This is a genomic window from Nostoc sp. JL23 (assembly GCF_017115065.1).
In the GTDB taxonomy this organism is placed as follows: Bacteria; Cyanobacteriota; Cyanobacteriia; order Cyanobacteriales; family Nostocaceae; genus Nostoc; species Nostoc punctiforme_A.
The window spans coordinates 115,343-230,685 of sequence record NZ_JABXKN010000092.1; the positions used below are offsets into that span (position 1 = coordinate 115,343).

Annotated in this window: 92 protein-coding genes and 2 pseudogenes (2 of these 94 running past the window's edge); 46 read left to right on the forward strand and 48 right to left on the reverse strand. The window is 42.0% G+C overall.

What is annotated here, in order from left to right; genetic code table 11:
• The 4 genes and pseudogenes from HWQ42_RS18340 to radA all read right to left on the reverse strand — a co-directional run.
• Positions 1-171 (reverse strand): annotated as a pseudogene (locus tag HWQ42_RS18340) (Uma2 family endonuclease); its annotated part reaches 290 nt to the left of the window's first position; the annotation flags it as partial.
• 177 nt (positions 172-348) lie between these two features.
• Positions 349-624: a hypothetical protein gene (locus HWQ42_RS18345; RefSeq protein ID WP_292814694.1), complete on the reverse strand. Its 276-nt coding sequence runs from the start codon at positions 622-624 to the stop codon at positions 349-351.
• 327 nt (positions 625-951) lie between these two features.
• The gene (locus HWQ42_RS18350; protein WP_292814696.1) at positions 952-1,701 is read right to left on the reverse strand and encodes a Uma2 family endonuclease; all 750 of its coding nucleotides are present in this window, start codon (positions 1,699-1,701) and stop codon (positions 952-954) included.
• 106 nt (positions 1,702-1,807) lie between these two features.
• Complete coding sequence (gene radA / locus HWQ42_RS18355) at positions 1,808-3,334, reverse strand: DNA repair protein RadA (protein ID WP_292814699.1); 1,527 nt, start codon at positions 3,332-3,334, stop codon at positions 1,808-1,810.
• Positions 3,335-3,504: 170 nt separating this feature from the next.
• Here radA and rpaB point away from each other — a divergent pair, with 170 nt between their 5' ends.
• Both rpaB and HWQ42_RS18365 read left to right on the forward strand, forming a co-directional pair.
• Positions 3,505-4,233: a response regulator transcription factor RpaB gene (gene rpaB / locus HWQ42_RS18360; RefSeq protein ID WP_012412029.1), complete on the forward strand. Its 729-nt coding sequence runs from the start codon at positions 3,505-3,507 to the stop codon at positions 4,231-4,233.
• A 116-nt stretch (positions 4,234-4,349) separates the two neighbouring features.
• Complete coding sequence (locus HWQ42_RS18365; protein ID WP_292814701.1) at positions 4,350-4,988, forward strand: cofactor assembly of complex C subunit B; 639 nt, start codon at positions 4,350-4,352, stop codon at positions 4,986-4,988.
• A gap of 166 nt (positions 4,989-5,154) precedes the next feature.
• On the opposite strand, the gene HWQ42_RS18370 is transcribed toward HWQ42_RS18365, so the two are convergent.
• On the reverse strand, positions 5,155-6,069 hold the full coding sequence (locus tag HWQ42_RS18370; protein WP_292814703.1) for a M48 family metallopeptidase: 915 nt from the start codon (positions 6,067-6,069) through the stop codon (positions 5,155-5,157).
• Between the two features lie 154 nt (positions 6,070-6,223).
• Here HWQ42_RS18370 and HWQ42_RS18375 point away from each other — a divergent pair, with 154 nt between their 5' ends.
• Both HWQ42_RS18375 and HWQ42_RS18380 read left to right on the forward strand, forming a co-directional pair.
• Positions 6,224-6,742: a DUF456 domain-containing protein gene (locus HWQ42_RS18375; protein WP_194042414.1), complete on the forward strand. Its 519-nt coding sequence runs from the start codon at positions 6,224-6,226 to the stop codon at positions 6,740-6,742.
• Positions 6,743-7,294: 552 nt separating this feature from the next.
• A complete protein-coding gene (locus tag HWQ42_RS18380; RefSeq protein ID WP_292814705.1) occupies positions 7,295-7,948 on the forward strand; it encodes a PEP-CTERM sorting domain-containing protein in 654 nt (217 codons plus the stop codon).
• A gap of 160 nt (positions 7,949-8,108) precedes the next feature.
• Here HWQ42_RS18380 and nblB read toward each other — a convergent pair whose 3' ends face one another.
• The 7 genes from nblB to HWQ42_RS18415 all read right to left on the reverse strand — a co-directional run bounded on the left by nblB (position 8,109) and on the right by HWQ42_RS18415 (position 17,053).
• Complete coding sequence (gene nblB / locus HWQ42_RS18385) at positions 8,109-8,774, reverse strand: phycobilisome degradation protein NblB (protein ID WP_292814706.1); 666 nt, start codon at positions 8,772-8,774, stop codon at positions 8,109-8,111.
• A 103-nt stretch (positions 8,775-8,877) separates the two neighbouring features.
• The gene (locus HWQ42_RS18390) at positions 8,878-9,342 is read right to left on the reverse strand and encodes a CBS domain-containing protein (protein WP_190938738.1); all 465 of its coding nucleotides are present in this window, start codon (positions 9,340-9,342) and stop codon (positions 8,878-8,880) included.
• A gap of 196 nt (positions 9,343-9,538) precedes the next feature.
• Positions 9,539-9,955 (reverse strand): 8-oxo-dGTP diphosphatase MutT, encoded by a 417-nt coding sequence (mutT, locus tag HWQ42_RS18395; protein ID WP_292814709.1) that lies wholly within the window; start codon positions 9,953-9,955, stop codon positions 9,539-9,541.
• A 659-nt stretch (positions 9,956-10,614) separates the two neighbouring features.
• Entirely contained in the window at positions 10,615-10,959 is a 345-nt protein-coding gene (locus HWQ42_RS18400; RefSeq protein ID WP_099102117.1) for a DUF760 domain-containing protein, read from the reverse strand.
• A gap of 222 nt (positions 10,960-11,181) precedes the next feature.
• Positions 11,182-12,138 carry an RNA polymerase sigma factor, RpoD/SigA family gene (locus HWQ42_RS18405; protein ID WP_292734295.1) on the reverse strand — a complete coding sequence of 319 codons (957 nt, stop codon included), beginning with the start codon at positions 12,136-12,138 and terminating at the stop codon, positions 11,182-11,184.
• A gap of 562 nt (positions 12,139-12,700) precedes the next feature.
• Positions 12,701-15,967: a carbamoyl-phosphate synthase large subunit gene (gene carB, locus HWQ42_RS18410; RefSeq protein ID WP_292814711.1), complete on the reverse strand. Its 3,267-nt coding sequence runs from the start codon at positions 15,965-15,967 to the stop codon at positions 12,701-12,703.
• 531 nt (positions 15,968-16,498) lie between these two features.
• The gene (locus HWQ42_RS18415; protein ID WP_194044835.1) at positions 16,499-17,053 is read right to left on the reverse strand and encodes a Dps family protein; all 555 of its coding nucleotides are present in this window, start codon (positions 17,051-17,053) and stop codon (positions 16,499-16,501) included.
• Between the two features lie 455 nt (positions 17,054-17,508).
• On the opposite strand from HWQ42_RS18415, the gene HWQ42_RS18420 reads away from it, so the two are divergent.
• Both HWQ42_RS18420 and HWQ42_RS18425 read left to right on the forward strand, forming a co-directional pair.
• A complete protein-coding gene (locus tag HWQ42_RS18420) occupies positions 17,509-17,766 on the forward strand; it encodes an Asr1405/Asl0597 family protein (protein WP_292814987.1) in 258 nt (85 codons plus the stop codon).
• A gap of 63 nt (positions 17,767-17,829) precedes the next feature.
• Entirely contained in the window at positions 17,830-18,477 is a 648-nt protein-coding gene (locus tag HWQ42_RS18425; RefSeq protein ID WP_292814714.1) for a (2Fe-2S) ferredoxin domain-containing protein, read from the forward strand.
• Positions 18,478-18,885: 408 nt separating this feature from the next.
• Here HWQ42_RS18425 and HWQ42_RS18430 read toward each other — a convergent pair whose 3' ends face one another.
• From HWQ42_RS18430 to HWQ42_RS18445, 4 genes and pseudogenes are all read right to left on the reverse strand, one after another.
• Positions 18,886-19,707, reverse strand: coding sequence for a tetratricopeptide repeat protein (locus tag HWQ42_RS18430; protein ID WP_292814717.1), 822 nt, complete (start codon positions 19,705-19,707; stop codon positions 18,886-18,888).
• Positions 19,708-19,862: 155 nt separating this feature from the next.
• Complete coding sequence (locus HWQ42_RS18435; protein ID WP_292814720.1) at positions 19,863-20,117, reverse strand: hypothetical protein; 255 nt, start codon at positions 20,115-20,117, stop codon at positions 19,863-19,865.
• A 13-nt stretch (positions 20,118-20,130) separates the two neighbouring features.
• A pseudogene (locus HWQ42_RS18440) lies at positions 20,131-21,320 on the reverse strand (Rid family detoxifying hydrolase).
• A gap of 110 nt (positions 21,321-21,430) precedes the next feature.
• Positions 21,431-21,862, reverse strand: coding sequence for an NUDIX hydrolase (locus HWQ42_RS18445; RefSeq protein WP_292738373.1), 432 nt, complete (start codon positions 21,860-21,862; stop codon positions 21,431-21,433).
• A 201-nt stretch (positions 21,863-22,063) separates the two neighbouring features.
• Between HWQ42_RS18445 and malQ the strand changes: the two genes are divergently transcribed.
• Entirely contained in the window at positions 22,064-23,572 is a 1,509-nt protein-coding gene (gene malQ, locus HWQ42_RS18450) for a 4-alpha-glucanotransferase (RefSeq protein WP_292814723.1), read from the forward strand.
• 246 nt (positions 23,573-23,818) lie between these two features.
• Here the strand turns inward: malQ and HWQ42_RS18455 are convergent, their stop codons facing one another.
• Both HWQ42_RS18455 and HWQ42_RS18460 read right to left on the reverse strand, forming a co-directional pair.
• A complete protein-coding gene (locus HWQ42_RS18455) occupies positions 23,819-24,631 on the reverse strand; it encodes a RodZ family helix-turn-helix domain-containing protein (protein ID WP_292814725.1) in 813 nt (270 codons plus the stop codon).
• 29 nt (positions 24,632-24,660) lie between these two features.
• Positions 24,661-25,419, reverse strand: a complete 759-nt coding sequence (locus tag HWQ42_RS18460) for a pseudouridine synthase (protein WP_292814728.1) — start codon at positions 25,417-25,419, stop codon at positions 24,661-24,663.
• A gap of 134 nt (positions 25,420-25,553) precedes the next feature.
• On the opposite strand from HWQ42_RS18460, the gene HWQ42_RS18465 reads away from it, so the two are divergent.
• Positions 25,554-26,267, forward strand: a complete 714-nt coding sequence (locus HWQ42_RS18465; RefSeq protein ID WP_292814731.1) for a DUF2993 domain-containing protein — start codon at positions 25,554-25,556, stop codon at positions 26,265-26,267.
• Positions 26,268-26,413: 146 nt separating this feature from the next.
• Here the strand turns inward: HWQ42_RS18465 and HWQ42_RS18470 are convergent, their stop codons facing one another.
• On the reverse strand, positions 26,414-27,301 hold the full coding sequence (locus tag HWQ42_RS18470) for a phosphatidate cytidylyltransferase (protein WP_292814990.1): 888 nt from the start codon (positions 27,299-27,301) through the stop codon (positions 26,414-26,416).
• 238 nt (positions 27,302-27,539) lie between these two features.
• Positions 27,540-28,142, reverse strand: coding sequence for a precorrin-6Y C5,15-methyltransferase subunit CbiT (gene cbiT / locus HWQ42_RS18475; protein WP_289796809.1), 603 nt, complete (start codon positions 28,140-28,142; stop codon positions 27,540-27,542).
• 93 nt (positions 28,143-28,235) lie between these two features.
• Between cbiT and HWQ42_RS18480 the strand changes: the two genes are divergently transcribed.
• Together HWQ42_RS18480 and tatA are read left to right on the forward strand one after the other, a co-directional pair.
• Entirely contained in the window at positions 28,236-29,639 is a 1,404-nt protein-coding gene (locus tag HWQ42_RS18480; RefSeq protein WP_292814733.1) for a serine/threonine-protein kinase, read from the forward strand.
• Positions 29,640-30,008: 369 nt separating this feature from the next.
• On the forward strand, positions 30,009-30,182 hold the full coding sequence (tatA, locus tag HWQ42_RS18485) for a twin-arginine translocase TatA/TatE family subunit (protein ID WP_094348761.1): 174 nt from the start codon (positions 30,009-30,011) through the stop codon (positions 30,180-30,182).
• A 48-nt stretch (positions 30,183-30,230) separates the two neighbouring features.
• Here tatA and cphA read toward each other — a convergent pair whose 3' ends face one another.
• Both cphA and HWQ42_RS18495 read right to left on the reverse strand, forming a co-directional pair.
• Positions 30,231-32,936 (reverse strand): cyanophycin synthetase, encoded by a 2,706-nt coding sequence (gene cphA, locus HWQ42_RS18490; RefSeq protein ID WP_099100271.1) that lies wholly within the window; start codon positions 32,934-32,936, stop codon positions 30,231-30,233.
• A 174-nt stretch (positions 32,937-33,110) separates the two neighbouring features.
• Positions 33,111-33,974 (reverse strand): cyanophycinase, encoded by an 864-nt coding sequence (locus HWQ42_RS18495; RefSeq protein ID WP_179068376.1) that lies wholly within the window; start codon positions 33,972-33,974, stop codon positions 33,111-33,113.
• Positions 33,975-34,513: 539 nt separating this feature from the next.
• On the opposite strand from HWQ42_RS18495, the gene trmD reads away from it, so the two are divergent.
• The 6 genes from trmD (at position 34,514) to argH (ending at position 40,480) form a co-directional block, all read left to right on the forward strand.
• Positions 34,514-35,257: a tRNA (guanosine(37)-N1)-methyltransferase TrmD gene (trmD, locus tag HWQ42_RS18500; RefSeq protein ID WP_292814736.1), complete on the forward strand. Its 744-nt coding sequence runs from the start codon at positions 34,514-34,516 to the stop codon at positions 35,255-35,257.
• Positions 35,258-35,295: 38 nt separating this feature from the next.
• A complete protein-coding gene (gene ispF / locus HWQ42_RS18505) occupies positions 35,296-35,781 on the forward strand; it encodes a 2-C-methyl-D-erythritol 2,4-cyclodiphosphate synthase (protein WP_292814739.1) in 486 nt (161 codons plus the stop codon).
• Positions 35,782-35,843: 62 nt separating this feature from the next.
• Positions 35,844-37,628, forward strand: coding sequence for an ABC transporter substrate-binding protein (locus HWQ42_RS18510; RefSeq protein ID WP_292814742.1), 1,785 nt, complete (start codon positions 35,844-35,846; stop codon positions 37,626-37,628).
• Positions 37,629-37,888: 260 nt separating this feature from the next.
• Positions 37,889-38,677, forward strand: a complete 789-nt coding sequence (gene larB / locus HWQ42_RS18515) for a nickel pincer cofactor biosynthesis protein LarB (RefSeq protein WP_292738363.1) — start codon at positions 37,889-37,891, stop codon at positions 38,675-38,677.
• A gap of 106 nt (positions 38,678-38,783) precedes the next feature.
• Positions 38,784-38,990 (forward strand): hypothetical protein, encoded by a 207-nt coding sequence (locus tag HWQ42_RS18520; RefSeq protein ID WP_292814745.1) that lies wholly within the window; start codon positions 38,784-38,786, stop codon positions 38,988-38,990.
• A 104-nt stretch (positions 38,991-39,094) separates the two neighbouring features.
• On the forward strand, positions 39,095-40,480 hold the full coding sequence (argH, locus tag HWQ42_RS18525) for an argininosuccinate lyase (RefSeq protein WP_292738361.1): 1,386 nt from the start codon (positions 39,095-39,097) through the stop codon (positions 40,478-40,480).
• Positions 40,481-40,675: 195 nt separating this feature from the next.
• On the opposite strand, the gene HWQ42_RS18530 is transcribed toward argH, so the two are convergent.
• Positions 40,676-40,843, reverse strand: coding sequence for a hypothetical protein (locus HWQ42_RS18530; protein WP_012412073.1), 168 nt, complete (start codon positions 40,841-40,843; stop codon positions 40,676-40,678).
• Between the two features lie 727 nt (positions 40,844-41,570).
• Between HWQ42_RS18530 and HWQ42_RS18535 the strand changes: the two genes are divergently transcribed.
• Both HWQ42_RS18535 and HWQ42_RS18540 read left to right on the forward strand, forming a co-directional pair.
• Positions 41,571-42,065: an NUDIX hydrolase gene (locus HWQ42_RS18535; protein WP_292738360.1), complete on the forward strand. Its 495-nt coding sequence runs from the start codon at positions 41,571-41,573 to the stop codon at positions 42,063-42,065.
• 174 nt (positions 42,066-42,239) lie between these two features.
• Entirely contained in the window at positions 42,240-43,082 is an 843-nt protein-coding gene (locus HWQ42_RS18540; RefSeq protein ID WP_292814747.1) for an alpha/beta hydrolase, read from the forward strand.
• 171 nt (positions 43,083-43,253) lie between these two features.
• On the opposite strand, the gene HWQ42_RS18545 is transcribed toward HWQ42_RS18540, so the two are convergent.
• Positions 43,254-44,078: a pantothenate kinase gene (locus HWQ42_RS18545; protein ID WP_292814750.1), complete on the reverse strand. Its 825-nt coding sequence runs from the start codon at positions 44,076-44,078 to the stop codon at positions 43,254-43,256.
• Between the two features lie 109 nt (positions 44,079-44,187).
• Here HWQ42_RS18545 and HWQ42_RS18550 point away from each other — a divergent pair, with 109 nt between their 5' ends.
• Entirely contained in the window at positions 44,188-45,912 is a 1,725-nt protein-coding gene (locus HWQ42_RS18550) for a diflavin flavoprotein (protein ID WP_292814752.1), read from the forward strand.
• 157 nt (positions 45,913-46,069) lie between these two features.
• Positions 46,070-47,782, forward strand: a complete 1,713-nt coding sequence (locus HWQ42_RS18555; protein WP_292814754.1) for a diflavin flavoprotein — start codon at positions 46,070-46,072, stop codon at positions 47,780-47,782.
• 379 nt (positions 47,783-48,161) lie between these two features.
• On the opposite strand, the gene HWQ42_RS18560 is transcribed toward HWQ42_RS18555, so the two are convergent.
• Both HWQ42_RS18560 and ribBA read right to left on the reverse strand, forming a co-directional pair.
• Positions 48,162-48,392 carry a hypothetical protein gene (locus HWQ42_RS18560; RefSeq protein WP_292814756.1) on the reverse strand — a complete coding sequence of 77 codons (231 nt, stop codon included), beginning with the start codon at positions 48,390-48,392 and terminating at the stop codon, positions 48,162-48,164.
• A gap of 93 nt (positions 48,393-48,485) precedes the next feature.
• The gene (gene ribBA, locus HWQ42_RS18565; RefSeq protein WP_292814758.1) at positions 48,486-50,159 is read right to left on the reverse strand and encodes a bifunctional 3,4-dihydroxy-2-butanone-4-phosphate synthase/GTP cyclohydrolase II; all 1,674 of its coding nucleotides are present in this window, start codon (positions 50,157-50,159) and stop codon (positions 48,486-48,488) included.
• A gap of 317 nt (positions 50,160-50,476) precedes the next feature.
• Here ribBA and argC point away from each other — a divergent pair, with 317 nt between their 5' ends.
• Positions 50,477-51,535, forward strand: a complete 1,059-nt coding sequence (gene argC, locus HWQ42_RS18570) for an N-acetyl-gamma-glutamyl-phosphate reductase (protein WP_292814760.1) — start codon at positions 50,477-50,479, stop codon at positions 51,533-51,535.
• Between the two features lie 70 nt (positions 51,536-51,605).
• Here argC and eno read toward each other — a convergent pair whose 3' ends face one another.
• Positions 51,606-52,898: a phosphopyruvate hydratase gene (gene eno, locus HWQ42_RS18575; RefSeq protein WP_292814762.1), complete on the reverse strand. Its 1,293-nt coding sequence runs from the start codon at positions 52,896-52,898 to the stop codon at positions 51,606-51,608.
• A gap of 269 nt (positions 52,899-53,167) precedes the next feature.
• Between eno and gloA the strand changes: the two genes are divergently transcribed.
• The 11 genes from gloA to HWQ42_RS18630 all read left to right on the forward strand — a co-directional run bounded on the left by gloA (position 53,168) and on the right by HWQ42_RS18630 (position 69,789).
• Positions 53,168-53,602 (forward strand): lactoylglutathione lyase, encoded by a 435-nt coding sequence (gene gloA / locus HWQ42_RS18580; protein WP_292738351.1) that lies wholly within the window; start codon positions 53,168-53,170, stop codon positions 53,600-53,602.
• 588 nt (positions 53,603-54,190) lie between these two features.
• Positions 54,191-56,833: an ATP-dependent chaperone ClpB gene (clpB, locus tag HWQ42_RS18585; RefSeq protein WP_292814764.1), complete on the forward strand. Its 2,643-nt coding sequence runs from the start codon at positions 54,191-54,193 to the stop codon at positions 56,831-56,833.
• A 764-nt stretch (positions 56,834-57,597) separates the two neighbouring features.
• Positions 57,598-62,571, forward strand: a complete 4,974-nt coding sequence (gene hpsA / locus HWQ42_RS18590; RefSeq protein ID WP_292814766.1) for a hormogonium polysaccharide biosynthesis protein HpsA — start codon at positions 57,598-57,600, stop codon at positions 62,569-62,571.
• A gap of 185 nt (positions 62,572-62,756) precedes the next feature.
• The gene (gene hpsB / locus HWQ42_RS18595) at positions 62,757-63,404 is read left to right on the forward strand and encodes a hormogonium polysaccharide secretion pseudopilin HpsB (RefSeq protein ID WP_292814768.1); all 648 of its coding nucleotides are present in this window, start codon (positions 62,757-62,759) and stop codon (positions 63,402-63,404) included.
• A gap of 65 nt (positions 63,405-63,469) precedes the next feature.
• Positions 63,470-64,504 (forward strand): hormogonium polysaccharide secretion pseudopilin HpsC, encoded by a 1,035-nt coding sequence (hpsC, locus tag HWQ42_RS18600; protein WP_292814769.1) that lies wholly within the window; start codon positions 63,470-63,472, stop codon positions 64,502-64,504.
• Between the two features lie 38 nt (positions 64,505-64,542).
• Positions 64,543-65,271, forward strand: a complete 729-nt coding sequence (locus tag HWQ42_RS18605; protein WP_292814771.1) for a prepilin-type N-terminal cleavage/methylation domain-containing protein — start codon at positions 64,543-64,545, stop codon at positions 65,269-65,271.
• A gap of 188 nt (positions 65,272-65,459) precedes the next feature.
• Positions 65,460-66,419, forward strand: coding sequence for a hormogonium polysaccharide biosynthesis glycosyltransferase HpsE (gene hpsE, locus HWQ42_RS18610; RefSeq protein WP_292814773.1), 960 nt, complete (start codon positions 65,460-65,462; stop codon positions 66,417-66,419).
• A gap of 21 nt (positions 66,420-66,440) precedes the next feature.
• Complete coding sequence (gene hpsE / locus HWQ42_RS18615; protein ID WP_292814775.1) at positions 66,441-67,433, forward strand: hormogonium polysaccharide biosynthesis glycosyltransferase HpsE; 993 nt, start codon at positions 66,441-66,443, stop codon at positions 67,431-67,433.
• A gap of 1 nt (position 67,434) precedes the next feature.
• Positions 67,435-68,400, forward strand: coding sequence for a glycosyltransferase (locus HWQ42_RS18620; protein WP_292814777.1), 966 nt, complete (start codon positions 67,435-67,437; stop codon positions 68,398-68,400).
• Positions 68,401-68,454: 54 nt separating this feature from the next.
• Positions 68,455-69,105, forward strand: coding sequence for a type II secretion system protein (locus HWQ42_RS18625; protein WP_292814779.1), 651 nt, complete (start codon positions 68,455-68,457; stop codon positions 69,103-69,105).
• Between the two features lie 30 nt (positions 69,106-69,135).
• Positions 69,136-69,789, forward strand: coding sequence for a TIGR04282 family arsenosugar biosynthesis glycosyltransferase (locus tag HWQ42_RS18630; protein ID WP_292814782.1), 654 nt, complete (start codon positions 69,136-69,138; stop codon positions 69,787-69,789).
• A 140-nt stretch (positions 69,790-69,929) separates the two neighbouring features.
• Here the strand turns inward: HWQ42_RS18630 and HWQ42_RS18635 are convergent, their stop codons facing one another.
• Positions 69,930-70,586, reverse strand: coding sequence for an NAD(P)H-binding protein (locus HWQ42_RS18635; protein WP_292738340.1), 657 nt, complete (start codon positions 70,584-70,586; stop codon positions 69,930-69,932).
• Between the two features lie 177 nt (positions 70,587-70,763).
• On the opposite strand from HWQ42_RS18635, the gene HWQ42_RS18640 reads away from it, so the two are divergent.
• Positions 70,764-71,435 carry a DUF1997 domain-containing protein gene (locus tag HWQ42_RS18640; RefSeq protein ID WP_292814784.1) on the forward strand — a complete coding sequence of 224 codons (672 nt, stop codon included), beginning with the start codon at positions 70,764-70,766 and terminating at the stop codon, positions 71,433-71,435.
• Positions 71,436-71,488: 53 nt separating this feature from the next.
• On the opposite strand, the gene HWQ42_RS18645 is transcribed toward HWQ42_RS18640, so the two are convergent.
• Positions 71,489-71,959: a DUF4079 domain-containing protein gene (locus HWQ42_RS18645; RefSeq protein ID WP_292814787.1), complete on the reverse strand. Its 471-nt coding sequence runs from the start codon at positions 71,957-71,959 to the stop codon at positions 71,489-71,491.
• Between the two features lie 196 nt (positions 71,960-72,155).
• On the opposite strand from HWQ42_RS18645, the gene HWQ42_RS18650 reads away from it, so the two are divergent.
• Entirely contained in the window at positions 72,156-73,439 is a 1,284-nt protein-coding gene (locus HWQ42_RS18650; protein WP_292814790.1) for an ankyrin repeat domain-containing protein, read from the forward strand.
• A 571-nt stretch (positions 73,440-74,010) separates the two neighbouring features.
• On the opposite strand, the gene HWQ42_RS18655 is transcribed toward HWQ42_RS18650, so the two are convergent.
• The 6 genes from HWQ42_RS18655 to HWQ42_RS18680 form a co-directional block, all read right to left on the reverse strand.
• Positions 74,011-75,402 (reverse strand): PP2C family protein-serine/threonine phosphatase, encoded by a 1,392-nt coding sequence (locus HWQ42_RS18655; protein WP_292814792.1) that lies wholly within the window; start codon positions 75,400-75,402, stop codon positions 74,011-74,013.
• 1,337 nt (positions 75,403-76,739) lie between these two features.
• A complete protein-coding gene (gene ftsY / locus HWQ42_RS18660; protein WP_292814794.1) occupies positions 76,740-78,413 on the reverse strand; it encodes a signal recognition particle-docking protein FtsY in 1,674 nt (557 codons plus the stop codon).
• 254 nt (positions 78,414-78,667) lie between these two features.
• Entirely contained in the window at positions 78,668-79,309 is a 642-nt protein-coding gene (nusB, locus tag HWQ42_RS18665; RefSeq protein ID WP_292738334.1) for a transcription antitermination factor NusB, read from the reverse strand.
• Positions 79,310-79,697: 388 nt separating this feature from the next.
• Positions 79,698-80,462 (reverse strand): DUF502 domain-containing protein, encoded by a 765-nt coding sequence (locus HWQ42_RS18670; protein WP_292814796.1) that lies wholly within the window; start codon positions 80,460-80,462, stop codon positions 79,698-79,700.
• A 638-nt stretch (positions 80,463-81,100) separates the two neighbouring features.
• Positions 81,101-82,009, reverse strand: a complete 909-nt coding sequence (locus HWQ42_RS18675; RefSeq protein WP_292814798.1) for a glycosyltransferase family 2 protein — start codon at positions 82,007-82,009, stop codon at positions 81,101-81,103.
• Positions 82,010-82,135: 126 nt separating this feature from the next.
• Entirely contained in the window at positions 82,136-82,978 is an 843-nt protein-coding gene (locus tag HWQ42_RS18680; RefSeq protein ID WP_292814800.1) for an HpsJ family protein, read from the reverse strand.
• A gap of 797 nt (positions 82,979-83,775) precedes the next feature.
• On the opposite strand from HWQ42_RS18680, the gene HWQ42_RS18685 reads away from it, so the two are divergent.
• Positions 83,776-84,417 carry a glycoside hydrolase family protein gene (locus HWQ42_RS18685; protein WP_292814802.1) on the forward strand — a complete coding sequence of 214 codons (642 nt, stop codon included), beginning with the start codon at positions 83,776-83,778 and terminating at the stop codon, positions 84,415-84,417.
• 17 nt (positions 84,418-84,434) lie between these two features.
• On the opposite strand, the gene menH is transcribed toward HWQ42_RS18685, so the two are convergent.
• The 5 genes from menH to metG all read right to left on the reverse strand — a co-directional run bounded on the left by menH (position 84,435) and on the right by metG (position 89,695).
• Entirely contained in the window at positions 84,435-85,253 is an 819-nt protein-coding gene (gene menH / locus HWQ42_RS18690) for a 2-succinyl-6-hydroxy-2,4-cyclohexadiene-1-carboxylate synthase (protein WP_292814804.1), read from the reverse strand.
• Positions 85,254-85,483: 230 nt separating this feature from the next.
• Positions 85,484-85,885 carry a metal-sensitive transcriptional regulator gene (locus tag HWQ42_RS18695; RefSeq protein ID WP_292738328.1) on the reverse strand — a complete coding sequence of 134 codons (402 nt, stop codon included), beginning with the start codon at positions 85,883-85,885 and terminating at the stop codon, positions 85,484-85,486.
• 201 nt (positions 85,886-86,086) lie between these two features.
• On the reverse strand, positions 86,087-87,295 hold the full coding sequence (gene lptC / locus HWQ42_RS18700) for an LPS export ABC transporter periplasmic protein LptC (RefSeq protein ID WP_292814806.1): 1,209 nt from the start codon (positions 87,293-87,295) through the stop codon (positions 86,087-86,089).
• Positions 87,295-87,924: an NYN domain-containing protein gene (locus HWQ42_RS18705; RefSeq protein ID WP_094348455.1), complete on the reverse strand. Its 630-nt coding sequence runs from the start codon at positions 87,922-87,924 to the stop codon at positions 87,295-87,297. The genes lptC and HWQ42_RS18705 overlap by 1 nt, the downstream gene beginning before the upstream one ends.
• 166 nt (positions 87,925-88,090) lie before the next feature.
• Positions 88,091-89,695 (reverse strand): methionine--tRNA ligase, encoded by a 1,605-nt coding sequence (gene metG / locus HWQ42_RS18710; protein WP_292814807.1) that lies wholly within the window; start codon positions 89,693-89,695, stop codon positions 88,091-88,093.
• A 379-nt stretch (positions 89,696-90,074) separates the two neighbouring features.
• On the opposite strand from metG, the gene HWQ42_RS18715 reads away from it, so the two are divergent.
• The 7 genes from HWQ42_RS18715 (at position 90,075) to fabD (ending at position 98,813) form a co-directional block, all read left to right on the forward strand.
• Complete coding sequence (locus HWQ42_RS18715) at positions 90,075-90,800, forward strand: 1-acyl-sn-glycerol-3-phosphate acyltransferase (protein WP_292814809.1); 726 nt, start codon at positions 90,075-90,077, stop codon at positions 90,798-90,800.
• A gap of 171 nt (positions 90,801-90,971) precedes the next feature.
• A complete protein-coding gene (locus HWQ42_RS18720) occupies positions 90,972-91,775 on the forward strand; it encodes an alpha/beta hydrolase (protein ID WP_292738324.1) in 804 nt (267 codons plus the stop codon).
• Positions 91,776-92,085: 310 nt separating this feature from the next.
• Positions 92,086-93,249 (forward strand): EcsC family protein, encoded by a 1,164-nt coding sequence (locus HWQ42_RS18725; protein ID WP_292814811.1) that lies wholly within the window; start codon positions 92,086-92,088, stop codon positions 93,247-93,249.
• A gap of 655 nt (positions 93,250-93,904) precedes the next feature.
• Positions 93,905-95,386, forward strand: a complete 1,482-nt coding sequence (locus HWQ42_RS18730) for a leucyl aminopeptidase (RefSeq protein ID WP_292814813.1) — start codon at positions 93,905-93,907, stop codon at positions 95,384-95,386.
• Positions 95,387-95,607: 221 nt separating this feature from the next.
• Positions 95,608-96,630 (forward strand): phosphate acyltransferase PlsX, encoded by a 1,023-nt coding sequence (gene plsX / locus HWQ42_RS18735; RefSeq protein ID WP_292814815.1) that lies wholly within the window; start codon positions 95,608-95,610, stop codon positions 96,628-96,630.
• Between the two features lie 156 nt (positions 96,631-96,786).
• Positions 96,787-97,779: a beta-ketoacyl-ACP synthase 3 gene (locus HWQ42_RS18740; protein WP_292814817.1), complete on the forward strand. Its 993-nt coding sequence runs from the start codon at positions 96,787-96,789 to the stop codon at positions 97,777-97,779.
• Positions 97,780-97,931: 152 nt separating this feature from the next.
• Positions 97,932-98,813, forward strand: a complete 882-nt coding sequence (gene fabD, locus HWQ42_RS18745) for an ACP S-malonyltransferase (RefSeq protein WP_292814819.1) — start codon at positions 97,932-97,934, stop codon at positions 98,811-98,813.
• Between the two features lie 98 nt (positions 98,814-98,911).
• Here the strand turns inward: fabD and HWQ42_RS35590 are convergent, their stop codons facing one another.
• Both HWQ42_RS35590 and HWQ42_RS18750 read right to left on the reverse strand, forming a co-directional pair.
• On the reverse strand, positions 98,912-99,064 hold the full coding sequence (locus HWQ42_RS35590) for a hypothetical protein (RefSeq protein WP_334813761.1): 153 nt from the start codon (positions 99,062-99,064) through the stop codon (positions 98,912-98,914).
• 206 nt (positions 99,065-99,270) lie between these two features.
• A complete protein-coding gene (locus HWQ42_RS18750) occupies positions 99,271-104,739 on the reverse strand; it encodes an ATP-binding sensor histidine kinase (protein ID WP_292814822.1) in 5,469 nt (1,822 codons plus the stop codon).
• Positions 104,740-104,872: 133 nt separating this feature from the next.
• On the opposite strand from HWQ42_RS18750, the gene HWQ42_RS18755 reads away from it, so the two are divergent.
• From HWQ42_RS18755 to HWQ42_RS18770, 4 genes are all read left to right on the forward strand, one after another.
• Entirely contained in the window at positions 104,873-105,511 is a 639-nt protein-coding gene (locus HWQ42_RS18755) for a 1-acyl-sn-glycerol-3-phosphate acyltransferase (RefSeq protein WP_292814825.1), read from the forward strand.
• A gap of 273 nt (positions 105,512-105,784) precedes the next feature.
• Positions 105,785-106,822, forward strand: coding sequence for an AI-2E family transporter (locus tag HWQ42_RS18760; RefSeq protein ID WP_292814827.1), 1,038 nt, complete (start codon positions 105,785-105,787; stop codon positions 106,820-106,822).
• 151 nt (positions 106,823-106,973) lie between these two features.
• The gene (locus HWQ42_RS18765) at positions 106,974-107,270 is read left to right on the forward strand and encodes a DUF2288 domain-containing protein (RefSeq protein WP_041565097.1); all 297 of its coding nucleotides are present in this window, start codon (positions 106,974-106,976) and stop codon (positions 107,268-107,270) included.
• Positions 107,271-107,467: 197 nt separating this feature from the next.
• The gene (locus tag HWQ42_RS18770; protein ID WP_292814830.1) at positions 107,468-109,873 is read left to right on the forward strand and encodes an endonuclease MutS2; all 2,406 of its coding nucleotides are present in this window, start codon (positions 107,468-107,470) and stop codon (positions 109,871-109,873) included.
• A 413-nt stretch (positions 109,874-110,286) separates the two neighbouring features.
• On the opposite strand, the gene HWQ42_RS18775 is transcribed toward HWQ42_RS18770, so the two are convergent.
• From HWQ42_RS18775 to HWQ42_RS18800, 6 genes are all read right to left on the reverse strand, one after another.
• Complete coding sequence (locus HWQ42_RS18775; protein WP_292814832.1) at positions 110,287-110,748, reverse strand: GNAT family N-acetyltransferase; 462 nt, start codon at positions 110,746-110,748, stop codon at positions 110,287-110,289.
• Positions 110,749-110,772: 24 nt separating this feature from the next.
• Positions 110,773-111,555 (reverse strand): class I SAM-dependent methyltransferase, encoded by a 783-nt coding sequence (locus HWQ42_RS18780; protein ID WP_292814833.1) that lies wholly within the window; start codon positions 111,553-111,555, stop codon positions 110,773-110,775.
• Between the two features lie 60 nt (positions 111,556-111,615).
• The gene (locus HWQ42_RS18785; protein WP_292814835.1) at positions 111,616-112,311 is read right to left on the reverse strand and encodes an HAD family hydrolase; all 696 of its coding nucleotides are present in this window, start codon (positions 112,309-112,311) and stop codon (positions 111,616-111,618) included.
• Between the two features lie 81 nt (positions 112,312-112,392).
• Positions 112,393-113,046, reverse strand: coding sequence for an HAD family hydrolase (locus tag HWQ42_RS18790; RefSeq protein WP_292814838.1), 654 nt, complete (start codon positions 113,044-113,046; stop codon positions 112,393-112,395).
• Positions 113,047-113,048: 2 nt separating this feature from the next.
• On the reverse strand, positions 113,049-114,758 hold the full coding sequence (locus HWQ42_RS18795; protein ID WP_292814840.1) for a fumarate reductase/succinate dehydrogenase flavoprotein subunit: 1,710 nt from the start codon (positions 114,756-114,758) through the stop codon (positions 113,049-113,051).
• Between the two features lie 26 nt (positions 114,759-114,784).
• On the reverse strand, positions 114,785-115,343 hold the 3' portion of the coding sequence (locus HWQ42_RS18800) for a sulfonate ABC transporter substrate-binding protein (protein ID WP_292814843.1). 500 nt of this gene lie beyond the right edge of the window; 559 of the gene's 1,059 nt are visible here — the last part of the coding sequence; the start codon falls outside the window, past its right edge — the gene reads right to left on this strand; its stop codon occupies positions 114,785-114,787.

Genomic DNA, 115,343 nt, shown 5'->3' on the forward strand with positions numbered 1-115,343 from the left:
CACCAACTAACTGAAAAGCCCGAAGTTCATTAGTGTAGCGACTAAATACAACATAGTAGGGAATCCGCAGAATTCGCTCATAAACTTCCCATTTGCTAGGAGGTTTATCTGCTGCATTTCTCTTCTTGTGCCTAAATCTTCGTCTTCTGTACCTGGAGATAATAACTCAATAGATTAGATTTGAATGATCAACGCCGTAGCGATCGCTTCATTCAAAAATCCCGGCAACTTTGGATAAAAGGAGGTTTTCATCCTCCCTCTGAAGATCCCCGACAGGAAAAATAGAAACCTTGCGCTGTTCAGATCCCCGACTTTTTTGAAAAGTCGGGGATCTAAGTTAGATAGTGGTTATTGCGTTAAAATTTGACGGCTTAAAATACTCATTACTTCACCTGGGTTGGCGGTTGGTAGCAGTGGACTCCAATCTCCTACACTGGCATAGCCAATTACCTGCAAGTAGTGAATTGTACTGCTAACGGCTTTGGGAGAACCAATCAGTAGATGCTTAATCGGTTCTCTGTTCGGAAATGGCTGTGCAGTTGATTCCTTGCGGGTGGGTGTATCTAATTCACCCAGGTATTGCTTTAACTGTGATTGGGCAGACTTTTGTAATTGTGCCATCATTGTATTTGTCTCCTGATAAAGGGGTTACATAAAGGCGATCGCATTCTTCTTCGCGGGATTAGGCGATCGCCTTTATCATGTCTTTGATATTAAGGTATAAAGTTATACTCGTCAGCTACAAACTTGAAAATTATTATTAATAATTTTCAAGTTTTAACGGGAATAAATTAGCCTTAGCTTTGGTAGTATTAGCAACCCCTAATTAACAAAAATACTCTCAACTTTTAGCTTTAATTGGTATTATTTAAAATTTCATCTTTCTAAAAAAAATGCTAGATTTAGCAAATTTTTCGCTAATCTAGCAAACATAAATTATTTACAGGAAGTCTAATCTTCTGGCTCAATTCCCGCCGCCCGCAATTGTGCTGCTAGTCGTTCAGCGCGTTGGCGTTCTTGTTCGGCGCGTTGGCGTTCCTGTTCGGTGCGTTGGCGTTCCTGTTCGGCTAATTCTATTCCCCAAGGCAAAAGATTTCCTTGTTCATCCCACCACCGTAACCACTTTCCTGTGCGGTTTTCACGAGTACCTGGGGACACTCCAAGGTAAAGATTCATTTCAGCTATCCAGTAGCGTTGATTTTCATCAGGCTCTTGCAAAATGTACTGTTCTGTGGTTTGTAAGTGATACATCTCTAAACTGCCGCTATCTGGTTCAAAGATGATGTAGTTTGGTACTTTTAAAATGCGCTCGTAAAAAAACCATTTTCCTGGAGGATATGTCGCTTTGATAGAATACTCTGTCTCCTGTGTATCGGAAACAAATTCCATCACAATTACGGGAATGTCACCCTGTAGTTGAGGTGTGTAACTGCGTATTACTTCTTCTCTACTAACATTAATTTTGGCAATGAAAGCCCAATCAGGAGCTTTAATGACCATTCTGTTGTTTAAAGTGGCACAAATACCGTAATTAGTTGTTGCTAGGGCGTTAGCTGAAATTTTTCCGGCTAATTGTAGGCTTTCTGTAAGTGCAGCAGCTAAGGCTGGTTGGTTGATGTTGTCCACTGGATCGTCTGGTAGTTTGTAATCATCGGGTAGTTTTTCCCAAGTGATTTGGTAGTCTTGGGTGAGGGTTGTCATGATGGGTTTTCCTTTAGGATTGGGCATTGGGCATTGGGCATGGGGCATTGGGCATTGGTTATTAATTCTTCTCCCTCATCTCCCTCATCTTCCCAGTCCCCAATATTTACTCTTCTTCATCTGGTTCTAAATCGTCGGCTGTCAATTCCTGATGCGGTATGGCGGCGATAATCGCATCTATTACTTTAGAGACTTGTAATATCTCAATATTCAAGTCAGGAAATTTTGTCCCTTTGGGCACGATCGCTCGTTTAAATCCCAACTTAGCAGCTTCTTTTAACCGCAGTTCCATTTGGGAAACCGATCGCACTTGTCCGCCTAAGCCAACTTCACCGATTAATACTGTACCTGGATCGACGATGCGATCGCGGAAACTAGCGACAATTGCGATCGCTATTCCTAAATCTACTGCTGGTTCTTCCACATTCAACCCACCCGCAGAAGCAACGTAGGAATCTAACTTTGACATCGGAATTCCCACCCGTTTTTCTAAGACGGCGAGGATTTGCACTAAGCGGTTATAGTCTACGCCAGTTCCAGCACGACGCGGGGAAGGATAACTGGTGGGACTCACCAAAGCTTGCAACTCCACAACTATCGGGCGAGTACCTTCGCAAGCAACCACAATGGCCGTACCTGGCGCTGGATCGTCACGGTTGCCTAAAAATAGCTCTGAGGGGTTGGAGACTTCTCGCAATCCATCTGTCACCATTTCAAAGATACCGATTTCGTGAGTTGCGCCGAAGCGATTTTTGACTGTCCGTAATAACCGATGGGAGGCAAAGCGATCGCCTTCAAAATACAATACTGTATCAACTAAATGTTCTAAAACTTTTGGCCCTGCGATCGCTCCTTCTTTGGTGACGTGTCCCACAATCAGCATGGTGACATCTTCGTGCTTCGCCACCTTCATCAGTGCTGCGGTACATTCCCGTACCTGAGCTACTGAACCTGGTGCAGAAGTCAGCGCCGGAAAAAACACCGTTTGGATACTATCAATCACCGCCACATTTGGTTTGAGAGAATCTATTTCCCGTAAAATTTCTTCTAAATCTGTTTCTGGCAGTACATATAAATCTGCACCTATACTGTCAGGGTCTATAGGAAGTGTAGGATCTACTACTACTGTTACCTTTTCCTCATTAACCACACTTGGGGGTTTTGATACTCCCAAACGGGAAGCTCGTAATTTTACCTGCTGTCCTGATTCTTCACCAGTTACGTAAAGGATGCGGTATTTCTGTGCTAATTGATTAGATACTTGCAACAATAAAGTCGATTTACCAATACCTGGATCGCCGCCAATCAGCACCATAGAGCCAGGGACAACCCCACCTCCAAGCACTCGATCTAATTCTCCATAACCAGACTCCCAGCGAGCGATTTGGCGATCGGTAATTTGATCGAATGTTAAGGAAGCTCGCGCTTTAGCTGGTTTATTGTGAGATTTGCCATTGCCTTGAGCTGATTGCCAACTACTTACTCCACCCCGACTGGGTACATCTACTGAGGATTGAATCGAAATTTGTTCTTCTAGAGAGTTGTAAGTACCGCAAGCTGGACACTTACCAAACCACTGGGGCGATTCTGCTCCACATTCGTTACAAGTGAAAAAGGTTTTTGGCTTTGCCATTCTTAAATCTTATTAAATAATCTTAATATTTACTTAATTCTTGAAAAAAACTAAAAACTAATAATAGTGGTATTTATAGCTTTTTCCAAATCAATTCATGGAATGATATCTTAATATTATGGTATTAAAAATTAATCATGTAAATTTTTAGTCAAGGAGCCTAGAGAAACTTGGAAAGCCATAAAGAAAAAATCTTGGTGGTAGACGACGAAGCCAGCATTCGCCGGATTTTGGAAACACGCCTTTCCATGATTGGCTACGATGTAGTGACAGCTGGCGACGGGGAAGAAGCTTTGGAAACTTTTCGCAAAACTGAGCCTGACCTGGTAGTTTTAGATGTAATGATGCCAAAGCTAGACGGCTATGGTGTATGTCAAGAATTACGAAAAGAATCAGATGTCCCCATTATTATGCTAACAGCCTTGGGTGATGTAGCTGATCGCATCACCGGGTTAGAATTGGGTGCTGATGACTATGTAGTTAAACCATTTTCCCCCAAGGAGCTAGAAGCCCGGATTCGCTCAGTGCTGCGACGAGTAGATAAAAACGGTGCTTCTGGAATTCCCAGTTCTGGGGTAATCCATGTCGCTAATATTAAAATCGATACGAATAAGCGACAAGTCTACAAAGGCGATGAGCGCATTCGATTGACAGGTATGGAGTTCAGCTTGTTAGAGTTGTTAGTCAGTCGCTCTGGAGAAGCTTTTTCTCGTTCGGAAATTTTGCAGGAAGTATGGGGTTATACACCAGAACGTCATGTAGATACCCGTGTAGTAGATGTGCATATATCACGTTTGCGCGCAAAATTAGAAGATGATCCTAGTAACCCAGAATTGATTCTCACCGCACGGGGTACTGGTTATCTTTTCCAGCGGATTATTGAACCAGGGGAGGAGTGAGGAGATGAGGCAGGGGAAGCAGGGGGCAGGGAGCAGGGGAAGTAGGAGAGGCAGGGGGAGAAGAACTTTAATTATTGTCTAATGCCCAATGCTCAATGCTCAATTCCCAATTTCTAATGACTAAACCTGATCCTAATCGAGTTTTGCGGCGTCTACCCATTGTCGTAGGTGGGTTAGGCGCTGTACTTTTATTGATTAACCGTTTATTAACACCGGAATTAACTCAGTCTCAATCGCGTGGTGATGTGGTGGGCGTGATTTTGAGTGCGGTGTTAATTTTGACGGGTTTAATTTGGCAGCAAGTTCAGCCGCGATCGCCTGATACTGTAGAACTAATTGGAGAAGAAGGTTTTGTACTCGCAGCAGATTTACCCGAAGCCGTGAGAACAGAGCTAGCTTGGGCATCTCATTTATTGTTGACTAATACAGTAACGCGATCGCTTGTGGTTTTTTATCAAGGTAAAGTTTTGTTGCGTCGCGGGATTCTGGGTACTAAATCTGAAGTTGTGCCAGGAGTAATCTTAAAACAGGTACTCGAAAAACAAAAACCGATTTATCTAGTTGCTCTAAAAATATATCCAGGTAGGCTTGAATTTGATTATTTACCAGAAAATACTCAAGGTGTAATTTGTCAACCTATTGGCAACCAAGGTGCATTAATTTTGGGAGCAAATGCTCCTCGCAGTTACACCAAACAAGATGAAAACTGGATTGCGGGAATTGCTGATAAATTAGCCGTTACTCTTAGTACTTAGGTTGTCAGCTAGTTTAGAAGTTAGCCAATTTTAGTGAGACAAGGGGCTTAAGCCCCTTGTTTAGGAATAAGCTAGCCGCAGCTAATCGGTATTAGCAAGTCATTGACTGTCACAAGCGTATTTTAAATTTAAAAATTAAATCTAAAATCTAAAACTTAAAATTCAATCACCAAGAAGTTAAAAAATTCCAACCTTCCTTTTCTTGTGGTGTTTTTCCTTCTTTTTCTTCTAGTTCTTCCGGTATCTTTAAATTTGTCTGTTGAATTAAATTATCATATTCTCCTGAATCAACCCATTTTAATAACTCCCCAGCCCGCATAACTACCCAAGAAAGCCCAGATTCTGTATAGCTTAATATTTTGGTGACTTTATCCACACTATCAAAGTTATTGGATGCAAACTCACGGGCTTGGATGAGGAAATCTTCAATTACAGCAGTAGTCAAGTACTCATCTGGTAAACCTGCGAGTTTCATCAGTGTAGTAGTTGCTACGTCAATATCCTGACAAGCAAGCAAAGCAGCCCGATCGGCAGTGAACCTAGCCATCATCCGCCAATTATACAAACCTAGTTCCATTCCACCAGCTACTAAGCCACCGACTCCTAGTGTGGTACTGCTTAACAAATTTTTTAACGTTGGCATAACAATTGCCATTTGGTGATAAATCATGTGCTGACTCTTGATGCGAGCGATTTCGTGTCCGAAAACATAAAGCAACTCATCTACGCCAAGCCACTCCATTGCATCTAAATTAATACCGACAAGGGGTTTTTCTACGCCAACAATATAGGTTTCAATGTGACCTGTGCCTCGAAATAGATATAATTCAGGAAGTGGAGCAACATCAAGAATTTGGCAGGTTTCTACAAATGCTTGATGTAATTCGGGAAAATTACGGGGCGAAATTCTGATTTCACTACCAAGGCTTTGCAGTCTAAGTAGGCGATCAATACCGTATTCGTTAATTTTTTTGAGTAGCAAGGAGACACCAGGCATATTTTGCAAAGAAGCCAAAGCTTTGCGATCAAAGGGGTGTTCGTAGGCTTCAGAACTTAGTCCAGTTAATATTTTTCTCGTCATTGGTTTTGAGCTTTTAAATAGCAGTTTAGAAGCATTAGCAAACTTGCACCACAGTGTACTAAGCATTTCTCGCTATCTTACCCAGATAGAATATACAGTAGGGGCGCACAGATGTGCGCCCCTATGAGAGAATTTGGAAATTTACAATTAATCTATGCAAATTATTTATTGGCTATTAATTGCCGTAATGGTCGTGGGTATTATCGGTGCTGTAGTTCCAGCTATTCCTGGTAGCAGCTTAATTTTAATTGCAATTATTATCTGGGGAATCGTTAGTAGTTCCTTTGCAGCTATCAAGATTCCACTAATTGTGACAATTATAGTTTTACTACTCAGTGTCGGAGTGGATTTTTTAGCTAGCTATGTGGGAGCAAAACAAGCTGGAGCTAGCAAGTGGGGGCAAATTGGCGCAATTGTCGGCTTAGTAGTAGGATTTTTGGGATTATTGCCAACTTTACCTTTTGGGGGGCCACTGTTAGGAATTTTACTAGGCCCGCTTTTAGGAGCAATTATTGGTGAGTATCTGTACCGACGTGAATTTGGGTTAGCAGTTAAAGCAGGTATAGGAATTGTAGTCGGATCTTTGGTTGGAAATTTGATTCAAGGGTTGTTAGCAATCGCCGCGGTTGTAGTTTTTGTTGTGACAACTTGGCCACAAGTATTTGGCTCTTAGCATTTGAAAAATCTGACAGATTTGAGAACAGCGGCAATAGCTAGCAATTAGTCGTTTGTTCCAAAGATTCAATTTGAGCGCAAAGACTATCCATAGTAAACAAATACAGCGGTTCCTCCCATTTATTCTATGAGAGGAACCGTTTCACTAAATATTGGCAACTCGAAAGATTATAGATACACTGCATACTCCATTGATCTAAAATCTGGTTTAGCAGTGTTAAGTATAAATAATTACTATATTTAAGCATTACGCAGATAGTTTTTCTTAAAGTCAGAGCTATTGCCAATAATTTAAACCCTAGAGAGTAAGAGATATACGAAGCGGAGATATGTAAGAAATTAAAATTTTATGAAGACTATTTATTAGTTGAAGATGTGATGAAGACCACTCAGTAAATATTGCAGGTTCTAAGTCTATGTGATTTTATGGAGATAAGAAATACATCACGCAAGTTTCGCTTTCACTGACAGTATTTTAAATAGATTACTGATAGTAAAAGTCAAGCAATCAATTTCTCTGTTCCGTTATTATTAGGACTTTCAAAGGCTCATGATTAATTTAAAATCTAAATTAGTAAACGCGACTCTGGCTGCTACTTTTGTAATCCCCTTGGCTACTGCTGGGATGTTTACATCTGCTGGCTCGGCTCAAGCTGTAACCCTGAACGGGAGTATTGGTCTTAGTGGTACATCTATCGTTCCTAATGATGGAATCAATCCAGCTAATACTACCATTAAATTTGTCGATGTTGATAGTGTTGATACTGATGGTGATTTTGGATTCTTCTCACCAAATTTAAACCCAGGCGCAGGTATTACCATTAAAACTCTAAATTTAACCAAGATAGCTAATACAGCTACGTCATACTCTACAGGCGCTTACACTTCATTCATTGATTTCGGATCAAGAACTCTGGGTAGTACCACTGCGCTTCTTACCTTTGACCTAGATAATTCTGTAGTTAGCAGAATTCGGACATCGAATACTAACATTCTTGACGCGTCATTAGAAGGGATTACAGGGAAATTTAATTTCAATGGGCAAACTATTGCAACGGGCTTTGTGACTGCTTCTCTTTCTAGGGCTGCAAGCAAATACGAGTTAACTCTGACCACTGTTCCTGAGCCAACCACAATGCTAGGTTTAGGTTTAGTTGGTGCTGGCATGGTTATGTCTCGCCGCCGCAAAAGTATCCTTCAATAGTCCTGTCCTAAATACAAACAAGTTACTTTTAGCAACTAAAAGTAACTCTAATTTCTCTATTCGATCTGGCTGGAATGCAAAATTTTCCCAACCAGGTCGAATTTTTTCTGCTGCCAGACAAATCTATATTAAAAGTGAATTTTCTTAACCGGAGATAGACTTAAGCTGACTGCAAAGAATTTTTGGCTTCGCTTGCGATCGCATCTACTTCATCATTAGCCAGAGTTTCTAAGATAGATTTGGCTTCTGGATTACCCAAACGAGCCAAGGCTTGTACAAGTCTGTAACGAATTTGCCAATCTGGATTAGTAGCATAGGGAGCCAACAGCGGAACTGCTTGTACATCTCCCAAGTCACCCAAGGAACTAATAGCAGCAGTTTGGACTAACTCGTTTTCTGATGAGAGTGCCTCTTTGAGTAGTTCAAAGGCTCGTGGATCGCCCAACTCTCCTAATGTAGCAATAATACTGAATTGTATTAGCCATTCACCAGTTGTATGATACAGCTGCTGTAAATCTTCAAAAGCTTCACGTAACTTCAGAGCCCCTAAACAGTCTGCTGCTGCTGCTTGTACATCTACTTCGGAGTCATGAAGCAAGCGATCGCGCAAGATATCCAAGGATAACTGTAAATCTTGGGTTCCAAGTGTATCCATTTGACTTACAGCTGAGTAACGGACACGGGAATTGCGATCGCCAATAGCACTTTGAATTAATTCAAAGCCAACCGCAGGTTCCAATTCGCGGATTTGATTTACTGCACGTAAGCGATCGCCTAAATCCTCAGAACTGAGCAATTGCTTAACAGACTCCGGAGTAATACTCATTTAGTTATCCTTGATTTTCAAATGTAAAAAAGACAGACGCGATTAATCGCGTCTCTACTTTTGACTTTTGTACAGACGCGATTAATCGCGTCTCTATTTTTGACTAATCTTGACTAGCAGCCATAGCCCGAATAATATCACCACGAGTGAGAATACCAATTACTTGACCTGTACTCTCAAGTACTGGTAAGCGGTGAACGCTGCGATCATGCATGATTGTAGCTGCTTCTCTTAAAGTTTTATCAGGGGAAATAGCGATCGGGTTTTTACTCATCACCTCCCCGACAGTTTGCCCTAGAGCCTTGTGCAAATCACGGTCATACGTAGCAGGATTTTTTAAATAGATAACACTATCAAGAAACATAATGTACGCCGGTGGAGTAACACCAGTTTCTTGCCACATCAAATCGGTTTCCGAGATAATGCCCACCAATTTACCGAGATCATCCACAACAGGTAGTCCGCTGATATGGCGTTCTGCGAGAATTTGGATAGCTTCCTTGAGTGGAGTTTCCTCCCGGACAACAATAGGATCGCGGCTCATCACATCGGCAACGGTTTTAGGCATTTATTTGCTGACACCTTAAATCAAAGTCCCTGCGCCTATTGTAGAAAATTGTGAGACTCAACCTGATGCAATTAATAGATTGTTACGGGATTGGTCATTTGTCATTGGGCATTGGGCATTGGTCATTTGTCATTGGGCATTGGTTATTAATTATTCTCCTCTGTTCCCCTGCACCCCTGCTCCCTCTGCTTCTTTCCTAGCGCCCACTTCCTTTCAATGCAGCAATAATTTGAGTATTTGCTTTCGGAAAAGTAAAATGCTCTAGTTCTTCCAAATTTACCCAGCGAATCTCATCGGATTCCAAAGGTTGGGGGATACCTGTAAGATGGCGGCAGTGATGTACTGTGAGGGTAACGCGCAAGTTTGTATAGCTGTGGTCAATAGTAATTAGATGCTCTCCCACTTCAATTACTATTCCCAGTTCTTCGGAAATTTCCCGTTGAATACATTCTTGGATGGTTTCACCAGGCTCTATTTTACCACCAGGAAATTCCCACAAACCACCCATTGCTCCTTCTGGACGACGGCGGTCAATTAAAATTTGCTTTTGGTCATTCCAAATTACTGCAACACCAATGATTTTATGGGGTGGGAAAGAACTGGTTTCACTCATAGTTGAATGGGGAGTAGGGAGTAGGTAAAGATTAACAATTCAAAATTCAAAATTCAAAATTAAAGACATTTCAGACGGGGATTTAAACCCCGACTGAAATGGTTGCTACATGTAGATTGCAGGTTCTTAAACCCTTGAATTTACGATAAATAATTTCTGAATTTTGACTCTTGACTAATAACAAAACTCGGCAGACTAGTTGGAACTCTGCCGAGTTTAGATTTATTGCAAAGGTTATTTAGCACTGTTAGTTTATCCACAAATGTGCATTAATCATTTATAAACAAGCCTCTAACATTGTGTGCGGTTAAAAACTTATTATTCAGACCGCAGAAAAGGTTTGCAGGAAAGGGATTTTTATGCTTTCTGCATAGATTCGGAAGTTATAACTAACTAGCCTGACATCATATCATTGATTGGATTAATCACCAAATTACAGGAGTTTGCAGAGAAGCGAAATCAAACACCCCGCCTTCCTCTGCGTTTAAACTTCAACCTGAATTCGTCACTATTTTGGATATTTTAAAAAACTTAGGTGATGTATAATCGGGAATTAGCGGCAAAGATTTCCCAGAGATTTATTTTAAATTCGCATCGCCGTAAGTTATGACTAGCTATCAGCCCAACAATATTGATTAAATTTGCCAAATTGCACATCTCTAGTCAATTTCGCTGTTGTCGGTTTCAGATCCTTGTAAGGCCATTTCAAAATTCATTCTCTGTTCAGCGTTACGCAAGAAATAACCACTAATCATCGCAGAAGCAAGAAGCCTACCTAGATTTTCCCGATTTGTGGTTACGGTAACACCAAAGTGTTCTGAAGGTAGATTACCTAATAGTCCTGTAATATTCCGTTCCATCACCTGAAAGACTTCGGCAGACGTGGGTTTGGATAGCTGGGTAACTGTCTCTGGACTCAAGGATTTAACGTACTGCCAGAGTAAATCGTTAGTTTCTGATTCGCTATTAAAAAATTCTGAGACACGATTGGATGGGTTACTCATTTTTTAGCTCCTTAACTACCACTATTAGCTGCGGTGCTTGTGATTTAAATATTAAATGTCTGTTTTGGATTTGACTTAGTTATTTTGTCTTCCTGTCAACTAATGTAACAGCCTAGCGTAAGAGTGGAAGTAGGTGTAACCGTACCAAAGTCAGCGTATTTTCTCACCCCAATAAATAGGTGAGGAGTGGGGAGTTAATTACAAACTCATCACTCCTAACTTCTAACTTGCCAAATATTCATCCATGTTGGCTTTAGACTTGCGAAGTTTGCTTAAGGCTTCCCGTTCAATTTGTCGGACTCGTTCTCGACTGATGTTCAATATTTCACCAATTCTAGCCAGAGTCAGAGCTTGCCCATCAGTTAAGCCAAAGCGCAGTGTGATTACTTCCCTCTGTTGTGGCGTTAGATCGCCCATCAAGCGATCTAAGTCATAAGAAAGGGAAGATTGCATAACAAACTCTTCGGGAGAAGCCCCTGGATCTTCCAGCATTTCTCCGAGTTCGGTGTCGTAGTTATCACCCAGCCGCAAATCCAAGGAAAGGGGTAAACGCGCCTTTTCTAAATACTCTCGTACTTGTTTGGGGGTCAATTCTAATTCTTGAGCTAGCTCCCCAGCTGTAGGAGCGCGTCCCAACTTTTGAGACAATTGGCGCTGTGCCTTTTTAATCTTATTTAATTTTTCGGTGATATGGATCGGCAGCCGAATGGTACGAGCTTTTTCGGCTATAGCACGAGTAATTGCTTGCCGAATCCACCAATAGGCATAAGTAGAAAATCTGTACCCTTTGGTCGGGTCAAACTTTTCTACACCTCGTTGCATACCAATACTACCCTCTTGGATCAAGTCGAGTAAATCGACGTTGCGCTTGATGTATTTTTTGGCAACGGACACTACCAGTCGCAAATTGGCTTCTACCATCTTGCGTTTGGCAATTTCACCATCTGCGATCGCTTCGTTCAACTCTGCTGGTTCTAGGTTTGTTGCTTTGGCCCACTCTTCTAGAGTCGGTTGACGATCTAGCTGGGTGGCAAGAGATTCCCTGGATTCGTGCAAAGCGCAGGAACGTTGCACCTGTTTACCATAGAAAATCTCTTCCTCGTGGGTTAAGAGTGGCACACGGCCAATCTCACGCAGGTAAGTCCGCACGAGGTCTGTGGCTGTCTGAGCGGTCTTCATGGCGCTACTCTTTGGTAATGATGGGGTTGGCGGTAGGGTCATTAAGGGATAGATGCTTTCTTTATTTATTAGGATGCTACCCAGTCAGACTGGGAACCCATGTTATGGTTTGCAACTTACGCGCCTGAGAAACTCGGCTGCTCATAATCATCAAATTTAGGCTTCTTAACTGCTAAAACTACAGTTATTTCCTAGTTTTCACAAGTATCTACAGTTAGATAAAAGGTTGCTTTTTAAACATTTTTTATGGAAGTCTTATTAAAAATTGTAACATTTATGAGAAGATTTTGGCTAGATAACGACATGAAATCTTCTGGTTTTTCCAGTTAATGTAACCTTGCCCTCTATCTTAAGGCTGACTAAAAGTCAATTTAAGAAATTATCTGGTTCAAATAATTTTCCTCATATTTGTTAAAGTATCTCAATGAGAACTATATTCATTCCCTTCTAACAATTGTTTAATTTTTTCTGGGAATTGGGCATGGGACATGGGCAATGGGGCATTGGGCATTAGTTATTAATTATTTTCCCCTGCTCCCCTGCCCCCCTGCCCCCTGCTTCCCTATTCCCTCGCAATCGGGCAGTACTCTTGGATAGTTTTTACATCCAAAGTCGTATTTTGTAAGGAACGGATGGCGGCGACGGTAGCTTTTGCACCGGCGATGGTAGTAATGATGGGAATTTTGTAAGCTAAGGCTGTGCGGCGGATTAACCTAGCATCAGTCTGAGCTTCTTCCCCTGAAGGTGTGTTGATAATAAGTTGGATTTTCTGGTTTTTGATCGCATCAAGGACGTGGGGACGACCTTCATGGAGTTTTAACACTAATTGAATATTTAGCCCCTGTTCCAGAAGAACTCGGCGTGTACCAAGGGTAGCCATCACTGTAAAGCCCAAATCGATAAATTCCTTCACCACACCACTTGCAGCAGCTTTATCGCGATCGCTCATTGATACAAATACAGTTCCACTTAGTGGTAAACGCTCCCCAGCACCCATTTCCGCTTTGGCAAAAGCACGGCCAAAGTCGCTGTCAATCCCCATCACCTCACCAGTGGATCTCATTTCTGGGCCCAATATTGTATCGGTTCCTGGGAATTTATTAAAGGGTAATACTGCTTCTTTTACAGCAATGTGAGTTGGGATGACTTCTTCGGTGAAATGTAGCTCCTCTAGGGTTTTACCCGACATGATTAAAGATGCTAGTTTCGCTAACTGTACGCCTGTTGCTTTAGATACAAAGGGTACTGTGCGAGAAGCGCGGGGGTTAGCTTCTAAAATGTAAACTTGGGGAGAATAGCTGCTTGCGCCGACAACGGCAAATTGAATATTCATCAATCCCACGACTGACAGCGCTTGCGCTAGCTGTACCGTCCATGTGCGAATTTGATTGAGAACTGCTGGTGATAGAGAAATGGAAGGTAGGGAACAAGCGGAATCTCCTGAGTGAATCCCTGCCTGTTCGATGTGTTCCATGATGCCACCAATCACTACCCGTCCGGTATGATCGGCGATCGCATCGACATCGACTTCAATGGCGTTTTCCAAAAACTTATCAATCAAAATCGGATGTTCTGGTTCCACTAGTACCGCAAAGGTCATGTAGCGTTCCAACTCAGCATCGGAATAAACGATTTCCATCGCTCGTCCCCCCAACACATAGCTGGGACGTACCACCACCGGATAGCCAATGCGTTTAGCAACAATCAGCGCATCTTCGTAACTCCGCGCAATACCATTAGGCGGCTGGGCGATATTCAACTGTTGGAGAATCTTTTCAAACCGCTCCCGGTTTTCTGCCATATCGATGGAATCTGGCGATGTACCCCAGATTTTAGTCAGCAGTCCAGAAGTGTTATTGGTAAGAAACTCTTGTAATGGGATAGCCAACTTTAGCGGTGTTTGTCCGCCAAATTGGATTATCACCCCAACTGGATTTTCAGTCTCGATGATGTTAAGGACATCTTCTTTTGTTAAAGGCTCAAAGTAAAGGCGATCGCTAGTATCGTAATCTGTCGAAACTGTCTCTGGGTTAGAGTTGACCATAATCGTCTCATAACCCGCTTTCTTCAAAGCATAAGCGGCGTGACAACAACAATAGTCAAACTCAATTCCCTGTCCAATGCGGTTGGGACCACCACCCAAAATCAACACTTTTGGCTTGGTTGCGGGCATGACCTCTGTTTCTTCTTCGTAAGTAGAATAGTAGTAAGGGGTAAAGGCTTCAAATTCAGCGGCGCAGGTATCTACGGTTTTATAAACTGGGATAATCCCTAGTGACTTGCGGTAGGCGCGAACTTCATCTTCAGTGGTTTTGGTGGCATAAGCAATCTGGCGATCGCTATATCCGTCTCGCTTCACTTCATAAAGTTGCTCTTTTGTCAATTGCTGCAAAGGTGTCCGCTTCAGGAATTTCTCGACATCTAGCAGTTGCTGAAATTTATCTAGGAACCACGGGTCAATACCAGTCAGTTCATAGATTTCCTCAGCACTAATGCCTAGTTGCAAGGCATGGCGCACAGAGAAAATGCGATCGGGGTTAGGTGTCCGCAGTTGGGCGCGAATTTGTTCACCACTGGGTAATTTTTCGGCTTTATCGCAACCCCAACCAGCGCGTCCGGTTTCGAGCGATCGCAGTGCCTTTTGAAAGGATTCGTTGAATGTGCGCCCAATTGCCATTGCTTCCCCCACAGATTTCATTTGGGTTGTCAGCACTGGGTCGGAACCGGGGAACTTTTCAAAGGCGAAGCGGGGAATTTTTGTCACCACATAGTCAATTGTCGGCTCAAAGGATGCGGGAGTTTTCTTGGTGATGTCATTTTTAATTTCATCCAAGGTATAACCCACAGCCAATTTTGCCGCCATTTTGGCGATGGGGAAACCCGTAGCTTTGGAAGATAAAGCTGAACTACGGGAAACGCGGGGGTTCATCTCAATTACCACCACATCACCATTCAGCGGATTGACGGCAAACTGGATATTAGAACCGCCAGTTTCCACACCGATTTCGCGGATGATTTTAATTGCCATATCCCGCAGCCTTTGATATTCTTTATCGGTAAGGGTTTGCGCGGGAGCGACGGTAATTGAGTCTCCAGTGTGGATACCCATAGGGTCAAGGTTTTCGATGGAACAGATAATCACCACGTTATCTGCCAAATCACGCATCACTTCGAGTTCATATTCTTTCCAACCGAGTAAAGATTGGTCAATGAGAATTTGCGAAACAGGGCTGGCATCTATACCTACCTGTGCCATTTCTTCAAATTCTTCTTGGTTGTAGGCAATACCACCGCCACTTCCACCCATTGTGAAAGCTGGACGAATAATTAGGGGATAAGTACCAATTTGGCGGGCAACAGCTTTGGCTTCTTCTAAAGTTTCGGCTGTGTCGCTGGGACACACGGCTACCCCAATCCTTGCCATTGCCTCACCAAACAGCTTTCGATCTTCGGCTTTTTCGATCGCTGGGAGTTTAGCGCCGATTAACTCAACGCCGTACTTTTCCAACACGCCATTTTTGGCTAAAGCAACGGCGAGATTGAGGGCGGTTTGTCCTCCCATTGTTGGTAGTAAAGCATCGGGGCGTTCTTTTTCGATGACTTTTTCGACCAATTCCGGCGTCAGCGGCTCAATGTAAGTGCGATCGGCCGTTTCCGGGTCGGTCATAATCGTTGCAGGGTTGGAGTTGACCAAAACCACTTCATAGCCTTCTTCTCGGAGCGCTTTGCAGGCTTGAGTGCCAGAGTAGTCAAACTCACAGGCTTGTCCGATCACAATTGGACCAGAACCTAACAGTAGAATCTTCTGGAGGTCGTCACGGCGGGGCATAGTCGTTGCCTTGGAATGTGAGAATAGAAATCCTGATCATTTTAAGGGTCTTTACCCCCTCTGGTGCTTTTTATTATTAAGTTTTCTAAGTTTGATGACAGGAAGGGAGTGGGGAACGGGGAGCAGGGGGGCAGGGAAGCAGAGGAGAATGATTAATAACCAATGCCCAATGCCCAATGCCCAACAATTATTTTGTATTTTTAATTTTATTTAATTATGAACCTCAAATTTCTAAAGCTTTTGCGAATCTTTATTATTTAATCTGATAATTCTTGCGATAAATGATGATTTATTTTGGTATCTATCTGTCTGCTTATTTATACACAGATAGATTACTTAGATAAAAATTTATCTTAACTAGCTAATTGCTAAATATTTTCAACGTTAAATATTATATAAATATGTTTACTTAGATTAAAAATGGCAGAGAAATAGGGATACCATTCTCTGCCATTTTTTATAATATTTTAATAGTTGGTACTGCCAACTTTTTCTTTCAGTCTAGGTAGACAAATCTAGATTATGAGAATTTTAGCTTTGAGCTGCTTGGACAAACCCTAAAGTTAAGCTGTCTTTGGCGAGGAAGTGAGATAAATGATACGCACGTTCCTCAGTTTTTAACAAAATCTTTTCGTACAGATAGCGTGTCCCCCGATCGCCTAAACTCTCTGCCTGAGCAGCTTGACGACGAATTACGCCAATGATTGCTTGTTCTGCAGCTAGGTCATTTTCCACCATTTGGCGAGAGGAATATACGCCTTCAGATTCTTGCTCAAAACAGGTTAATTCTGCTAATTTGCTAAAGGTAGCTACTGGCACACCACCCAGTCCATCTAAACGTTCTCCAATTTCGTGAACGTGGTCTTGTACTTGGTTGTAGCTTTCGTTAAAAAACTCATGCAGAGAGTAAAATTCTGAGCCTTCAACTACAAAATGATGCTTTTGGTACTGCAAGTACAGTGCCTGGAAACTAGCTAATACAACGTTAAATCCTTCTGTAACTGGAGCGGTTACACTGTGATCCAGCAACACAGGATTGTCATATACATGACCAAAATTCCGTAACAAAGTTTGCGTTTCAGACATTGTTCTCCTCGTTATTCAGCAATTATAGATTTTAACTGCTTATTCCTTACATATTAACATTTTCACAATAAGAGCAAGCCAATTTGCCATCACAATATTTTGTATTTTTGTTTACTAAAAATCTTAAGTTTATTGTTCGCTGGATTATGGCGCGATCATCGAGTTGTGTATATTTCTCATTACTATTGACATGAACAGTTAAGTGTGCATACCTACCAAAGGGAGTGAGGGGAGATGGAGGAGTAAATGCCTCCTTGCCCTAATACTCCTTGTCATCCCCCCGATCTCTCTCATGGGATGATTGCAAGAATTTTATTTTTTTTGCAAAATTAATGAGAATTGTTTGCACTTAAGGTATGCTGGTTTTAAGAGGTTAGACTACTAATATTTTCAAAAAGCAGGGAGTTAAATGGCGGTAGTTACTGCAAGTTTGTTGCACTTTGAGGGCAATGCTCTTGAAATCATATAGTTCAGAAATAGAAATAAAGCACCTTGTAGAGGTGAATTGGGTAGACCGGTGGCAAGTCTATCAACGCTTAGAGGAGTTAGACGTTCCCTGTAGTTGTGCGGCTAACCAGCCATTAAAAGTTGAAATTAGCAATCCGACTGCGGCTGTTCAACTTTGGAGTGTAGTACGGCGATTTACAGCCTCTCGTCAAGACCAGATTTGGACTCTTGAGTGTTGCTGGAAAAGTCGCTATCAACAGTTCTAATGTTTAGCTACTGCTGAGAATATCTCGCTTGACAGCTTGTACTAGTTAAAAGGAGGTTAAAAAATGGGTGCATCTCAGAATATGGAAGTATCAGAATTTTGCCTTGAGGGCAGATTTATAGATTTTGTGATTAAAGACGGCTATAAGCTGAAAGGTTTACTGCTAGGTACTCATGAGGGTGAATGCTACGTTAAACTTGCTAAACACTTACGGGCTGCTTTTGATTTGCGGCTACCAGCAGGTACTTGGCTACAAGTTGTTGGTTATAAAGAATACGATATAAAAAAAGACAAAGTTACACTGAAAGCTGAACGTGTGATGGCGGCGCGTTCTGAAATAGCAACAATTCAAACGATCGCAGCACCACAAAAACCCCCATCTATTGATAATGTCAAGGTAAAACCAGCTAAGACTAAGGCCACGATTTTGGTGTGTCAAAAGTCTGATTGTATGAAACGCGGTGGTAAAGGAGTTTGTCAGGCATTGGAGGCGGCTTTAAGCGATCGCGGTTTAGAAGACCAAGTTACAATTAAGGGCACTGGTTGTATGAAGAACTGTAAAGCTGGGCCGAATTTAGTAATGCCAGACAAAACGCGCCATAGCCGAATTCAAGCTGCACAGGTTCCAGCGTTGATGAACAAGCATTTTGGCGGCAAAAACTTGTCAGCACAGCCTGAGAATTTAAGAGAAGCGGCAATACCTAAATGGTGAATTTTGCAGAATTAAGTAGTGAAATGTTGACATTTTAATGAGAAAGTTTAATAATATCTTCTCAAGTGTGTTCCGTTAATAACTCGGTCGTAAGCTTTGCTAAAAGTTAGCAATAAAATCAAAAAACTGGCTTTAATTAAGGCCAGTTTTTTGAATGAAGAGGATTTTTATTAAGCAATTTTTAAGTGAGATGCTCCCATAATTTGGAAAAATTCCAGGGAATGTGATTGATTGGTGAATACGTAGACGCACTGAGGCTTGTTGTTAGACATCGCTTACAGTTCAAGCGTCAACTATCAATGACTTAAAAATAAATGCCACACACTCCTGCGTGGATATACATCGTTTTTTTCCCACTTAGCACGATAGTCATGATTTTTCTAGTCCTTCATGACTGGAATCGCCTCGCTAAACTCTACCGCACCCAAGAAGCGCCGCCTTTAAACTTTTCGCGAATGAATAGTGGTTCTGTGGGTTTGGTGTATTACAAGGGAACTTTAAACGTTGGTACAAATTGTCAAGAGATTTATCTGAGTTTAGAGAAGACTGCAACAACTGTCGTATGGGTGTAGCCTGTACATGATTAGGGAAGATTGTTAAAAAGTCATTAAGGACTTGGATAGCTTCACGAATAAATTCAAAGGAAGCACCTTGAGATAAAACATAGCTATAGAACCGCTTTGCTGGTTGAGTATATTGAGCAGCTAAATAGTAAATGGCTAAATTAAAGGCATTACGCCAGTCTTTAGTATCTTTTTCGTAATTCTGTTTAGCAAGTTTGATAGCAAGTGCTAGGTCAGTTTGTGCTTTAACTTGTTCATTAAGAGCTAGGTAGGCTAAAGCGCGATCGTACAAATACACATCTCTATTAGAATCAGATTTTAAGTCAATAGCACGGTTGAAATCTACAAGAGCCTTATCATATTGCTTTAAGATCAAATAACTTATACCGCGACCTGCGATCGCCCAGTCAGATTTGGGATTAAGTTCAATGGCGCGGTCAAAGTCTTCTAGGGCTTCTGGGTAACGCTCCATTAAGCGGTAAGTATAACCGCGAAGTGCGATCGCCCAGTTATATTTGGGGTTAAGTTCAATGGCGCGGTCAAAATCTTGTAGTGCTTCTGGGTAACGCTCCATTAAGCGGTAAGTATAACCGCGAAGTGCGATCGCCTGCATGACTGCTTCTTTGTCTGCTGGGGCGAGGCTGGCACTGATACGATTTTCTGCCATTTTTAATACTCCTTTAGGGTACTTTATTCCAGTATTCCCAAAGTTAAAGAGGCGACACTCAAAAATACTTACAATTGTTAATTGCCAATTCTGCCCTTGAATTTATAATTTTTTAAAACAGTGTCTAACAGTGTCTAAAAATATTCGCTCACACGTTATGTGTTAATTTCAGGCTGACGTTTTAGTGTGCCATAGAGGTAATGATTGTGTTGACTTGCCCAATCTTCGGGTGCATCAACTGTCCCTGTTAAATCTTCTAATACATCCCACACATCAGCCACTTTAGTTTCAGATGAGTTAATATCCTCAGAAACGATGGTAATCACATAGCGTTTGTTCAGTTCTAAATCAGGTGGAATATCTGGGCGCAAAACAGAACCATCAAATGTAACCGTTAAAATTTTGCTCATTGTTCTATTTTTCCTAACCGCCAATCACAGCGATCGCATCAATCTCTACCAACACGTCTTTAGGTAAGCGCGATACCTGCACACAAGCCCGCGCTGGGGCTGTATTTTCCGGGAAATATTTAGCATATACGGCATTCACCGCCGCGAAATCGTTCATATCAGCTAGAAATACAGTGGTTTTTACCACATCTTCAAAAGTCGCACCAGCTGCTGTGAGGATGGCTTCAAGATTAGCTAATACCTGCTCAGTTTGCTTTTTAACATCATCAGTGTAGACAACATCACCAAGGCGGGGATCGATGGCAATTTGTCCAGCGATGAAGACAAATTGACCTGAAGCTGCGATCGCTTGATTATAAGGGCCGACTGGTGCGGGTGCGTTATCAGTATTAATTACTTTACGGGTCATAGATATTACTTTCTCTAACGATGTTTCCTGTCTACCGATTTCCGCTTCAGAAGCGATCGGCTTGTAGACTTCTCCATCTGGCATTATCGCACCAGTTAGGTCTGCATCTTGAAGATTGGCTCCGTAAAGATTTGCTCCAGTTAAGTCAGCTTTTCTAAGATTTGCTGCATTCAGATTTGCTTTCATTAAATCCGCTTGTTGTAAATCCGCTCTCTCTAAATTTGCCCCTTTGAGACAGGCTTTTCTGAAATTTACGCTTCTAAGATTTGCTGCACCTAGATCAGCCTCAGCCAGATTCATACCAGACAAATTCTTTTGAGATAAATTAACACCTCGAATTTTGGCTCCCTGCAAATTAGTATCTCTGAAATGTACCTGAATTAGGTTTACTTGACTCAAATCAGCTTCAAACAAGTTAGCCCCACTTAAAATTGCACCACTAAGGTTAGCTCTCACGAGATTTGTTTTTTTGAAAGAAGCTTCAGTTAGATTGGCAGAATTTAGCGTAGCATCACTCAAATTGGTATTATCTAGGTCTGCCCAACTCAAATTTAAACTCGAACTTTCCACCAAACCACTTAAGTTTGCACTTTTCAGAGATGCCCTGGTGAGATTTGTGCTTTTAAGACATCCTTGCTCAGGTTGGCATTATTTAAATCCGCTCCCGTCAAATCTGCACTTGTTAGGTCTATCCCACTCAGATTTACACCTTTGAGGTCTACTCCTCTCAGATTTACTGAATCAAACTTTCGTTGACCTTTTGCATATTGTTTTAAAAGTTCCTCGGCGTCCATAATGCACCTTTAAATACCACTGACACAGTATAATCACAAAAACTTTGTGTCACAGGTATTCTTCTCTCCTCTTCTCTCTGCGCTCTCTGCGCCTCTGCGGTTCGTCCCTCTTACCCCAACCTTGGACGTATCCCATAATGCCGATATCGCCAATAATCGCGCAGAATGCGATCATGGTCAAAACATAAATTACCAGGCACTCGCCAATACTCAAAAATGCCTACACCCTTAGCATCATCTCCAGCCTTTGGTTCACCCTTAGCTGTCGCCAAAAACACAATACTAATCGTATGCTGACGGGGATCGCGATTTGGGTCAGAATACACCAATAATTGTTCAACCAACTCCACCTGTAAACCCGTCTCTTCCTCAGCTTCTCGCCGCGCCGCCACTTCCACCGCTTCGCCATAATCTACAAAACCACCAGGAATAGCCCAACCTAAAGGTAGATTATGTCTTTCAATTAACACTATTGGCCGATGAGGTCGATCTACTAGTTCAATGATGATATCAACTGTCGGTGTAGGATTTCGGTAAGTCATAGTTATTTAGTCATTAGTCATTAGTCATTGGTCATTAGTCATTAGTCATTGGTTATTCCCAAAGGACAAAAGACAAAGGACAAATGACAAACAAAATGAGTTTACTTGATTTCTCCTACAAATACCGTTCAGTGATAAATTCGATGCGATCGCATCGTGTCTCCATCAGACAATTGCTCCCTCTCATAACTTAGGTTAAATATGCCTTTTCCTAGATCCAGTGGCATTTTGCTGCATCCTACCTCTTTTCCCAGTCGATTTGGCATTGGGGATTTAGGCTTAGAAGCCTATCGCTTCATTGATTTTCTTAAAGAGAGCCATCAACAATATTGGCAAGTTTTACCACTGGGCCCCACTGGATACGGAAATTCTCCGTATATGTGCTACTCGGCAATGGCAGGAAATCCTCTGCTAATTAGCCCAGAAAAACTCTTAGAAGAAGGTTTACTATCTGAAGAAGACTTTGCTAATTTACCAGGATTTCCGGTAGAAAAGGTAGATTTCGAGCAGGTTGTGCCAATTAAGATTGGGCTACTCAAAAAAGCCTGTGACAACTTTAGAACCAATGCTACGCCTATCCAGCAGAAAGAGTTTGCAGGTTTTTGCGACAGTAAAGCCTATTGGCTGGATAATTACGCCTTATTTATGGCGCTGAAAGATGCCAATGAGAATGCAAACTGGCACGCATGGAAGCCCGAATTTGTCAAGCGCGATCCCCAAGCATTGGAGCAAGCACAGCATCGGCTCAACGGAGAGATTTATTATTACAAATTCGTCCAATTTGAGTTTTTCCGCCAATGGTCTGACCTCAAAAGTTACGCTAATATGCGCGGCATTGACATTATTGGCGATATCCCCATCTACGTAGCTCATGATAGTGCCGACGTGTGGGCGCATCCCGACATTTTTTGCTTAGACGAAGAGACAGGAGCTGCTGCCGAAATGGCAGGAGTTCCACCAGATTACTTTAGTGCCACCGGTCAATTGTGGGGAAACCCGGTTTATAACTGGGAGGAATTGCAAAAACAAGACTTTAAATGGTGGGTACAGCGCTTTGAGGCAATGCTGGATTATGTAGATATAATTCGCATTGACCACTTCCGGGGCTTTGAGGCTTATTGGTCTGTGCCTCAAGGTGAAGAAACTGCCATGAATGGTAAATGGGTGGAAGCGCCAGGAGATGCTTTTTTTGCAGCGATTAGGGAGAAGTTGGGCAAGCTACCCGTCTTGGCGGAAGATTTGGGAGTAATTACACCAGAGGTAGAAGCGCTGCGAGACAAGTATGAATTTCCGGGGATGAAGGTTTTGCAGTTTGCATTTGGTTCCGATCCTAGTAATCCATTTTTACCATTCAATTACCCGCGAAATGCTGTAGTTTATACTGGCACTCACGATAATGACACAACTGTAGGCTGGTTCAATTCAGCTAATGACAACGAAAAGCATAACTTATGGCTTTATTTAGGTTGTATTAGTCCTGAAGGCATCCAGTGGGATTTAATTCGCCTAGCTTTGAGTTCCATAGCCAACCAAGCGATTATTCCCTTGCAAGATGTTTTGGGATTAGGAAACGAAGCGCGGATGAATTTTCCTAGTGTTGCTGAGGGGAACTGGGAGTGGCGCTATCAAGCAGGAGCGTTAACAGACGAATTACGCGATCGCTTGAAAGTTCTTACCAGACTCAATGGACGCGCCCCAGAAGCACAATAAGGTAGTTCTGGAGCAGGGAAGCATGGGGAGATGGGTAAAAGAAGGCAGACAAGGAAGACAAGGGAGAGGGAAGAGTAAATGCTTCCTTTTCCTCCTTTTCTCCTTGTCCCCCTTATCCTTCTCATCTCCCACAGTCTTTTTGTTCTCTATGAGACGCTGCGCGTAGCTTGCTTCTCTGTAAGAGTACAATTTTGGATTTTGTTAGCGAGTCCGCGAGCGTCATTTTGAATTGATTTCTCCTTCATCTCAAAACTTAGGCTTGGCAGCAATCCTAACTTCTTCCTCTTTGCCTGGCTCTCCCATTTCCTTGGCTTTCTCTTGATTAACACTCACCAACACACCACCAGCATTATCAGTTTTCACTGTCAGTTGCTCTTGGGCTTTCCAAACTCGGTGAGTTCCCTCTGGGAGAATACCCTCAAACTCGGTTTTGCCATCGGCTACTACACGAATCCAAGATGAGGCTTTCAAAGTTACACCAATCTGGACAACCTGTTTCTTTTGGACACCGCTAAGGGTATCGCTGACAGGTTGTACCTGTGTTGACTCTTTTAGTTGAGCTAGTTCTGGTTTAACAACAGACTTTTGTTTTGGATATGGCTGGTTTGGGCTATTACTTGCTTGTAGTAACGCGTTATTTAATAACTGAGATAACCCATTTACAGAGCATACTATTAGGAATATGTAAAGAAAGTAAAGATGAATTGGACGTAGTTGAGCTAGGGGTGAATTATTCCCCCTACTGAGAGGGCTAACTTGTGCAGAACTGATCGGAAAAGTGCCAGAAAATTCTACTCCATTCAAGCCTAGTGCATCGGCAAATTGTCTGATCAAACCCTGAATATAGACTGGTTCTGGTAGATCGTTTAAATTACCTTCTTCGATCGCCTGCAATAATCGTCGGGGAATCCTGGTCAATGCAACCACTTGCTCTAGGGATAAACCCTGTTCTTGACGCAATGCCCAAAGTTGAGCGCCTAACTCTGCCAACTTTTCGGCTCGTTGTTCCTCTAATGAAAGTGATGGCTGGTGCTTATTCTTCTTTCTTAGCCATTTCATGCCTACTGACACTCCTTAACTCCACTGAATCAATAATTAGGTTGCGTTATCTGATCTTGCAAAAAGTGAATCTCACGATCTTTGAGGGAACGATATTTACCCTCTGATAAAAAGGGTTCTTTGGGAGTTTGTAATTGAATTGGGCCGATAGCAGTCCGATGCAGCTTGATTACTGGGTATCCTAACTGTTGAGCTATACGGCGAATTTGGCGATTTCTTCCCTCCTGCAACACTATTTCTAAAACGCTTTCCTCAATACGACGTTCGATTAGGCGTACCTTAGCGTCCCTGGTTTTTCTACCCTCCAACATCACACCTTGACGCCACATCTGTAGTACTGTTTCTGGAGGATGTCCTTTCACCAAAACATGATATGTCTTGGAAATACTGTGACGTGGATGGGTTAGTCCAAATGTCAGTTCTCCGTCATTAGTCAGGATTAATGCTCCTGTAGAGTCTGCATCTAGACGGCCAACTGGGTGAATACCTGAACCCTCCCGTAATTCTTTCGGTAGTAAATCCAGGACTGTTGTTCTGCGATGAGGGTCGTAGCAAGTAGAAACCACTCCCGCTGGTTTGTGCAGCAATAGATATATTAAAGCCGGACGCTGCTTTTCAGATACAGGCTTACCATCAATTGCGATCGCATCTTTTTCGGGATCAACTTTTTGACCTAAATGTGCCAATACCCCATTAATCCGCACCCGTGAGTGCCTAATCATGTCTTCGGCTTCACGACGTGAGGCGATACCCCATTGAGCAAGAATTTTTTGTAACCGTACCTCCATGTGGAAATTGCTTATTTACTGTTATCAATTAAATGATATTTGCATTTTGTAGCGAGTAGACATAAATGTTACATTTGAAGCTTATTTAATTTCGGTTCAGTTGTTGAGCAAATACTCGTAAACAGATTGGTTAAATGCCAGAGCAAAATCCCCAAACAACAAGTGGAAATAAAATCCGCATAATTACGCAAGTACTCACAACAGCAGTCAAGCTCTGGTTGAGAGCGCAGGTCAGCCAAATATCGGAACTAGAAGTGGAGATTAAAGCTAGCGATCGCCAACTTTTCTCTGGACGCATTCCTTCGGTATCTGTTTTTGCTACTCATGCAGTTTATCAAGGTCTCCTAATTACACAAATTCAATTAATAGCAGAAAATATTCGGGTAAATATCGGTTCCGTACTCAAGGGAAAATCTCTGCAACTGTTAGAAACAGTACCAGTGGTTGGCGATTTGCTCGTAGACGAGAAGGATCTGAATGCTTCTCTCTCATCAGACTTATTATCAACTGCTTTGAGCGATCTATTGATTAAGGTTTTACCAAAAGATTATTCCCAGTCACAACCAATCAAGTGGCAAGAAATTCTCCTTGGGAACAACCAAATTATACTGCGAGGTTTGAGAGTAACCAATAGTGAAACAACGCCTCTAGAGATTTGTCTGGGCTTACAATTACTCAGTGGGCATGAGTTGCAACTAGTACATATCCCAATCAAGCGTGATCGGGAAGATATATTAAAGGACAATTATGAGTACAATCTGGATCTTGGCTCAGATGTCGATATCCAAGAACTAACGCTGATCCCAGGCAAGCTAGTATGTCGTGGGCGGATTAACGTTAACCCTTGACGATCGCAAATTAAAAAATATTAATACCCTATTTTAAATGATGTGGCGTCTAGTGGAACAAGAGCAGGGGAGCAGGGGAGAAGTTGCAGTAGCTTTTCCCCTCTGCCCCTCTGCCTCTTGTGCGCAATGCCCAATGCCCAACTCACCTATTTACTAAGTAGTGGCAAAAGTAATGTCACAAAATAGTAAACCAAAGGAGCAGTAAAAATATAACTATCGGTACGGTCTAAAATACCACCATGACCGGGGATTAACTGCCCAGAATCTTTAACTCCAGCATCCCGCTTGAGCATAGATTCTGTGAGATCCCCTAAAAGACTAGCAATACCAATCAGCAAACCCAATGCTAAACCAGTGAAGGGAGATTCAGGCAAGTGAAGATAATAAGCTCCAGCTATGGCTACGGCAATACTTGAAGTAATACCAAAGACAGCGCCTTCAACAGTTTTTTTCGGGCTAATGTCAGACAAACGGGTTTTCCCAAAGAATTTGCCAATGGTATAAGCACCGATATCAGCTGCCCAAATACAAAAAAAAGTCAGTAGTGTGGCTGTAAAACCTTGTGCTAAAGAAGCGGAATTTGCCTTTTCCCAGAAATCTGTCCAGGTTGTGGGCCAGTAACCTCCAAAAGGGAGATTACTAAAAGCAGCGCTATCAATTGCTCGTAACCGCACCCAGTAACTTGGTAAATAACCGACGTAAAATAGCCCCATAATAGAAGCGGAAACATCAGCGATCGTGGCAAATTTGGGTTGAAACAGCAGGTAAAAACAAATAAGTGTGCCAGCTATTGGCATCACAGCGTCAGCTAAACTGCCATCAAGGGTACAAATCACTAGCAAGACTTGGCTGACAGCCATAGTGGTTTTAGCGGCGGGAGCGATGCCTCTGGCTCGCACCAAATTAAAATATTCCTGTTGACCCAAAAAGATGATGACCGCAAAGATGATGGTAAAGTACCAACCCCCCAAAAGGGTTGCGGAAAGAGCAAGAGCGATCGCAACAATTCCACTTATAATCCGAGACCAAGGCATAGAAGTATTAAATATTGGGAATGGGGCATTGGGCATGGGGCATTGGGCACTTGTACTGACCGTAGTCGTTGGCGCAGCCTCTCGTAGAGAAGTATTGGGCATTGGGCGTTGGGCATGGGGCATTGGGCATTTATTAAATTAGTTATTCTTTCTTCCCCTACTCCCCATACTTCCTCATCTCTGTCTTCTTCCTTCCCTTGCCGCCTCTTCCAATGCCCCATGCCCTATGCCCCATTCCCTAATCCAGTTTCTCACCACTGAGGATAAAAATGGGATCGACGGCGGTAAATGTTTGAGAAAAGCCGCGTGTCTCTAGGCGGTTAACCGCAGACTGAACGACTTCGATATTTCTAGCTCTTAATAGGGAAAAGCTCTGGGAAATAGCATACAGACTTTCTAGATTAGCAGCTGTGGCTACAACCCGACCGGATGGCGGCAAATAATGCCAAGCTGCTTGCAGAATTTCCTGAATAGGTCGTCCTCCCTCAATACAAACGCGATGAGGGGTAATTTTGAGGTCATGTAAACACTCTGGGGCGCTGCCTTCAACAACTTCGACATTTTTCACATCAAAGCGATCGCAGTTACGCTTGATCAAATTAGCGACTTCTTCATCCCTTTCGATAGCGATAATTTGTCCGCCTGGACACAATAGCCCCACCTCTACCGGAATTGTACCTGTCCCAGCGCCAATATCCCACAACACAGAATCTGATTTTAGCCGCAGTTGAGAAATCAATAGCAGTCGGACTTCTCGCTGGCTCAGGGGAATTCCTGGCAAATGCTCAAATAAGTCATCGGGAATACCTGGGGTAATATAAGGCCAAAGTTGGGAGGGCATAGAATTACGCAATTATACTAAAGATATCGATTTGCCAAATTGAAAAGCTATCAGCTATAAAACTTTTCAACCGTAGCATTATAAGAAAACATAATGATTGGTGAAATATTAGGCGAACGCTACGAAGTTCAGCAGCTATTAGGAAAAAAAGCAGGGCGGCGGACGCTATTAGCTCGTGATTTGCAAACTCAGGAATTAGTCGTCATCAAGTTACTCTCTTTTAGTAGTGATTTTGAGTGGGATTCACTCAAGTTGTTTGAGCGAGAAGCTGAAACTTTAAAAAACCTAGCACATCCCTCAATTCCTAGCTATTTAAACTATTTTGAGGTAAACTTACCAACCATCCAAGGATTTGCTCTAGTACAAACTTATATCCCTGCACAAACTTTAGAGCAATACTTACAAACTGGACGGACTTTTACAGAAACTGAAATCAAACAGATAGCTAAAGCACTTTTAAAGATTCTCGTTTACCTACATGAGCTACATCCGCCTGTAATTCACCGTGATATTAAGCCTAGCAATATTTTATTGGGAGAGCGCTCTGGTAATAGTGTAGGTCAAGTTTATTTGGTAGATTTTGGCTCAGTGCAGACTGTCCTGGCTAGCGAAACCGGGACAAGAACTGTGGTAGGAACTTATGGCTATATGCCACCAGAGCAATTTGGCGGACGCACTGTTGCAGCATCAGACCTTTATAGTTTAGGCGCAACCTTAATTTATTTAGTGACAGGGACTCACCCAGCCGATTTACCCCAAAAGGATTTTCGGATTCAGTTTGAACAATTGGCTAATCTCAGTCCCAGCTTTAGCAATTGGTTAAAGTGGATGATTGAACCCAGTTTAGAACGGCGTTTGAGTTCTGCTGAACAAGCAATCGCAGTTTTAGAGAAACCACAACCGACAAACTTTCCTACTTTAGTTGTTGGCAAACCAGAGGGGAGTAAGATTCAACTAACCAAAAATGGTGATTCTCTAAAAATTATCGTTCCACCATCTGGTTTTGATCCATCAATAATATTTACAGGTTTATTTGCGATCGTCTGGAATTCATTTATTCTTTTTTGGACAATTGGCGCACTCTCAGCACCTTTTCCTGTCAACATCCCCTTTGCTTTGTTCTCGCTTCCATTTTGGGGTGCTGGTTTTATGATGGTGTATAAATTTTTCTTTCATTTTTTTGGACGCATCTGCTTACGCCTGAATCCCGAACAAATAACCCTAACTTGGGAGTTGTTTGCTTGGAAATTTTATCGTCCCCGTGCATTGCCAAGACAAAGTATTAATAAATTAGTTTACATTCCCAAACATTTTACTAAAGATTCTGAAGGTACTAGAAGTGCCGTTCCCGCACAATTGGATATTTGGGTAGGAGTAAAAAAATATCAACTTGGTGGTAGTGGTGGTGCAATTAAATCTGAAGCGGAACTGGAATGGCTAGCTCAGGAATTAAGCGATTGGTTAGGTTTGCCAATTACCAATCCAATGAAAAGTTAGTTACGCTCATAATGAGCGGTTGTTTATTTGAGCGTATAGTACTGTTGCCTTTTCCCGGGCAGCTTGTTCAATAATTTGCAACAGTTCTTCGTTTTTCACCTGCAAACCTCACTAACTTTGTAGCGATATTTACCAGACTAGTGTATCGCAACTTCTGCGATCGCACTCCTGCATAACTAGCAACTTAGGTTATTAGCGATTATGCCAAGTTGGTTTACCAAAAGTTTTTGAGGGCAAAAATATTTATTTCTATTGATTTTATTTATACCCTATTTCCGAAAGAGGGTCGAGCGCTGATCGGTGGGGAACTCATCGGACTTGAGCCATCAATGTCTATATTTAATTACAGATGCCTTAGAGGAAATTTATATGTTTGGACTGGGATGGCCAGAAATAGCTGTAATTAGCATAGTCGCTATTCTAATTTTCGGCCCAAAAAAAATTCCTGAACTGGGAACTGCACTGGGCAAAACCCTACGAGGTTTTAAGGAGGAGATGAAAACTCCCAGCGAGGAAACCAATCAGGAAGAAGAAAAACAGTAATTAAAAGAGTCAGGAGGAGCCAGCACACTGCTTTCTCCTGATTACTCACTACAGCAAGGTATTAACAACAGAAGAAGGTGCGATCCCATTTTGGGAATCGATGACAGTTGTGCCGGGATTTTGTTGGTGTGTCTCTTCCTTGGCTAAACCACGCAGCTTAATTAACTTAATAGCTCTAGTAACACTTTCTGGCAAAATTACCACCAGGCTGTTATCAGGAGCCATGTCTAAGCCTTTATTGATCGCTTGGGTTTCATCCAGAATGGATTCATAGCGGCTATCAGGCTTAACTTCCGTGATGCCTTGAATAATCAACTGGGCAGCTGATCCCCGTAGTCGTCCCCGTGTATCATCATCTTCTTTGATGATGATGTAATCAAAAATTTGTGCTGCTAATTTACCCAAAGTAACAAAATCTTCGTCACGGCGATCGCCTGGGCCGCCAATTACGCCAATCCGTTGTCCTGTAGTCCAATTCCGCACAAAGGAACCTACCGCTTCATAACTGGCTGCATTGTGGGCATAGTCCACTAAAGCGTGGTAATTACCTAAATTAAATAGATTCATTCGTCCTGGCGTTTGGCTAACTGAAGCCCGGAAGGTCTTCAAACCAGCACGAATCTGCTCAATTGTGACGTTTTGCACAAACGCTGCCAAACTTGCTGCTAAAGCGTTGGCAATCATAAACGGCGCACGTCCGCCCATTGTTAAAGGTATATTTTCGGCTCTTTCTATGCGGTGTGTCCAATCACCTTTAACAATTGACAAATAGCCATTTTCATATACTGCCGCTACTCCGCCTTTTTGGATGTGCTTCCGCACTAATTCCGAATCGGGGTTCATGGTGAAGTAAGCAATATTAGCTTTAGTTTTTTCTGACATAGCAGCGACGCGGCGATCGTCGGCATTAAGTACCGCATAGCCATCAGGGAATACAGCTTCCGCTACTACACTTTTGAGGTTAGCTAATTGCTCAATGGTATCTATATCACCGATTCCTAAGTGGTCGGACGCTACATTCAATACTACCCCTACATTTGCGGCTTCAAAGCCCAATCCAGAGCGAAGAATGCCACCACGAGCTGTTTCTAGTACTGCTACTTCTACTGTGGGATCTTGGAGGATGACATGGGCACTTTGGGGGCCTGTATTATCGCCAGATTCTACTAAGTAATCACCGATATATGTTCCATCAGTTGTAGTATAACCTACAACTTTTCCCGTCTGTTTATAAATATGTGCTAGTAGTCGAGTAGTGGTGGTTTTGCCATTAGTACCCGTGATGCTGAGGATGGGAATTTGGCTAGATTGCTCGTTAGGAAACAGCATATCCATCACTGCGCCAGCGACGTTACGGGGAATACCCACGCTTGGGGCAACGTGCATCCGGAAGCCAGGGGCGGCGTTAACTTCGACAATCACGCCATCAACTTCCCGCAGAGGACGGCTAATATCCGTGGTGACGATATCAAGTCCGGCGATATCCAAACCGATAATCTTAACTACTCGTTGTGCCAACCAAAGATTTTCTGGGTGAATTTCATCGGTACGGTCAACAGCACTACCACCTGTACTCAAGTTGGCTGTTGCCCTGAGATAACAAATAGTACCCTTGGGTGGCACGCTATTTAGGGTGTAACCTTGCCTTTCTAGCAACTGGTAGCTGGTGCGGTCTAGTTCAATCTTGGTTAGGACGTTATCATGTCCTTCACCGCGATTTGGGTCAAGGTTTGTTTCCTCAATCAGTTCGGCAATGGTGGATCTGCCGTTGCCAATGACATGAGCCGGAACACGTTCGGCTACTGCTACTACTTTTCCATTTACCACTAGTACCCTGTGGTCGCGCCCAACGTAATATCTTTCGACAATAATTGACCGAGAAACTTGTCTGGCAGCTTCATAACCAGCTTCAGCTTCTTCCCAAGTTCTAATATCAATGGTGATCCCACGTCCATGATTGCCATCTAGTGGCTTGATAACTATGGGATAGCCGCCAACGAATTCAATGGCTTGTTCTAAATCGTCTAAGAAGTTGATTACTGTACCTCTGGGTACTGGCGCACCAGCAGCAGCGAGGATGCGTTTAGTGGCTTCTTTATCGCAAGCTAGTTCTACACCCAGAATGCTGGTGTTGTCCGTCATTGTGGCCTGCATCCGCTTCTGGTTGACGCCGTAGCCTAGCTGAATCAAAAAGCGGGCTTCCAGCGACATCCAGGGAATACCTCTTTTTTCTGCTTCTTTGACGATCGCTTCCGTAGAAGGGCCTAAAGAAGCATCGCGGGTAAAGTCTTTCAGGTCTTGGATATCTTGCTCTAATTCTGCCTTGGGATAACGGCCTCGATCAACGATACTCTGACACAGCCGTACTGCGGCTCGTCCAGCGTAGCGTCCCGCTTCCTCATTCAGGTACTCGATTACTACTTGGTAAATTCCGGGTGTGGCAGTTTCGCGGGTGCGACCAAAGCCGACATGCATACCAGCTAATTCTTGGAGTTCTAAGGCTACGTGTTCCACTATGTGGCCAATCATAGTGCCTTCTTTGACTCGCATCAGAAAACCACCGCGACAGCCAGGCGAACAATAGTGACCCTCCAGACTCGGCAGCGCCTCAACTAATCCTTCATAAAAGCCGGGGATTTCATTCGAGGGCGTCTCGCCAAGGGTTTCTAAATCGAGGCGCATGACGATCAGTTTGTGGCGTCGAATGCTCCAATAGTTTGGGCCGCGTAATGTCTGGATCTTGAGGATTCTCATGGGAATAGGTAGATGGAGATTCGGAACCAAAATTCTAGTTTCTTACTGGAATTGACCGCTAAACTGTTCGTTAGAAACAGTTTTTTCTTTTTACATGGTATTCTTATCATTTTTCTACGGTAAGAAATAATAAATGTGCGGTCAACTCAGTGTAACCTCAGATACTCTATCCCGTCAGCTGGAGATTCGGTGTACAGCAGGCAATACAGTCCGCTGGTACAAGTGGAAGCGATCGCCGTAGCTGAGGATATGGAGACGTAAATTATGTACGGTTAACGGTTCATTAGCACCGACATGGGGTTCGTTGGTATGGGTCAACTCAGTGGGATCAACAATGGTTACACTGCCTTTACCCATAACTTGTAGCCAACCATCACGTTCAAACACTGCACAAGTATCTTCGTCAATGCCAATACCTAAGCGATCGGGATGAGCTGAGATCGCACTAATCAGTCGCCCCATCCGATTACGGTTGTGAAAATGTTGGTCAACGATTACTTCAGGAATAAATCCCAAACCCGTCGCCATATCCACTAAGGAACGATTGGGCGTCTCTCCACTACCGCCGCCAGCAATCATATGATGCCCCATCACCGCCGCTCCTGCACTGGTGCCTGCTAACGTAAGTTGCCCCGCCCTCACCCGCTGGCGAATAATTTCCATTGCTGGCGTATCTGCCAATACGCCACAAAGACGCAGCTGGTCTCCTCCTGTCAAAAATACCCCACTACAGGCTTCTAAGGATGCTTTGATCTGGGAGGCTTCACACTGTTCTCGTTCGCGGATGTCTAAAATCTCTACCTTCTGGGCACCCATTTCTTCAAAAATGCGAATATACCGACCACCAATGATGGCAGGTTCGCGAGAGGCAGATGGAATAATTGTAATATAAGCCTTACTAGCACCGGCGCGTCCAAAAAAAGTTCGTAGGATTTCGCGCCCATGAACTTTATCTTCTGCACCTCCGATAACCAGAACGGCGGTTTTAGTTGCTTGGGGTGTCCTCATTTCTAGCGATTTAGCTTGTAATTGCGGCATTTTGGTTCTCCTGTCAACAACTTCAGGTGAATTTAACAAGGTTCAGTTGCCTGATAATTTTTGCGCTTTGCAACTTTCGAGAGGACACTTTTTGGAAGTTTGGAACTGGGGAAAGCCACTCTCCAAATTCTCGCTTAACGCTCGCGTTGCCTCAGTCTAAACGTGCTTGTTCACATTCCTCAAAGCCAGCGCCTTGTTTTTCACCTGTCCACTTGCAGCAGGGCAAAATAGTCTTTATGTGGCTAGATTCCCCCTTTAGGGTAGGGGATGAGCAGTTAAGACTACGCTTTTTTCTGAGGCTGGCTCGATGCATCCTGGAAGTTGTTAACTTGATATGATTATTAATTTAAATGTAGTTGTGACAACATTTAAACATAAATTAAGTAATTAGAAAAACTTTTGATCCCATCTAAAATCCAGAAGGCCCAGTAGTTTTAGATACTATTGATAAAGTTTAACTGGAGTTTAACCCGACCTTGGCTTGCTGGTGTTTGCTAGACATTCAAATTTAAGATTAGTGTCCTTGAATACGAATAACTGTGCGCTTTGATATAGTTACGCTTTTTCCTGACTGTTTTAACTCTGTTCTCAATTCTGGGTTGCTGGGTAAAGCCTTAGCCAAACAGATTGCCGAAGTGCATCTGGTTAATCCACGGGACTTTACCACTGACAAGCACCGAAAAGTAGATGATGAACCCTACGGCGGCGGTGTTGGGATGCTAATGAAGCCAGAACCTATTTTTACCGCTGTGGAGTCGCTGCCGATTCTACCCCGAAGAGAAGTAATTTTGATGAGTCCACAGGGTCAAGCAATTAATCAACCTCTTTTGAAAGAATTGGTGACAAATTATGACCAGTTAGTAGTTATTTGTGGGCATTACGAAGGAGTGGATGAGAGGGTGCTACATTTGGTCACTCGTGAAGTATCTTTGGGCGATTTTATTCTGACTGGTGGTGAAATTCCTGCAATGGCTTTGATTAATGGCGTCGTGCGGCTGATCCCAGGAACCGTGGCCAAAACGGAGTCCCTCACGGCAGAAAGTTTTGAGGAAGGGTTATTGGACTATCCTCAATATACTCGTCCTGCGAATTTTCGGGGCTTGAAAGTGCCTGATGTCTTGCTCAGTGGAAATCACGCCGCGATCGCAAAATGGCGTTACGAACAACAAATTCAAAAAACCCGCGATCGCCGCCCCGATCTCTTGGAGAAATTGGAGCAGGGGAAGCAGGGGAAGCAGGGGAGCAGGAGAGCAGGGGAGCAGGGAGAGAATAATAATTTCTAACTCCTGACAAATGACAAATGACAAATGACAAATGACAAATGACAAAAATTCGTATTGGTAATGGTTACGATATTCACCAACTAGTGAGCGATCGCGCTTTGATTTTAGGTGGAATTCAAATTCCCCATGAACTAGGTTTGTTGGGGCACAGTGACGCTGATGTGCTGACCCACGCGATTATGGATGCCATGCTTGGGGCATTATCTTTGGGAGATATTGGTCATTATTTTCCCCCAAGCGATCCCAAATGGGCGGGAGCAGATAGTTTAGTACTATTAACTCAAGTACATCAACTGATTCGGGATCAAGGTTGGCAGATCGGAAATATTGACTCAGTAGTAGTAGCAGAACGTCCCAAATTAAAACCGCATATTCACAAGATGCGCGACAAACTAGCGGCAGTTTTAGAATTACAACCAAATCAAATTGGCATCAAAGCTACTACTAACGAAAAATTAGGCCCTGTTGGACGTGAAGAAGGTATATGTGCTTATGCTGTAGTTTTGTTAGGTGCTTCAGAATAACTTTCTTTTAGCCTCTAATAAAGATATTCAAGACTGATTAAGATGGAAATAGATTAGTAATTATGAAGTTTTTTAGAAAGATATTTTTGGCAATTAAACATTTATGGTTGCCAATAATTTTTACTTCAGCAATAGCACTTACAGTTACCGCCTGTAACCCAGCTAACTTTAAAAGTTCAGCTGCTCAAGTGCCGCAATTGGTAAGTAGCATTCTCAGCGATCCCAAAACTTTTAACTACCCTCTGAGTCAAGAGTTTCCTAATGTTTTTCCTTTAATATATGAGGGGTTAATCACCCAAAACCCAATCACTGCTAAAGTCGAGCCTGCATTAGCAGAATCCTGGCAAATTTCTGATGATAAATTAAAGATTGTTTTTACTCTGCGCGAAGGGTTGAAATGGTCTGATGGTCAGCCACTAACAGTAAATGATGTAGTGTTTACCTACAATGATATTTACTTAAATGAAGCAATTCCTACTGATGTTAGAGACGCACTACGGATTGGTGAAAGTCGGAAATTGCCTACTGTGCGAAAAGTGGATGAACGCCGGGTTGAGTTTAGCGTACCAGAACCCTTTAGACCTTTCCTACTAAGTACAGGTTCGCCAATTTTGCCCGCACACATATTGCAACAATGGGTAAAAACCAAAGACCAAAATGGGAGTCCGATTTTTCTGACAAAATGGGGTGTTGATACTCCTCCCAACGAAATTATTGTCAACGGTCCTTACAAAATAGAGCGTTACGACACAAGTCAGCGTGTGGTTTTCCGGCGCAACCCCTACTACTGGCGCAAGGATGCTCAAGGCAATTCTCAGCCTTATATTGAACGAGTAATTTGGCAAATTGTGGAATCAACAGATACCTCCTTGCTGCAATTTCGTTCTGGCGGGTTAGATACTGTAGGAGTGTCGCCAGATTACTTTTCTTTGCTAAAGGTACAAGAAAAGCAGGGTAATTTCACAATTTATAATGGCGGACCAACATCCAGTACATCGTTTGTTTGGTTCAATCTCAACAAAGGTAAAAGGGACGGAAAACCACTAGTTGATCCAGCAAAATCTCGGTGGTTCAATAATGTGCAATTTCGGCAAGCTATAGCTTATGCAATTGACCGCCAAACGATGATTAATAACACTTTTCGCGGCTTGGGCGTGCCACAAGATTCACCGATTTCTGTGCAAAGCCCCTATTACCTTTCCCCTAAAGAGGGGTTAAAAGTTTACGATTACAATCAGCAAAAAGCAAAGGAATTGCTGCTAAAAGCAGGATTTAAGTACAACAAGAATCAGTTAGTAGACGGTCGGGGAAATCGCGTTCGTTTCTCTTTGCTTACCAATGCTGGAAATAAAATCCGTGAGGCAATGGGATCGCAGATTAAACAAGACTTGAGCAAAATCGGCATTCAAGTTGATTTCACTCCGTTGGCATGGAATACTTTTACTGATAAAACTTCTAACTCCTTGGATTGGGAAGCTTCTTTGATGGGGTTGACTGGTGGATTAGAACCGAATGACGGTGCTAATGTCTGGGCACCTGAAGGCGGATTACACATGTTTAATCAGAAACCCCAAGCAGGACAAAAGCCGATTCAGGGTTGGGAAGTTGCTCCTTGGGAAGCAGAAATAGCGAATCTTTATATTCAAGCTGCAAGAGAATTGGACGAAGCTAAAGTTAAAGCAATTTATGCTGAAACGCAGCGAATTACCCAGGAAAATTTACCTTTTATTTACTTGGTTAATCCTTATTCAATGTCAGCGGTGCGTAATCGTTTTGAAGGTATTAAATTCTCTGCCCTTGGTGGCGCATTCTGGAATATTGAACAAATTAAAGTAACAGAAGATTAGGCATTGGGCAAAACAGTTCCGTTAGCGATAGCGGGGCGTTGAGCCAGTCCTGAGTAAAGAAGTGAGACCAATTTGAAAAATGATTGCGACAGATGGAAAACTGAAACACTTATCCAATGGATGTTTCACAATCCAAAATCTAAAATCTAAAATCCAAAATGGTATGAGATTCCTTACTCAGCACTCCTGAAGGGCATAGGGAATTAGTTATTAGACGACTGAGAAATCACAAAGGGCAAAAGACAAAGGGCTAATTACCGATGACCAATGAAAAAACTTTGCGATCGCTACTCGTTGCGGTTGCTAATGGTAAAGTTACGCCAGATACGGCATTAGACTCACTCAAAGACTTAACTTATGAATCTGTCGGTGAATTTGCCAAAATTGACCACCATCGCCAGCTAAGAACTGGTTTTCCAGAGGTGATTTGGGGGCCTGGTAAGACTACAGACCAAATTGCTCAAATTATGGAAGTAATGCGTCTCCGCAACCCGGTGGTAATGGCAACCCGCATTGAACCAGCAGTTTATACCGCACTGCAATCAAAAGTTAGTGGTTTGCGATATTACGAATCGGCGCGAATTTGTGCGATCGCTCCCCTTACCATCGAACCACAATTTGCGGGTGAAATTGGCATTCTTTCTGCTGGTACCGCCGATTTACCCGTTGCTGAAGAAGCTGCTGTCACTGCTGAACTTTCTGGTTTCCGCGTCCAGCGCCTCTGGGATGTTGGCGTTGCTGGGATTCATCGTTTGCTGAGTAACCGCCACCTGATTGAGTCCGCATCGGTATTGATTGTTGTAGCGGGGATGGAAGGTGCTTTACCTAGCGTTGTTGCGGGTTTAGCGAGTTGTCCAGTGATTGCCGTACCCACCAGTATTGGTTATGGCGCAAGTTTTGGTGGTTTAGCACCTCTATTGACAATGCTTAACTCTTGTGCAGCGGGAGTAGGCGTAGTAAATATCGACAATGGTTTTGGTGCAGCAGTTTTGGCGGGGCAGATTTTGCGGACTGCCGAGAAATTGCGGTTGGCATCAGCTGCATCTTGAGTTAAGACATTGAAGTTACATCCAATATTTCAGTAAATATCAGTAATTAATGTAAATCATAAACTGATGCTGAAATTTGCCACCTCTAACTTCTTAATCACAAAAGATGAGCAATTACAGCGATTTGACATCTCAGTTTCTTTGGCATTTGCCTGTAAATTGGACAGCCCTAGCACAAACAATCACCGATCCAAACGTTATGGGTCAGATACAAAAAGCTTGGAGCCACTTTATACAAACAGGTCAAGTATGGGCATTGTTGATTGGTTTAGTCATTGGCTATATGATTCGGAATCTAACTAGCTACGGTTAAATTTAAAAGTTAGGAGTTGAAAGTGAGGAGTGAGAAGTTAGGAGTCAAAAACTCATAACTCCTCACTCTTAACTCTTAACTCTCACCCACTCTTTTCATAATTTATGACCGAAAAACAAACTTGGAGCCAGCGGTTTGAATCAGCGTTGCATCCAGCGATCGCTCGTTTTAATGCCAGTATAAGTTTCGATATTGAATTAATCGAATATGACCTCACTGGTTCTCAAGCTCATGCCCAAATGCTTGCTCACACGGGCATCATCTCCCCAGAAGAAGGAGAGCAACTGGTTGCAGGTTTAGAACAAATTCGCCAAGAGTACCGCCAGGGAAAATTTCAGCCTGGTGTCGATGCTGAAGATGTACATTTTGCAGTTGAACACCGACTGACAGAAATTGTTGGCGATGTAGGTAAAAAGGTGCATACAGCGCGATCGCGTAATGACCAAGTTGGCACCGATACCAGACTCTACCTCCGCGACCAAATCCAACAAATCAAAAGCGAATTGCGAGAATTTCAAGGTGTTTTACTAGATATAGCCGAAAAGCACGTTGAAACCCTGATTCCTGGCTATACCCACCTCCAACGCGCCCAACCGGTGAGTTTAGCTCATCACCTCTTGGCATACTTTCAAATGACGCAACGGGACTGGGAACGCTTAGGAGATGTTTCTCGCCGGGTAAATATCTCACCTTTGGGATGTGGTGCTTTAGCGGGAACTACTTTCCCTATCGATCGCCACTACACAGCCAAACTCTTGAATTTTGACGATATTTATGCTAACAGCCTCGATGGAGTGAGCGATCGCGATTTTGCGATCGAATTCTTGTGTGCTGCTAGCTTGATTATGGTTCACCTCAGCCGTCTTGCAGAAGAAGTCATTCTTTGGTCATCTGAAGAATTTCGCTTTGTCACCCTCAAAGATAGCTGTGCCACAGGTTCCAGTATCATGCCCCAAAAGAAAAATCCCGATGTCCCAGAATTGGTGCGGGGGAAAACGGGACGTGTATTCGGTCATCTCCAGGCGATGTTAGTCATTATGAAGGGGCTACCCCTGGCATATAACAAAGACTTACAAGAAGATAAAGAAGGTCTATTTGATAGCGTTAACACAGTCAAAGCGTCTCTAGAAGCGATGACGATTTTGCTCAGGGAAGGCTTAGAATTTCGTACCCAGCGGTTAGCATCAGCGGTGGCGGAAGATTTTTCTAATGCTACCGATGTAGCAGATTATCTAGCAGCACGGGGCGTTCCTTTTCGGGAAGCTTACAACCTTGTAGGTAAGGTGGTAAAAACTAGTATTGCCGCAGGTAAACTCTTAAAAGACTTGAAATTGGAAGAGTGGCAACAACTACATCCGGCATTTGCAGCAGATATTTATGAGGCGATTTCCCCCCGTCAAGTTGTTGCTGCCCGCAACAGTTACGGTGGTACTGGCTTTGCACAGGTAAACAAAGCACTCATAGCCGCCCGCGCTCAAATTGCTCAATAGAAGGAATGGGGAGTCGGGAATGGAGAATAAAGAATGGGGAATAAAGAATAAATTCTTCCCCATACCCCATACCCAATGCCCAATGCCCAATGCCCAATGCCCAATGCCCCAATCCCCAAAATAAATAAGGGCGTACAAATAAATGTGCGCCCCAAAAGGTAAATAACCTAAACAATAAGGATTTAGGCAAGCAGCTTAGTCAGTGTCAGCTGCTGTTGCTGCGCCTTCTTCTTCTTCACTCTTTGGTGGTCTTTGTTGGAACCTTCTCTGCATTCTTCCTGTCGTAGTCCGTTTACGAAACTTTCTGGCATACGCCTGGTTACGTAGCGCCTTTTCTTTTTTCGGGTTACGGCGCTTGGCCATGTTCACCTCTATAAATAAACAACAAAAAAGTAGCAACTAGGCATCACGTAGGCAATATTAGCTACCAATGTTATTGATATACTTCTAGCCTAGTGCAGCAATAAATACGCTTTAAACAGTGTACTACTTTATCGCATTATACCTAACTATGTCAATAAAATTATGAATGATCCCCGCCAGTAAGACGAAAAACATCTTTTCTTAGATTCCAATCTATCAAATAGATTAGAAATTAGCTCATTAGTTGTTTTTCTTGAAACAATCCAATATTATCAAGAAATAATTCAGGAGTTAGTCATTAAAACTCAGTAAGTATAGGTGGGTTTAAGCATAGAGTCTAATATTTGGTTTAGTAAGCTTTAATTAATTGTAGGTTTTAAATCCTACTTAATTGCCTCTTATAAATTCAGATTTTTGAATTTTGACTTATTATTCATATTATTATTTTTAATGTGTTCTAAAAATCTATTAGTAATAGCTAGTTTCAGTAACGCCAATGCTAGCTATAAACTGAAAATTTACCTGCTTCAAAAAATATCATGTATAGATAAATACAGTGCTTCTATTGAAACTTGATGTTAGAATTGATAATATTCTACGTAAATCGTGAGAATAAAATCTCAACCCACAAACATTTTTGTATCAAACAAAACTCAACAAAAACTTTATTAGTTGAGCAGATGTAAGTGGTAGGGAACTATAGAATACAACACATAAATTTTGAAGATTGAACGTTATTGCTTTTTTTCCGGCAGCTGTAGAGTCCACACGTAGCTTATGGCGTATTGGACAAACAGTATTGGGTATAATATTTCGTCATCCCATTACTGGTACTAGTATCATCCCAATTTTACCCGATGGTCGGATTGTACTGATCCGGCGGCGCGACAATGGTCTTTGGTCATTGCCTGGAGGAATTGTAGATTGGGGAGAAGATATTCCCAATACAGTCCGCCGGGAATTGCTGGAGGAAACCGGGCTAGAATTGGTGAAAATTAACCGTTTGGTAGGAGTTTACTCTGCACCAGACCGCGATCCCAGAATCCATTCAATTTGTATTGTGGTTGAAGCCGAGGTGCATGGGACAATGGAGATTCAAGACACTTTAGAAGTCATGGAAATCCAAGCTTTCTCTCCCAGTTTACTACCTTCAGGAAAGATGTCTCACGACCATACTCGGCAGTTGCAAGACTACTTGAATGGCTTGACAACACTGGCATAAGAATATTTAGTCATTAGTCCTTTGTCATTTGTCATTTGCTGCCAAAGTTCTGATCTCAGGAAGCCTTAGCTTACACTTCTCTGTTTGTAATTTGTCCAGAACTAGTTAATAATTACCAATGACTAATGATTAATGACTATTTATTATGGTGCTAAAAGTTAACTACTAAATAAAATGGATACACTATTCCGTAACTCCCGGAGAAAGCTCTCTCAAGGGCTACTTTTCTGGCGTGAAGTCGGTGAAAAAACTCCTATAATTTTTTTACATGGTGCTTGGAATGAGAGCAGTCAATGGTTATCGGTGATGGAGTCCCTTGCACATGATTTTCATTGTTTTGCACCTGATTTATTAGGGTTTGGTGAATCAGAAAATCCTAATATCCACCATTCGATAGATTTACAAGTTGAGTGTTTAGCTGAATTTTTGCAAGCTGTGAAGCTAGAAAAAGTATATTTAGTGGGGCATTCTCTTGGGGGTTGGATTGCTGCTAGCTATGCTTTAAAGTATCCAGAGAAAGTTGATGGTTTGGTACTGCTAGCACCAGAGGGTGTAGAGATAGCAGGACAAGAAGAGTATTGCCAGAAGATGCGGCGATTATTGAATTATCCACCACTAATAGTCAAATTTTTGCGATCGCTCAGTCCTTTAACTAAAATCCTGGGTTGGCATGAAAAAATTGCACAAGACTTGCAGTTGCGTCAAGCGCTATTGCCGTATCCCATAGGTTGCCAGTTACTTTTCAAACGGCGACAAGTAGAAATTGAGGCGGAATTACTGCAAAAGCAGCTTTACATGATAGATGTCCCAGTTTTTATTTTACAAGGTGGACAAGATACCCCAGATGCTTTAGCCAGAAGCCGTGTTTATGCTCAACTGATGCCAAAAGTTGAGTTGAAAATGATTGCCCATGCCGGAAATGACTTACCAGAATCTTGTGCTGGGGTTGTGGCGAGCGAAATTCAGGAGTTTATTCAAAGTATTTTAAAAAGCCATAATTTCAACGAATTAAACTAGCTCATTCAGGGTTTGTTGCCAATCCACAACACATATTCCTTTGCTCTCAAAGCGTGATATGTGTTTCAAATTTGTTGTCACAACTATGACTTGAGCAAAACTCTTCAATTGGAGAATTGCTTGAGCGTCAAGAATTACATCACCATCCAAGCTGTCATTGCTTGCTGGATTTTATTTCTTATTCTCCATTATTATTTTCTGCATTCCCAAAAAAATCAAATTTGGTTCCACAATTAAACGTGTTGCGATTTCAGGATATAAAGCTTGCAAATTGTTAATTAATAAAGTGCGATCGCCCCCTTTAATCGCAATCTTCCCATCAGGGAATAAATCCCACCACGCCTGAATAAAATCTTTAATTCCAGCTAATAAAGTGTAAATAACTCCACTTTGAATAGCCTCTGTTGTATTAAGCGCAAAACGTGGTGGTAGAGAAGGAAAATTTTGCGTCTCTACAAATGGTAATTGTCCTGTTTGTTGACCGAGAGTTGCAAATTGTAAGCCCAATCCCGGCAAAATTGCACCTCCAACTAGACACTCATTAGCATCCGCAGCCGTAAAAGTTAGCGCTGTCCCAGCATCAATTACCAACATCGGAAAACCCCAAGTTTTCCCCGTCCCCCACAAAGCTAAAGCGCGGTCAATTCCTAGTGTGGGATAAACACCTTTTAGCGGTACTTGGTCTAATGTAATAACATGAGTATTTGGGTAAGTTTGCCAAATAGTAGTTTGACTGGGAACTACGGAGGCGATTAAGAGAGGGCAGAGGGGGAGAGTGTTTGTTAGAGATTTAAATTCGGGAAAAATTTTCTCTAGTAAATCATTCAGGGTTTGACATTCAGCCAACTGTTGTATAACAGACTCAGGAAGATAGTCAGTATCCCAGCCTGAGTAAAGCGTCTCGCCAATAAACAACGCCCAATGTAGCCGAGAATTCCCAATTTCCAGCGCTAGCCAAATTTCCTCTCTGTGTTCTCTGTGGCTCTGCGGTTTCACAGTTTTAACTTTTTTAAGTCAGTTATAGGTTTTTAATAAAAATTAACATTCAAGCCATGTCACAATAAAAGAAGAGGAACAAATACTCATTGTGTTAAGGAGGGGAGTTATGGTAGCGCTCACCAAAAAAGCTGAAAAACGGCTCACCATACAGCAGGTGGAAATCGCTCAAGAAACGACGGCTATTCGCTCTTTGGATTGGGATCGCGATCGCTTCGATATTGAGTTTGGTCTGCAAAACGGTACTACTTATAACTCGTTTCTCATTCGTGGGGAGCAGACTGCCTTAGTTGATACCTCCCATGAAAAGTTTCGTCAACTATATTTTGATACGCTTACTGGACTAATCAACCCAACAGAGATTGATTATTTGATTATCAGCCACACTGAGCCAGACCATAGCGGTTTAGTGAAAGATTTGCTGCAAATGGCTCCAGAAATAACCGTTGTCGGTTCTAAAGTGGCAATTCAGTTTCTTGAAGATTTAGTACATCAGCCATTTAAGCGGCGGATTGTAAAAAATGGCGATCGCTTAGATTTGGGCAATGGTCATGAATTTGAATTCGTGATTGCTCCCAATTTACATTGGCCCGATACCATTTTCAGCTTCGACCACAAAACCAAAACTCTCTACACCTGCGATGCTTTTGGGCTGCATTATTGCTCAGATAGCACCTTTGATGAAGACTTAGCGGCTATCGAAGAAGACTTTCATTACTACTACGACTGCTTGATGGGGCCAAATGCCCGATCGGTTCTGTCTGCCCTGAAGCGGATGGCGGAACTGAAAACCATCGACATGATTGCCACAGGACACGGGCCATTATTATCTCACAATGTTGAAGAACTAGTTGGACGTTACCGCACTTGGAGCCAAAGCCAAGCCAAGCCAGAAACAGTGATTGGCATATTTTACGTTTCCGAATACGGATATAGCGATCGCCTCGCGCAAGCAATTGCCAACGGTATTGGGAAAACTGGTGTAGCTGTGGAAATTGTCGATTTGGGGTCTGAAGTCGATTTACAAGAACTGCGGGAACTAGTTAGCCGCTGTGCTGGGCTAATCGTTGGTCTACCTCCGGCTTCTGGCGCTGCGAGTATTCAATCTGCACTCAGCACAGTTTTAGGATCTGCCAAAGAAAAGCAAGCTATCGGCGTATTTGAAACAGGCGGTGGTGATGATGAGCCAATAGATCCTTTGGTGAGTAAATTCCGCAATTTGGGTTTGACAACAGTTTTTCCAGCAATTCGGATTAAACAAACACCCACAGAAAACACTTACAAGTTGTGTGAAGAAGCAGGTACAGACTTAGCTCAATGGGTAACACGCGATCGCACTATCAAAGCTATGAAATCCCTTGGTGCTGACTTAGATAAAGCATTAGGTAGAATCAGCGGCGGACTATATATTATTACTGCCAAAAAAGGTGATGTATCCAGTGCGATGTTAGCCTCCTGGGTTGCTCAAGCAAGCTTCAAACCATTGGGATTTTCCATTGCAGTCGCCAAAGATCGGGCAATTGAATCACTTATGCAAGTAGGCGATCGTTTTGTTCTCAATGTTTTAGAAGAAGGCAATTTCCAACCATTAATGAAACACTTTTTGAAACGGTTCGCCCCTGGTGCCGATCGCTTTGAAGGCGTGAGAACTCAGCCAGCCGAAAATGGTGCGCCCATCCTCAACGACGCCCTCGCCTATATGGAGTGCGAAGTTATCAGTAGAATGGATTGCGGCGACCATTGGGCAGTATATAGCACAGTCTACGCTGGACGGGTTTCTAAGCCAGAAAGTTTGACTGCTGTGCATCACCGTAAAGTTGGCAACCACTACTAAAAAGTTACGAGTTAGGAGTTAGGAATTAGAAGTTAAAAATTAGGAGTTGTAGGGACGAGTTTAACAAAACATATCGTCTGGACAACGGAAATTAAAAAATTTAGATTAACGACTTTCTTCAACTCATAACTCATAACTCATAACTCTTGTTTTAGCTATGTCAAAAAATAAACCCCGTGACGTTCAAGTTTGCCCCATTGCTACAGATACGAGAATACTGCGATCGCGCAGTTGGTCAAGGCTGAGATTTGAAATTGAATATGCTCTTGCTAAGGGTACAACTGCTAATTCTTATTTAATCGAAAGCGAGAAAACCGCAATTATCGATCCTCCAGGGGAAACCTTTACGCAAATTTATTTAGAAGCTTTGCAGCAACGTTTCCATTTTGAAGATTTAGATTATGTAATTTTGGGGCACGTAAATCCTAACCGCGCTGCAACTTTAAAAGCTTTGTTAGAAATTGCCCCGCAAATCACCTTTGTATGTTCAAATCCAGGGGCGATAAATTTACGTGCGGCGCTGGAAAATCCAGATTTACAAATTCTTGTCATGCGGGGCGAAGAAACTCTAGATTTGGGTAATGGGCATAATTTACAATTTATTCCTACCCCCAATCCCCGCTATGCAGATCAACTTTGCACCTACGATCCGCAAACAGAAATTCTGTACACAGATAAGTTATTTGGGGCGCACGTTTGTGGAGATCAGGTATTTGATGAAGGGTGGGAAGTATATAACGAGGATCGGCGCTATTATTTTGATTGCCTCATGGCTCCCCACGCCCGTCAAGTTGAAACAGCGCTGGATAAACTTGCTGATTTTCCTGTGCGAATGTATGCCAATGGACACGGGCCTTTGGTACGCTATGGCTTAATCGAATTGACGAAAGCTTATCGGGAATGGAGTCAACAGCAAACTTCTGCTGACTTGACAGTAGCGTTGATTTATGCTTCAGCTTATGGGAATACAGCCACATTAGCCCAAGCGATCGCTCGTGGGATCACAAAAGCTGGCGTTGCCGTAGAATCGATTAATTGCGAGTTTACTGAACCAGAAGAAATCCGGGCGGCTGTGGAAAAAGCCGGTGGTTTCATCATCGGTTCTCCTACCCTTGGTGGTCATGCACCGACACCCGTACAAACAGCTTTAGGAATTGTGCTATCCACCGCTACTAACAATAAACTCGCTGGTGCTTTTGGTTCCTTTGGCTGGAGTGGCGAAGCGGTTGATTTAATTGAGAGTAAATTAAAAGATGCTGGCTATCGGTTTGGTTTTGATACAATCCGCGTAAAATTCAAACCCGACGATGCCACCTTACAATTGTGTGAAGAAGCTGGAACCGACTTTGCCCAAGCACTGAAGAAAGCCAGAAAAGTGCGATCGCAGAGTCTTCCTGCAACAACTGTAGAACAAGCAGTTGGGCGAATTGTGGGTTCTCTTTGCGTTCTCACAGCCAAGGAAGGTGATCGCTCCAGTGCCATGTTAGCTTCTTGGGTATCTCAAGCCAGCTTCAATCCACCTGGTTTAACTATCGCCGTCGCCAAAGAACGCGCAGTGGAAACACTGACGCATACAGGAAATAAATTTGTCCTTAACATCCTTAAAGAAGGAAACCACTTAGGATTGATGAAGCACTTCCTCAAACCTTTTGGCCCAGGACAAGACCGATTTGCTGATGTCGCCACCGAAGAAACAGAAAGCGGTTCTCCCATACTTACGGATGCTCTAGCATATCTTGAATGCTCCGTACAAAATCGGATGGAATCTGGCGACCACTGGCTGGTTTATGCAACTGTCGAGAGCGGCAAATTGTTAGATAATGATGGCGTTACAGCCGTGCATCATCGCAAGTCAGCAACTCATTATTAATTGGGAATGGGGCATGGGGCATAGGGCATGGGGCATTGGTTATTAATTCTTCTCCCTGACTCTCTCACTCCCCATTCCCTCACTTCCTCACTCTCTAATCTCCACTCTTCTTTAAAGAATTCAACTCTGGCGTTTTTATCTCGACACTTCGAGTTCCGAACTCGGTGTTTCGTGTTCTGAGGCTCAAGTGTCGAGTTCCGAACTCAATGTTTCGTGTTCTGAGGCTCAAGTGTCGAGTTCAGAACTCGGAGTTTCGTGTTCTGAGGCTCAAGTGTCGATTTCAGAACTCGGAGTTTCGTGTTCTGAAGCTCAAGTGTCGAGTTCCGAACTCGATATTTCGTGTTCTGAGGTAAACAGTAGAAGTTTGGAGAGCGATCAATTAAATAGGAACCTCAGCTTCCGCCACAAAAGCTTTTAGGACTGGTGATTCCTCTTCTAAAACCTCTTGACCAAATGTCTCTATATGGCAGTGGATAGCAGATTTAACATCAGCTAGTGCTTCTTCATAGCTGTCACCTTTGCCAACTACAACCCCCTTGATACCCAAGGGGTATGCTACGTAACCGTCATTATGTTTTTCAACAATAATTTTGATTGCTCTCATTGTCATATAAAAGAATGGCTGAAAAGTTCGGGGGGAATGTAGGACTTACACACAATAAACCCTTCAACCCCCTTAAAAAGTTGACTCTTCGGAAGGCGGCTATTTGCTAAAGCTGTAAATTTGCTGTGTCTCCAAGCGATCGCTAATTGATGAAGGCAGTGTACCATCAGTGAATATCTGCCGATCTAGTTGGACTTGTAAATTACTCAAAGGATCGCAACCAGAGGAAATTAGAAATTCTAATTTCTGGATGTATGGCAAAGTAGCGAGGTTGTCCAAAATTTGGAAGATTGCCTGTATATAAGGATGACCACTCTGCTGATACCAATCACAGCTAGCAACTTTTGCCTGATCGAAACCCAAGTGTACAGTTAAAGATGGTTCGTCAAATATAGCGATCGCTAAGGGACGCGCTTCTTCCTGCAACAATAAATCATTAGTTTTCGCTAAGTGTCGCAGTTTCTCTAAGCGTTCATAACGTTCCGTCACAGCTTCTGGGTCATCTTGCCAGTGGATTGCTACTGTCACCAGATAAGTCTGTAACAGCATGTGACCCAGCTTTTTCGCCTTTGTTGCTAGATAATAGGAATTGTAATCGGTTGCCTCAATCAACAATGGCACGCGATCGACTACTTCCAATCCATAACCCTTGACTCCAGCAATTTTGCGGGGATTATTGGTAATCAAGCGAATCTTTTTGATGCCCAAGTCCATGAGCATTTGTGCCCCCATACCGTAGTCTCGCAGGTCAGCAGGAAATCCCAAACGCTCATTTGCCTCTACTGTATCCAGTCCCATATCCTGCAATGAGTAGGCTTTCAGCTTGTTAATTAAGCCGATTCCCCGCCCTTCTTGACGTAGGTATACAACTACACCTTGACCGGCAGCCTCAATCATTTTCAGTGCAGCTTCAAGCTGCATCCGACAGTCGCAGCGCAAAGAACCCAAAGCGTCACCAGTTAAGCATTCTGAGTGCATCCGCACCATCACAGGCTCATCTTTGAAGTTAGCTGGATCGCCCTTGACAATTGCAACGTGTTCTGTATTATCCAGAGTATGGCGATAGGCGTAAATTTCAAACTGACCGAATTGACTAGGCAGCTTGGTAATAACCTCACGATAAACTAGGCGATCGTGCTGTAGGCGATAGCTGATTAAATCCGCAATACTAATAATTTTTAAATTGTGACGTTTCGCGTATTCAACTAACTGCTGTAACCGCGCCATTGAACCATCGGAGTTTTGAATTTCACAAATTACCCCCGCTGGATATAGCCCTGCTAATCTCGCTAAGTCCACAGCAGCTTCCGTATGTCCTGCGCGTTTGAGTACGCCTCCAACCTTAGCCCGAATCGGAAAAATATGACCAGGACGACGTAAATCGGTAGGTTTGGTGGCTGGGTTGAGAGTAACCTGGATAGTGCGGGCGCGGTCTTCTGCTGAAATGCCTGTAGTGACACCTAATTCTGGTCCGGCATCAATACTGACAGTGAAGGCAGTTTGGTTAGTATCTGTAATATTACTTACCATCAAGGGTAAGTCTAGCTCGTCTAAGCGATCGCCTGTCATTGCCAAACAAATTAGTCCTCTTGCTTCCACCGCCATGAAATTAATCATGTCCGGTGTGGCAAATTGGGCAGCACAAATTAAGTCACCTTCATTTTCTCTATTTTCATCATCTACCACTACAATGACGCGACCTGCTTTTAGGTCTGCTAAGGCGGCATCAATCGAATCAAATTTAAAAGCTTGGGTAGGATTAGGCTGTGACACAGAAAGATTTCCAGCTATAAACGTAAATTTTTTTAACAATTTCTTCTTTTAGATTGTAGCTCCTTTATAAGGCAGAGAAGTAGACTAGCAATGATTTGATAAGGGGGCAAAATTTTTTGCTATAAAAAGTGGGGATAAAGTGCAGCGACAGTAAAGGATGAAGGGGATGAGGAAGAATAATAATCGTTTCTTTGCTTCCCCATCTCCTCAGAACCAAGTAGAGGGGTTTAAGACGTTTTGTGCGCTGTGCGTCTGGTCGCTGATATTGTTGATAGCTGATAACGAATTAACCATTCATGGGATAAGGATTTCAGATCATGGGCAAATTTAGACGCGTACCCGTTGGGATTGTTGGCGCGTCGGGCTATGGTGGAGTGCAGTTAGTACGACTATTGATGGATCACCCAGAAGTCGAAATCGTTTATTTAGGAGGTGAGAGTAGTATCGGGAAATCCTTTGGGGATCTCTACCCGCATCTGGCTCATGCAACTAACCTGCTAATAGAAGCGGTAGAACCAGAAATAATTGCTCACCGCTGTGAAGTAGTTTTCCTGTCTTTACCAAATGGTCTGGCTTGTCAAATCGCACCTAAACTGTTGGAAAAAGGATGTAAAGTACTAGATTTGAGTGCAGACTATCGATTCAGTGATTTGATAACTTATACAAATTGGTATGGTACAGAGAGAACCGATCGCACAATCGCAGCTACAGCAGTTTATGGATTACCAGAACTGTATCGCGATCGCATTGCCGAAGCTCAACTCATTGGCTGTCCTGGTTCTTATCCCACGGCCAGTCTCCTTGCACTTTCGCCACTTTTAAAGCAAGGCTTAATCAGACCAGAAACAGCTATTATCGATGCCAAGTCTGGCACATCTAGCAGTGGACGGCAGGCTCAAACCAACTTATTACTAGCTGAAGCCGACAACTCCATAGCAGCTTTCAATGTTGGTCGTCACCGTCATACCCCAGAAATTGAGCAAATTTGCAGTGACTTAGCCGGTCACGAACTCATGATCCAATTTACACCGCACCTTGTCCCAATGGTACGCGGTATTTTGGCAACGGTATATGCCACAATGAGCGATCCCGGTTTAGTACGAGATGACTTAATCACAATTTTCTCAGCCTTCTACCGCAACTCTCCTTGGGTAAAAGTCTGCGGTAGCGGCGTTTACCCGCAAACCAAGTGGGCTAACGGCAGCAATCTTTGTTACATCGGTGTAGAAGTTGACCCACGCACAGGTCGCGTCATCGTCATGTCAGCAATTGACAATCTAATCAAAGGGCAGGCGGGCCAAGCCGTTCAGTGTCTAAACCTGATGATGGGCTGGGATGAAACCTTAGGGTTGCCCAAATTGGGGTTTTATCCGTAAATCAGTTAGGAGTTAAAAGTGATGAATTATGAATTAAAAACTCCTAACTCCTAACTCCTAACTCCTAACTCTACTTCGGCCCTAACCCCACAGCACCAGCATAAACGGCGCGATCGCCTAGTTGATCTTCAATTCGCAGCAAGCGATTATATTTTGCTACGCGTTCGCTGCGGCACAGAGAACCTGTTTTGATTTGACCCGCACGGGTTGCTACAGCTAAATCAGCGATCGTTGTATCTTCTGTTTCACCAGAACGATGGCTAATTACTGAACGGATACTATTGCGAGTTGCCAAATCAATCGTTTCCAAGGTTTCGGTGAGTGAACCAATTTGATTGAGTTTTATCAAAATGGCATTAGCGGCTTTTTCTTGAATGCCTCTTTGCAAGCGAGTAGCGTTAGTCACAAACAAGTCATCTCCTACCAATTGCACCCGCGAACCTAACTTCTGGGTCAGCAATTGCCAACTTTGCCAATCTTCTTCGTGCAAGCCATCCTCAATTGACACAATTGGGTATTGGTCAACTAGTTGTCCTAAATAATCAATAAACTCAGTCGGGGCGTGAGGTTTACCATCGTAAACATACTGACCATTCTTGTAAAATTCACTAGCCGCCACATCCAACGCCAAAGCGACTTGTTCCCCTGGTTTGTAACCAGCTTTCTTAATGGCAGCAACCAGCAATTCTAAAGCGACCTGATTTGACTCTAGGTTAGGGGCAAAACCACCTTCATCACCCACACCAGTAAGCAAACCCTTCTCATCTAACACCTGACTGAGGGTAGCAAACACCTCTGCACCCCAGCGCAATGCTTCCCGGAAGGAAGTTGCACCAATTGGGACAATCATAAACTCTTGAAAGTCCACGTTGTTTGATGCGTGTGCGCCACCGTTAATCACATTCATCAACGGCACTGGGAGCAAATTCGCTAAAGGGCCACCCAAATAGCGATATAGAGGAATATCTAGAGATTCAGCACCTGCTTTGGCTGCTGCTAAGGAAACCCCCAAAATCGCATTCGCGCCCAAATTGGATTTGTTAGGAGAACCATCTATGGCGATCATTGTCCGGTCTAGCAGTTCTTGGTTGAGGGCATCCAAGCCTAGTAATTTTGGTGCAAGTGCTTCTTTGACGTTTTGTACTGCCTTGAGTACGCCTTTGCCCCCATAACGGCTTTTATTATCGCCATCACGCAGTTCGTGAGCCTCAAAAGTGCCAGTAGAAGCACCACTGGGAACTTGCGCCAGTCCGACAACACCGTTAGCTAAATGCACTTCGGCTTCAATTGTTGGTCTACCGCGAGAATCAAGAATTTCACGGGCTGCGATCGCCTCAATGGCAGTATCTAGAAATTTACTCATCTGTACTTTATCCTTTATTCGAGTGTGTTACGCATCCAGTCCAGTTGCCTAACCCAATCGCTAGCATAGGCGGTTAAGAGACTTTCTCGGCTGAGATTAAAGAAGATTTCCATTATAGGGATAGGGAGCAATGCCCAGAATGGGTAATTCTTTATTTTGTCCTTTCGGCTTTTAATTCTTTCTGTGACGGCATTTTTACCTTAAGACTTTGAGCTAGGTAAAATGTTTGCAGAGAATAACACTAAATCAATTACAGAGAAAAGGTCAATATGCGATTACTACACACAATGCTGCGAGTGGGCAACCTTGAAGAATCCTTAAAGTTCTACTGTGAAATTCTCGGAATGAAATTACTGCGCCGAAAAGATTATCCGGGCGGAGAATTTACCCTGGCTTTTGTTGGCTATGGCGACGAAAGCGACAACTCGGTGATCGAACTCACCTACAACTGGGGCGTGGAAAAGTACGAATTGGGTAATGCTTACGGTCACATTGCTCTTGGCGTTGATGATATTTACGCTACGTGTGAAGAAATCCGCAATCAAGGCGGTAAAGTCGTGCGCGAACCAGGGGCGATGAAACATGGTTCGACGGTAATTGCTTTTGTGGAAGATCCAGATGGGTATAAAATTGAACTAATTCAACTGGGAACTCAAGGTTCAGCAGTCAAACAAGAATCACAAGAGCAACTTGTGAGTCAGTAATTTTTATCAGGGATTTCCAAAAAATAAATTATCCGTAGGGTGGAATGTCATTTATTTAAGCTAGATTCAGATCCCCGACTTCTTGAAGAAGCCGGGAATCTGGACAGCAACTTGTCCTTAAGAGCCATAGGAAAATCCACGCTGATGTCTTAAAAAGTTGAGCTAGAGAGAGAAATTGATTCTTTCCGTGTCGTCTCGTGTCAGTAAACCCAGACGCGCGAGACTTTTCCGTTTTTAGGCGGGTTCGGGGATCTCCTCTACGTAAATCCTATTACTATTACCCCAATACTGCCCTTGATGAGCAACACTAATAGCGACGCCGAATATCCTATCGTAGACATCGCTCCCATAACACCATCGGGGAAAGTCTGCTCATAACAGTGTTTTCGTTTTAAATTAGGAAATAGGCAATAGATTAAACTATCATCAATTGCCAATCCCAAATTGCCACCAGAGATACACGCGGATATACGCTGAGAATGTTTGGATAATTATCTGGGTATTAAGGAGTAGGGTTACAACCACTCCCTACTCCCTTTAATAATCCCCAATCCTTAAACTAAAAATTCAAATTCCAAAATTCTAAAGATGCAACCTACAGATCCCAATAAATTTACTGATAAAGCCTGGGAAGCAATTGTTAAATCTCAGGATATAGTCCGTGCTTATCAACAACAGCAACTAGATGTTGAACATTTAATTATTGCTCTGTTAGAAGAACCCACTAGTCTAGCAATACGTATCCTGGCTCGATCTGAGGTCGATCCAATCCGCTTGCAGCAGCAGCTAGAAGCCTTTACCCAACGCCAGCCCAAAATTGGTAAAAGCGATCAGCTTTACCTTAGCCGTAATTTAGATATTTTACTAGACCGAGCCGAGGAAGCTAGAGCCAGGATGAAAGACTCCTACATTTCCGTGGAACACATACTTTTGGCTTTTGCTGAAGACGATCGCATTGGACGAAAGATACTCAAAGGCTTTAGCGCGGATGCACCTAAACTCGAAGCTACTATCAAAGCCGTTCGCGGTAGCCAAAAGGTCACAGATCAAACCCCAGAATCCCGCTACGAAGCCTTACAAAAATTTGGCAGAGATTTGACAGAACAGGCAAAAGCTGGAAAACTCGACCCGGTGATTGGGCGGGATGACGAAATTCGGCGGGTAATTCAAGTATTGTCTCGTCGTAGCAAAAATAACCCTGTATTGATTGGTGAACCTGGGGTAGGTAAAACTGCGATCGCAGAAGCATTAGCACAGCGGATGGTAAACGGTGACGTTCCCGAATCTCTGAAAAACCGCAAGTTGATCTCGTTAGATATCGGCAGTTTAATTGCTGGAGCAAAATTACGAGGTGAATTTGAAGAACGCCTAAAAGCGGTTCTCAAGGAAGTTACTGAATCTAATGGTGACATTGTTCTGTTTATTGACGAACTGCACACTGTAGTCGGTGCAGGCTCTACTCAACAAGGGGCAATGGATGCCGGAAATCTGCTCAAACCAATGCTGGCGCGGGGAGAACTGCGTTGTATTGGCGCGACTACCCTTGACGAATTCCGCAAACACATTGAGAAAGACGCTGCCCTAGAACGCCGCTTTCAGCAAGTATTTGTCGATCAGCCAAGTGTGGAAAATACTATTTCCATTCTGCGGGGGTTGAAAGAACGCTATGAAGTTCATCACAACGTCAAAATTTCTGATTCGGCTTTGGTAGCAGCAGCGACTTTATCAGCACGTTACATTAGCGATCGCTTCTTACCAGATAAAGCTATTGACTTAGTAGATGAAGCAGCAGCGCAGTTGAAAATGGAGATTACCTCCAAACCAGCCGAATTGGAAACCATCGATCGCCGCCTCATGCAGTTAGAAATGGAAAAGCTGTCATTAGCTGGCGAAGAAAAGGGTACTCCCCAAACGAAAGAACGTTTAGAGCGCATTGAACAAGAAATCGCCAATTTAACGGTAAAGCAGCAAATATTTAATGAGCAATGGCAAGGTGAAAAGCAGATATTGGAGGCTATAAGCGCCTTAAAGAAAGAAGAAGATGCGCTGCGAGTGCAAATTGAACAGGCGGAACGCGCCTACGATCTAAATAAAGCTGCCCAACTAAAGTATGGCAAATTGGAGGGAGTGCAGCACGAGCGTGAAGCCAAAGAAGCGAGCCTTTTAGAAATTCAAAACCAAGGTTCCACGTTGCTGAGAGAACAAGTTACTGAATCCGATATTGCCGAAATCGTCGCCAAGTGGACAGGAATTCCCGTCAATCGTCTGTTGGAATCGGAACGACAAAAATTACTGCAATTAGAAAGTCATTTGCATCAACGAGTCATTGGGCAAGAAGAGGCTGTAGAGGCAGTAGCAGCCGCAATTCGCCGCGCCCGTGCGGGGATGAAAGATCCCTCTCGTCCCATTGGTTCATTTTTGTTCATGGGTCCCACAGGTGTGGGTAAAACCGAACTTGCCCGTGCCTTAGCTCAGTTTCTCTTCGATTCTGATGATGCATTGGTGCGCCTGGATATGTCTGAGTATATGGAAAAACACTCAGTTTCTCGCCTTGTGGGAGCGCCTCCAGGATATGTAGGCTATGAAGAAGGCGGTCAACTTTCCGAGGCAATTCGTCGCCGTCCTTACTCAGTGGTGCTGTTGGATGAAGTCGAAAAAGCGCACCCCGATGTATTCAATATTTTGTTACAGGTGCTAGATGATGGGAGAATTACTGATTCTCAGGGAAGAACGGTAGATTTTCGTAACAGCGTTATTGTGATGACCAGTAACATTGGTAGCGAACATATTTTGGATATATCTGGTGATGATTCCAAATATGAAACGATGCGGATTAGGGTAATGGAAGCCTTGCGATCGCATTTCCGCCCCGAATTTCTCAACCGCGTCGATGATATTATTCTCTTCCATACCCTAAATCGCACTGAAATGCGGCAGATCATCCGCATTCAACTCAAACGGGTAGAAAATCTCCTCCGCGAGCAAAAAATCTTCTTTGAGATATCCCAATCTGCTTGTGATCACCTTGTAGAATCAGGCTATGACCCAGTTTATGGTGCGCGTCCACTGAAACGAGCAATTCAGCGAGAAGTAGAAAACCCCCTTGCCACCAAATTATTGGAAAATACTTTTATCTCTGGAGACACGATTATTATCGACAAAAATGAAAACGGTCTATCTTTTAGCAAAAAAGTGCCTGTGAAGGTGTCAGTACCACAGATTGCTACATAGCACCTGGCGTCTTTCCTTCACTCAATGGTACGTATCCAAAGGGCTGTAGGGAGAAGACCAAACTGGCTTGGATACACAAACAAAGTCTAAGAATAATTGAGGGTTTGAAACCCACGGAGGTGGTTAAACCCCGTGTTTTTGCGGTTTCTAACACCCTTTTTAATGTTAGACTGCGTGTTGCATCTATGATGCCTAGTAGCTTCTGCCACAGGGTACTAATTTCTCGTACCTTGTGGCAGAAGCTTGCTTGCTTTAAAGGTGGTAGTCGGATTTACGCCAAGCTCTACTAGCGAGTAATGAGTAATTAATCAAAGCAATGTGAACAACAAGATTTCCGACTTCTTAATTTAAAGAGGTCGGGAATCTAAGCTGCACATCTGATTATTTTGCACCTAACTGATATTTTTCCTTTAACAGATGGGTATTATAAGCTTACTCTGCTGACAACATCTTCATAAATTTGTCTTCAAATAAAACACATTTACGCAAATCTACTATGAAGTAATGCTCTTGTGATTTATCAGACTGGAACAAAATAATTCTGAAAAATCAGTATTTACCGGATCAAATGAACAATTCATAAATGATATAACTTTAATAAATTATCTTTTTTTATAGCTATTTTGTTTGGAGGTTAGTAAGGCCAAAGAAAGTAGTTAGATAAATATCATCTCATCCAATGTCTGTAGAAATACTTGATAGGTATGAGTGAAACTTTAAAACAATAGAAACTCCGCTACAATCTACTCGATCAGGAAGCAGATATGTCTCGAAAAGGTCAGCTATTCAAGGTAATTCAAAAAACCTTCAGACAAATTAGTAAGCAGCTTTTATCTGCAATCAATAAGCAAATTATTTGGCTTTTGCGAACTATTTCTGGTACTCAAAGAAGACGCGGTTCGGTTAATTCTGGTTTTGTATTGCCAACAGTGGCGATGGTAGTTTTGGTAGTTGTACTGTTAACAACTGCAATTTTATTTCGGTCTTTTGAGCGTTCTAAAAATGCTAGTAATGTCCGCGTGAATGAAGCAACAATGCAAGCCGCCACCCCTGCATTAGAAAGGGCTAAAGCCAAAATAAGTGCACTGTTTGCTGACCCGACTCTACCACGCTCTGTCCCATCAAATCTAACCCTATACAATACCTTAATTAATAAACTTTCTATCTATACATTTGGTGATGAAACTCCTATAACCCTGGCTTATAACCTGAATAAAAGTACTATAAGTACTACAAATCCGATGATTGAAGCAGGTAGTAGTATGGCTTTAGAAAATCAAGAAAACATACAAACAGCCTGGAAATTTCCTGCCGATACAGATAATAACGGTAAATTTGATAGCTTTATTCTCTATGGGATCTACTTCCGCACTCCCCCCCAAACTGGTACACTCCGAAATAGAAGCCCACTAGATGCTAGAACCCCTCCTATGCTACCAGCTAAGGCAGGTGGAGCTTGTGACGTAGCTGGTGATACTAGCGCCAGCTTAATAGGTAGTTCGGGTTGGTATAAGCTACCAACTGGCGAATTGAAAAAAAGCTTTTTCGTTTATGCAGTCACAGTTCCTATTAGTGATATTGCTCAAGCTACTTCTCTTGACACAACCAAATATGAGAAGTATCGAGGTAATAAGGGCTTCTCGGCATTAGAAATGCAACAAGATCGTAGTCAAGTTTCTATTACTAATAATGCCGTTGTCTATGAAGATGACTTAGATATTACACCTGGGCCTCGATTCCGTCTCAATGGACGCATCTTTACCAACAGTAACTTATTTACTGCTAAAACTAATCAAGATATAACTCTATTTCAGGTCAGTAGCAGATATTCATGTTACTACGAACGAGAAAATAGCAAGATAGTTATTGGCGGCAATATTGCAACTAGTAGTCCAATCAGTACAAGTAATACAGGTGGAACATACGTAGATTTATTTATAGAAAATGGTGCACCTACTACAAATAAAACTTTAGCATCTACTAATAAAACCACCTCAAATAACTCGAATGACATTGCCTATAACACTCAGGCTTATGCTCAACGCATAGACTTATTAGTGAAGGCACAACTTAACAATGCTGCTACTACTGATCCTCAAGAAATCAGAACTAATATAACCAACCGAACTCTAAACGATCCAAGTTTAGATGCGACTAAAGTACGTAAGGAAGAATTAGAAAACTGGTTCCGTAAGCGTACTAGGCGTGTACCATTTAAAGAAGTTCTTTATGGTAATTCTGCTATTGAAAAATCTGCTGGTGTCGATTACACCACAGCAGATGCAGCAACTTTTATGAAAGGTTCTGTTAATACGTTACGTCCAATGGATGCCTGGATTTATCCAACAGATGCTAACACAACACTAACACTAGATACAGCGCAACTACCTACTGGAGATCCAGACGTTGTAGATAATACTCCCGTAATAGAAACACAGTTAGGCGATCGCATCGTAGTAGGCAACAACCTGCCTGAACTTATATGGGATAGCACAAAAGGAGACTTTGTAGGAGAGAATGATCCACAAGCCATCTCTCCTGCGGTGAGGTGGACAGGTAGCACTACCAAAGATCGAACTCGTAGCACTCGCGTCAGACAGTTATCAGATTTAGGGGTAACAGGACGTGATGGTTTTTGGGAAATTTCAGCCGCTTCACCCCGATCTAATCCCCTTGATGTGGTCGGTGGACTAAGGGTGATTACAGGCGCAGGAGTATATACACCTATAGGTTCTGGACTAAGAGCACTCGTCCAACCTACTCTTCCAACACGAGGAGGAAAGCCTGAACTGCTTGACGATCCAAGCACGCCGACTCCAAGCACGCCGATATTGCCATCGGAAGTCAACGAAAGTTATGGCACTGTAGTCTGGCCTGATACTATGCCTATGGTTGTATCCGATCCGACCGATCCTCTGAATGCGAGTAAACAAAAACGTGGTGATTTGGTAATGCGTGCCACGGTAGTGTATCACTACAATTTTGATTCCTATAATCCTCAGGCGGCTACAGCAGACGATTATCAAACACCCATGGCCTGTGTAAGTAGCTACTACAACCCTACCAATCAGGCAACAGCAACTACAAACACCTATAATCCCCTTGATTTAACAACAGTAGCAGCATCTAACAATGGGATTGTTTACGCCGCTCCCGCTACTACATCTGCTGGCGTAACTAGAGGACAAGCAGTAGATGGCAATGGTTTTTTTACACTTGGAGCTAATGCTGATGATGTGACTAACACTGGTGTAACTTTGCTAAATCGCTTGAAGTATCAAGCCAACTTGGTATTTCCCAATGGCCGCCTTGTGAATCCTCTACTACGACAAGCACTGGCCAAAGCAACTACCAGTAAACTCACTCTCTCTGAGCAATCAGCAATTGACTCTACTATCTGTGCAATACAGATTGCTGATGGCACTCTGACTCGGAGTACTACCTACATTCCTGATGGCGCAATCAAAGAAACTGCATTTCTTGATGCCCGACAAATTAAAGCTATAGATAAAGGTGGCACATTAACTGGAAACTACAATTTAGAAGTTGAACAGCGTCAGCCTCTCGAAATTCGTGCCACTAGTATAAATTTAGGTCAGCTTCGCACACAAGCAATCGGCGCTGCGTCGGATAACGAATATTTATTGCCCAATAGCGGCATTATCTATGCCTCTCGTGATGATGCTCAAAAAGATCGCAGTAACCCAACTAGTGAAAATATCAGCGCTAGTGACTACAATCTCGATCCAGAACGGCGGCCTAACGCCATTATGTTGATTAATGGAAGTAACTTGAGTCGCCAGACTAATTACAGAGCAGAAGAAAAAGGCTTAATTTTAGCAACTGAGCTACCAGTGTATGTTAAAGGCGATTTTAATCTGCACGCTAAACAAGAATTCAAAACCCCGGATCTTTTACCTGCTCCCAGCGCTACTACCTACGATACTAAATTTTACACTCGTGCTGCGGCAAATCGCGATCCTGACTTTGCTTGTCGGCCTAGTGACCCCAGACTACCAAATTGCACAACAGGTGAAACCTGGCGACCAGCATCAGTAATTGCCGATGCTGTTACCTTGCTCTCTGGTAACTTCCGTGAAGGTTTCCGCAATGAAGGTGATTACGACTTGCGAAATAATCAAGGCAGCGATCCTAACGTCGTACTCAGCCGACTGAAGGTAGGTTTCTGGAATAACAACTTTGTCACTTCATCTAATTTCTTGACTAACTCTGGTGGTGATACCTACTATACAGGTACTCCCACTTCTGCCGACTCAGTAAACAATAACAGTTCTTACGTGAACAACTTCGTCACGCCCATTCAGCGTCGAGGAAGTTTCCCAGAGTATGTAATGGAGATGTGCTTCAAGATACCAGTTTCAGATTGTCAACCGGGTGACTGGTATGTGGGTTTAGATAGTGATAGTAATATAGGCAATGCTTTAGATAAAGACACAGAAATACTCAAAAGGTCTAGTGATGTAGTTGGTGTAACTGATCTTACCAGACTCTTAGCTGGTACAACTGCGCGATCGCCAAGGGCTGGTTTTGAAGGATTTGCTCGTAGGGTTGCGTTCAAACGGAAATACACACCAACGAGTGATCCTGATTTTGGCAAGCTTGTTAATATTAGTAATATTGCCATAAATTATACTAATGCTACCCCCATTCCACTAGGTATAAGGTCGGGTGCAGTAGCAGAATTTCCCCTAGTTATCACAAGTGGTGCGGTAGACCCGTCTAGCATACCTGATATAAATTCCAATGCCCTATGGTTTGCAACTACAACAAATCCTACTACTAGTCCACCACCGTCTACCCTGAACGAGATTAAATTCAACAACACTGATCGTGTATTCTACAGATACCCCAAACTACCTGCTACTGGTTCGCTTAGGGATTTTCCTGGAGCCACAGACGCGACACTATTCCCTGTTTCACCCAGCAGAGATGCATCATACCAGCCGTTATTTGAACCTGTGTTGCAATTACAAATAACAACTGCAACAGCACCTACTAATCTAAATTACGCCGCTTTAGCAGGAGCGTCTAGTGTCGTTAAAAACACTAGATGGTTGTCTCAGGCAAGTCAAACAAATTTTAATCTAGTAGTTGCTGCTGGTGATACTCCAGCTCGTGTGGGTTCAAGTACCTACGAAATCAATGGGGGTTTGCATAACTTTGTGCGCTTCTTAGAAAACTGGGATGGAATTGATGCCAATATCAACGGTTCATTCATTCAATTTAAACGCAGTATCTATGCTACTGCACCATTCCAAGCTCTTGTCAGACCAGGGCCAACAACTCCTCCTGCAACCACTTCTGACCCAAATGATATTAGCGCCCCTAACCTTTTGAAGAATAATAGTATCTTTTACAGACTTCTGAATTCTGCAAGACCTGGTTACACATCAGATAGTACTTTCATTACTAATCCTAGTGGTGAAGCGCCTTATTATATGCCTCCTAACCGTAACTGGGGTTTTGATGTGGCGTTATTGGCGCAAAACCCCGACTTGTTTGCCCAACGCTTTGTAACTCCAGCAGCAGATCCTCCGAATGAATACTTCAGAGAAGTAGGTCGTGATGACCTTTGGGTGAAAACTTTGTTGTGTGGTGTACAAACTCAAACATCGGATGGGTTTGATACTGCGGACACTAGTTACTTTGGTAGCGGTTTCAAATTTGCACTACCAGCAACTGAACGCCCTACTAGCTGCCAACTCCAACCATCCTAAAGTGTTTGAATGAGAGTTTTTACATCACTTTTCGGGTGAATAGACCACGTTAACAGACCTAGCCTAGCCCCCTCTTCTCCATTCGGGAAGAGGGGAAAATTCAAAGCCTTGTAGGGGAGAGGTTAAGAATGTATTACACCCGATCGCAAATTACTTTAAAACATAGCCTTATTAAAAAATTGAGTATGAACCCACGCCAACTACAAGAATTATCTGCCCAGTCTAACGAGTCAGGTTTTACGATCATTGAGTCGCTTGTGGCGATCCTCGTGGTTGCCATTTTGCTGGTAGCGATCGCACCTGTCCTAGTAATGTCAACAGCAACTCGTGTACAAGCTAAACGGGTGGAATTGGCAACAGGAGCGGCTAAAGCCTTTATTGATGCTATTAAGTCTAAAACAATCTCAGATCCGACAATCACCGTTACACTGGCTGCTAGCACAAGTAGAAATGTATCCAGTTCAAGCAGTGACTATTTATTGAGTAGTACGTCAGTTCCTACTGTTAGCACTAGTTTGTATTGCTTTAACAAAAATGGCAGCCTTGCTAATCCCGACTGTACTAGCGATCTATTTTACATTCAGGCTATTCGCGTTGCTGTCACAGGTAGCGACGCTGATAAAGGTCAAGGCTATCGTTTGGGAGTTCGGGTATATCGTTCAGATGCTGAATTTGGCTCTTTAACTGCGGGTAGCAGTGGAAAAACAGCAGCAACATTCACTGGGGGACTAGGCGATCGCAAAGCACCACTAGTAGAAATGACAACTGAAATTGTCAGGGGTCAAAGCTCCTATAGCGCTTTGTGCGATCGCCTTGGTGGCTGTCAACCATAATTAACCCGGTAAACATAAATAATTTCATGACTCAGTATCGGTCACTAAGGAGAACCTGTAGCAAAATGAATATATTGAGGTGGCTGTTAAGTACTCAGCTAAAACCCTCTCACAAGCAAAACAAAAATAGTGGCTTTACCCTGATTGAATTATTGGTGGCTATGCTCATTGCATTTTTAGTAATTACGCCGTTACTAAGTTTTATGATCAGTGTTTTAAACACTGATGGACAGGAACAAGCCAAAGCGAACTCTGAGCAAGAAATTAAAGCTGCACTAGATTATATTACTCGCGATCTCCAACAAGCAATATATATATATGATGCTACTGGAATTGCTTGTCTAAGCGGTACTGTTGATGCTAGTACCAATAACACTTGCCCAAATGCAAGTACAACTGGGAATCAACTACCTAACGGAACAGATAAAGTTCCTGTGCTTGTTTTTTGGAAACGAGAATTGGTTAATCAAGCAATTACAATTACAGGCACTGAAAAAGATGATACTTTTGTTTACTCATTAGTTGCCTACTATTTAATTAAAGACACTAGTGCTAGTACTACTTGGTCTAACGCTGCACGCATCGCTAGATGGGAAATTAAAGATGGCGTTCCAAATACTGCTGCTACAGTGACTTGCTCTGGATTTGCTGCAACCGAAAAATTTCTCCCATGCCCAGATAAAGGCTTTAAACCATTTGACTTGTCACAAAAGGGCATAACATTACAAGCAAAAATGAATAGCTGGGCAGGAGGGGGGACTTACGATCAAGTTCCCGTGGTTTTGGTTGATTTTATAGATCAAACAACAATAGCAGACGAAACCCCGACAGTTACAGCAGCATCAATAACTTGCCCTGCCCCTACTGGCTTGGTGTTTCAACGAGTTCCATCAACGATTGTTAGAAGAGGCTTCTATGCTTGTGTTAATTCAGTTGGTGCAGATAATAGAAGTTCTGTTGAAGTTTATTTAAGGGGTAATGCACAAGCTCGTCTAATACAAAATGATGAAACTAAAGTACGTTACGCGCAAAGCAAATCTAGTTATTTTCCAAGTGCAAACATTAAGGTTCAAGGAAGCAGCTTCATCTTTACCAAATAGCTTCTATTTTTGATAAATATTAATAAAAGCAGGATAGTATGCCGAATATTCTTAGTTTAAAACTATTAGATTATTTCCAGTTGCACAGCAGAGAAACAAAGCTAAAGCAGCAATATTTAGCAAATATACCCTCTACTGATGGCTACAATCAACAAGATGCTGGATTTAGTCTTATAGAGTTAATAGTAGTACTGCTGCTAATAGGAATTTTAGCAGCGATCGCAGCTCCTGGTTGGGCTGCCTTTGTAAATCGGCAACAGATAAATAAGTTTAACGATGCCGTTTACGCAGCACTGCAAGAAGCACAGCGCGAAGCTAAAAACAAAAAACTTAGCTACAGTGTCAGTTTTCGTAAAAATAGCACAACCCAAGAGGTTGCTATTTTTCCTACCAAAAAGAGTGATGGTAGCTATTTGCCTATTGCTGAAATCAGCACATGGAAACCTTTAGGAACGGATGTAGGCGTTAGCTCTGATAAATTTTTGCTAGGTACAAATTTAAATAGCACTACTGAAAACACTGCCGATTCTAATGTATCCTATTCTTTAAATGCATCAGCAAAAATTACTTTTGACTATATGGGGACTTTACCCAATGCAAGCTTTGGAACACCTGTAGCCCCTTCGACAGAGCCACCTGGGTTAAAAATAGTGGTAGCTGTACCAAGCTCTGCAAATCCTACATTGGCTAGTAGCGTAAAGCGATGTGTCATTGTGAAAACTCTCTTAGGCTCAATGCTGGCAGCAAAAGATGATAAATGCAGTTAAGTAATTTAAATACCAATATTTATTTGAAAATACGTAATATTGCTGAACATAAAACTACACGTTGATAGCAAAATTGAAACATCATGTGCAGTTTTAATATTTGATAGATTTATTTAAGAGCCATTGATAAATTAGCCATTGCCTGAACATAATAAAAAGCGTCATCATCAAAATATACTTTTCGGAAAATGACTGAGAACCTTGACTTTACTGTAGCTATCCCAACTTATAACGGTGAAAGTCGTTTGCCTGAACTACTAAAACGACTGCAAAACCAACTTCACACCGAAAATTTAACTTGGGAAATTATAGTTGTAGACAATAACAGCACTGATAATACAGCTAAAGTTGTTCAAACCTATCAAAAAGATTGGCGAGGTCCTTACCCTTTAAAGTATTGCTTTGAAGCAAAACAAGGTGCAGCTTATGCGCGAAAAAGGGCAGTTGCAGAAGCTAAAGGTAGACTCATCGGTTTTCTAGATGATGACAACTACCCAGTATCAAATTGGGTAGTCGCAGCTTATGCTTTTGGTGAAAAATATCCCAAAGCTGGAGCTTATGGCAGCCAAATTCACCCAGACTGGGAAGTAGAACCACCGGAAAACTTTAAGCGAATTGCTCCGTTTTTAGCAATTACAGAGCGGGGAAATCTACCGCTATTATATGAAGCATCTAAAAAATTACTACCCCCTTCTGCCGGACTTGTTGTCCGTAAACAAGCATGGTTAGAAAGTGTACCAGATAAGTCTATTTTAACTGGTAGAGTTAAAGGCAATATGCTTACCAGTGAAGATTTAGAAATGTTGTCTTACATCCAAAAATCAGGATGGGAAATCTGGTACAACCCAGAAATGGAAATATCACACAAAATACCAAAATTGCGTTTGCAAAAAGATTATTTAATCCCATTCTTTCGAGGAATTGGACTTAGTCGCTGTGTAACTAGAATGGTAAATATAAAACAAATATATAGACCATTTGCTCTTTTATCTTATATGATAAATGACTTGCGTAAAATCACGGTACACTTACTAAAATATCGAACTAATCTAAAAGATGATTTGGTAGCTGCTTGCGAAATGGAACTTTTTTTAAGTAGTTTCATTAGTCCTTTTTATCTTTGGAAAAATGGATATTTTAAAAAATAAATTTTTTAATAATTAGGCATTATGACTGAATTAGAAGATGAAAATTTAGATATTAGCGTAGCCATTCCTGCATACAATGGAGCAACTCGGTTACCTAAAATTTTGGATAAGCTATTAACCCAGACAGGAGTAGAACAACTTAGCTGGGAAATTATTATTGTGGATAATAATAGTTCTGATAATACATTTGAAATAATCCATAATTACCAAAAAATATATGATGGTAACTGTCACTTAAGATATTTTTTAGAGCCCGAACAGGGAGCAGCTTTTGCGAGATTGCGAGCAGTACGTGAAGCCAAAGGGCAGCTAATCGCATTTTTAGATGATGATAATTTACCTGCTCCTGATTGGTTATCAGAAGCATATATCTTTGGATTAGAGCATCCTCAAGCAGGTGCTTGGAGTGGACAGATTCATGGTGATTTTGAAGTAAATCCGCCAGAAAATTTTGAAAGAATTCAAGCTTTTTTAGCGATTAGAGAACATGGTTCCAATCCATATTTGTTTGACGCAGATAACTTAAGACTTCCTCCTGGTGCAGCGCTTGTTGTTCGGAAACAAGTATGGCGTGAAAATGTACCACAGCGGCCTAATTTAAGTGGGAAGCTACCTGGTATTTTGGTACAGGGTGATGACTATGAACCATTGCTTTACATACATTATGCAGGCTGGCAAATTTGGTATAACCCTACCATGCACACTTATCATCAAATACCACGCTGGCGACTTGAGAGAGATTATCTCTTAACTCTGGCACGCGGTTGTGGCTTGTGTATTTTCCAATTAAGCTTGATAAATACTCAAAATTGGCAAAAACCAATAGTGTTTATAAAAACTATTTTAGGGAATTTACGCCGAGTATTAAAGCACCGTATTCACTATAGAGGGGAATTGAAAAATAATTTAATTGCACTTTTTGAAATGGAATTTTACTTGGCTAGTATGATGAGTCCTTTTTACTACTTAAAATCTAATTGGCGCAAAGGATTAAAAAATAAATTAGCCCTATAAAATGATTAACTCTAGTAACCAGTTGCCGAAAACTTCTGTAATCATCCCCGCTTATAATAGTGAAAAGACTATTACTCACACAATTCAATCTGTTCTAAATCAAACTTTGAGTGACCTAGAATTAATTGTAATTAATGATGGTTCAGAAGACTCCACTTTAGATGTTGTTACACAAATTCAAGATCCCCGAATAAAAATATTTTCGTATACCAATGCTGGCGGAAACGTTAGTCGTAACCGAGGTCTACAGCTTGCAGTTGGAGAATTTGTTAGTTTCTTAGATGCGGATGATCTTTGGACACCTGACAAGCTTCAGTCTCAGTTAAACGCTCTGCAAGAAAATGCTACTGCGACAGTTGCTTACAGTTGGACTGATTATATCGATGAAAATGGTGAAATAGTACTCTCTGGTACACATGTTATAGCCAATGGAGACGTTTATGAAAAGTTATTGTTGACAAACTTTTTAGAGAATGGCTCCAATCCTTTGATTCGTAGAGAAGCTTTAATCAAATTAGGTGGATTTGATGAATCTCTAAGTGCTGCTCAAGATTGGGATATGTGGTTGCGATTATCTTGCCAGTTTGATTTTGTATGCGTACCATCTGTACAAATATTATACAGAATAAGTGCTAATTCAGTTTCTTCTAATCTTGTAAGGCAAGAGCAAGCTTGCTTGCAGGTGCTTGAGAGAGCATATAAGGAAAGACCTTTAGCACTTAAGCATACTTGGAATATAAGCCTGACAAATTTATATAAATATCTGACATGCAAAGCCCTACAAAAGCCGTTTAATCGGCAAAAAGCTTTAACTGCGGCTAAATTCTTATGGAATTATGTTCTGAATAATTCTTCAAGGCTTCAGCGTATAAATTTCACTTTAAAGTTATTATTAAAAATTTTCATCATCCTTTTAATGCCTACGTTGTTGGACAATATTACTAACCAGCGCGAAGTAAAAAGCTAAAAAGCTGAAACATTCCTCAACACCTAGTTAGCTGAAAAAGTATCAGAATAAAAAATGTATAGCTTGGTGCATCTACCGTCTTTAGTTTATGCAAAAAATCTCTTGAAGAATAATCATTCTAACAGTGGTTTTACCTTACCAGAGATGTTAGTAGTTATTGTATTAATTAGTATATTAGCTACGATCGGAATATCCAATTGGCTGGCTTTTGTGGACACTCGCCGTCTCAACACTGCCCAAAATGAGGTTTATTATGCTATGCGCCAAGCACAAAGCCAAGCCACTAAAGATAAATTGACCAGGCAAACCAGTTTTCGTATACAAAATGGTGTCGTGCAATGGGCCGTTCATCAAGCAGAAGCAGGACAATTCATTCCTGATACTGTTAAAAACAATGGCAACCTATGGCATAACCTTGAGCCAAATATTCGGATTGATGAAGAGGAAAACGATAAAGGAAAAAAGGAGACAACTTTACGAAAACACACTTCACAGCCAATGTGGCGAGTTTTATTTAACTATTACGGTTGTCCGATCTCTGAAATTGGAAATCAGTGTACAGTAGGCGGATTAGGACAAATAACATTCTACAGCTTGAATGGTGGTAAAGCTAGACGTTGTGTCTATGTTTCTACAATTATGGGGGCTATGCGGACGGGAAAAGATCATGCTAGAGCAAACGAAAACGACAAGTATTGCTATTAAGATATTTTTAGTTGTTAAACAAGGTATTGTATGCTGAACTTACCAGCAAGCCCAAAACAGCACCTGATTATTTTCACCCGCTATCCAGAACCAGGTAGGACAAAAACCCGATTGATAGCTGTTTTGGGAGATGTTGGTGCTGCCAATCTTCAACGGGAAATGACTGAGCATACAATATTTCAAATTCAAGAATTGCAAAAAGCCATTGACATATCTGTGGAAGTGCGTTTTGCAGGTGGCAATTCGCAACTTATGCAAGACTGGCTGGGGTTGGATTTGGTTTACCAGTCTCAAGGTGAAGGGGATCTAGGTTTGCGGATGGCGCGATCGCTTTTTGATGCTTTTCAATCTGGTACAGAAAAAGTAATTATCATTGGTACAGATTGTCCGGGAGTGAATGCCCAGATTTTAGCAACAGCCTTTGAGAAGTTACACGACTTTGACCTCGTACTTGGGCCTGCGATCGATGGTGGATATTACTTAATTGCTTTGCGCCAACCCATCCCGGAGCTATTCGTTAACATCGAGTGGGGAACTGCTCAAGTATTCCAGACAACCGTGGATATTGCCCAGAAACTTAATTTATCATACGTGAACTTGTCGCCTTTAGCTGATGTTGACCGACCGGAGGATCTGCCGATTTGGGAACAAGCCCTTGCAGGGAAAATAAAGCGATCGCTTTAGGCAATAGAATCAAAGGTCGGTCAATTTAGATAATGCAAGCTAATGGAAAAAGTTTGTAGGCATCACTTTTTCATGAAAATGTGAGCCGATTATCTTGGGGATGAGAATAAGAGACAGAAGCAATAAAATCCTGTGGAATATCAGCACTGTTGAAATAGCTCCTTAAAGCTTTTTGAAGCTGCTTCAGGTTTGGCAACAATTTCGACAATTTTATTGCGTGCATCTGCTTCAAACAGCGCTTCAACTGCAACTTGTGCGACTTTCTGCCTGGGGATACTACCATCAAATAGTGTATCTGCACTCTGCATCACTATGCGGTCGGAGTTGTCTTCATTCTTCAACCCACCAGGCCGCACAACTGTATAAGTAAGACCACTTTTCTGAATATACTCTTCAGCTTGTTTTTTCCACAATAAAATTAGCCAAAACAAGTTTAGCGGATGGAAAAGCCGGGAAGTACACAAAGAAGAAACTAAGATCAGATGCTCAATTCCCTTTGTCTTAGCAGCATCTACTAAATTTTTAGTCCCTTCAAAATCCACTTTATAGGGGCCAGTGGGGTCAAAGCTAGGTTTTGCCCCAGTCGCAACCAACACAACTGTGCTATCTCCCAACGCAGCAGTTAAACTTTCTGGTTGTAATACGTCACCTACCACTAATTCGGCTTCAGGAGACAGAATAGCCCTAGCTTTCTCTATATCCCGCACCAGGGCTATGACGGGAATATTCCGCGCTATCAACTCCTGTACAATCCGGCGACCTGTTTCACCTGTTGCCCCTGCTACAAATGCTTTCATGATAAATGTTATCCTGGGAAACTATTGTGTACTTGTTTAGTTCTTTATTTTAGTAATTCTATGGAGTCGATCGCAGATTAATGAGGTTTCGGTCAAAATGGGATCTGAATGCGAAATGACCCAGGTATGTGGGGAATCATTAATATAGACAACGCCAAAATATACAGTAATGCATTTATGCTTTCAAGAAAAGGCGAATATAAATCCTGGGAAATAACAGAAGCAGTTTTACCTGTAGCGTCCAGCCAAGAAGCCGAGGATACATTAACAGAACCAAATGTAGCGACGCTCACAAAATTTTACGGTCGTTATCAAGATTTTATGGAAATGGCTGCTCCAGTAGAGAAGGTTGCTGAGTATCTCAATTCTCACGCCTCATGGTTTTCGCGCAGCGCTGAACCTATGAAGGTACAATCACTTGGGGAAAATGGCTATGCTTTAACAATTGGTCGTTTTGGTTCTTTCGGTTATGAAGTAGAACCGAAAATAGGTTTGGAATTGTTGCCCCCAGAGGAGGGTATTTACCGCATCCGTACAATCCCCATTCCTGACTACCAGCCGCCTGGTTATGACGTAGATTATCGGGCATCTCTACAGTTAATCGGAAGCGATGCTTGCAGCAGTATTGGCGAAGTTACAAAAGTTGAATGGGAATTGGATTTGATAGTTTATCTTCACTTTCCCCGATTTATTCAGCGATTACCCAAGTCTATAATTCAATCTACTGGCGATCGCTTACTTAATCAAATTGTCCGCCAAGTCTCCCGCCGCTTAACTCGCAAAGTTCAGGAAGATTTTCATAAATCTTTGAGAATACCCTTTCCTGCTAATTTTAAGCAAAAGCGTTGAGTCAATAGTCAGTTAACAGTTATCAGCCTGTTAACTGACAAATAACTTACAGACTATGCTTTAGTGAGAATTCTTTGGACAATTTGCACCCCAGTAACAGCCTGCCAAGCAAAAAGTCCCAAAAGCGTAAAATTTATTAAAATGTGAGTTGCACGCGCCCAATTTGCCCCTTTCTGCATATAAGGGGACAAAGCAGCAGAAAATGCTATTAGACTTGTCATGCCCAGTCCTGCTAACAGGTGAGGAGCGACAAATAACTTACCATTATTGATATAAGTGACAGCCATCCCGCCGATCGCACCTGCTACCATCAAAGCTAGGAGTATAGAACCGATTTGGTAGTGTCTGACGTTATATCTACCTTTAACCAATTCTTTTTTTTCTTCCCCCTGAGCATTTCTGGTACGCTGCAATTGTAGTCCTAAATAGGCAGCATAAATTGAGAGTACTAATAGCGCCCACATGAGCACCGGATGGAAGAAGTTCAGCCAATATTTCACCGACGTAGAAAGTTCCAGACTCATCGTGTTCTCGCCTAATGATTAAATCTTCATAAAAATTAGCATAACTCTATTTTCTGTGCTTAAATTTGCACAAATTAAAAGAGACTCCCCCATCTTCCCCGACTATTTTCCTTTGCCCTCTTGCCAAAGTGGATAAACAATCTCAGACTAAATTTTGAGGGTAGACAAACAAAACCCCCTGTGTGGGATCTCATTCATGACTGAAAACAACGATACTTTGCTGCTAAAAGCTGCTAAAAGTGGCGATATCAAGGGTCTGTGTGCGCTATTGGCTGCTGGTGCGAGGGTGGACGCGTGTGATCGCCAAGGCACCACGGCGTTAATGTTTGCTGCTAATTTAGGCTATACCGAAATTGTGCGATCGCTGCTGGATGCTGGGGCAAATATCAACTTGCCCAGAAAAATCTATGGTTTGACGGCTTTGATGTTGGCAGCTAGTGCCAAACAGCTTGACATTGTACAACTTTTAATATCTAAAGGTACAGATGTCAATGCCACTAATGAAGATGACAGTACAGCTTTAATGGCAGCAGTACTCAAAGGTCATATCGATGTAGTGCGAGCTTTATTGGCTGCTGGTGCCCAAGTTAATATTGCTGATAAAGATAATGATACGGCGTTGAAACTCGCAGTTAAGCAGGGAAAAATAGAAGTTTTACAAGCAATTCTCCAAAGTGGTGTCGATGTCAATATCCCAGATGAGGAGGGTGAGACACTTTTAATGCTAGCAGCAGACTTGGGACATTTGGAGATTGTGGAAGGGCTGCTAGCAGCAGGGGCTGATGTAAATGTGAAAAATGCTGATGGTGGAACTGCCCTATCGGCAGCAGCAGCGGCTGGACACAGTGCGATCGCAGCAGCTTTACTAGATCGAAGTGCCCAGATCAATCTTCAAGATCGAGATGGTGAAACTGCCTTACACCTTGCCGTTGTGGAAGGCTATATTGATGTCGTGCAAATATTACTTAACAGAGGTGCAGATGTCCAAAGTAGCAACCACCTGGGCGATACACCACTGCTTGTAGCAGCATTGCAGGGACATAGCCAAATTGTCGAGGCACTGCTACGTTCTGGCGGAGATATAAATGGGAAAAATCTTGGTGAAGTACCTTTGACGTTGGCTGCATCACAAGGACACATCCAAACGGTGCAAGTGTTGTTAGACTATGGTGCTGATGTCAACATTCCTGGGGATGATGGCAAAACTGCTTTAATTAAGGCAACTGAACGCAAACACAAAGAGATCGTACATTTGCTGCTGGCAAAGGGGGCAGATGTAAATTTTCAAGACTCAGCGAGGGCCACATCATTAATGTGGGCTGCTTCAGCAGGTTATGGCGAAATTGTGCAGTTATTACTCCAAGCTGGGGCAGACGTGAATTTGAAAAATCGGGGCGGTTATACTGCTTTGATGATTGCAGAATTTAATGGTTATAAGAATGTGGTGCAGAGTCTGCAAAAAGCTGGGGCGCAAGAATAGCAATCTAAATTCTTCATTTAAAATATTTTGAGAAATATCTTGACAAATCATTAAATGAAGGTTGCAAGCTTAAATCCCAAGGAAGTTTAAAAAACTAAATCTAGGACGAAGAAACAAAGAAAGCAAAACTCCGTCGTAGCTGTTGTGAACTTGCTACGGCGGAGAAAGAAAAAATTAAAACGCCAAAAGGGAGCAGACCAAATGCTTGCGTCACAAGGATAGAAAGAAAGCAAAAATGAAGAAGTAAATTTACCTTTTACTTTTTACCTTGTACATTTTACCTTTTACCTGCTCTCCCCCTTGGCGTTTCCTACTGTGCTAGATGTGCAAAATATATAGTTTTTAATTGAACGGAAAAGTATTCTAACGATCATTTTTTATGTATTATCCTAAAGGCTAAATACAAACAAGTTACCAAAAAAGCTTGATATACAACCATTTGGGCGGTTGCTACGGAAATTCAAAGGAAAATAAATAAAAATTAAATTTAGTGGAATCACTGTAGTGAATCCTCTGTCACCATAAAATCGAGCATTGACTCATGACTTGATCGAGTATAAATGCCCAATGATTATAAGATTTGCAGAACAACTAGTGTCATATCATCAGTATTTTGTTTATCAGCACCGATGAATTGCTGAACTTGGTCAAATAGGTAATCCACAATCTCCTCTGGGCCATTGCAGTATTTACAAGCCGTATTGAAGCCAGCAACAAAATTGTCTTCATCGAAGCGATCGCCACCAGCAGCAGCGGCATCGGTCAAGCCATCTGTATAGTAGATAATTGTATCTCCAGGCTCTAGCTGTGCCTGGGCATCTTCATATTGGCTGTTAGCATCCAAACCGATCAACATTCCCAAAGTATCTAAACGGGTGACAGTTTTTGTCGCCGCGTGCCACCACAAGGGAGGATTGTGTGCCGCATTGCTATAAGACAGAATTCGGCTGTGAGGATTATATTCTGAGTAAAATAGCGTTACAAAGCGGTGGGAATTTTCCAAATCCGCATACATAACTCTATTTAAGTTTTGTAGAATTCCGGCTGGGGAATTACCATGTAGCACTTCTCCTCGTAGCATTCCCCGCATCATCGTCATAATCAGCCCAGCGGGGACACCTTTGCCCATGACATCTCCAATAACCAAACCCCAGCGACTAGTTTCGGTGCCACCTTTGATCTTGGGCTGAATCTTATTATGATTGGTAGCAATAAAGTCGTAATAGTCTCCACCGACGCGATTGGCAGGTTTACACCGTGCAGCCAGGACTGCACCAGGAATTGTGGGGCATTGACGTGGTAGAAGTCGCCGTTGGATTTCTGCGCCAATTTCTAGTTCTTGGTCTAGGCGTTCTTTTTTTCTTAGTTCTACAGCTAGTTCATCGTTTTCGATCGCTACTGCTGTTTGGTCTGCCACTAACCTAACTAACTTTTGCCTGGTTTCTGTCCAACTATATTCTGGATCGCGGCTCAAGACATAGAGCCATCCCCGTTCTGTATGCTTTACCAGAATCGCCGTACCAAAGATTTGCACATCTGGTCCTAAATAGCGATGCATCTGGTCATCCAAAATCCCCGTGGCATTCGCTAGGGGGGCAGTATTGGGCAAAAGCGTGATTTGACTACTGGCTATTTCTAGCGCTTTGCGGATATTCTTGCGCTGGCCACTATCTTGCCAATGTAACTGTTCTAACCTGACTTGACCATTAGGTTTGTAGAGAAACAGGGCGCTACCGTCTGCATCTGTCACTCTTGTTGCCATCAGCGGAATCAGTTCCAAAAACTGATTCAAATTATTGAAACTTCTCAGGGCAAATCCTAAAGAACTTAGCAAATCTTGAATTTTGTTCTGTTCCCGGTGCAACCTTGCCACGAGTTCTTTGAGTGCCACGACTGGGGTGACATCCGTCGTGGCACTACTATTATTATCAGTGGGTTGAGAAGGCAGTTGAGACACAGGCACGGGTATTATTGCACTTTATATTGGCAGATTTTAGATGACTTATAAATCTTTTGGCTTTGGCATTGCTAAACCATATTTAGACAAGACTTGCCATTTTAGCAAGAGTATAAAGACGTAACAGGCAAATTTTATAAGTATTTTATTTGCTTATTGTATTTCTAATGGAATGTTGGTAATTTCAAATCATGTATTTTTAGTCCAAATTCTACCCGTAATAATTACTATTTTTGCTGATATATCAGAAAGGATTTCATTTTTTCATAACTTAATTACCAAAGCATATCTCTAAAGTCATAAAAATACTTTATTCAAAGAATAATTTATAACGCTTTCAGAGGGACAGTTTGGGCAGAAGCAACTAGGAGACTAGAAGTCTTTTGAGTGAAAACCTCTATAAGCGCTCAAATCGAGCTTAATTTGCTAAAAAAACAGACTTACACTCGTTCCCAAACCTGAGAATATGTAAATAAGTTTTCAAATATTTAATTTGTATACCATAATTGCTGGGATAATCGCCAAGATTGAGCTTTTCCATTTTTAATTTTTCGTTTTGTGAATTTTAAGTTGCTGAAGATGCAAAACTTAAACCCATCAAAACAGGATAAAAGTGAAGTAACTCTATCTTTTTAGTCAGATGTAACAGAGTTAAACCATTCGCCTGTAATTTATTTTAGGTGTGAGTCATTTGGTAAGTGTAAGATATGAATAGAAGAGATGACACTAAAAATAGAAGAAATATCCTCTAAGAACTTTAAGTCAAAAACCAGAAAGAGTTTTTTTAACCATCAGAATTCAAACCTCTCGATAGACGTTGCATGAGTAAGTCGCCATAGCCAACACCAAACACCTATGGAGGAAAAACCTCCCGCGCTGGTTCGCCAACACACTGCTCACCATTGAGATTGCTATCCATCCCACAATAGAGTTGTATTAGGGGTGAGCGTCTCGATTCCCTTTTAAATTGCTGCAATATGAAAGTCTAGGGGCTTTTGTCTGTAACAACTAAATACCGTGCTGCTACATTTTAAAAGCCCATTTAAGACTTCAAAAAGGGCATTAGCTAGAAATTTTAGCAAAAGTCACCCATTTATGGTGACAAATTCATAATTTTAGGACTTGAGCTGTTTCTAGTTAGTTCAAGTGATAATACCAGATCAGTCATCCGTAAATTTATCAGTTTTAGGACTTATGCAAAAATAGCTAAAAAGCTTAATTTATCGAATCTCCTTCTCTGTCACAGGCTGACGCCAATGCGCAGTGTCTCCCAGAGAAGAATCATACAGTATTGCGTAAGTCCTAAGTTTGTTAAGAAAAATTTTTAACTCGAAATTTTTCAACTAACCACTCAAGAGAGCTTCGACAAACTCATAGCTCGAAAAAGGGCGTAGGTCTTCAATTCCTTCGCCAGCACCAATAAAGCGAATGGGTAAACCTAGCTGCTGCACAACGGCAAGGGCAACGCCGCCTTTGGCAGTGCCATCTAGCTTGGTTAAGACAACACCACTGAGTTGGGCAGCTTGGGAAAAAACTTCAGCTTGCCGCAGTCCATTTTGGCCTAAAGTGGCATCTAGAACCAAAAGAGATTCTACTTTGGCATCCGGGGCTTTTTTGTCGATAATTCGCCGGATTTTACCGAGTTCGTCCATTAAATTTTTCTTGTTTTGCAGTCGCCCAGCCGTATCTACCAGAAGCAATTCAGTTTGACGCGCTTGAGCGGCGGCGATCGCATCAAATACAACTGCTGCCGGATCTGTATTCTTTCCCGGATTGGCAATTACATCCACGCCACTTCTACTACCCCAAACCTTCACTTGTTCCACGGCGGCGGCGCGGAAGGTGTCTGCTGCGCCAATCAAGCATTTATAGCCAGATTTTTGTCCCAGATGGGCAATTTTACCAATAGTGGTGGTTTTACCCGCACCATTTACCCCAGTAATTAACCAAATATTTAAGGTTTCTTTTTCTGGGGTAAAGATAGTTTTGTGGGAGGTTTTGCTCGGTGCATCCAGCATATCCCGAAGGATTTTTTTCAGGAAAGCGATCGCTTCTTCAGGTGCGGTAACTTCTTCTCGCAGTTTTGTTTGTAGGGCATTGATAATAAAGTCTGTCGCCTCTACACCCACATCGGCTTGCAAAAGCAATGCCTCAATTTCCGTTACAGCAGCTTGGTTAAGCGGCCCTTGACCAACGATCGCCTTCAGTTGATTGAGAATACTACGGCGAGTTTTGTCTAACCCTTGCCGGAGCTTTTTCAGCCAGGTAATTTCTTCAATAGAAACGTCTTCTGCACTTCTACCTTGAGCTGCTAGAACTTTCGCTGACCAGACAAACCCATCATCAAATAGCAGTCCGGGAATTTCCTCTGCTGTTTCTGAGGTTGTCGCTACTGGCTGTACTACCTCCGGTTCTGGAACTTCAATGGCGGTGGCTATTAATTGATCCAGCTTGGCTTGCCGTTCTGCCGCCGCCCGTTCTAAAAAGGATAAGTTAGCTGGTGCTGTTGGCTGTGTTGCCTCTGGCGTAGCTAGTGGTTCGGTGGGTGTTGATTCAACTTCACTTGCCGTGAGTTCTGGGCTGGAAACATCTGGCTGTTCAACAATTGCTGCCACTGAGGAATCTTCTATAATTTCTTCCTCACTAGCAGCTTGGATAACTTCTGGCTGTGCTGTTTCTACGGTTGTACTAGCAGGTTCCTCAGTTGCTTCTGGTTCAGCGATTTCCGCAGTTACCGTTTCTGCGGTTTCAGGTTGTATTGATGGTGCTAAGGTATCTGCTGAATCAGCTGGGGTTTCTACTACCTCGACTTGCTGTTTTTGCTGAATATTTTTGTAGGCAGCTTTAGCAAATGCCAATAAGTCTGCCGTTGTGTCTGGTGCAGTTTCAGCAGTTGGTGTTGAGGTGTCGGCTGGCTCTGGTTGGGGTTCTTGTACAGGAGGTGTTTCTTCCTGTTTTTTATCAGAGGGAGTGTTAGAGGAATCGTTATGTTGACGACGGAACCAATTAAAAACCATTGCAGCAGTATTGTTTATATGAGTTATGAGTTATGAATTATGAGTTTAATTTAACTTTGTACTTTTTCTTGGGGTGAAAACTTCCGAGCTATCCTCACCTTTCAACGCCAGTTTAAAGAGAATCGTGACAACAGAGAGTTTTTTGCGATCGCGCAGCGTCTCACTTTGAATGACGTTCCGCTTGGAGGAAGCCGCAGAAGCGGCTACAGACTTTTCTCCACGGCAGTATAAAAATTATGAATTCCGCAGCACTACTACGCAGTTTTTTTCTGCTCAGTGACTCGGCGCAAAACACCGTTAATAAAGCGATGACCATCGTCTCCACTGTAGCGTTTGGCTAGCTCCACGGCTTCGTTAATGGCGATACTGTCTGGAACTCCTAAGAACTTCATTTCTGCAACCGCGATTTGCAAGATATCGCGGTCAATTTGGGCGAGGCGAGTTACTTGCCAATCTACTAAGGCAGCAGAAATGAGTTCTTCTATAATGTGTCGATTGTCGTTGACGGTAATCACAAGCTCTTTAGCGTAATTCCGAACTCCCTTGTCCTGATTAGCTAACTGAATCAATACTGGGAAATCAACTGCTGTACCCAACTGATTGATTGCTGTCTGGGTGCAAGCGATCGCTTCTTGAAGCATTGTTCTGGCAGTATTGAGGTCGGAGGCCCGAGTTTGGCTACTTAAGAGGCGATCGTTACTGCGTTGCAGTTCACCTGCGGCATTATCAAGGGTATCTTGAACTTCTGAGGTCAGAGTGCGTACTGCACCTAGTACCAACTTGGATACTAATTGATCGTCTTCCAATTTGTCTAATTTCTTTGGGTTGACTGGCAATTGGCTAAGGCTTAAAAGCGCCAATTCACGAGCAATTTGCTGGGGTTTACGAGGTTGCATAGAACTGAGGGGTGATTGTGCGAGAACTGAATTTACTAGGCAAGACAAACTTATAAGCCTATCAATTTTGGCACAGTTAAACAACAACATTACGCATTTGCTTGTGACTATGCCAGATTGATTCCAGAGAGGCAGAGGGAAGGAGGCAGGTTAACAATTCAAAATTCAAAATTCAAAATTCAAAATTAAAGACATTTCAGACGGGGATTTAAACCCCGACTGAAATGGGTGCTACATGTAGATGTAGAGGTCTTAAACTCCTATATCTCTTGTCGCAACCAGAGCTTTTTCTTGGAGTTTAAGTCAAGATACCAAAATCTCTGAGTTGGTGGCTTGAAATTTAGATGGAGTGCGAGCTGCTATTGTTTATTCCAACCTCCTGCCTTCTTCACGTTTCTTCGACGGGAATAACCTGCTGCTTGATTTCTTCGTGTTTCACTTCCAATGTGGACTCTTTGGAGAAAACCAAAGGCGTATTGGAGGCGACAATGCCACCTGATACAACTATTTTAAAGGCGTCTTCAATCGACATGGAGAGGTTCACTACCTCGTCTTCAGGAACGACTGCGTACCATCCAGTAGTCGGATTTGGGGTGGTGGGGATAAAAACACTTAGTACAGGGCGAGACATCTGGGCTTGGATATCACTGCTGATTGCACCAGTAACAAAAGCGATCGCCCAAATTCCTCGGCGAGGATACTCTACCAAAATTACCCGGCGAAACTTGCCATTAGAATCTTTCAGTATTGTTTCTAAAAGCTGTTTAAGAGTTTTGTATACCTGCCCTGCTAAAGGAATTGCCTGTAATAATCGCTCACCAAAATCTAACAACCAGCGCCCAGCGATATTTCGAGCCATCAAGCCCATCAGCAATATACTTAGTAATGGTACAGCCAAGCCTACCAATAAATTAAGTATATTTACTAAAACTGGGTTTAAGCCATCAAAGGGATTCAATTGTTTAGGAATTTGGGTGAGGAAGTTGATTACCCAAGTCGCAATGGTAATTGTCAGCCAGATAGTGGTTGCTAGGGGAATTATTACTAACAAACCAGCAATCAGGTCGTTTTTTAAGTCCTGTTTTAGGCGATCGATTACCAAGCCCCGATTCTCCTGTTTTAAGCTAGAGGAACTTTTGTTATTCGTATCCATACCAGCAGATTCGTCAAATTCCGAAGGCTTTAACTTTGGCAGATTCTGCCGCAAGTAACTGTCTAAAACGCTAGCAAGTTGCCTGCTGCTGGAAATCAGCTATTTTCCTATAAGCATACACATAGACATTAACCAATCCGATGGCGACTGGTTATTCTTAGAAGATGTTACTTTTATTTATAAGACTTGTAAATAATTGTTGCAAGTTCTTAGGTATTATTAATCTATCGCGCTTAATCAAAAGCTGCTCATGATTGTGAAAGTACTACAGGGTAATCTAATAAATTATTTTATCTGGTCAGTCACTCACTTTTGAGTAGGAGCGGCTTTTATGAAAATGTTCTGTTAAAAATATTAATTTGTTAGGGATTTCCAAGAAATAAATTATCCATATTGTGGGTGAGTATTCTGCCCGTCCTAAATATAGAAGCGATGGGGACAACCATTTCCCTAGAAAATTTGGGATGTTTTTGATTTGGAAGTCTCTTTTATCTAGTCTTGAATTATGAAAAACAAGATCCCCGACAACTTTTACGAAGTCAGGGATCTGTGTAGCACATCTGTGTACCCTATGATTTTGCGTAGTTTACCGCCGTAGGCATCGCTATACAGGAAATCCTTCTAATCTCCAGGCCTCTTCACGCTGCATCAACCTGTGTAGTTTCAGAATCCGCGCACTGCAACTGTTGCGTACTCTCTTGTACCAAAATCGCTGTTGCATCTAAATTAGGTTTCGGTAAATACTTCATTTCCCAGACTTTGAGCAAAATCAGGTATTCGTAGAATGCCTGCAATGTACACCAAGCGACTCCGGCGCGTCCATCTAAACATCCGCCTAAGATAAAATACATATATATAAACCGTAGCAACGGTCTGGCGGGCAAACGTAAAGACAAATCTTTCAGGGCACGCCGTCTTTCGACTTCTGATTTGCCAAAGAATAAATCTTGCCAGTTAACCTTTCCTTGTTCCAACTGATACAATGTTTCTTGAGCCTCATCCGTAGAATAACGGTTGTGCTTGTCAATCCAGCGGCTCAAACCTTTGCTAGAAGTGTAGTGTGGGTATGTTTCTTTTAAAAAGCTAGTTGCACCCTCACAAACTTCTCGCTCAGTATGACCGTAGTCTGTAAACCACACTTTCCCGTGGCGGAAGAGCCGCATTTGGTAACGGGGATACTGTGTGCTGTAGCGAATCCAACGATTCATGAACATGACGCGTTCAGCCACGTAGTAACCGATGTAGTCTGGATTCTGACTTGCCTTTTCGCATTCCGCAAACAGTTCTGGTGTCATACGCTCGTCAGCTTCGAGAATGTAAACCCATTGATGCTTCGGTGGGATAGACTCTAACATCCAGGTGCGTTGGCGTCCGTGGCTTTCAAAAGCGTGTTGGACAACGCGGATGGGATAGCGACTGGCGATTTCCACAGTGCGATCGCTACTGCATGAATCCACAACAATGATGTCATCTGATAACATCGCCGATTCGATACAAGCAGCAATATCTAGTTCTTCGTTATATGTCAGTATGTAAATTGAGAACATTACTCAAGTTTTATAGCGATTTTAGTCAGTGATAATTGCCTTGTTATTGTTATTAGCTATTAGGCGCATGGCAGTATCAGCCGTCAATAATTTTGGGATACTTCTTACTGCCATGCCAATAGTAGATTAGCGTGCGGCAGTTCTAGGTTTACCACCTTGTACAGCACCCCTACCTCTTAAGCTTGTCCAGCCGATGATAATGTAACCAATGGACAATAGCAAACTGCTAATACCAATCCGCAGTCCAGACTTCCAAGCCGTATCTTTAGCTTGTTGCAGTGCTTCGTCTCGGCGCTGGCGAAGTTGGCTCAGTTGTTGAGTTTGCAGCGTTTGAATATCTGTTTGTTGTTCGATAGCTTTGTCAAGTACTTGGGGATTTGTTTTAGCTTTCTTCAGTAACTCTTTTATATTTGCGGGAATTTGAGGGCTTTCAATTGCTTGCTTATATTTTTGGTCATCTTTGAGGATTTCACTAAACTGAGCTTTGGTTTGGTTTCGCAGCTGGTCTAGTTGCGCTTTTCCTTGATCGGTATTCAGCTGTGCTTGCAATTGCGATAATCGAGTGTTTAGTTGAGTTTCTGCCTGATCTGCTTCTTGGGTGATTCGGTTGAGTGTTTGAGTCTTGGCTTGATTGACGTTATTTAGGTGCAGGGGAAAAATCAGCAAGAACATCAACCCTAAAATACTGGAGATAATCGCGGCGGGAAATCTTAAATCGATACCTTGGGGGCGATCGCTTGCTGGATCGGCATTCTCAATCCAATAGGCAGCAAACAGAAGCCCCAAACCGACTAGAGGAACAATTCCGCGATCGACAAGCGCTGTTCCCAAATTGATTTGCCATACCCGATCGGTGGGTTGAAAGGGTAACAACAGAATCAAAAAGTCAACAAAAAAGGACAAAATGCAGATTATTCCAACTACCTTAAGTGTGAGAGCAGTACTCACGGAAGTAAAACGGTTAACCATAATTTTTCAAACTGGTGGTGAATACGAGTGATTTTCATATTTCAAGCTACTTGAATATTGTGCCCATGACTATGACTATTGTGTAAAAACACAAAGCAGATTCAATATTGGTAAAGGCTATCTGCCTCTTGGTTTTCAACTAGGCCACAGTAACATTTGTTATCTACAGTGTCTTCAGGAAATTCCTGGTATTTTAAGATACGAAGTCTATGCGGGGCTAGAGGAACAGACTCATTAATTACCCAATCACCCTGATTGCAGTTCTCAATCATTCGTAATACAGACCTTTTGTAAGGGTTCACAGATGTGCATTGGTGTCAACTTAAATCGAAACCTTTGCAATGAGGTTGTATCAACTTATCGTCCGCTTTGAGCAAGGAAGCAATTGTTGCTGAGAGCAAATGCTACCCAAGTGATTGAGCTTATACTTGTCCAGGATTTTTACGAATATCTCGCTTGTTATACTTAGAATAGTTTTTTTTTGCATGAAGTACAAAGCTACGGGTTTTGAGGCAGAAGGTAGAAACTCTTTATATCTGAAGCGTGAGTCCTGCATTTTGTACCTCAGTTATTTGCAAACTCCTGTATTTATACTCTTTTTTGCTAATTCCTAATAAAAATGAGCAAATCGGAAATAATAACTAACAATCAGGTGTGAACTTTACTGGAATCAGTTCGTCGATGATTTTTGTTAGCAAAGAGAGTGAATTTGAAGGAGTCAGACTCTGAAAGGCTTTGAATTCAAAGGTGTTGAAAAACTTATTGGGCCAATAGCCGCGCTTCTCGGCTTTGTATATTTGTTGCAATGGTATATTGGAGACTTGCGATCGCCTTCCGATCCCATCTTTGAAAATAAACAGCCGCCTTTAGTGATGAAAGAGGGCGACCCTTATATCCGCGCTTTAATGCGAACCATCTCGGCAAGTGAGGCTAGTGGAAACCGTCCCTATTCGCTGTTATACGGTGGACAGCAAGTCAACGATCTTAGCCGACATCCTGAGATATGCGTCACAATTGTCACAGGCCCCAATACAGGTAATTGTTCTACCGCTGCTGGCAGATATCAAATTATCAACATTACTTGGTATCGTTTAGCCCCTCGTTATCACCCAAAGCCGATGCAGATGATGTTTTGGACTGCTTATAGTTTTGAAGCAGAATATCAAGATGTAGTAGTTTACCGTTGGTTAAATGATTCTAAAGTTTGGGGAACTAATATTTCTCAACTGTTGCGTCAGCGAAAGTTAAATGATGTTTTGCGGCGACTCTCTCCCACCTGGACAAGTCTGGGATATGGCATAGAAACTAATTCTGTGAGTAACTCTTTGCCCAAGGTTTATCAAAAAATGTTGCAAGAGGAATTAACCGCAGCGAAACAACCAATAGCCCCGAATTTGCCACCATCCCAAACTCCTTCTAGCAAAGCAGTAAAAAAGTAGTAAGGTTATCCTAGTTTTTAACTTGCTGTGGACAAAAAACTTTTTATATTTTCCACAAATGCCAAAGTATTTTCAAAGTGGATATTGTGTCCAGCATTGCTAATTATTTTTATCTGAGCAAATTCACATATTTTAGCCATTTCTGTATTAATAGATATAAATTTTTGATCGTATTCACCGACTAGTAAAAGTATAGGAATTGTATTGCATTGTAGCTTTTCCCATAAAGAACTTTGGCATCCAGTACCCATAAAGCGCAGTGATTTATCCAATTCCTGTGGATTGTTCTGCAATCGGCTTTCAACCATGCGATCATATTCTGGATGATTTTTTATATAACCAAAAATCGGTTGATTATACCAATTTGATAGAAAAGTGATTTTGTCACTTTTTTCAAAGATTCTTGTTAATTTTCTGCCTATTTGTGTATCAATTTTAATTCGTTCTAATCGTTCTGCTACTGTTGGTAAACCTGGGGAAGCTGACTCTAGAACAACTTTATGAAAACGTTCTGGAAAATGCAAGGCTAGGTATAAAGCCAATCTTCCACCCATTGAATAACCAACTAAAAAGCATTTGGCAATTTTTAACTCATCTAGTAAGTTGATTAAAGCATGAGCAGCATTTGCCATTGTATAGTATTCGTCCTCACCTAAAACTTGAGTTTTGCCATGTCCGGGGAGATCAAGTGTTAAATAGGAAAATTCGTTAAATAGTAATTTTATGGCTTCATCAAATTCATTAATGTTACCCATGAAGCCATGCAAAAAAAGAATTAGTGGTTTATCTAAAGTGCTAGTTAAAGAATAATGAAATTGATAATTTTTTAGAATCATAGTCTAGGTAAAAATCATCATTGCACAGCATATTATCTGATGTAATAAGTTTTTCCCTCGTTGCCTCCTAGAAAAAGCGAACAAAGGAAAGTCTATAAGAAATAGGTTGTCTACCAGTTGGCAATATGATGTCGCTGGAATGAATTTCAGGATGCACTATTGAGTTTTGATGTATCGCTGCTAGTGCATCACTAATTTGGCGAATGCATTTTAGATTATTTTTCTCATTCTTAAGGCAAAAATCGATCTAAAGCTGCTTTTAACTGTTTAATTTCAACATCAATATTACCCTCTTGTGCGGCTCTCGCAATACACTCAGTCAAATGTTCATCCAAAACAATTCGCGCAACTCGATCCAATGCGCCCCGCACTGCGGCAATTTGCAGTAAAACATCAGGACAAGGGGTACTTTGCTGCACCATTGCTTTAATACCACGAACATGTCCTTCTATACGCGATAATCGATTGACAATTCGCCGTAAAGACTCTTCGCTATGGATGTGAGGATGAGTCAACTCTCCAGTTCCATGAGTCCGATCTGTATACTCGTGGTCTGTATCGTGATAGTGGGAATGTTCTGCTTGCTGGGATGTTGGCAAGGATTCCTTACCTAATCGGTTTGATCCATTCATGGGCTATCAAAAGGCTTGTATTACTAAGATCCTAGTCTAGTACTCGACCAACCCAAAATTTATAAGTGGGGAATGGGGAAGAGTTAGAATTTCATTGAGTTTAGAGACTCATTAATGGAGTTCAAATACTCATTCACGAGTATCAAAAACTCATTTATCTAGTTTAAAGGCTCCCTCATCTCCCCACTACCCCTAACTTTACTACTGACGATTGGCTTTTTCTTGAGGAATAATCTCCGTTACTACCCTACCGCTAGAACTGCCACCTTTGACAACAATATTTTCTGTTTGCAGATTACCAACTGCTGTTTCACCCACAAAATTTAATGGTGGGTCAACTTGCCGATAAACAACATTTCCCTGAGCTTCAACTAACTTATTATCTAAATACCAAGTTAGTGTATTGGATCTTAGAGACTGGCGACGCTGACCAACGGCGTTGACGTTCCCTTTTAAGTAAACAGTTTTTTGCGGTATTTTCATTTCACCTTGATTGGCTGTCACTGTGACATTTTCGGCACGCTGGAACATTCGTGTAGGTGAGTTTGTAGTGACAGTTTCTGCGTTCATGTTCCAGGTCATAGAATTACTAGATATTTGCATTGGTGGGTCTAGTAACTCTAGTTGAGCATTTTTTTGGACAGTGGCAATTTTTGTTTTTAAGTTGACTTCGGCAGAATTTCCCTTACCGCGATCGCTAATTTTATTATCTTTGTAGCGGTCAATTTCTACGGGGCGATCGCCAATCAGTTTTTCTTCTTTAATATTCCAGATTAAATGTTCAGTTCTCACTTGCATCTGGGGATCGATAGAATTTGCTACTACTCCGCCAGAAAATTCCATCCGCTGTTCGCGGGTTTTAACTCGCACTTCCTGCGCTACTGCTTGTAGTTTTTTATGGGTGCCGTTAATCTTGTTACGAACAATCAACAAATCTTCTTTGGGACGCCATTCTAATTCATTACCTTGCAACACAATCCCATTACTAGGGTCTGTGGCAAATATCTTACCTTTCAGAAACAACTGCTTCCCATCTTGTTCAATGTCTGCTACATCTGCCTTGATTTGGTAAACAATTTTGCCATCTTGATATAGCTCACCATAAGGACTTTCAGCCTGACCAATTTGTTTTTCTTTGGTGTATTTTGCGGTTTTAGCCCTGACTTTCCAAATTGGTCTTCCCACTTCATCTGCTTGTTCTAGGGTGACATCAAAGAAAGTCAAATTGCTATCTGGATTAGATGAATCCGCAGTATTTTGTTGCGAAGCTAGGGGAGATTTGCCCCCACAGGCGACTAAACCAAATACCAATAAAAAGGTCAAAGGTAAAAGAAGAAAGGAGGGAGTGGGGGAGAAATTTTGAATTTTTCTCTTTCCCCATCTCCCTCTTTTATGAAATTGATACGCCATTATTCTTGGATTTCTAGGTGTCCATCACTAGTTCTAGGGTCTTCCAAAAAACCGATACCAGATAACGGCCGGTATGGATAGCTTTGGCGAGGGGTTTTTTGAATATCTTCTTTGATAGCTTCTAAATCAATGTAGCGATCGCTTACATTAATTAAGCTGTCGCTGGTCATGGAACGCAAGCTCACAACTTCTACCCGCACGCCACGATAGCTGACTGAATTGACCGCATAAGCTAAATCTCCATCACCGCTGACTAAAACTGCGGTATCATAAGAATCTACTAACGCCATCATGTCTACTGCTATTTCTACATCTAAGTTAGCTTTTTTAGAGCCATCTGGTAGCTGGACTAAATCCTTAGCAATGACTCGATAGCCATTGCGACGCATCCACAGCAGAAACCCCTGTTGCTTCTCGTTTGTCCGATCTACGCCAGTGTAGAAAAAAGAACGCAGTAATCTAGAACCCCCTGTTAATCGACATAATAGCTTCGTGTAATCTATTTCAATACCTAATTGCAGTGCAGCGTAAAATAAATTTGAGCCATCAATAAATATGGCTACCCTACCCCGATTCTCCAAAACCTGTTCTGGCGTAAAGATTGAATCATTTTCCAAATTATTCAACATCATTGTGATACCTCAATTTTTATCCCTGTTATTTTTGATACAAATTACCAACTTTTAGATGCTAGTCACAGCGGCTTATGATAATGTTCCGCGGCTAATTTAAATTGAGCCACGATAAATTTTGTGAGAAAATAAAAAATTGAACAAAATCAGAGTTTGATAAGGACTAATAGTTTTTCGGGGGTTCTATTCGTTGAAATACAGGTTGGTGTTTACCCAACTGTTGTTTGCTCGATAGTAGTCCCCATGTAGCATGGGTGGCAAAAGGAGCATTAACTGAACTTTCTATTCGATTGTTAAAGTTTATTCCAAAACCCAGTTGCTGATAAATATCGCTACTGATGTTTGGAATAATTGGGGATAGCAGATAAGCTGCTAGTCTAACCGATTCTAGAACTGCGTAGAGAACCTTTTCCACCGACTCCTGCTGTCCCTGTTTATATAATGACCAAGGAGCCTGTTCATCAATAAACTTATTACTGGCTTGCGCCAATGAAAGTATGGCCACGCAGGCTTGACTGAAAGCTAGCTCTTGGTATGCTTGTTTTACCTGTTCCCCTAGACGTAAACCAATTGCTTTCAAAGGATTTTCGTCAGGAATCCCTTCATTGCCGATTGATGGGACATTATTCTCAGCACAGTACTTTTTCACCATGCTCAAAGTGCGATTGAGCAAATTACCTAAATCATTTGCCAAATCTGCATTCAGAACATTAATGAACCTAACTTCATTAAAATCTCCATCCTTACCAAATTCGATTTCCTTAAGGAAGTAATAACGAACGGCATCACTACCATAGCTCTTAACTAATGCCACAGGATCAAGGGTGTTACCCAGACTTTTGCCCATCTTCTGCCCGTCTTTAGTCAAAAAGCCATGCCCAAAGACTTTCTCTGGCAAGGGCAAGCCTGCTGACAACAGCATTGCTGGCCAGTAAACTGCATGAAAGCGCAGAATATCTTTACCAATTAGGTGCAGGTTAATCGGCCACCATGTTTCTAACGCATTTGCTAAAGTCGGTTCTGCATCTGGTTCTAGTAATGCTGTGACATAACCTAACAGCGCATCAAACCAGACATAGAGAGTGTGCTTGGGATCGACTGGTACGGGAAAACCCCAATCTAAATTCACTCGGGAAATGGAAAAGTCTTGCAGTCCTTGATTGACAAAGCTGAGAACTTCATTACGCCGACTTTCTGGTTGAATAAAATCCGGTTGAGATTGATAAAATTCTGTCAGCTTAGTTTGATATTTGGATAAGCGGAAAAAATAGTTTTGTTCGTCTCGCCACTCCACTTCTTTGTTAGTATGAATTGGGCAACGGTGTCCTTCTAGCAGATCCCGTTCTTCTTTGAATTCTTCGCAGGATACGCAGTACCAGCCTTGTTGTTGTCCTTGGTAAATATCACCAGATTCCCAGACTCGCTCAAAGAATTCTTTGACGATCGCTTGATGACGAGGCGCAGTAGTCCGACTAAAGCGATCGTATTGAATATCTAATAATTGCCATAAACTCACGAAACTAGGGACAATTTCATCACAAAATTCTTGTGGACCTTTCCCTAAACTTTCTGCCGATCGCTGAATTTTTTGCCCATGTTCATCTGTACCTGTAATTAGTAATACTTGATGTCCCAGTAATCTCTGAAATCGCGCCACTACATCGGCTGCGATCGTCGTGTAAGCACTGCCTATATGGGGGACATCGTTTACATAATATAGGGGTGTGGTCAGTGCAAATGTCTTTTTTGTTTTATTCACTAGATTCATGCAAAATAAAAATTAACTTATTAAAAGGTTTTATCTCTTAGCTTTCAGCGGCAAAACCACGCAATTATACAATATTATTCCTATTTTTTCCAATAACATCTTCATACTAGCAAATTTATCAAGTCCAGAATTGTTTTTTAATATGCATCAATTAAACTCATTTTTACCTAAAAAATGGAAATTAACTAATCATAATTTTTTCGAATAGTTTCTATTAGATATTATTGTGATCGAGAATACATAATTGGGAATACAGAAAATTTAGTTGCTTTTGGAGATTAGATATTTCTATCTTAAGACGGTCATGGCAATAGTAAAGAAATGTAAAAATTAAATTAAGACAAATTGCCATATTTACCGGAAAATATATTGATTAGGTATGAGTGGAAATAGCCCCCTAGAGATTTCTCGCGCTTTGGTGGCGGCATTCTCAACGCAAATGTTCCGCTATTACGAAGACCGCATTCCCCAGGATGCGAGCGTCTTGGTAGTCAGCAATCACCGCAGCTTTATGGATGCACTGATTTTAATGGCAGCGTTATCGAGTCCGATTCGCTTTGCTTGCCATCACTATATGGGACAAGTTCCAGTCATGCGAGAGATTGTCACCGGTCAATTGGGGTGTTTTCCCTTGGAAGATACTCAAAACCGCCAACAAAGCTTTTTTTCGCAGTCACAGGTGCTATTGCAGTCCAAGCAGATGGTGGGAGTATTTCCAGAAGGGACTGAACCAATGGTGAAATTTACTCAGCCAAACCAGGTAGGTGAGTTTCAGCGGGGATTTGCCCATTTGGCATTGCGAGCGAATGTGCAGGATTTAGCTATTTTGCCGATCGCGATCGCTTCCTTAGAAGAAGTAAACACTAATGGCTTCCCATTAAGACTTTTGAGTGTATTCGACCCTTCAGAACCTTTATTTAATCAAAATGGTTGGCATCCCTTGGTAATTTATCGTCGAGTTGCGGTGTTAATCGGTCGTCCTTATTGGATTACGCCCCAACATCATAAAAAATATCATGGCAAACAAGCCAGAACTGTTGTGGCTGAACTGACAGAACACTGTCAGGGTGAAATTAGCAATTTACTGCGTCAAGGTTGCTATTAGAGCTATTCGATTTGGAATTTTGGATTGTCTGCACAACTTTGAGTAGCTTGTTCCGAGACTTTTTTGTTTTTGCTCAAAAGTACCGAAGCTCATAAAAGCAACAATTCGCAGTCCAAAAGTTTTATACCATTGACCAATGACCAATGACCAATGACCAATGACTAATGACCAATGACTATCACAGAAGTTGAGCTAAACCCTTGTTTCCTGACTCCTAAACGAGTACAGCCAGAGTATCCGTTGTTGGTATATTTGCCAGGAATGGATGGAACTGGTCAACTATTGCGATCGCAAACCGCAGGATTAGAAACTGGGTTTGATGTGCGCTCTTTGGCGCTCCCCCGAAAAGACCTTAACACTTGGGATGCCCTAACTAAGAGTGTATTGGACTTGATCGACGCCGAATTAGAAAAAAGCTCTCAGAGGCCAGTTTACTTGTGTGGTGAGTCCTTTGGTGGTTGCTTGGCAATGAAAGTGGCAATCCAAGCACCCGATTTATTTAAGCGAATCATCCTAATTAACCCAGCTTCGTCCTTTCATCTTCGCCCTTGGTTAAGTTGGGCATCCCAGCTAACTTACTTAGTGCCAACAGGATTATATGATATTGGCGCACTAGGCTTGTTGCCATTTTTAGCATCTTTGTCACGCATTTCTCGAAGCGATCGCCACGATTTGCTGAAAACTATGCGTTCTGTCCCGGCAGAAACCGTTCTTTGGCGGTTGTCTTTACTGCGAGAGTTTGATATCGATGAGGAAAAGTTAGGTCACTTGACTCAACCAGTTTTGTTGATTGCTGGTGCTAGCGATCGCCTTTTGCCTTCTGTAAGCGAAGTCAACCGAATAGGGAAAGTCTTACCAAATAACAAGATTGTAGTGTTGCCCCATTGTGGACACGCTTGTTTGCTAGAGCAAGATACTAATCTCTATGAAATTCTTAAAGATAACGACTTTTTAGAAAGTAAAGCTGATAGCTGAGGTAGGATTAGATGAATATACAGAACTACTTACACAAGAAGATTTAATTGCTGGTAATTGATCGAACAATATTGCCAAGAAAAATGGGCACTCTTATTTCAGAAATACTCACTATTTTAGAAGGCAAAGTGTTTTTGATATTAGGTTATCATTGGCAAAATCAAAATCTCTGTCATCCATCTTCTGTCTATAGTTAAAACTCAGAATAATTCCTATTTGCTCTGACGAATTGTACTTATTGAGAGATGTCAAAGCCGCCCAAACTTAGCTAAAACCAAAAGAGAGAGGCTTTACAAGATGGTGTCAAGCAATGGCAGACAAACCCCAAAAAATAGAGGTGAATAAATTAGTTAATTCACCCAGAGAAACTTCAGAAGCAGGAATTCAGGCTCAATCATCAATAGAAAATGAACCGTCTATAGTAGAGTCTTTTGTTAAAACTGTTGTTCAGACTGGCCAAGCAGTTTTAGATACAGCAGTAGGGGTGGGAGAAGCGACGGCAAAAGAAACACACAAGTTTATTGAGCAAACAACTCAAACCAGCGGTCAGGTTGTGAATCGCCTCAGCGAAAATTGGCTGATTAGAAAACTATCTGGAGTCTTAAATCTCAATTGGCTGATTAACGATAGTAACCTTGTTGATTTAGAACAAGCAGAAGCGGCGGTAAACAAGCTTAAGAAACAGTATCCAAATGAATCACCCAGCCAGCTTGCTCACCGCATCATGGTGGAAAAAGCAACTCAAGCAGGGACAGTGGGACTAGCCACTAGTATTTTGCCAGGAATAGCAGTGGCATTATTGGCAATTGATTTAACAGCTACAACAAAATTGCAGTCAGAAATGCTTTATCAAATTGCATCTGTCTACGGGCTAGATTTAAAAGATCCTGCGCGTAAAGGTGAAATTTTAGCAATTTTTGGGTTGGCTTTGGGTGGAGGGCGTTTGTTAAAAGCTGCGGGGTTAGGCTTGCTGCGAAATGTGCCCTTAGCGGGTGCAGTGATTGGAGCTAGTTCAAATGCAACGATGATCTATTCATTGGGGTATGCTGCTTGTAGATTTTACGAAACCAAGCTAGATGAATCTACTTCTCTGGCATCGCCACAGACATTAGCAACATTAAAAGCCGAAAGTGAAAAGTATCTAGAAAGTGCGATTGCTCAAGAAGCCGTCATGGATCAAATCTTAGTTCACATGATTTTGGCTAGCCATCCCGATAAGACTTTGGAAGAAATTTTGCCAGAATTACAAGCTGTAAAACTCAGTCCTACCTCGTTGGATGCCATTGCCCAAAACATCAAATCACCTAAGTCTTTAGATATACTGCTCAATCAGCTGAATCGTGATTTTGCTATACCCTTGCTCGTTCAGTGTGAAAAAATTGCCCAGCTTGACAATAAGACTACACGACTTGAGCAAGAAATAATAGCAGCGATCGCCAGAAAATTTAACATTGATACAACAATTGGGGCATAGGGAATGGGGAATGGGGCATGGGGCAAGAAGCAGTACGTAAAAGAATCTGACTTTTCACGGTATCTGGAAAACCTCACTTCTATTTCTCTCTCCTAAAAGGAGAGAGACTTTGAATTTTCCCCCTTCCCGTGTCGGGAAGGGGGTTAGGGGGTTAGGTTTTTAGTGGACTTTTCCACATAACGCAAAAAGTCAGGTAAAAGAATGGAGATCATAGCTTCTTTAACGAGGATCAAAGACTCGTTAACGGAGTTCTGAGATGGATTAACTAGGATCAAAGACTCATTAACGGAGTTCTGAGGTGGATTAACGAGTATCAAAGACTCGTTAACGGAGTTCTGAGGTGGATTAACGAGGATCAAAGACTCGTTAACGGAGTTCTGAGGTAGATTAACGAGGATCAAAGACTCGTTAACGGAGTTCTGAGGTAGATTAACGAGGATCAAAGACTCATTAACGGAGTTCTGAGGTGGATTAACGAGTATTAAAGACTCATTGACAAGTGCTATTTATACTAATTTATTAACTTATACTTGCTGCCTCCTGCTCCCAATGCCCCATGCCCAATGCCCAATGCCCAATACCCACTCCCCTCACCATGAAACAAGAATTTTGAGCAATACTGGTACAAGAAGGAATATTTACACAAAATCCCAAAATGACAATTCAACCTAGTGATAAGCCTTTACTAGAGTGGGCAGGCGATAGTTTGGCAATTGGATTATTTGAAGATGCAGTAGAGTTAACCGGAGAACTAGCTACTTTAGATCAAAAGTTTTCTGGAGTCTTAAAAGAACTAATTACTGAAGAAGAATTTAAAGGTAAAGCCAATAGCACTATTTTCACCCGTGTAAATGCTGGTAGCCCAGTGCGGAAATTGATTTTAGTAGGTTTAGGCAAACCAGATGCACTAAAACTAGATACTTTGCGTCGCGCTGCTGCGGCTGTAGCCAGGGTAGGAAAAAAGCAAAAAAGCAAAATTTTGGGTTTTAGTTTTCCATTGTGGAATAACGATCCAGCAGCGAGTGCCCAAGCGATCGCAGAAGGTGTGGAATTAGCACTTTACCAAGATATTCGCTTTAAATCAGAACCCGAAGATAAAGGTTCACAAATAGAAAGTGTAGATTTACTAGGTTTCGGTGGACAAGAAGCCGCCATTACCCGCGCCAATCAAATTGTTTCTGGGGTAAATTTGGCACGGCAATTAGTCGCAGCACCAGCCAATGCGGTAACACCAATTACTTTAGCCGAAACTGCCCAAGCGATCGCTAAAGACCACGGTTTACAAGTAGAAATTCTGGAAAAAGAAGACTGTGAAAAGTTGGGTATGGGTGCTTTTTTGGGAGTATCGCAAGGTTCAGAGTTGCCACCTAAATTCATTCACCTGACTTACAAACCAGAAGGTACACCGAAAAAGAAATTAGCAATTATTGGCAAAGGTGTAACCTTTGATTCCGGCGGACTCAACATTAAAGGTGCTGGTAGCGGCATCGAAACAATGAAGATGGATATGGGGGGTGCAGCTGCTACCTTGGGGGCAGCAAAAGCAATTGCTCAAATTAAGCCAGATGTTGAAGTTCACTTTATTTCGGCGGCGGCTGAAAACATGATTAGTGGGCACGCCATGCACCCTGGAGACATTCTCACAGCATCAAACGGCAAAACAATCGAAGTGAACAACACCGACGCAGAAGGACGTTTGACCCTAGCAGATGCCTTGGTATATGCCGACAAATTGGGATTAGATGCGATCGTTGATTTAGCCACCCTGACTGGTGCCAATGTCATTGCCTTGGGTGAGGATATTGCTGGTTTGTACACTCCCGATGAAGCTGTCGCTTCCCAAATCGAAAAAGCTGCGGAAAGTTCAGGAGAAAAGATTTGGCGGATGCCAATGGAAGAAAAATATTTTGAAGGGCTAAAATCTGGTATCGCGGATATGAAAAATACAGGGCCGCGTCCTGGTGGTGCAATCACCGCAGCCCTTTTCCTCAAGCAATTTGTCAAACAAACCCCTTGGGCGCACATAGATATTGCTGGTCCAGTGTGGACAGATAAAGAAAATGGCTACAACAGCGCTGGAGCAACTGGCTACGGCGTTCGGACGCTAGTTGATTGGGTGCTGGGAAGTGGGGAATAAGGAGTAGGGGAGCAGGGGGGCAGGGGAGAATAATTAATGCCCAATGCCCAATGCCCCATGCCCAATGCCCTACTCCCTACTACCAAACAATTCGTGCTATCTTGAGCTTGCCAGCAAATATTGTTGCAATAGTAACAGAATTAATTTGGCGGTCAGAAAATTAAGCTTTTTCGGGCTTTGCCATCTGGTAAAATTTGTAAGGTTTCTAGAAGCTGTGAGCAATGGGATCGACTCGCGTACGGATCGCAATTGACGCAATGGGAGGGGATCATGCACCCGGTGAAATCGTTGCTGGCGCATTGCGAGCAAGAGAAGAATTGGGTGTAGATATATTGTTGGTTGGCGATCCCCAACAAATAGAAGCTGCCTTGCCATCAAAAACAAGTTTAGGGCAGGTAGAGATCGTGACTGCTGAGGAAGCGATCGCAATGGACGAGGAGCCTTTAAATGCAGTTAGACGCAAACGCAAGGCTTCTATCAATGTGGCGATGGATTTAGTCAAGCAGCAAAAGGCAGATGCCGTATTTTCTGCGGGTCACTCTGGGGCCGCTATGGCATCAGCTTTGCTCCGCTTAGGAAGATTGCCAGGAATCGATCGCCCAGCGATCGGGACAGTTTTTCCCACAATTATTGCTGGTAAGCCAGTGCTGGTACTTGATGTCGGTGCTAATGTAGATTGCCGCCCCAAGTTTTTAGAGCAGTTTGGCGTTATGGGGTCAGCTTACAGTCAGTATGTTTTGGGTACACCTGAACCGAAAGTGGGTTTGCTGAATATCGGTGAAGAAGACTCTAAGGGCAATGATGCAGCCGTCCGCGCCCACCAACTGCTACGCGAAAATTCCCAAATTAATTTTATTGGCAATGCTGAAGGGCGTGATGTGCTTTCCGGTCGCTTTGATGTGATTGTCTGCGATGGCTTTGTGGGTAATGTATTGTTGAAATTTGCCGAAGCCGTTGGAGAAGTGATTCTGCAAATTTTGCGGGAAGAATTACCCCAAGGATTGCACGGTCAAATCGGTTCAGCATTCTTAAAACCAAACCTGAAGCGAGTTAAGCAGCGAATGGATCACGCAGAACATGGTGGTGCTTTACTACTAGGCGTGGCAGGAGTCTGTTTTATCGGTCACGGTAGCTCCCAAGCACCTTCAATTTTTAATGCAATTCGCATGGCAAAAGAAGCTGTTGACAACCAGGTGATACAACGAATTCAGTCCCAATATATCCTAGAGCGCGAGAGCGGTTAGTCATTGGTCATTGGTCATTAGTCATTAGTCATTGGTCATTAGTCATTAGTCATTTGTAAAGGACAACTGACAACTGACAGAGGACAACTGACAAAGGACAAAAGACAATTGGACTTTGGACAAAGGACAAAAAGCTGATAGCTTGGGAGATTAAGAGTGCAAAACTTAGGCGTAGCAATCACCGGAAGCGGCTCGGCAGTACCAGCAACTTCCCTACACAACGAGACATTGAGTGAACTAGTTGAAACATCAGATGAGTGGATCGCCACAAGAACGGGAATTCGTCAGCGTCGACTAGCTCTGCCATCTGAGTCCTTGAGCGCACTCGCTACTGCCGCCAGCAGTCAGGCGATCGCAGCTGCGGGAATTAAACCAGAAGACCTAGACCTGATTTTGCTAGCGACTTCCACCCCTGATGATTTGTTTGGTAGTGCTTGTCAAGTACAGGCTAAATTGGGAGCCACCAACGCAGTAGCCTTTGACTTGACCGCTGCCTGCTCCGGCTTTGTGTTTGGTCTGGTGACAGCAGCCCAATATATTAGAACTGGTGTTTACAGAAATGTACTGTTGATAGGGGCAGATATCCTCTCTCGCTGGGTAGATTGGGAAGATCGCCGGACTTGTGTATTATTTGGTGACGGTGCTGGAGCAGTGGTATTACAAGCTGCCAAAAGCGATCGCTTATTAGGATTTGCACTTAAAAGTGATGGTACTCAAAACCATTACCTCAACCTTGCTTATGCAGGAACTTCCCAAGAACTGGTGACTGACGTAAATATCACCAAAGGCACTTACCAACCAATTACGATGAACGGCAAAGAAGTCTATCGCTTTGCTGTGCAAAAAGTGCCAGAAATCATTGATAAAGCCTTGTTTCAAGCTAATATCAGCGTCGATCAAATAGATTGGTTGATATTGCATCAAGCCAATCAGCGGATTATCGATGCCGTTGCCCAACGGCTAAATATCCCAGAACATAAAGTTATAAGTAATCTTGCCCAGTACGGCAATACCTCAGCTGCTTCCATCCCCTTAGCTTTAGATGAAGCAGTACGACAAGGTAAAATTAAACCCAATGACATCGTTGCGACATCCGGCTTTGGTGCCGGTCTTACTTGGGGTGCGGCAATCTTTCAATGGGGAAGATAATATATTGTCCTACCCTACGGGTACTCCTTCGGAGAACTCGTAGAGTAGCCGCTGGCGCGTCTATGTCATTAGTCCTTTGTCCTTTTTTATTCACAAATGACCAATGACAAATGACCAATGACAAATGACCAATGACCACTGACTATTGACAAATGACAAAAACTGCATGGGTGTTTCCCGGACAAGGTTCCCAAACGCTGGGAATGGGAATGGATTTACTAGATATACCGTCCGCTAAAGACAAGCTTGCCAAAGCTGAGGATATTTTGGGTTGGTCTGTAACTGAAATTTGTCAAACTCAAGAAGAGAAATTATCACAGACGCTGTATACTCAGCCAAGTCTTTATGTAGTTGAAAGCATTCTTGCTGACCTGCTTCGAGAACGAGGACATCAGCCAGATTTAGTTGCTGGTCACAGTTTGGGAGAATATACTGCTCTTTATGTAGCGGGTGTCTTTGAGTGGTCGGCTGGTTTATATCTGGTGAAGCGTCGTGCAGAACTTATGGATAGTTCCATCGATGGGATGATGGCAGCTTTGATGAACTTTGACCACGAACAGCTAGAAAAAGTCATTTCTCTAACGCCTGATGTGGTAATCGCAAATGATAATAGTTCGGCTCAGGTGGTAATTTCAGGCACTACTGAAGCTGTACAAGCGGTGATGACTCAAGTTAAAGCAAAACGTGCTATTCCCTTAAAAGTTTCTGGAGCATTTCATTCACATTTAATCGCACCAGCAGCTGCGGAATTCCAAGACATTTTAGAATCTGTAGAATTTCAACCCGCGATTGTGCCAGTAGTATCTAATGTCGAACCAATTCCGTCCATTGATGCTGCTATTTTAAAGCAACGCCTGAACAAACAAATGACTGGTTCTGTAAGATGGCGAGAAATTTGTCTGCAATTACCAGCCAACGGTATCCAGCGAGTAATAGAAATTGGCCCTGGTAAAGTGCTAACTGGCTTGATTAAACGTAATAGCCCTGATTTAATATTAGAAAATATCCAGAGTGCTGCTAATTTGCCTGGTTAATTTTTTTAGCTTATATCGGTAGGGCTACGACAAATTCTGCGCCCTTTCCTAATGTGGAATTACAATCAAGCAATCAAGTTTACCTTGATGTAGTTCAGTCACAATTTGATAGCTGATAGATAAACCCAATCCAGACCTTTACCCACATCTTTAGTTGTGAAAAAGGGGTCAAATAATTTTGTTAAAGTTGTGTCTGGAACTCCAAGACCATTATCGGCAATGGAAATCTTGATTTGGTTTTCAGATACCAAGCAAGTATGAATCCAAATTAGGCGTGCGCTGCTGATTTGCATCTTCTAAGGCATCAATAGCATTAGACAGAATATTCATAAATACCTGATTAAGTTATCCGGGGTAGCAGATCGCCGGAGGCAAGTTACCATAGTTTTTTATCACTTCTATGGCTGGACACTACGATTTCTCTTTCAGATGATGTTGCAAAATCAATAACGTACTATCATTCCGGAATTGCAATTACAAATTCTGTACCCTTACCCATAACTGAGTTAACGCTCAATTTTCCGCCGTGGGTTTCTTCAACAATTTGCCGAGCGATCGCTAATCCTAATCCTGTCCCTTTCCCCACGGCTTTTGTAGTAAATAAGTGGTCAAAAATCTTTTGTTTTACTGATTCACTCATTCCCTTACCATTATCAGCGATCGCAATTTCCACGCCTTCACTTTTTTGGGAAGTTTTAATTATAATTCGGTTGGGATTGGCCTTAATTTCCTGAAAACTCTGTCCTGTATTTGATTCATCTAGCGCATCAATGGCATTTGCCAGAAGATTCATAAATACTTGATTTAATTGTCCAGGAAAACATTCAACCTTAGGTAAATTGCCATAATCAGTTATCACTTCAATTGCTGGACGTTGTTCGTTTGCTTTCAGGCGATGTTTGAGAATTAAAATCGTACTGTCGATACCTTCATGGATATTAAACGGCACTTTGTAATCTTTATCAGCACGGGAAAAAGTTCTTAAACTAGTGCTGATATTTTCCAGGCGATCGCACGCCATCACCATTGAATCAATTATCTTGGGTAAATCTTCTAAGGTATAATCCAAGTCAATTTCTTTGGCATGTTCTTTGATTTCATCACCTGGATTGGGTAGACTTTCTTGATAGAGTTTCAAGTGTTCAACAATATCCGCAAAGCTGGGTTTAGCTTGTTGAAGGCTGGCAGAAATAAAGCCCAAAGGATTATTCATTTCATGGGCTACCCCAGCAACTAAGTTACCCAGTACCGACATTTTCTCACTTTGGACAATTTGTAATTGGGCTTGTTGTAAGTCTTGTAGTGCAATTCCTGCTTGTTGATATAGTCCAGCATTTTCTAGGGATATTGCTGCTTGAGACGACAGGAGCTTAATTATCCTGAGGCGATCGCTAGTAAATACGCCAGAAGTTAAGCTATTTTCTAGGTAGAGAATCCCCACCATTTGCCCTTGATTAAGAATTGGAGTACAAAATACACTCAGGGGATGATGTTGCAGCATATACTTGCCAATTAAACCAGGAATATCTGTTTTACAATTATTAATTACAACTGTTTGTTGGGTATTTTTGACGTAATGAATAATATTTAGGGGAATATCTTGACAATTGAAGAGTGATTGTGGCTCAAGAATGGTTTGTATTTCCTCATGAGCAATAAAGGTAATTGCCCTAACTAGCCAAGTATCACCAGACACTTGGCTCAACGGGGGCAACCCCCGCACGGCAGTGTCCTTTTCTTGGGGAAGAATTAGTGCAGATTTGTTCGCGCCAGAGTTTTCTAGGATAATACGGGTGAGACTGGCGATGAGTGTGTCTAATTCTAGAGAACTGGAGATAGCTTGAGCGGCTTTGAGGACAGAGGTAAAATCTAGAACATTGGGAATACTGCTGCTGCTAGTACTAGAAGTGCTAAAAGATGAAGAAGTGCCACTAAAGCTAATAGTTTCTAGGGAGTTGAGGCTAATTCGTTGCTGTTGCAGAATGGATTGGAGTAGTTGAGGATAGCGTTTTTCTAGGTCTTCTATTTTGGCTTTTGCACCCCAACGAGCGTAACAGTAGTATGCTTCTTGCATATATGCTTGGGCGACTTTTTCTTTACCCCAATCGAGATAAAATTTGGCTACTAGTTCATTGCTAAGTGCTTCTTCGTTAACGTACTCGTTTTCTTTGGCAAGGGAGATGGCGCGATCGTAATGTTCAAGTGCTTCTGTTTTATTGCCCAACACTCGTTGTTTTTCAGCCTCAACTAAATGCCATTTATGCAGATGATTCATGGGAGCATATTGCGCCCATTGGTACAGAGTGGTTTGATGGATTTCTACCTGGGCGAGAATTACACAAAGCTCAATTTCTGACTTGGGAAATAGTGCCAGGTGCGTCAGGGCAGCATAGAAATAGAAAATCGGCGCAAAAATCACTCCTGCTACTGCGATCAAATACTGCTGGGCTTGGTCAATGTAGTCGCTCGCAGCCTTGTAGTTACCAAAAGAATAGGCAAGTAAAAGTTTGTGGATATATATCTCAGCCATCACCGAAAGTTCATTAGCCTGGCGATGCTTGGGAATCATGATTTCATCATAGATAGTGCCACTCAAACAATCCGGCTGAATCCGGGTTTCCCTGAAGTTCTCTGCCATCTGCCGCATAAGATTTAAATGGGTCTGAGCAGAATGTTGCTTCACCTGAGTCAAGACAGCGTTGTAATTTGCTATATCTGATTCCCAATTGCTTAGTTCAGCACCACTCCAAAAGCCGGCATAGCTGTAACAGCAAACGTTATAACCAGCGTGTAAAAAATCGCCAGTTTCCATACCAGACGTAAAACCAAGTTTCAGTGTCGATATCGTTGCCCTAAAGCTCTCTTGGCGATGCTGAATAAAGCCACCAAACAAAATTAGAATCATAGATTTGAATTCCCCCACATCAAACCGATCGAGCAAATTCAATGCCAATTGCCCAAAGCCATAGCCTGTTTCGATCTCTCCCAAAAAGGTACACAGCACCATTCCGTGAAGCACATACCCCACCGTGGAGGCGGGTGTATTCCCAAACTGAAGCGATAGACTCACCATTTTCGAGCTAACTAGGGGCAATAAACCCGGTATTATCTGGATAATAGGTGAAAACAACATTCCTAACAATTGTATGGCTGCTTTTGCTTGGGGATCAGTCATCACTGGTAGGTCAGCCAGTTCCTCAATTCGTTTGCCTTCGAGTTGACTGCCAAGAACTTGTAGAGCTTTAGCAATCTCAGCATCGTTTAGCTCGATAGATAGCTCAACTCCCAATTCTAAGAGTGCATCTCTGCCCAGTGTAATAGCTTCTAATAGTCTGGTCTGAGATGTCTGGGCAGCAATTTGAATTTCGTAAATTTTAACTTTGTCTAAAATCGTCTGGGCTGATTGCAACACCTGTACCGCTATCTGTTCCATACCTTCAAGGTCAGCATTCAAGTAAGCAGCTTCGGTAGCGGCAACATAGAGACTCAGGGTCAATTCATATTGATCTTGCCAGCAGTTGGCCGTGAGTAGCTCAATCCCGGTCTGTAAATAGACTCTTGCCGCAACATAAGCGGTAGAATTTTTGGCTTTACCTCCTGCTGCCAAGTTAAGTTGAGCCAAGGCTTCTCGTTCGCTTGATTCGGTAATTAACTCTTGTCCTAAATTCAAATGCCCGACAATATCAAACAGTTTTTCCTCTTGTTCTCTCACAGAGGAATTTTGTAAAAGTAATTGGCCAATCTGGAGATGAGTTGCTTGTTTTTGGTTATTAGGAATTAGAGAATAGGCAGCTTGTTGCACCCTGTCATGTAAAAATCTATATTTGGCTAATTGTTTATTGGTATTCCCAATTGACAGCGCCAATTTATCATGATCTTCTCCCTGATAAAACTTATAAACATCACTAATGGGTAAAATCAACCCTTCTTGTAAAGCTTTCCATAAACTAGCAGCTGTTTCAATTTCTGATTCTTCGGAAACAATCGCCAAAGTTGTTAAATTAAATCGATTGCCGATACAAGCTGCTAACTGCAACACCTTTTGAGTTGATTGAGGCAGTCTTTGTAATTGAAATACCATGAACTTAACAACATCATCTGTAACCGCTTGCTGATTTATTTGGGTGATATCACATTGCCAATACCCTGACTCTAAGTTAAATTCAATTAATCCATCTTGGTGTAATGCCTTGAGAAACTGGATAGCAAAAAATGGATTACCTTGAGTTTTTTGAGATACCAGTATAGAAAGAGGTAATGCCAAATTTTCTGTACATTTAAGTGTCTCAGCAACTAATTGATTCACTTGTCCTTGACTCAGTGGTGCTAAAGTAATCGTATTAATTGTCGCTGCTGTTTTTTGGATCTCATTCAAAGTCAGTATTAACGGATGTGATGGGTTGACTTCGTTATCACGATAAGCACCAATTAAGAAAAGATACTTTGTATCAGCCATTAATAACTGCATTAACATCAGTGATGCCGAATCAGCCCATTGCAAGTCATCTAAAAACATCACTAATGGATGTTCAACACTGGTAAAGACTTGGGTAAATTTCTGGAATAATAAATTAAATCGATTTTGTGCCGCAGTTCCTGATAATTCTGTCGCAGGTGGTTGTTGACCAATAATTCTTGATAATTCGGGGATAACTTGAATAATTACCTGTCCATTTTCTCCAATAGCTGCTAGAATGTGGCTTTTCCATTGCTGGATTTGAGCATCGCTTTCTGTTAACAATTGCCACATTAAATCCCGGAAGGCTTGCACAAATGCACTGAAGGGAATATTCCGTTGAAATTGGTCATATTTCCCTTTGATAAAATAACCGTGTTGTTTGACAATTGGTTTATGAACTTCGTTAACTACAACGGTTTTACCAATACCCGAAAAACCAGCGACCAGCATCATTTCTGTCGCACCAAGGCTAACTCTTTCAAATGCTTGGAGTAGGTTTTCTACTTCTGTTTCTCGTCCATAGAGTTTATCAGGGATAATAAAGCGATCGCACACATCCCTTTGGGCAATTTCAAAGTTCTCAATCTTACCAGTTTCTTGGAGTTGAGTTAAACAATTTTCTAAATCAAATTTAATTCCTAATGCACTCTGATAGCGGTCTTCGGCATTTTTCGCCATCAATTTAATTATAATATCTGACAATACTTGCGGAATCTCTTCACTTTTGACTTTTGACTTTTGACTTTTAACTTCCCGAAGGGATGGTGGAAATTTTGCAATATGACAATGTACTAACTCCATTGGGTCATTTGACTGAAACGGTAATTCACCAGTCAGTAATTCGTAAAAAGTTACGCCCAAAGAATAGAAATCCGTGCGGTAATCAATCCCCCGATTCATTCTGCCAGTTTGTTCTGGGGAAATATAAGCAAGTGTCCCTTCTAAAACATTGGGATTGATGAGTGTTTGAGTTTCTCGTGGCAGTAAAGATGCAATACTAAAGTCAATTAATTTAATTTGTTTGGTTTCGGGATTAATTAAAATATTGGCGGGTTTAATATCTTTATGAATAATCCGCCAGCGGTAGAGTATCTCTAAGGTATTGCATAGTGCGATCGCAATTAGTAAAAACTCTTGGAGAGACGCGATATATTGCATCCCTACCGAGGCGAAATAATTTTTAAGAGAAATCCCGCCAAAGTCTTCCATCACCAACGCATAGCCATTTTGGTATAGTTCCAGGCTATAATTTTGGATGATTAGAGGTGAGTTAAGATTTTTAGCTATAGTGTACTGATTACGAAACTGTACTAGTTCACTGAAACTGGGATAAGGATTTTTCAGCAGTTTAATCACTACAGGTAATGAGTCAGTCTCTCGAAACCCTCGATAAACCATTGTTTTAGAACCATTGTAGAGTTCTTCACTGATGCGATATCCGGGAATACTGACTGTAGTGCTATCCATACTGCAAAATCCTAATATTTTATGGATTTAGTATTCCCAAATGGTGAACCAATTCATCTGCACAGCTTTTTTGCGTTTGCTCTGGGCCTTGCGATCGCTTATGCTAAATTCAGTTTGATTTGCATTATCTTCTGTGGACAAAAACCGCGAACCGTTTATCAGTCTGGCACTTTACCACGCCTTTAAATGGTCAGTAGTCAGCCCCATGCTTCACGCTTACTTTCGGGGCCAGATTCATGGTACGGAAAATGTCCCCCAATCAGGGCCGTTATTAGTAGTAAGTAATCACGCTAGTTACTTTGACCCACCGATTGTCTCTAATTGTGTACGTCGTCCTGTGGCGTACATGGCTAAGGAAGAGTTATTTAAAATCCCTGTTTTGGCGCAAGCGATTAAACTGTACGGTGCTTACCCGGTAAGTCGAGGAAGTACCGATCGCAATGCTATCCGTTCCGCCCTAGAATATCTCAATAATGGTTGGGCTGTCGGTGTTTTCTTGCAAGGTACTCGTACCCCAGATGGTCGAATTACAGACCCCAAAAGAGGCGCATTGCTGCTAGCGGCGAAAGCAAAAGCCCCAATATTACCAGTAAGTGTCTGGGGTACTGAGAAGATTTTACAAAAAGGCTCGTCCCGACCTCATGCAGTTCCCATCACTGTGAGAATTGGTAACTTGATTGATGCTCCCACTTCCAGTAATAAAGAGGAATTGGAAGGATTGACACAAAAGTGTGCCACGGTAATTAACGAAATGCATGATTTAGGGCGATAGGCTAGACAAGCTCAGATAACGCAGTTTGCAAGTAAATAAGGTATAAAATGCAGGACTAAAAATCATAATATAAAGAGTTTCTGCCCCCTGCCTCCAAACCAGTAGCTTTGTACTTCATACGAAAGAAAACTGCTGTATATGCTTTAGGGAGGTAGCGATCGCCCCTTAATCTCTGTATCTTTAAGGTCAATCTGCTCTAGCAATGACATTAGACTTTGTGCTTAAATGCAACTGCTAGGCAAATCTACCAGCAATTTCACTCTAAACAGCATTATGAGCGGCTTTGAAGCCAAGAATTTTTGGGAGCGATTAAATAATCTGGCATTAGTCCGCTTTTTGCTTTTAGTTGCTTCTGGCTGGGCAATTGTACAGCTTTTAGCTTACTTTGAAGCAGTCATTGTTATTTTTACATTTGCGGCAATTTTGGCTTTTTTACTCAGCTATCCTGTACAAGGGCTGCGGCGTTTTTTGCCCCACGGTGTAGCTGTTGGCTTAGTTTTCTTACTTAGTATTGTGATTATAGGCGGTCTGATAATTACCGTGGGCTTAACGGTTTTATCTCAAGGACAAGAATTAATTGATAGTATCACTGTGTTTTTAAATTCTTTAGTACCTTTATTAGAAGGACTAGAAGCATTTTTGCGAAGCCGTAATTTACAAATAGATTTAAGTTTCATTGAAGAACAATTGCGGAATCAAGCTGTATCAAGTCTTGTGACTAGTTTGGCTATCTTGCAAGGTTTCATGACGAATTTTGTGACTTTTATATTGATTGCAGTTGTGGCTTTCTTCATGCTATTAGATGGAGATAAATTGTGGAATTTGATTTTAAAAATAGTCCCCAAACATCGCCGCAATAGATTTACAAATATAATCAGACGGTCTTTTTTAGGATTTTTTAGAGGACAGTTATTATTAAGTGCATTTCTCACAAGTACAACTTTTCTAGTTTTCTTAATATTAAAAGTACCTTTTGCTTTGATATTATCAATAATAGTCGGTTTTCTTGATATTATTCCTGGGATTGGAGCGACATTAGGAGTAAGTACAATTACTTTATTTGTCTTATCTCAAGGTGTTTGGTTAGCATTGAAAGTCTTGATAGCTTGTATTGTCCTACAGCAGATACAAGACAATTTGATTTCGCCTCGAATTATGCAAGATGCGCTAAATCTTAATCCTGTAGTGATATTTTTTGCTTTGCTAGTAGGTGCGAGAGTAGCAGGATTATTAGGTGTTTTTATATCTATTCCAATTGCGGGAGTAATTGTATCTTTATTTGAAATTGATGAAATGAAGTCAGAAGTTTAGCTAAAAGGTGAAAGAGACGCGATTAATTGTGTCCTTACAGGAGTTAGGAGAGACGCGATTAATCGCGTCTGTACAAGAGTTTGGAATTGGGAGTTTTTAAAAGTAGCAATTAATGTAAAATAATTTATTAGCCAAGACAAATTGAAGAATGATGTCGGATTTAAAAGCGGAATTAACAGAAATTTTGGATGAGGCAGAGTGGGAGTGGCTAATTCCTCATGTACAACGAGATGCAGTAATTTTGGTAGCACCGGAGTTAAACTTGGTGGATGTTGGAGTAGCGATCGCCAGTGATAACATTCCATCAGTAGAACAGTGGATTGATGAGCAGTTAATTACCAAACCCACAACAGTACAGGTGGGAGAATGGAATCTTGAGCGCAGTAAGCGATTTAATACTCTCATCGTTCAGCCTTACGTTTTGGTGAAGGAAATAGTCGCTACTTAAATTAGTTTCTGTATTGTTTTCGATGACAGTTTGTGTTAGGGTAATTTCTCAGGAAAGATAGCTTGACGTGCCATTTATTACTTGGTGATTACCACACACTATCTGGCTGATTTGAATAAAGCGAAATTTTCTCCTTTAAGATTTAGCCATCTAGGAGCTAGAATTGTTACGATAATTTCAGATTAGATGTTGAAACCTTGATCCAATCTGAAACCTTAGAATTATTAGAATGGCATCGCCTTTGCCAGCACCTTGCCACCTTCGCGGCAACTAAGCTGGGGGCGACAGCTGCGCGTCATCTGAAAATACCCGATTCTCAGACCCAAAGCGAACAGTTGTTAGAGCAAACCAAAGAAGTCTACCAACTGGAAAGTCGCCTGACTACGGGACTGTCATTTGAGGGAATTCAAGATATTGGCGATTCCCTAGAACGGGCAGAACGCAGTGGAGTTTTGGCAGGAGAGGAACTGTTAGCGATCGCCACCACCCTCGCGGGTGCTAGAAGTTTGCGCCGTGTCATCGACAATCAGGAAGATTTACCAATACTGACTGAGTTAGTTGCCGATTTACGGACTTATCCAGAACTAGAACAAGAAATTCACCGATGTATTGATGAACGGGCCCAGGTAACTGACCGCGCCAGTCAAAAACTGGGAGAAATTCGCACAGATTTGCGGCGATTACGCAGCCAAATTACCCAAAAGCTGCAAAACATCTTACAGGCAAAATCTGGAGCAGTTCAAGAACAGCTAATTACGCAACGCAGCGATCGCTTTGTCATCCCCGTAAAAGCACCGCAAAAAGATGCCATCCCTGGTATTGTTCACGACACGTCAACGAGTGGTGCAACCCTTTACGTAGAACCTAATTCGGTAGTACCTCTAGGCAACCAACTGCGGCAAATCATCCGAAGAGAGCAAGCGGAAGAAGAAGCGATTCGCCGTATTTTGACTGAACAAGTCGCCGCAGTCAAACCAGATTTAGAGAGATTATTAGCGATCGCCACCACTTTAGATATGGCAACCGCTAGATCCCGCTATAGTTTCTGGCTAGGAGCGAATCCCCCGCGATTTATCCAGCGTGAAGACAAGGAAACCATTACCTTACGGAACTTACGACATCCTTTGTTAGTGTGGCAACAACAACACGAACAAGGGCAACCAGTAGTTCCTGTAGATTTGTTGATCAACCCGCTAATTCGGGTTGTAACCATTACCGGGCCAAATACTGGCGGTAAAACTGTAACCTTAAAAACTTTGGGGTTAGCAGCATTGATGGCCAAAGTGGGTTTATTTGTGCCCGCCCGCGAACCAGTGGAAATTCCTTGGTTTGACAAAGTGCTGGCAGATATTGGCGATGAACAATCCTTACAGCAAAGTTTATCCACATTCTCTGGACACATCCGCCGGATTAGTCGGATTTTAGAAGCATTGGGAGATGAGGGAGAGTCCAATGCCCCATGCCCCATGCCCAATTCCCTAGTTTTACTTGATGAAGTCGGCGCAGGAACCGATCCAGTTGAAGGAAGTGCCCTAGCGATCGCCTTGTTACAATATCTTGCTAACCATGCCCAACTAACGATCGCCACCACTCACTTCGGCGAGTTAAAAGCTCTGAAATACGAAGACGAGCGGTTTGAAAATGCCTCTGTCGAATTTGACGAAAGTACTCTCTCGCCTACTTACCGTCTGCTGTGGGGCATCCCCGGACGTTCTAATGCCTTAACCATTGCCTTACGCCTGGGATTAAAACCAGAAGTGGTAGAAGAGGCGAAAATGCAAGTGGGAGAGGCCACAGATGAAGTCAACCAAGTAATTGCTGGCTTAGAAGCTCAACGTCGTCGTCAGGAAACCAAAGCAGCCGAAGCCCAAAGTTTGTTGCAGCAAGCGGAACGTTTATACAAAGAAGTATCCGCAAAAGCCGCAAGCTTGGAAGAAAGGGAAAGCAGTTTGCGGGCTTCACAGGAAATAGCAGTCCAACAGGCGATCGCCCAAGCAAAAGGTGAAATTGCCCAAGTTATTCGACGCTTGCAGAAAGGTACGCCCACAGCGCAAGAAGCCCAGCAAGCCACCAATGCTTTGAATCAAATTGGCCAGCAATATCAGCCAGCAACGCCAGCAAAACCAAAAGCTGGGTTTATGCCCAAAGTAGGCGATCGCGTCCGCATTCCAAAATTGGGACAGATAGCAGATGTGATCACCGCCCCTGATGAAGATGGGGAGTTAAGCGTTCGCTTTGGGCTAATGAAGATGACGGTGAAGTTGCAAGATGTAGAATCTCTAGATGGTCAAAAACCCGAACCAGTTGTTAAAGCCAAACCAGCTCCAGCAGCAGTAACCCCGCCACCACAAAATGTCCTAGAAATTCGGACTTCCCAAAATACCATCGATTTGCGTGGTAAACGGGTGGCTGATGCCGAATACATTTTAGATAAAGCCATCTCGGAAGCTACAGGCCCACTCTGGATTATTCACGGGTACGGCACTGGTAAGCTACGACAAGGAGTTCACGCCTTTTTGCAACAGCATTCCAGAGTGAACAACTACGAACCAGCAGAACAAGCAGATGGCGGCACTGGTGTTACCGTTGTTCATATAAAATAAAGTTTACTTGCAAATGGTAATCCTCAGAATATTTAGAGAAACTACCAAGTAACGTTTACTGTTTGCAAGTCTCTTTATTAATCATCACCTATAGTTCAATACAGTTTAGATAAGCCCAAAACCCAATACGCTTGGGTTAGCGCCAAAAATCTTAAACTGTGTAGGTTGGATGGAGGCGCAAATTAGTATCTTGGCAACAAATGAACAATTTATATTGCGCCGTAACCCAACATCAAGGGATATTAATTTTAGCAAATAATTAAATATATAAAATAGCTTTAGCATTGATTTTATCCAATAAATTGAAAGATTATTATAGTGTGAAGATTTTCTGTTTTTCCGATATTATGTGTTGGGTTCCACTACGTTCCACCCAACCTACAGGAGAGAGCGATCGCACTGCATATTTTTTATTAAATCAATTTCTTCTGAAAAGTTAATGATTGCTTGATATTGGTATAGCCAATTTTCTCATAAAACAAGTGAGCCTCTTTGCGTTTAATATTAGAACGTAACAGAACACTATCACATCCAGCCAGAGAAGCCCACTGTTCAATTTGATGCATCAAAAAACGTCCAATTCCACTATGACGATAATCTTTATCTACAACTAATCCCAAAAGAATCGCTGGAGTCGAAATAACTATTGAGTCACAAATATGAGCGTGTGCCCAAGCTATTACATATTCATCTTCTAAAGTGGCAACATAGACAATATGAGCATCGTTATTTTCAATTTTAGTAAGGCGCTGCTCTATTTGTTGATTTGTCACAGAATATTCAAGTTGTTCGCAAAGACTAGCAATTTGCTCTACATCTTTAATCTCAGCTTGTCTAATTTTAATTTTTTCACCTACACTAACTTTATTTGTCATAATTTTATTTGAAATTACAATTATTTAGTTATCCAGCGTTGCACGGATAAAACGATAGCCTATATCAATCTCTGTCAAATTGTGAATATCACCATATTTTTTGCTCCATTCCCCACTACTTAAATCTGCTGCAAGTAACTTTACTCCTTGCTCTACTAAATCTTGATTTGCTAACCCAAAAGATGATATTCCCGCACGTACTTCTGCTTGAAGATATAACTCTGGCCGCCTCCAGCCTGCTGCTGCGAATAAATCAGATAAATCGTATGGTAATAAAAGAGGTATAGCTTCAACACGCCTTTTAGTATTACTCTGAATTAAATTAACCTGTTCATTAAGTGGTAAAAATCGCAACGCATCTTCCCACAAAAACGGAAAATAATCATAAAGCCATATTTTCTGAGCTAATCTAATATCAAAAGTTAACAAAATTATTGCCCCATCTCTAATTATTCTGTGCATTTCCTGAAAAGCTTTTTCGAGATGAGAAAAGTGATGAATTGCTAGGATACTTACAATGCCATCAACAGAGTTATCTAATAGAGGTAAATTTTCTGCATAGCCAGTAAACCACTTAATTTGCTGATGTTCTACTGCTTGTTTTTGCATAACTACAGAAGGTTCAACAGCATTAACAATAAATCCTTTATTGGCTAGCGCTAGACTGTAGCCACCGGTACCAGCGCCGATATCAGCAATAATGCTACCTTTGGGTAAATTGAGTAAATCAATTAATTTATTGACAATGCGGATATCAGGAACGCGAGTTTTTGAGTATTGTTGACCAATTGAATTATATATAGACATATTAGAAAATTCTTAAAAATAAATTAATATTTAACTTTAGATGAATAAATCAAAAACCTGTTAGTTAAACAATTCCAGCAAATTTAAGAGTTCATTTATCATAAACTTTGGTTTTGCTTCTTGTGGTAAATTTTGATTTTTTCTGTTGTAATAGCAAAAATCCATTTTGACTTGTGTTGCTCCCGCATAGTCATGCTTTAGAGAATCTCCAATGTAAATAACTTCTGCTGGCGTTAAATTTAACCTAGATAAAGCATGATAGAATATCTCAGGAGATGGTTTAGCAAAACCAATTGCTTCAGAAACTACAACTTCTTCAAAAAAATGTTCAATTCCCGCAGCTTGCATTCTCGGTAGTTGTGCTGATACAAACCCGTTAGTAATGACAGCCAAACGATAATTACCTGCGAGAACAGTTAGTACTTCATTTACATCAGGTTCCATTACGCCCGAATGATTAAAAATATGCCAAAAACTTTGGCTAAGATTGCTGATTTGATCTGTTTGTATATCTAATTGAGCAAGTGTACTTTGATAAGACATCTCGATTAACTCACGAGGAGAAAAAATTTCTCGCTGTCTCCAATACTTGGAATTATAAGTTTCAAATACTTGCAAAAAAACATTTTCACTTATTCTATTTAAATCTAAAGATATTGTACAAGCTTCCAAGGCACCAAGAATAGCTTGACGTTCACATATTTCAAAATTTAATAGTGTATTATCGAGATCGAAAATCATGGCTTTATAACTCATTCAATTCTTTAATTCACGAAAATGCTTTCTTCAATAGTTGATATTTTTCTAATTATTTTTAGTATTCCTCTAAAATCTTGACTATATATAAAGTTTATAGTTTTTATCATTAGGCTTCCTGACTAAAATTGCTTGTATATCTGCCCGTAATGCTCCTGCGATATCAGCATCGTAGCTATCACCTATCATTACACATTCTGTTTTTTCAATCTTTAAATCATTGATGACATGAGCATAAAATTTGAGGTTGGGTTTTTCATATCCAATTTTTCCAGACGTATATATTTTTTCAAAGTATTCTGTAATATTTAATTGGTCTATGATTTCGTGTAACTCAGGTATATGATTTGATAAAATTATATTTTTATAATTATTCTTGATTGTATATTGTAAAATAGGAATTACATTATCATACAAATGCCATTTTTCAATATTCTTATATTCATTTTGGACTTGAAAAGCATATTTTGTTGCCTGATTTTTATTTATCCCTACTCTCTCATATATTTCTGCAAAGTATTCATTCATGTATTCCCACCATGTTTTTTCATTAAACAATAAACTATGAGAAGTTTCAGGCGAGTGCCAAGGAAAGACATTCTTCAAGAATGGTCGAATATCTTCTAAATCTATGTTGTAGATTCTATTCAATATTAAAATTGAATGTAATGTTTCACTCCACATTCCTTGACGATAACCTAGTGTATTATCAAAATCCCAAAATAAATATTTCATTTTTATCTCGCTGCTATATCATAAATTTCATGATGTAAATTTACATCCACAATGTAAGGATCTACAGGGCGTTTAAACAATACCATTTCCCCTAATTCATCTTTCTTTAAGTTGACATGACAAAACCACTCATCATCATTATTTTCGGGATAATCTAAACGGTAATGATAAAGTCCCCAACGAGTCTCTTGACGATATAATGATGCTCTGGCTGCCATTTCTGCACAGTCGCGAATAAAGTGAACTTCTAGACTACGCATCAATTCATGAGGGTCACGAGCGCCCATTAAATCTAATGTTTCTTGATATTGCACAAAATGTTTTAAACCAATCTCGATTTTATTACCTGATTTTGGTGGTTGCAGATAATCATTAACTAAGCGTCTTAATTTATATTCTACCTGGGTATGAGGTACACCATTCGGACGAGTTAAAGCTGCATAAATTCTGGTTTTTTCAGCTTCTAAAAAATCTGTATCTGGTTCAATAAAATCTATATTTTGGATATATTCAATGGCATGAGTTCCGGCTATCCGACCAAAAACAAATGCTCCAATCATGTAATTATGGGGAACGCTGGCCATATCTCCGGCTGCATATAAACCTGGGACGGTTGTTTGAGCGTTTTCATTTACCCATACACCAGAAGCACTATGACCGCTACATAAGCCTATTTCGGAAATGTGCATCTCTACGCCGTGGGTGCGGTAATCTTCATTTCTACCTTGATGAAAACGTTCTCTACTTGGTCGTTCATTCGCCCAAAGAATAGATTCAATTTCAGCGATTGTATCTTCATCAAGATGGGTCATTTTGAGTTGAACTGGCCCTTTCCCAGAATTTAATTCTTTCCAGATTTCCAACATCATTTGACCACTCCAATAGTCACAGCTAATGAAGCGATTTCCTTCAGCGTTGGCTGTATGTGCGCCAAAAGGCCCTGCAACATAAGCACAGGCGGGGCCGTTGTAATCTTTGATTAAAGGATTAACTTGAAAGCATTCAATATTACTAAGTTCTGCACCTGCATGATAAGCCATTGAATAGCCATCTCCGGCATTGGTAGGATTTTCATAAGTGCCGTAAAGATAGCCAGAAGCAGGTAATCCTAATCTGCCACAAGCACCTGTACATAAGATAACGGCTTTAGCTTGAATGATAATATAATCACCGTTTCTGACATCAAATCCTACTGCACCAATAGCACGTCCGGCTTTAACTAAGACGCGGGTTGCCATGACGCGATTTGTGACTTTGACTTTATGGCGTTTAACTTGGCGGGCAAGAATGGTTTTGAGGTCTTTTCCTTCTGGCATAGGTAAGACATATTTACCCACACGATGCACTTGTTTTAAGTCATAGTTGCCTTGGGCATCTTTTTGAAATTTCACGCCCCAACTTTCTAATTCTTGGATGACTTCGTAACCTAATTTGCCTGTTTGATAAACGGCTTTTTGGTTGACAATGCCATCGTTAGCAAGGGTGATTTCGCGCACGTATTGTTCTGGGGTGGAATGGCCGGGAATAACTGCGGTATTCACGCCATCCATACCCATTGCGATCGCACCACTCCGTCGGATGTTAGCCTTTTCTAAAATAAGCACCTCTGCATCGGGATTCGCTTGTTTGGCTTTAATTCCAGCCATTGTCCCAGCTGTACCGCCACCAATGACAAGTACATCCGTTTTTATTTGTTGGGTGTTGATGTCCATAAACTTTTGCGAGTAGGGAGGAAATTCTAAGATTTATTACCGTTCCAAACAATATCTTTTACTTGGATTTGCTTGGGAACTAGCTTGATTTTGTGAAAAGTATCCGCAATATTTTGTTGCTGAGTGATTACTTCATCTGTTAGCGGTAAAACACCATACTTTCGTCGCTTTTCGGCAATTTCTAATGCTGCTGCGGGGATACCTAACTCTGGTTCTAAAAACTTGGCAACTTCTTCTGGATTATTTGTTGCCCATTTATCTACAATGCTTACTTCATCTAACAGGGTTTTCAACAAATCTGGGTGAGATTTAACAAACTCTTGACGCGCAAGATAGTAACCCCGATTCGGTGCTAAATTTGTCGCATCTGTTAATATCCTAACCTTTGTGTCGTGTTCAACTGCTGCTAGGTAAGGGTCCCAAATTGCCCAAGCATCAACGTTACCACCAGTAAATGCGGCACGGGCATCTGCTGGTGTTAGATGTGCTGGTTGAATGTCACTATACTTTAATCCGGCAGCTTCTACAGCTTTGACAACAAGATAGTTAGTGTTCGAGCCTTTAGCAAAGGCTAATTTTTTCCCT

Coding starts and splice junctions, on each gene's coding strand:
- lptC (WP_292814806.1), bottom strand. CDS start 87,295: ATGGCGTATCAATTTCATAAAAGAGGGAGATGGGGAAAGAGAAAAATT.
- HWQ42_RS18750 (WP_292814822.1), bottom strand. CDS start 104,739: ATGGATAGCACTACAGTCAGTATTCCCGGATATCGCATCAGTGAAGAA.
- radA (WP_292814699.1), bottom strand. CDS start 3,334: ATGGCAAAGCCAAAAACCTTTTTCACTTGTAACGAATGTGGAGCAGAA.
- HWQ42_RS18670 (WP_292814796.1), bottom strand. CDS start 80,462: ATGGATACGAATAACAAAAGTTCCTCTAGCTTAAAACAGGAGAATCGG.
- nblB (WP_292814706.1), bottom strand. CDS start 8,774: ATGAGTATTACTCCGGAGTCTGTTAAGCAATTGCTCAGTTCTGAGGAT.
- HWQ42_RS18720 (WP_292738324.1), top strand. CDS start 90,972: ATGACTATCACAGAAGTTGAGCTAAACCCTTGTTTCCTGACTCCTAAA.
- HWQ42_RS18470 (WP_292814990.1), bottom strand. CDS start 27,301: ATGCCTTGGTCTCGGATTATAAGTGGAATTGTTGCGATCGCTCTTGCT.
- HWQ42_RS18550 (WP_292814752.1), top strand. CDS start 44,188: ATGGTAGCGCTCACCAAAAAAGCTGAAAAACGGCTCACCATACAGCAG.
- HWQ42_RS18390 (WP_190938738.1), bottom strand. CDS start 9,342: ATGCCTAAAACCGTTGCCGATGTGATGAGCCGCGATCCTATTGTTGTC.
- HWQ42_RS18445 (WP_292738373.1), bottom strand. CDS start 21,862: ATGACTTACCGAAATCCTACACCGACAGTTGATATCATCATTGAACTA.
- metG (WP_292814807.1), bottom strand. CDS start 89,695: ATGAATCTAGTGAATAAAACAAAAAAGACATTTGCACTGACCACACCC.
- HWQ42_RS18430 (WP_292814717.1), bottom strand. CDS start 19,707: ATGGCAGAAAATCGTATCAGTGCCAGCCTCGCCCCAGCAGACAAAGAA.
- HWQ42_RS18780 (WP_292814833.1), bottom strand. CDS start 111,555: ATGTCTATATATAATTCAATTGGTCAACAATACTCAAAAACTCGCGTT.
- HWQ42_RS18645 (WP_292814787.1), bottom strand. CDS start 71,959: ATGAGTCTGGAACTTTCTACGTCGGTGAAATATTGGCTGAACTTCTTC.
- HWQ42_RS18380 (WP_292814705.1), top strand. CDS start 7,295: ATGATTAATTTAAAATCTAAATTAGTAAACGCGACTCTGGCTGCTACT.
- argC (WP_292814760.1), top strand. CDS start 50,477: ATGGGCAAATTTAGACGCGTACCCGTTGGGATTGTTGGCGCGTCGGGC.
- tatA (WP_094348761.1), top strand. CDS start 30,009: ATGTTTGGACTGGGATGGCCAGAAATAGCTGTAATTAGCATAGTCGCT.
- malQ (WP_292814723.1), top strand. CDS start 22,064: ATGCCTTTTCCTAGATCCAGTGGCATTTTGCTGCATCCTACCTCTTTT.
- HWQ42_RS18460 (WP_292814728.1), bottom strand. CDS start 25,419: ATGGAGGTACGGTTACAAAAAATTCTTGCTCAATGGGGTATCGCCTCA.
- ispF (WP_292814739.1), top strand. CDS start 35,296: ATGACAAAAATTCGTATTGGTAATGGTTACGATATTCACCAACTAGTG.
- HWQ42_RS18370 (WP_292814703.1), bottom strand. CDS start 6,069: ATGACGAGAAAAATATTAACTGGACTAAGTTCTGAAGCCTACGAACAC.
- HWQ42_RS18785 (WP_292814835.1), bottom strand. CDS start 112,311: ATGAGTTATAAAGCCATGATTTTCGATCTCGATAATACACTATTAAAT.
- hpsB (WP_292814768.1), top strand. CDS start 62,757: ATGAACCCACGCCAACTACAAGAATTATCTGCCCAGTCTAACGAGTCA.
- HWQ42_RS18715 (WP_292814809.1), top strand. CDS start 90,075: ATGAGTGGAAATAGCCCCCTAGAGATTTCTCGCGCTTTGGTGGCGGCA.
- HWQ42_RS18695 (WP_292738328.1), bottom strand. CDS start 85,885: ATGAATGGATCAAACCGATTAGGTAAGGAATCCTTGCCAACATCCCAG.
- HWQ42_RS18345 (WP_292814694.1), bottom strand. CDS start 624: ATGATGGCACAATTACAAAAGTCTGCCCAATCACAGTTAAAGCAATAC.
- HWQ42_RS18350 (WP_292814696.1), bottom strand. CDS start 1,701: ATGACAACCCTCACCCAAGACTACCAAATCACTTGGGAAAAACTACCC.
- HWQ42_RS18495 (WP_179068376.1), bottom strand. CDS start 33,974: ATGCCGCAATTACAAGCTAAATCGCTAGAAATGAGGACACCCCAAGCA.
- gloA (WP_292738351.1), top strand. CDS start 53,168: ATGCGATTACTACACACAATGCTGCGAGTGGGCAACCTTGAAGAATCC.
- HWQ42_RS18405 (WP_292734295.1), bottom strand. CDS start 12,138: ATGAAGACCGCTCAGACAGCCACAGACCTCGTGCGGACTTACCTGCGT.
- eno (WP_292814762.1), bottom strand. CDS start 52,898: ATGAGTAAATTTCTAGATACTGCCATTGAGGCGATCGCAGCCCGTGAA.
- hpsE (WP_292814775.1), top strand. CDS start 66,441: ATGACTGAATTAGAAGATGAAAATTTAGATATTAGCGTAGCCATTCCT.
- HWQ42_RS18725 (WP_292814811.1), top strand. CDS start 92,086: ATGGCAGACAAACCCCAAAAAATAGAGGTGAATAAATTAGTTAATTCA.
- argH (WP_292738361.1), top strand. CDS start 39,095: ATGACCGAAAAACAAACTTGGAGCCAGCGGTTTGAATCAGCGTTGCAT.
- HWQ42_RS18760 (WP_292814827.1), top strand. CDS start 105,785: ATGAGCGGCTTTGAAGCCAAGAATTTTTGGGAGCGATTAAATAATCTG.
- HWQ42_RS18680 (WP_292814800.1), bottom strand. CDS start 82,978: ATGGTTAACCGTTTTACTTCCGTGAGTACTGCTCTCACACTTAAGGTA.
- cphA (WP_099100271.1), bottom strand. CDS start 32,936: ATGAGAATCCTCAAGATCCAGACATTACGCGGCCCAAACTATTGGAGC.
- nusB (WP_292738334.1), bottom strand. CDS start 79,309: ATGCAACCTCGTAAACCCCAGCAAATTGCTCGTGAATTGGCGCTTTTA.
- HWQ42_RS18425 (WP_292814714.1), top strand. CDS start 17,830: ATGGGTGCATCTCAGAATATGGAAGTATCAGAATTTTGCCTTGAGGGC.
- HWQ42_RS18640 (WP_292814784.1), top strand. CDS start 70,764: ATGCTTTCAAGAAAAGGCGAATATAAATCCTGGGAAATAACAGAAGCA.
- HWQ42_RS18605 (WP_292814771.1), top strand. CDS start 64,543: ATGCCGAATATTCTTAGTTTAAAACTATTAGATTATTTCCAGTTGCAC.
- HWQ42_RS18775 (WP_292814832.1), bottom strand. CDS start 110,748: ATGACAAATAAAGTTAGTGTAGGTGAAAAAATTAAAATTAGACAAGCT.
- cbiT (WP_289796809.1), bottom strand. CDS start 28,142: ATGCCCTCCCAACTTTGGCCTTATATTACCCCAGGTATTCCCGATGAC.
- HWQ42_RS18730 (WP_292814813.1), top strand. CDS start 93,905: ATGACAATTCAACCTAGTGATAAGCCTTTACTAGAGTGGGCAGGCGAT.
- HWQ42_RS18705 (WP_094348455.1), bottom strand. CDS start 87,924: ATGTTGAATAATTTGGAAAATGATTCAATCTTTACGCCAGAACAGGTT.
- HWQ42_RS18765 (WP_041565097.1), top strand. CDS start 106,974: ATGTCGGATTTAAAAGCGGAATTAACAGAAATTTTGGATGAGGCAGAG.
- HWQ42_RS18795 (WP_292814840.1), bottom strand. CDS start 114,758: ATGGACATCAACACCCAACAAATAAAAACGGATGTACTTGTCATTGGT.
- HWQ42_RS18365 (WP_292814701.1), top strand. CDS start 4,350: ATGACTAAACCTGATCCTAATCGAGTTTTGCGGCGTCTACCCATTGTC.
- hpsA (WP_292814766.1), top strand. CDS start 57,598: ATGTCTCGAAAAGGTCAGCTATTCAAGGTAATTCAAAAAACCTTCAGA.
- HWQ42_RS18625 (WP_292814779.1), top strand. CDS start 68,455: ATGTATAGCTTGGTGCATCTACCGTCTTTAGTTTATGCAAAAAATCTC.
- HWQ42_RS18510 (WP_292814742.1), top strand. CDS start 35,844: ATGAAGTTTTTTAGAAAGATATTTTTGGCAATTAAACATTTATGGTTG.
- HWQ42_RS18650 (WP_292814790.1), top strand. CDS start 72,156: ATGACTGAAAACAACGATACTTTGCTGCTAAAAGCTGCTAAAAGTGGC.
- hpsE (WP_292814773.1), top strand. CDS start 65,460: ATGACTGAGAACCTTGACTTTACTGTAGCTATCCCAACTTATAACGGT.
- larB (WP_292738363.1), top strand. CDS start 37,889: ATGACCAATGAAAAAACTTTGCGATCGCTACTCGTTGCGGTTGCTAAT.
- HWQ42_RS18520 (WP_292814745.1), top strand. CDS start 38,784: ATGAGCAATTACAGCGATTTGACATCTCAGTTTCTTTGGCATTTGCCT.
- HWQ42_RS18555 (WP_292814754.1), top strand. CDS start 46,070: ATGTCAAAAAATAAACCCCGTGACGTTCAAGTTTGCCCCATTGCTACA.
- hpsC (WP_292814769.1), top strand. CDS start 63,470: ATGAATATATTGAGGTGGCTGTTAAGTACTCAGCTAAAACCCTCTCAC.
- clpB (WP_292814764.1), top strand. CDS start 54,191: ATGCAACCTACAGATCCCAATAAATTTACTGATAAAGCCTGGGAAGCA.
- mutT (WP_292814709.1), bottom strand. CDS start 9,955: ATGAGTGAAACCAGTTCTTTCCCACCCCATAAAATCATTGGTGTTGCA.
- HWQ42_RS18465 (WP_292814731.1), top strand. CDS start 25,554: ATGCCAGAGCAAAATCCCCAAACAACAAGTGGAAATAAAATCCGCATA.
- ftsY (WP_292814794.1), bottom strand. CDS start 78,413: ATGGTTTTTAATTGGTTCCGTCGTCAACATAACGATTCCTCTAACACT.
- fabD (WP_292814819.1), top strand. CDS start 97,932: ATGACAAAAACTGCATGGGTGTTTCCCGGACAAGGTTCCCAAACGCTG.
- HWQ42_RS18435 (WP_292814720.1), bottom strand. CDS start 20,117: ATGAGCAAAATTTTAACGGTTACATTTGATGGTTCTGTTTTGCGCCCA.
- HWQ42_RS18635 (WP_292738340.1), bottom strand. CDS start 70,586: ATGAAAGCATTTGTAGCAGGGGCAACAGGTGAAACAGGTCGCCGGATT.
- HWQ42_RS18375 (WP_194042414.1), top strand. CDS start 6,224: ATGCAAATTATTTATTGGCTATTAATTGCCGTAATGGTCGTGGGTATT.
- HWQ42_RS18480 (WP_292814733.1), top strand. CDS start 28,236: ATGATTGGTGAAATATTAGGCGAACGCTACGAAGTTCAGCAGCTATTA.
- HWQ42_RS18540 (WP_292814747.1), top strand. CDS start 42,240: ATGGATACACTATTCCGTAACTCCCGGAGAAAGCTCTCTCAAGGGCTA.
- HWQ42_RS18675 (WP_292814798.1), bottom strand. CDS start 82,009: ATGTTCTCAATTTACATACTGACATATAACGAAGAACTAGATATTGCT.
- HWQ42_RS18790 (WP_292814838.1), bottom strand. CDS start 113,046: ATGAAATATTTATTTTGGGATTTTGATAATACACTAGGTTATCGTCAA.
- plsX (WP_292814815.1), top strand. CDS start 95,608: ATGGGATCGACTCGCGTACGGATCGCAATTGACGCAATGGGAGGGGAT.
- HWQ42_RS18455 (WP_292814725.1), bottom strand. CDS start 24,631: ATGAAATGGCTAAGAAAGAAGAATAAGCACCAGCCATCACTTTCATTA.
- HWQ42_RS18415 (WP_194044835.1), bottom strand. CDS start 17,053: ATGTCTGAAACGCAAACTTTGTTACGGAATTTTGGTCATGTATATGAC.
- HWQ42_RS18620 (WP_292814777.1), top strand. CDS start 67,435: ATGATTAACTCTAGTAACCAGTTGCCGAAAACTTCTGTAATCATCCCC.
- HWQ42_RS18630 (WP_292814782.1), top strand. CDS start 69,136: ATGCTGAACTTACCAGCAAGCCCAAAACAGCACCTGATTATTTTCACC.
- HWQ42_RS18400 (WP_099102117.1), bottom strand. CDS start 10,959: ATGAGTAACCCATCCAATCGTGTCTCAGAATTTTTTAATAGCGAATCA.
- carB (WP_292814711.1), bottom strand. CDS start 15,967: ATGCCCCGCCGTGACGACCTCCAGAAGATTCTACTGTTAGGTTCTGGT.
- HWQ42_RS18560 (WP_292814756.1), bottom strand. CDS start 48,392: ATGACAATGAGAGCAATCAAAATTATTGTTGAAAAACATAATGACGGT.
- HWQ42_RS18530 (WP_012412073.1), bottom strand. CDS start 40,843: ATGGCCAAGCGCCGTAACCCGAAAAAAGAAAAGGCGCTACGTAACCAG.
- menH (WP_292814804.1), bottom strand. CDS start 85,253: ATGATTCTAAAAAATTATCAATTTCATTATTCTTTAACTAGCACTTTA.